116 protein-coding genes and 1 pseudogene (1 of these 117 only partly in view) are annotated in these 111465 nt (G+C 61.1%); 36 read left to right on the top strand and 81 right to left on the bottom strand.

Going from position 1 to position 111465, the window contains the following annotated elements; translation table 11 throughout:
- The 37 genes from nuoL to THALAR_RS02070 all read right to left on the bottom strand — a co-directional run.
- On the bottom strand, window positions 1-472 hold the 5' end (the start) of the coding sequence (nuoL, locus tag THALAR_RS02255; protein ID WP_021099847.1) for an NADH-quinone oxidoreductase subunit L. Its footprint begins 1628 nt before the window's first position; only the first 472 of its 2100 coding nucleotides appear in the window; the start codon lies at window positions 470-472; its stop codon lies off the left edge, out of view.
- A gap of 6 nt (window positions 473-478) precedes the next feature.
- The gene (nuoK, locus tag THALAR_RS02250) at window positions 479-784 is read right to left on the bottom strand and encodes an NADH-quinone oxidoreductase subunit NuoK (protein WP_021099846.1); all 306 of its coding nucleotides are present in this window, start codon (window positions 782-784) and stop codon (window positions 479-481) included.
- Window positions 781-1143 (bottom strand): hypothetical protein, encoded by a 363-nt coding sequence (locus THALAR_RS02245; RefSeq protein ID WP_040817050.1) that lies wholly within the window; start codon window positions 1141-1143, stop codon window positions 781-783. Before THALAR_RS02245 ends, nuoK begins: the two co-directional genes overlap by 4 nt.
- Window positions 1140-1754, bottom strand: coding sequence for an NADH-quinone oxidoreductase subunit J (locus tag THALAR_RS02240; protein ID WP_021099845.1), 615 nt, complete (start codon window positions 1752-1754; stop codon window positions 1140-1142). Before THALAR_RS02240 ends, THALAR_RS02245 begins: the two co-directional genes overlap by 4 nt.
- Window positions 1754-2155: a carboxymuconolactone decarboxylase family protein gene (locus THALAR_RS02235; RefSeq protein WP_021099844.1), complete on the bottom strand. Its 402-nt coding sequence runs from the start codon at window positions 2153-2155 to the stop codon at window positions 1754-1756. Before THALAR_RS02235 ends, THALAR_RS02240 begins: the two co-directional genes overlap by 1 nt.
- Complete coding sequence (locus THALAR_RS02230; protein ID WP_021099843.1) at window positions 2148-2678, bottom strand: hypothetical protein; 531 nt, start codon at window positions 2676-2678, stop codon at window positions 2148-2150. Before THALAR_RS02230 ends, THALAR_RS02235 begins: the two co-directional genes overlap by 8 nt.
- Complete coding sequence (gene nuoI, locus THALAR_RS02225) at window positions 2675-3166, bottom strand: NADH-quinone oxidoreductase subunit NuoI (RefSeq protein ID WP_021099842.1); 492 nt, start codon at window positions 3164-3166, stop codon at window positions 2675-2677. The genes THALAR_RS02230 and nuoI overlap by 4 nt, the downstream gene beginning before the upstream one ends.
- A gap of 25 nt (window positions 3167-3191) precedes the next feature.
- A complete protein-coding gene (locus THALAR_RS02220; RefSeq protein WP_021099841.1) occupies window positions 3192-3917 on the bottom strand; it encodes a class I SAM-dependent methyltransferase in 726 nt (241 codons plus the stop codon).
- A gap of 6 nt (window positions 3918-3923) precedes the next feature.
- Window positions 3924-4964 (bottom strand): NADH-quinone oxidoreductase subunit NuoH, encoded by a 1041-nt coding sequence (gene nuoH, locus THALAR_RS02215; RefSeq protein WP_021099840.1) that lies wholly within the window; start codon window positions 4962-4964, stop codon window positions 3924-3926.
- A 22-nt stretch (window positions 4965-4986) separates the two neighbouring features.
- Window positions 4987-5376: a hypothetical protein gene (locus THALAR_RS02210; RefSeq protein ID WP_021099839.1), complete on the bottom strand. Its 390-nt coding sequence runs from the start codon at window positions 5374-5376 to the stop codon at window positions 4987-4989.
- A 6-nt stretch (window positions 5377-5382) separates the two neighbouring features.
- Window positions 5383-7398, bottom strand: a complete 2016-nt coding sequence (gene nuoG, locus THALAR_RS02205) for an NADH-quinone oxidoreductase subunit NuoG (RefSeq protein ID WP_021099838.1) — start codon at window positions 7396-7398, stop codon at window positions 5383-5385.
- Window positions 7399-7401: 3 nt separating this feature from the next.
- Entirely contained in the window at window positions 7402-7887 is a 486-nt protein-coding gene (locus tag THALAR_RS02200) for a DUF3291 domain-containing protein (RefSeq protein WP_021099837.1), read from the bottom strand.
- A 105-nt stretch (window positions 7888-7992) separates the two neighbouring features.
- The gene (locus THALAR_RS02195) at window positions 7993-8334 is read right to left on the bottom strand and encodes a hypothetical protein (RefSeq protein WP_021099836.1); all 342 of its coding nucleotides are present in this window, start codon (window positions 8332-8334) and stop codon (window positions 7993-7995) included.
- Window positions 8331-8672, bottom strand: a complete 342-nt coding sequence (locus THALAR_RS02190; RefSeq protein ID WP_154666733.1) for a hypothetical protein — start codon at window positions 8670-8672, stop codon at window positions 8331-8333. Before THALAR_RS02190 ends, THALAR_RS02195 begins: the two co-directional genes overlap by 4 nt.
- The gene (nuoF, locus tag THALAR_RS02185) at window positions 8672-9970 is read right to left on the bottom strand and encodes an NADH-quinone oxidoreductase subunit NuoF (RefSeq protein ID WP_040817045.1); all 1299 of its coding nucleotides are present in this window, start codon (window positions 9968-9970) and stop codon (window positions 8672-8674) included. The genes THALAR_RS02190 and nuoF overlap by 1 nt, the downstream gene beginning before the upstream one ends.
- A 41-nt stretch (window positions 9971-10011) precedes the next feature.
- Window positions 10012-10233 (bottom strand): DUF5337 domain-containing protein, encoded by a 222-nt coding sequence (locus THALAR_RS02180; RefSeq protein ID WP_021099833.1) that lies wholly within the window; start codon window positions 10231-10233, stop codon window positions 10012-10014.
- A gap of 16 nt (window positions 10234-10249) precedes the next feature.
- Entirely contained in the window at window positions 10250-11053 is an 804-nt protein-coding gene (locus tag THALAR_RS18750; protein WP_021099832.1) for an NADH-ubiquinone oxidoreductase chain E, read from the bottom strand.
- A gap of 26 nt (window positions 11054-11079) precedes the next feature.
- Window positions 11080-12294 carry an NADH-quinone oxidoreductase subunit E gene (locus tag THALAR_RS02170; RefSeq protein WP_021099831.1) on the bottom strand — a complete coding sequence of 405 codons (1215 nt, stop codon included), beginning with the start codon at window positions 12292-12294 and terminating at the stop codon, window positions 11080-11082.
- Window positions 12295-12335: 41 nt separating this feature from the next.
- Window positions 12336-12620: a hypothetical protein gene (locus tag THALAR_RS02165; protein ID WP_021099830.1), complete on the bottom strand. Its 285-nt coding sequence runs from the start codon at window positions 12618-12620 to the stop codon at window positions 12336-12338.
- On the bottom strand, window positions 12617-13834 hold the full coding sequence (locus tag THALAR_RS02160) for an NADH-quinone oxidoreductase subunit D (RefSeq protein ID WP_040817537.1): 1218 nt from the start codon (window positions 13832-13834) through the stop codon (window positions 12617-12619). Before THALAR_RS02160 ends, THALAR_RS02165 begins: the two co-directional genes overlap by 4 nt.
- On the bottom strand, window positions 13834-14448 hold the full coding sequence (locus tag THALAR_RS02155) for an NADH-quinone oxidoreductase subunit C (RefSeq protein ID WP_021099828.1): 615 nt from the start codon (window positions 14446-14448) through the stop codon (window positions 13834-13836). Before THALAR_RS02155 ends, THALAR_RS02160 begins: the two co-directional genes overlap by 1 nt.
- Window positions 14445-14978: a NuoB/complex I 20 kDa subunit family protein gene (locus tag THALAR_RS02150; protein ID WP_021099827.1), complete on the bottom strand. Its 534-nt coding sequence runs from the start codon at window positions 14976-14978 to the stop codon at window positions 14445-14447. Before THALAR_RS02150 ends, THALAR_RS02155 begins: the two co-directional genes overlap by 4 nt.
- Complete coding sequence (locus THALAR_RS02145) at window positions 14969-15334, bottom strand: NADH-quinone oxidoreductase subunit A (protein ID WP_021099826.1); 366 nt, start codon at window positions 15332-15334, stop codon at window positions 14969-14971. The genes THALAR_RS02150 and THALAR_RS02145 overlap by 10 nt, the downstream gene beginning before the upstream one ends.
- 216 nt (window positions 15335-15550) lie before the next feature.
- Window positions 15551-16663 carry a lytic murein transglycosylase gene (locus THALAR_RS02140; RefSeq protein ID WP_021099825.1) on the bottom strand — a complete coding sequence of 371 codons (1113 nt, stop codon included), beginning with the start codon at window positions 16661-16663 and terminating at the stop codon, window positions 15551-15553.
- A gap of 69 nt (window positions 16664-16732) precedes the next feature.
- Window positions 16733-17512 (bottom strand): crotonase/enoyl-CoA hydratase family protein, encoded by a 780-nt coding sequence (locus THALAR_RS02135; protein WP_021099824.1) that lies wholly within the window; start codon window positions 17510-17512, stop codon window positions 16733-16735.
- Entirely contained in the window at window positions 17509-18363 is an 855-nt protein-coding gene (locus tag THALAR_RS02130; RefSeq protein WP_021099823.1) for a hydroxymethylglutaryl-CoA lyase, read from the bottom strand. The genes THALAR_RS02135 and THALAR_RS02130 overlap by 4 nt, the downstream gene beginning before the upstream one ends.
- Complete coding sequence (locus THALAR_RS02125) at window positions 18360-19016, bottom strand: glutathione S-transferase family protein (protein ID WP_021099822.1); 657 nt, start codon at window positions 19014-19016, stop codon at window positions 18360-18362. The genes THALAR_RS02130 and THALAR_RS02125 overlap by 4 nt, the downstream gene beginning before the upstream one ends.
- A complete protein-coding gene (locus THALAR_RS02120) occupies window positions 19009-20940 on the bottom strand; it encodes an acetyl-CoA carboxylase biotin carboxylase subunit (protein ID WP_040817043.1) in 1932 nt (643 codons plus the stop codon). Before THALAR_RS02120 ends, THALAR_RS02125 begins: the two co-directional genes overlap by 8 nt.
- Window positions 20941-21052: 112 nt before the next feature.
- Window positions 21053-21382: a thermonuclease family protein gene (locus tag THALAR_RS02115; RefSeq protein ID WP_169788509.1), complete on the bottom strand. Its 330-nt coding sequence runs from the start codon at window positions 21380-21382 to the stop codon at window positions 21053-21055.
- Window positions 21383-21576: 194 nt separating this feature from the next.
- On the bottom strand, window positions 21577-23172 hold the full coding sequence (locus THALAR_RS02110; protein WP_021099819.1) for a carboxyl transferase domain-containing protein: 1596 nt from the start codon (window positions 23170-23172) through the stop codon (window positions 21577-21579).
- 6 nt (window positions 23173-23178) lie between these two features.
- Window positions 23179-23646 carry a lysozyme inhibitor LprI family protein gene (locus tag THALAR_RS18535; protein ID WP_169788508.1) on the bottom strand — a complete coding sequence of 156 codons (468 nt, stop codon included), beginning with the start codon at window positions 23644-23646 and terminating at the stop codon, window positions 23179-23181.
- 5 nt (window positions 23647-23651) lie between these two features.
- Entirely contained in the window at window positions 23652-24128 is a 477-nt protein-coding gene (locus THALAR_RS18530; protein WP_021099817.1) for a hypothetical protein, read from the bottom strand.
- 10 nt (window positions 24129-24138) lie between these two features.
- On the bottom strand, window positions 24139-24486 hold the full coding sequence (locus THALAR_RS02095) for a hypothetical protein (protein WP_021099816.1): 348 nt from the start codon (window positions 24484-24486) through the stop codon (window positions 24139-24141).
- Window positions 24483-25043 (bottom strand): hypothetical protein, encoded by a 561-nt coding sequence (locus THALAR_RS02090; RefSeq protein ID WP_154666731.1) that lies wholly within the window; start codon window positions 25041-25043, stop codon window positions 24483-24485. The genes THALAR_RS02095 and THALAR_RS02090 overlap by 4 nt, the downstream gene beginning before the upstream one ends.
- Window positions 25040-26203, bottom strand: a complete 1164-nt coding sequence (locus THALAR_RS02085) for an acyl-CoA dehydrogenase family protein (protein WP_021099814.1) — start codon at window positions 26201-26203, stop codon at window positions 25040-25042. Before THALAR_RS02085 ends, THALAR_RS02090 begins: the two co-directional genes overlap by 4 nt.
- An 833-nt stretch (window positions 26204-27036) precedes the next feature.
- Window positions 27037-28248, bottom strand: coding sequence for a DegT/DnrJ/EryC1/StrS family aminotransferase (locus tag THALAR_RS02075; protein WP_021099813.1), 1212 nt, complete (start codon window positions 28246-28248; stop codon window positions 27037-27039).
- Between the two features lie 54 nt (window positions 28249-28302).
- Complete coding sequence (locus tag THALAR_RS02070; protein ID WP_021099812.1) at window positions 28303-28968, bottom strand: HAD-IA family hydrolase; 666 nt, start codon at window positions 28966-28968, stop codon at window positions 28303-28305.
- 104 nt (window positions 28969-29072) lie between these two features.
- Here THALAR_RS02070 and glmU point away from each other — a divergent pair, with 104 nt between their 5' ends.
- The 3 genes from glmU to THALAR_RS02055 are packed head-to-tail and all read left to right on the top strand — an operon-like array spanning window position 29073 to window position 32935.
- On the top strand, window positions 29073-30428 hold the full coding sequence (gene glmU / locus THALAR_RS02065; RefSeq protein ID WP_040817031.1) for a bifunctional UDP-N-acetylglucosamine diphosphorylase/glucosamine-1-phosphate N-acetyltransferase GlmU: 1356 nt from the start codon (window positions 29073-29075) through the stop codon (window positions 30426-30428).
- Complete coding sequence (gene glmS, locus THALAR_RS02060; RefSeq protein WP_021099810.1) at window positions 30429-32252, top strand: glutamine--fructose-6-phosphate transaminase (isomerizing); 1824 nt, start codon at window positions 30429-30431, stop codon at window positions 32250-32252. It begins immediately after the preceding gene.
- Window positions 32249-32935 carry a DNA alkylation repair protein gene (locus tag THALAR_RS02055; RefSeq protein ID WP_021099809.1) on the top strand — a complete coding sequence of 229 codons (687 nt, stop codon included), beginning with the start codon at window positions 32249-32251 and terminating at the stop codon, window positions 32933-32935. Before glmS ends, THALAR_RS02055 begins: the two co-directional genes overlap by 4 nt.
- Here the strand turns inward: THALAR_RS02055 and THALAR_RS02050 are convergent.
- Window positions 32932-33429, bottom strand: a complete 498-nt coding sequence (locus THALAR_RS02050) for a hypothetical protein (RefSeq protein WP_021099808.1) — start codon at window positions 33427-33429, stop codon at window positions 32932-32934. The two genes, THALAR_RS02055 and THALAR_RS02050, sit on opposite strands and share 4 nt — an antisense overlap.
- Window positions 33430-33514: 85 nt before the next feature.
- On the opposite strand from THALAR_RS02050, the gene moaA reads away from it, so the two are divergent.
- Window positions 33515-34519 (top strand): GTP 3',8-cyclase MoaA, encoded by a 1005-nt coding sequence (moaA, locus tag THALAR_RS02045; RefSeq protein ID WP_021099807.1) that lies wholly within the window; start codon window positions 33515-33517, stop codon window positions 34517-34519.
- Window positions 34520-34674: 155 nt separating this feature from the next.
- Here moaA and THALAR_RS02040 read toward each other — a convergent pair whose 3' ends face one another.
- From THALAR_RS02040 to THALAR_RS02030, 3 genes are all read right to left on the bottom strand, one after another.
- Entirely contained in the window at window positions 34675-35130 is a 456-nt protein-coding gene (locus tag THALAR_RS02040) for a hypothetical protein (protein WP_040817029.1), read from the bottom strand.
- A gap of 7 nt (window positions 35131-35137) precedes the next feature.
- Window positions 35138-35344 carry a hypothetical protein gene (locus tag THALAR_RS02035; protein ID WP_021099806.1) on the bottom strand — a complete coding sequence of 69 codons (207 nt, stop codon included), beginning with the start codon at window positions 35342-35344 and terminating at the stop codon, window positions 35138-35140.
- A gap of 95 nt (window positions 35345-35439) precedes the next feature.
- Window positions 35440-36432, bottom strand: coding sequence for an IS1595 family transposase (locus THALAR_RS02030; RefSeq protein ID WP_169788507.1), 993 nt, complete (start codon window positions 36430-36432; stop codon window positions 35440-35442).
- A gap of 465 nt (window positions 36433-36897) precedes the next feature.
- On the opposite strand from THALAR_RS02030, the gene THALAR_RS02025 reads away from it, so the two are divergent.
- Both THALAR_RS02025 and THALAR_RS18285 read left to right on the top strand, forming a co-directional pair.
- Complete coding sequence (locus tag THALAR_RS02025; protein WP_040817024.1) at window positions 36898-37659, top strand: sulfite exporter TauE/SafE family protein; 762 nt, start codon at window positions 36898-36900, stop codon at window positions 37657-37659.
- 149 nt (window positions 37660-37808) lie between these two features.
- Entirely contained in the window at window positions 37809-38099 is a 291-nt protein-coding gene (locus THALAR_RS18285) for a hypothetical protein (protein ID WP_154666730.1), read from the top strand.
- Here THALAR_RS18285 and THALAR_RS02020 read toward each other — a convergent pair.
- From THALAR_RS02020 to THALAR_RS02000, 5 genes are all read right to left on the bottom strand, one after another.
- Window positions 38029-39189 carry a M20 aminoacylase family protein gene (locus tag THALAR_RS02020; RefSeq protein ID WP_021099803.1) on the bottom strand — a complete coding sequence of 387 codons (1161 nt, stop codon included), beginning with the start codon at window positions 39187-39189 and terminating at the stop codon, window positions 38029-38031. The two genes, THALAR_RS18285 and THALAR_RS02020, sit on opposite strands and share 71 nt — an antisense overlap.
- Window positions 39190-39259: 70 nt before the next feature.
- Window positions 39260-39766 carry a DUF421 domain-containing protein gene (locus THALAR_RS02015; protein WP_021099802.1) on the bottom strand — a complete coding sequence of 169 codons (507 nt, stop codon included), beginning with the start codon at window positions 39764-39766 and terminating at the stop codon, window positions 39260-39262.
- Window positions 39763-40428 (bottom strand): DUF998 domain-containing protein, encoded by a 666-nt coding sequence (locus tag THALAR_RS02010; RefSeq protein ID WP_021099801.1) that lies wholly within the window; start codon window positions 40426-40428, stop codon window positions 39763-39765. The genes THALAR_RS02015 and THALAR_RS02010 overlap by 4 nt, the downstream gene beginning before the upstream one ends.
- A 69-nt stretch (window positions 40429-40497) precedes the next feature.
- Window positions 40498-41778, bottom strand: coding sequence for a DUF3422 family protein (locus THALAR_RS02005; protein WP_040817532.1), 1281 nt, complete (start codon window positions 41776-41778; stop codon window positions 40498-40500).
- Between the two features lie 167 nt (window positions 41779-41945).
- Window positions 41946-43118: a type III PLP-dependent enzyme gene (locus THALAR_RS02000; RefSeq protein WP_021099799.1), complete on the bottom strand. Its 1173-nt coding sequence runs from the start codon at window positions 43116-43118 to the stop codon at window positions 41946-41948.
- A 268-nt stretch (window positions 43119-43386) separates the two neighbouring features.
- Between THALAR_RS02000 and THALAR_RS01995 the strand changes: the two genes are divergently transcribed.
- Window positions 43387-44772, top strand: coding sequence for an MATE family efflux transporter (locus tag THALAR_RS01995; protein ID WP_021099798.1), 1386 nt, complete (start codon window positions 43387-43389; stop codon window positions 44770-44772).
- Here the strand turns inward: THALAR_RS01995 and yghU are convergent.
- A complete protein-coding gene (gene yghU, locus THALAR_RS01990) occupies window positions 44769-45626 on the bottom strand; it encodes a glutathione-dependent disulfide-bond oxidoreductase (protein ID WP_040817021.1) in 858 nt (285 codons plus the stop codon). The genes THALAR_RS01995 and yghU overlap by 4 nt on opposite strands.
- A gap of 308 nt (window positions 45627-45934) precedes the next feature.
- Between yghU and THALAR_RS01985 the strand changes: the two genes are divergently transcribed.
- Complete coding sequence (locus THALAR_RS01985; protein WP_021099796.1) at window positions 45935-46237, top strand: hypothetical protein; 303 nt, start codon at window positions 45935-45937, stop codon at window positions 46235-46237.
- Window positions 46238-46339: 102 nt separating this feature from the next.
- On the opposite strand, the gene THALAR_RS01980 is transcribed toward THALAR_RS01985, so the two are convergent.
- Both THALAR_RS01980 and THALAR_RS01975 read right to left on the bottom strand, forming a co-directional pair.
- Window positions 46340-47764, bottom strand: coding sequence for an NAD(P)(+) transhydrogenase (Re/Si-specific) subunit beta (locus THALAR_RS01980; RefSeq protein ID WP_021099795.1), 1425 nt, complete (start codon window positions 47762-47764; stop codon window positions 46340-46342).
- 15 nt (window positions 47765-47779) lie between these two features.
- The gene (locus tag THALAR_RS01975; protein WP_021099794.1) at window positions 47780-49354 is read right to left on the bottom strand and encodes a Re/Si-specific NAD(P)(+) transhydrogenase subunit alpha; all 1575 of its coding nucleotides are present in this window, start codon (window positions 49352-49354) and stop codon (window positions 47780-47782) included.
- 194 nt (window positions 49355-49548) lie between these two features.
- Here THALAR_RS01975 and THALAR_RS01970 point away from each other — a divergent pair, with 194 nt between their 5' ends.
- From THALAR_RS01970 to THALAR_RS01955, 4 genes and pseudogenes are all read left to right on the top strand, one after another.
- Window positions 49549-50301 carry an SDR family NAD(P)-dependent oxidoreductase gene (locus THALAR_RS01970; RefSeq protein ID WP_021099793.1) on the top strand — a complete coding sequence of 251 codons (753 nt, stop codon included), beginning with the start codon at window positions 49549-49551 and terminating at the stop codon, window positions 50299-50301.
- 10 nt (window positions 50302-50311) lie between these two features.
- Window positions 50312-50589, top strand: a pseudogene (locus tag THALAR_RS19005) (kynureninase); the annotation flags it as partial.
- 5 nt (window positions 50590-50594) lie between these two features.
- A complete protein-coding gene (locus THALAR_RS19000) occupies window positions 50595-50885 on the top strand; it encodes a kynureninase/PvdN C-terminal domain-containing protein (RefSeq protein ID WP_021099791.1) in 291 nt (96 codons plus the stop codon).
- 187 nt (window positions 50886-51072) lie between these two features.
- Window positions 51073-51894, top strand: coding sequence for a formate/nitrite transporter family protein (locus THALAR_RS01955; protein WP_021099790.1), 822 nt, complete (start codon window positions 51073-51075; stop codon window positions 51892-51894).
- Here the strand turns inward: THALAR_RS01955 and THALAR_RS18660 are convergent.
- Window positions 51857-52291, bottom strand: coding sequence for a hypothetical protein (locus THALAR_RS18660; RefSeq protein WP_021099789.1), 435 nt, complete (start codon window positions 52289-52291; stop codon window positions 51857-51859). The genes THALAR_RS01955 and THALAR_RS18660 overlap by 38 nt on opposite strands.
- Before the next feature lie 121 nt (window positions 52292-52412).
- Here THALAR_RS18660 and THALAR_RS01945 point away from each other — a divergent pair, with 121 nt between their 5' ends.
- Entirely contained in the window at window positions 52413-54284 is a 1872-nt protein-coding gene (locus THALAR_RS01945; protein WP_021099788.1) for a monovalent cation:proton antiporter-2 (CPA2) family protein, read from the top strand.
- Here the strand turns inward: THALAR_RS01945 and cobT are convergent, their stop codons facing one another.
- Window positions 54285-55292: a nicotinate-nucleotide--dimethylbenzimidazole phosphoribosyltransferase gene (cobT, locus tag THALAR_RS01940; RefSeq protein ID WP_021099787.1), complete on the bottom strand. Its 1008-nt coding sequence runs from the start codon at window positions 55290-55292 to the stop codon at window positions 54285-54287. It lies immediately after the preceding gene.
- Between the two features lie 79 nt (window positions 55293-55371).
- Here cobT and cobS point away from each other — a divergent pair, with 79 nt between their 5' ends.
- Window positions 55372-56142 carry an adenosylcobinamide-GDP ribazoletransferase gene (gene cobS, locus THALAR_RS01935; RefSeq protein ID WP_021099786.1) on the top strand — a complete coding sequence of 257 codons (771 nt, stop codon included), beginning with the start codon at window positions 55372-55374 and terminating at the stop codon, window positions 56140-56142.
- A gap of 134 nt (window positions 56143-56276) precedes the next feature.
- Here the strand turns inward: cobS and THALAR_RS01930 are convergent, their stop codons facing one another.
- From THALAR_RS01930 to THALAR_RS01910, 5 genes are all read right to left on the bottom strand, one after another.
- Window positions 56277-56786, bottom strand: coding sequence for a CarD family transcriptional regulator (locus tag THALAR_RS01930; protein WP_040817015.1), 510 nt, complete (start codon window positions 56784-56786; stop codon window positions 56277-56279).
- 225 nt (window positions 56787-57011) lie between these two features.
- Window positions 57012-57350 (bottom strand): ferredoxin FdxA, encoded by a 339-nt coding sequence (gene fdxA, locus THALAR_RS01925; protein ID WP_021099784.1) that lies wholly within the window; start codon window positions 57348-57350, stop codon window positions 57012-57014.
- A gap of 51 nt (window positions 57351-57401) precedes the next feature.
- On the bottom strand, window positions 57402-57779 hold the full coding sequence (locus THALAR_RS01920) for an RNA-binding S4 domain-containing protein (RefSeq protein WP_040817013.1): 378 nt from the start codon (window positions 57777-57779) through the stop codon (window positions 57402-57404).
- Window positions 57776-60667: a helicase-related protein gene (locus THALAR_RS01915; protein ID WP_021099782.1), complete on the bottom strand. Its 2892-nt coding sequence runs from the start codon at window positions 60665-60667 to the stop codon at window positions 57776-57778. The genes THALAR_RS01920 and THALAR_RS01915 overlap by 4 nt, the downstream gene beginning before the upstream one ends.
- Before the next feature lie 47 nt (window positions 60668-60714).
- Window positions 60715-61275: a tetratricopeptide repeat protein gene (locus THALAR_RS01910; RefSeq protein ID WP_021099781.1), complete on the bottom strand. Its 561-nt coding sequence runs from the start codon at window positions 61273-61275 to the stop codon at window positions 60715-60717.
- A gap of 82 nt (window positions 61276-61357) precedes the next feature.
- Here THALAR_RS01910 and THALAR_RS01905 point away from each other — a divergent pair, with 82 nt between their 5' ends.
- Both THALAR_RS01905 and THALAR_RS01900 read left to right on the top strand, forming a co-directional pair.
- Entirely contained in the window at window positions 61358-61645 is a 288-nt protein-coding gene (locus THALAR_RS01905; protein WP_021099780.1) for an SCP2 sterol-binding domain-containing protein, read from the top strand.
- Window positions 61642-62589, top strand: coding sequence for an alpha/beta hydrolase (locus THALAR_RS01900; RefSeq protein ID WP_021099779.1), 948 nt, complete (start codon window positions 61642-61644; stop codon window positions 62587-62589). Before THALAR_RS01905 ends, THALAR_RS01900 begins: the two co-directional genes overlap by 4 nt.
- On the opposite strand, the gene THALAR_RS01895 is transcribed toward THALAR_RS01900, so the two are convergent.
- Together THALAR_RS01895 and THALAR_RS01890 are read right to left on the bottom strand one after the other, a co-directional pair.
- Window positions 62586-63269, bottom strand: coding sequence for an ABC transporter ATP-binding protein (locus THALAR_RS01895; protein ID WP_021099778.1), 684 nt, complete (start codon window positions 63267-63269; stop codon window positions 62586-62588). The genes THALAR_RS01900 and THALAR_RS01895 overlap by 4 nt on opposite strands.
- Entirely contained in the window at window positions 63262-64524 is a 1263-nt protein-coding gene (locus tag THALAR_RS01890) for a lipoprotein-releasing ABC transporter permease subunit (RefSeq protein ID WP_021099777.1), read from the bottom strand. Before THALAR_RS01890 ends, THALAR_RS01895 begins: the two co-directional genes overlap by 8 nt.
- Window positions 64525-64915: 391 nt before the next feature.
- On the opposite strand from THALAR_RS01890, the gene THALAR_RS01885 reads away from it, so the two are divergent.
- Window positions 64916-65353 carry a universal stress protein gene (locus THALAR_RS01885; RefSeq protein WP_021099776.1) on the top strand — a complete coding sequence of 146 codons (438 nt, stop codon included), beginning with the start codon at window positions 64916-64918 and terminating at the stop codon, window positions 65351-65353.
- A 10-nt stretch (window positions 65354-65363) separates the two neighbouring features.
- Window positions 65364-66929 (top strand): alanine/glycine:cation symporter family protein, encoded by a 1566-nt coding sequence (locus THALAR_RS01880; protein WP_021099775.1) that lies wholly within the window; start codon window positions 65364-65366, stop codon window positions 66927-66929.
- A 54-nt stretch (window positions 66930-66983) separates the two neighbouring features.
- On the opposite strand, the gene THALAR_RS01875 is transcribed toward THALAR_RS01880, so the two are convergent.
- The 4 genes from THALAR_RS01875 to proS all read right to left on the bottom strand — a co-directional run bounded on the left by THALAR_RS01875 (window position 66984) and on the right by proS (window position 70952).
- Window positions 66984-67832 (bottom strand): glycosyltransferase family 25 protein, encoded by an 849-nt coding sequence (locus THALAR_RS01875; protein WP_040817004.1) that lies wholly within the window; start codon window positions 67830-67832, stop codon window positions 66984-66986.
- Window positions 67829-68734: a glycosyltransferase family 2 protein gene (locus THALAR_RS01870; RefSeq protein WP_040817002.1), complete on the bottom strand. Its 906-nt coding sequence runs from the start codon at window positions 68732-68734 to the stop codon at window positions 67829-67831. The genes THALAR_RS01875 and THALAR_RS01870 overlap by 4 nt, the downstream gene beginning before the upstream one ends.
- 30 nt (window positions 68735-68764) lie before the next feature.
- Entirely contained in the window at window positions 68765-69442 is a 678-nt protein-coding gene (locus THALAR_RS01865; protein WP_051153553.1) for an FkbM family methyltransferase, read from the bottom strand.
- A gap of 157 nt (window positions 69443-69599) precedes the next feature.
- Entirely contained in the window at window positions 69600-70952 is a 1353-nt protein-coding gene (gene proS / locus THALAR_RS01860; protein ID WP_021099771.1) for a proline--tRNA ligase, read from the bottom strand.
- A 275-nt stretch (window positions 70953-71227) separates the two neighbouring features.
- Here proS and THALAR_RS01855 point away from each other — a divergent pair, with 275 nt between their 5' ends.
- Window positions 71228-71623, top strand: a complete 396-nt coding sequence (locus THALAR_RS01855) for a cupin domain-containing protein (protein WP_021099770.1) — start codon at window positions 71228-71230, stop codon at window positions 71621-71623.
- Window positions 71624-71662: 39 nt separating this feature from the next.
- On the opposite strand, the gene THALAR_RS01850 is transcribed toward THALAR_RS01855, so the two are convergent.
- On the bottom strand, window positions 71663-73225 hold the full coding sequence (locus THALAR_RS01850; RefSeq protein WP_051153552.1) for a Ppx/GppA family phosphatase: 1563 nt from the start codon (window positions 73223-73225) through the stop codon (window positions 71663-71665).
- 244 nt (window positions 73226-73469) lie between these two features.
- On the opposite strand from THALAR_RS01850, the gene THALAR_RS01845 reads away from it, so the two are divergent.
- Window positions 73470-74513 (top strand): YeeE/YedE family protein, encoded by a 1044-nt coding sequence (locus THALAR_RS01845; protein WP_021099768.1) that lies wholly within the window; start codon window positions 73470-73472, stop codon window positions 74511-74513.
- On the opposite strand, the gene THALAR_RS01840 is transcribed toward THALAR_RS01845, so the two are convergent.
- The 6 genes from THALAR_RS01840 to THALAR_RS01815 all read right to left on the bottom strand — a co-directional run bounded on the left by THALAR_RS01840 (window position 74510) and on the right by THALAR_RS01815 (window position 82117).
- Window positions 74510-76675 (bottom strand): RNA degradosome polyphosphate kinase, encoded by a 2166-nt coding sequence (locus tag THALAR_RS01840; RefSeq protein WP_021099767.1) that lies wholly within the window; start codon window positions 76673-76675, stop codon window positions 74510-74512. The two genes, THALAR_RS01845 and THALAR_RS01840, sit on opposite strands and share 4 nt — an antisense overlap.
- Before the next feature lie 80 nt (window positions 76676-76755).
- On the bottom strand, window positions 76756-77427 hold the full coding sequence (locus tag THALAR_RS01835) for a P-loop NTPase family protein (protein WP_021099766.1): 672 nt from the start codon (window positions 77425-77427) through the stop codon (window positions 76756-76758).
- 4 nt (window positions 77428-77431) lie between these two features.
- On the bottom strand, window positions 77432-78511 hold the full coding sequence (locus tag THALAR_RS01830; RefSeq protein WP_021099765.1) for an AI-2E family transporter: 1080 nt from the start codon (window positions 78509-78511) through the stop codon (window positions 77432-77434).
- Between the two features lie 132 nt (window positions 78512-78643).
- Window positions 78644-79153 (bottom strand): MAPEG family protein, encoded by a 510-nt coding sequence (locus THALAR_RS01825; RefSeq protein WP_021099763.1) that lies wholly within the window; start codon window positions 79151-79153, stop codon window positions 78644-78646.
- Window positions 79150-81285 (bottom strand): methylmalonyl-CoA mutase, encoded by a 2136-nt coding sequence (gene scpA / locus THALAR_RS01820; protein ID WP_021099762.1) that lies wholly within the window; start codon window positions 81283-81285, stop codon window positions 79150-79152. Before scpA ends, THALAR_RS01825 begins: the two co-directional genes overlap by 4 nt.
- Complete coding sequence (locus tag THALAR_RS01815; protein ID WP_021099761.1) at window positions 81248-82117, bottom strand: hypothetical protein; 870 nt, start codon at window positions 82115-82117, stop codon at window positions 81248-81250. The genes scpA and THALAR_RS01815 overlap by 38 nt, the downstream gene beginning before the upstream one ends.
- Before the next feature lie 373 nt (window positions 82118-82490).
- On the opposite strand from THALAR_RS01815, the gene THALAR_RS01810 reads away from it, so the two are divergent.
- Window positions 82491-82841 carry a DUF4174 domain-containing protein gene (locus tag THALAR_RS01810; protein ID WP_322786908.1) on the top strand — a complete coding sequence of 117 codons (351 nt, stop codon included), beginning with the start codon at window positions 82491-82493 and terminating at the stop codon, window positions 82839-82841.
- Window positions 82842-82960: 119 nt separating this feature from the next.
- On the opposite strand, the gene THALAR_RS01805 is transcribed toward THALAR_RS01810, so the two are convergent.
- The 8 genes from THALAR_RS01805 to THALAR_RS01775 form a co-directional block, all read right to left on the bottom strand.
- Window positions 82961-83539 (bottom strand): hypothetical protein, encoded by a 579-nt coding sequence (locus tag THALAR_RS01805; protein ID WP_021099759.1) that lies wholly within the window; start codon window positions 83537-83539, stop codon window positions 82961-82963.
- 6 nt (window positions 83540-83545) lie between these two features.
- Window positions 83546-85546, bottom strand: a complete 2001-nt coding sequence (locus tag THALAR_RS01800) for an acetyl-CoA carboxylase biotin carboxylase subunit (protein ID WP_021099758.1) — start codon at window positions 85544-85546, stop codon at window positions 83546-83548.
- 110 nt (window positions 85547-85656) lie between these two features.
- Window positions 85657-85860 (bottom strand): hypothetical protein, encoded by a 204-nt coding sequence (locus THALAR_RS01795; protein ID WP_021099756.1) that lies wholly within the window; start codon window positions 85858-85860, stop codon window positions 85657-85659.
- A 346-nt stretch (window positions 85861-86206) separates the two neighbouring features.
- Window positions 86207-86566, bottom strand: coding sequence for a hypothetical protein (locus tag THALAR_RS01790; protein WP_021099755.1), 360 nt, complete (start codon window positions 86564-86566; stop codon window positions 86207-86209).
- Window positions 86567-86746: 180 nt separating this feature from the next.
- Window positions 86747-86878, bottom strand: a complete 132-nt coding sequence (locus tag THALAR_RS18920; RefSeq protein WP_281177777.1) for a hypothetical protein — start codon at window positions 86876-86878, stop codon at window positions 86747-86749.
- Window positions 86879-87092: 214 nt separating this feature from the next.
- Window positions 87093-87488 (bottom strand): DUF6497 family protein, encoded by a 396-nt coding sequence (locus tag THALAR_RS01785; protein ID WP_021099754.1) that lies wholly within the window; start codon window positions 87486-87488, stop codon window positions 87093-87095.
- Between the two features lie 14 nt (window positions 87489-87502).
- Window positions 87503-87760: a DUF7218 family protein gene (locus THALAR_RS01780; protein ID WP_021099753.1), complete on the bottom strand. Its 258-nt coding sequence runs from the start codon at window positions 87758-87760 to the stop codon at window positions 87503-87505.
- Between the two features lie 140 nt (window positions 87761-87900).
- A complete protein-coding gene (locus tag THALAR_RS01775; protein ID WP_021099752.1) occupies window positions 87901-89433 on the bottom strand; it encodes an acyl-CoA carboxylase subunit beta in 1533 nt (510 codons plus the stop codon).
- A gap of 172 nt (window positions 89434-89605) precedes the next feature.
- Here THALAR_RS01775 and THALAR_RS01770 point away from each other — a divergent pair, with 172 nt between their 5' ends.
- The 11 genes from THALAR_RS01770 (at window position 89606) to THALAR_RS01725 (ending at window position 104477) form a co-directional block, all read left to right on the top strand.
- Entirely contained in the window at window positions 89606-90805 is a 1200-nt protein-coding gene (locus tag THALAR_RS01770) for a multidrug effflux MFS transporter (protein WP_040816998.1), read from the top strand.
- 70 nt (window positions 90806-90875) lie between these two features.
- Window positions 90876-92255, top strand: coding sequence for a helix-turn-helix domain-containing protein (locus THALAR_RS01765; RefSeq protein ID WP_021099750.1), 1380 nt, complete (start codon window positions 90876-90878; stop codon window positions 92253-92255).
- Window positions 92255-93031 (top strand): alpha/beta hydrolase, encoded by a 777-nt coding sequence (locus THALAR_RS01760; protein WP_021099749.1) that lies wholly within the window; start codon window positions 92255-92257, stop codon window positions 93029-93031. The genes THALAR_RS01765 and THALAR_RS01760 overlap by 1 nt, the downstream gene beginning before the upstream one ends.
- 11 nt (window positions 93032-93042) lie before the next feature.
- Window positions 93043-94230: an alpha-hydroxy acid oxidase gene (locus THALAR_RS01755; RefSeq protein ID WP_021099748.1), complete on the top strand. Its 1188-nt coding sequence runs from the start codon at window positions 93043-93045 to the stop codon at window positions 94228-94230.
- 20 nt (window positions 94231-94250) lie between these two features.
- Window positions 94251-94400: an alpha-hydroxy-acid oxidizing protein gene (locus THALAR_RS18995; protein WP_021099747.1), complete on the top strand. Its 150-nt coding sequence runs from the start codon at window positions 94251-94253 to the stop codon at window positions 94398-94400.
- Between the two features lie 69 nt (window positions 94401-94469).
- The gene (locus tag THALAR_RS01750; protein ID WP_021099746.1) at window positions 94470-95588 is read left to right on the top strand and encodes an ankyrin repeat domain-containing protein; all 1119 of its coding nucleotides are present in this window, start codon (window positions 94470-94472) and stop codon (window positions 95586-95588) included.
- 99 nt (window positions 95589-95687) lie between these two features.
- Entirely contained in the window at window positions 95688-99131 is a 3444-nt protein-coding gene (locus THALAR_RS01745; protein ID WP_021099745.1) for a pyruvate carboxylase, read from the top strand.
- 235 nt (window positions 99132-99366) lie between these two features.
- Window positions 99367-101199, top strand: coding sequence for a M3 family oligoendopeptidase (locus THALAR_RS01740; RefSeq protein ID WP_040816995.1), 1833 nt, complete (start codon window positions 99367-99369; stop codon window positions 101197-101199).
- 253 nt (window positions 101200-101452) lie between these two features.
- Window positions 101453-103066 (top strand): FMN-binding glutamate synthase family protein, encoded by a 1614-nt coding sequence (locus THALAR_RS01735; RefSeq protein WP_021099743.1) that lies wholly within the window; start codon window positions 101453-101455, stop codon window positions 103064-103066.
- 234 nt (window positions 103067-103300) lie between these two features.
- The gene (locus tag THALAR_RS01730; RefSeq protein WP_021099742.1) at window positions 103301-104014 is read left to right on the top strand and encodes a porin; all 714 of its coding nucleotides are present in this window, start codon (window positions 103301-103303) and stop codon (window positions 104012-104014) included.
- Between the two features lie 109 nt (window positions 104015-104123).
- Window positions 104124-104477: an MmcQ/YjbR family DNA-binding protein gene (locus THALAR_RS01725; protein WP_021099741.1), complete on the top strand. Its 354-nt coding sequence runs from the start codon at window positions 104124-104126 to the stop codon at window positions 104475-104477.
- A 9-nt stretch (window positions 104478-104486) separates the two neighbouring features.
- On the opposite strand, the gene THALAR_RS01720 is transcribed toward THALAR_RS01725, so the two are convergent.
- From THALAR_RS01720 to THALAR_RS01705, 4 genes are all read right to left on the bottom strand, one after another.
- Entirely contained in the window at window positions 104487-104756 is a 270-nt protein-coding gene (locus tag THALAR_RS01720) for a DksA/TraR family C4-type zinc finger protein (RefSeq protein ID WP_021099740.1), read from the bottom strand.
- Between the two features lie 87 nt (window positions 104757-104843).
- Window positions 104844-105836 carry an ankyrin repeat domain-containing protein gene (locus THALAR_RS01715; RefSeq protein ID WP_021099739.1) on the bottom strand — a complete coding sequence of 331 codons (993 nt, stop codon included), beginning with the start codon at window positions 105834-105836 and terminating at the stop codon, window positions 104844-104846.
- Between the two features lie 102 nt (window positions 105837-105938).
- On the bottom strand, window positions 105939-106835 hold the full coding sequence (gene rpoH / locus THALAR_RS01710) for an RNA polymerase sigma factor RpoH (RefSeq protein WP_021099738.1): 897 nt from the start codon (window positions 106833-106835) through the stop codon (window positions 105939-105941).
- Between the two features lie 178 nt (window positions 106836-107013).
- Complete coding sequence (locus THALAR_RS01705; protein ID WP_021099737.1) at window positions 107014-108036, bottom strand: RluA family pseudouridine synthase; 1023 nt, start codon at window positions 108034-108036, stop codon at window positions 107014-107016.
- On the opposite strand from THALAR_RS01705, the gene THALAR_RS01700 reads away from it, so the two are divergent.
- The 4 genes from THALAR_RS01700 to THALAR_RS01685 all read left to right on the top strand — a co-directional run bounded on the left by THALAR_RS01700 (window position 108035) and on the right by THALAR_RS01685 (window position 111450).
- A complete protein-coding gene (locus THALAR_RS01700) occupies window positions 108035-108349 on the top strand; it encodes a DUF6476 family protein (RefSeq protein ID WP_021099736.1) in 315 nt (104 codons plus the stop codon). The two genes, THALAR_RS01705 and THALAR_RS01700, sit on opposite strands and share 2 nt — an antisense overlap.
- Window positions 108350-108471: 122 nt before the next feature.
- Window positions 108472-109941, top strand: coding sequence for a DUF4123 domain-containing protein (locus tag THALAR_RS01695; protein ID WP_021099735.1), 1470 nt, complete (start codon window positions 108472-108474; stop codon window positions 109939-109941).
- A complete protein-coding gene (locus THALAR_RS01690; RefSeq protein WP_021099734.1) occupies window positions 109941-110834 on the top strand; it encodes a hypothetical protein in 894 nt (297 codons plus the stop codon). Before THALAR_RS01695 ends, THALAR_RS01690 begins: the two co-directional genes overlap by 1 nt.
- Window positions 110835-110895: 61 nt before the next feature.
- Window positions 110896-111450 (top strand): hypothetical protein, encoded by a 555-nt coding sequence (locus THALAR_RS01685; protein WP_021099733.1) that lies wholly within the window; start codon window positions 110896-110898, stop codon window positions 111448-111450.
- Window positions 111451-111465 lie beyond the last annotated feature (15 nt).

Raw genomic sequence — 111465 nt, 5'->3', positions numbered from 1 at the left:
ACCCGATCAACAGATAGGAGGCGACGCCCACGCCCTCCCAGCCAAAGAACATCTGGACGAGGTTATCCGCCGTTACCAGCATCAGCATCGTGAATGTGAAGAACGACAGATAGGCAAAGAAGCGGGCCTTGTAGGCGACGCCTTCGCCGAAATGTTCGTCATGTGCCATGTAGCCGAAGGAATAGAGGTGCACGAGGCTGGAAACGGTGGTTACAACGATCAGCATGATCGTCGTCAGCCGGTCCACGCGGATGGCCCAGGAAGTGTCGAGCGTGCCGGACTGGATCCAGCGCATGATGTTGATGGTCTCGGTGGTGCCGTCAAAGGTCAGGAAGACGATCCAGCTCAGCAAGGCCGACAGGAACAAAAGCCCTGTCGCGATCACGCAGCCAGCTTGTTCGCCGATGAACTTCCAGCCGAAGCCGCAGATCAGGGCACCGATCAGCGGGCCAAAAAGGATGATGGTTTCCATAGTGACTTAGCCCTTCATCACGTTGACGTCTTCCACGGCGATGGAGCCGCGGGTTCTGAAGAAGCAGACCAGAATGGCCAGCCCGATCGCCGCCTCTGCCGCCGCGACCGTCAGCACGAACAGGGTAAACACCTGCCCTGTGAGGTCGCCAAGGTAGCTGGAGAAGGCCACGAAATTGATATTCACCGCCAGAAGCATCAGCTCAATCGACATCAGAATAATGATGACGTTCTTGCGGTTCACGAAGATGCCGAAAATGCCAATGACGAAGAGGGCCGCTGCAACTGTGAGGTAGTGTTCAAGTCCGATCATTTTAGCACTCCGAGGTCTTTTGCTTTTGCGATTGACTGCAACGCGATCTGATACATCGGCGTGTTTTGGTCGTTCTCATCCAATTCAACGTAGTTTCCAGCGCCTCTCTCTCCCAAATTGGAAGAAAGCTCACCAACATCCTCACCTTCAGCGAGATACCGAGATGCCAGTGGGGATTCTCGAACTTCTCGCAATGTATAGAATGGCCCTGACGGCCCGTCTCTGCGAACTACCAGTTCCAGATTTCCCGAGGTGTTCTTTCGCCCCAACACAATGGGTCGAGATACCTGAGTTTCCACATCGAAATGGATTTCATCTAAATCGACGAAGCCAGCCTCACCAAAAGCAATGTCAGTCATAGCCCCTGCCCCGGTTTCACGTCTTTCAGCTCCATCTGCTCCGCAGGGTCGCGGTAGATTTGGCTGAGCACGTTCTGGCGTTTGATGTCCGGGCGGTGGCGCAGGGTCAGCACGATGGCACCGATCATGGCGACAAGCAGGATCAGGCCCGCTGCCTGGAACAGGTAGATGTATTTGGTGTAGATCAGCTGGCCCAAGGCCGCTGTGTTCTGGGTCTCTTCCAACGCCGGCGTCACCGCGTCACGCAGGGCAGCCGCGTTTTCCGCGCCGGTCCATGTGCCGAAGACCAGTGCCAATTCCATCAACAAGATAACGCCGATCAGCCCTGCGAGCGGCACGAATTTGGCCAGCTCGCCGCGAAGCTCCGCGAAGTCGACGTCCAGCATCATAACGACGAACAGGAACAGCACCGCGACCGCGCCGACATAGACGATGATCATCAGCATGGCGACAAATTCCGCCCCCAAAAGGACGAACAATCCGGCCGAGGACAGAAACGCGAGGATCAGCCACAGCACCGAATGCACCGGATTGCGCGAGACCACCACGAGCAGGCCGGCGGTCACCACCACGATGGCGAACAGGTAGAATGCGAAATCAGCAAAACCCATCAGTCTTTTCCTTCTCCGTCCAGCACCTCTGTCGCAAGCTCCATCGCCTTCGACATTGCCGGAACGCCGCCGAACATCGCGGCCTGCGCGATGGTTTCGGCTATCTCTTGTTTCGTTGCCCCTGCCTCGACAAGGTGGCGGACGGTGATCCGGATCTGGCTTTCGGCCTGTGCGCCCTGAATCGTCAGCCCCGTGAGCGTGAGCAACAGGCGCGTCTTGGCATCAAGCCCCTCCGGGCTCAACCCCTTGCCCATGAATTGCTCCATCATGTCAGCAGACATAGTGGGCATCATGTTCTCGAAACCTTTTGGCGTGAACGCCTCCAGCGCGGGATTCATGGATTTCGCCATCTCCTGCCCCATCTTCATCATCGCCTCGAAAGGGTTGGTCGGGTCAGTCATCTGCTTCTCCATTATCGGGGTGCATGGTGATTTCGAACACACCATCACCGGTTATTTCAGCCCACTCGCCGGGATTGCGTTGCTTGGCAGCGGAGACCGAGTCTTGCACCTTGGATGTGATTTCCAGAAACTCGGCCCGCGTCGGGAGTTCGCCGGTCATGGTGCCATAGATCGAGCTGGTGCCGTCGGTGATCACGCGAAGCGCCTTCGCGGCCAGATCAGGCGTACCATCAGTGTCGCGCAGGTCTTCGGCGAACGGCTTAACGGCCTGCATCAAGGCGTCGTTGAGAACGGAAGGCGCCTCACCATGGCTTACAGCAACCGCATCCGCAGCGACCACGGCGGTAATCACCTGTCCCTCGTACATATCCCTTGTAACGCCTTCCGAGACGATCGCGCCGTTGCTTTCCGACAGGACAGCATCAAGCGTGCCGATTGCAAACTCGGCTCCCATGTCGCCGATCATGTCGACCAACTCGTCCAGAATGCTGGGGTCGAAAGGATATGTGGCGACATTGCTCATCTGTAAGGCGCATCCATTTCCAAGTTGTGAGCAATCGCGGCTTCCCAGCGGTCACCGTTCGCAAGCAGCTTCTCCTTGTCGTAGAAAAGCTCCTCGCGGGTCTCGGTGGCGAACTCGAAATTCGGCCCCTCGACGATGGCATCCACCGGGCAGGCTTCCTGACAGAAGCCGCAATAGATGCACTTGGTCATGTCGATGTCGTAGCGGGTGGTGCGGCGCGAGCCGTCGTCGCGGGGTTCCGCGTCGATGGTGATGGCCTGCGCGGGGCAGATGGCTTCGCATAGCTTGCACGCGATGCAACGCTCCTCGCCGTTGGTATAGCGGCGCAAGGCGTGTTCCCCGCGGAAACGCGGCGACAAAGGCCCCTTTTCGTGCGGGTAATTCACGGTGGCCTTGGGGGCAAAGAAGTACTTCATGCCCAACTGCATGCCTTTGAACATGTCCAGCAGCAGGAAGTATTTGGCACGACGGCCGAAGCTCACGCTCATTTCATATCTCCCGTAAGGCGCCGCATCATGCGTCAGCCCATTTAACTTGGTAGTCGCTCTGCAAGGCCGATCCGGCCCGTATCTCCTCAGAGGTCTTCTCGATTTCGTAATACAGATACACGCGCCCCTCGGGGATCATGCCCTTGAGGCGCAGCCTGCGCCCCGTCTCGGCGGCGTCGGGGAAGTTCAGCGGCTTGGCCGTCCCCGGTATCTTGTGGATGCCCGTGCAGATATGCACGAGGCACTGGCATTTGCGCTTCCAAAAGGTCCAGACCAGTTCCGGCGAGAACTGGTACATGCCATGGCCGACCCAGCCGTTCATGCCGTTGGCAGAGACAAAACGCCCGCCGGGCTTGAGCATCCTGAACACGTTCTCCAGCGCCTGGGGGACGTTGAACACATGCTCGATTGTGCCGCCGTCGAAGATGAAGTCGAACTTGCCATGCAGCTTTGCCGGCACCGGCTCGTTCAGATCCTGCTGGATCACCGGCCCCTCATAAGGCGCGTAGTCCATCGTCTCCATCTCGCCCAACCCGAGGTTGCGGAACAGGGTCTCGGCGTAGCCGTCTTCCTGTAGGAAATGGAACCGCTTTTCCTCAATGCCCGCGCGACGCAGCGCCTTCTCGTAGGACTTCGCAAAGGGCGGCTCGATCTTGAACGCCTGACGGCCCAGCATCAACGACCGGCCCGAGGGCCGGAAGCGGGTGGAGAGGTCCACCAATTGCTGAAACAGAGTGCAGTCGACGCCCATGGTTAATTAGCCCCCCACGGCCCAGCGGGCATAAGCCCCGCCGAAGGCCCCATATTGCGCGAAGAAGGCGACAATAACGACCCATGCCAGCGACAGCGGCAGGAACACCTTCCAGCCGATGCGCATCAGCTGGTCATAGCGGTAGCGCGGCACGATGGCCTTCACCATCGAGATCAGGAAGAAGATCACCAGCATCTTGCTGATCATCCACAGCGCCCCGTCGGGAAGGCCCGGAATGGGCGATAGCCAGCCGCCGAAGAACAGCACCGTGATCAGCGCGGTCATCAGCACGATAGTCACGTATTCGCCGATCATGAACAACAGGAACGGGGTCGAGGAGTACTCGACCTGATAGCCTGCCACCAGTTCCGACTCGGCCTCGGGAAGGTCGAAAGGCGGGCGGTTGGTCTCGGCCAGCGCCGAAATGAAGAACAGGAACACCATGGGCAGGTGTGGCAGCCAGTACCAGTTGAGCAGCCCCAGATCACCGTCCTGCGTGCGCACGATCTCGCTGAGGTTCAGCGAGCCCGCCGAAATGATCACGCCAATGATGATGAGGCCGATGGAGACCTCGTAGGAAATCATCTGTGCGGCAGAACGCAGCGAGCCGAGGAACGGGTATTTGGAGTTCGACGCCCAACCGCCCATGATCACACCGTAAACTTCAAGCGAAGAAACAGCGAAGATGAACAGCACGGCCACGTTCAGATCGGCGATGGCCCAGCCGTCGTTGAACGGAATGACGACCCAGGCAATCAGGGGCAACACGAAGGACAGCATCGGAGCCAGCAGGTAGACGGTTTTGTCCGCACCTGCGGGAATGACGATCTCCTTGACCGCGTATTTCAGAAAGTCCGCGAAACTTTGCAGTAGGCCGAACACGCCCACCACGTTGGGACCGCGGCGCAACTGGACGGCGGCCCAGATCTTGCGGTCCGCATAGAGCAGGAACGCAAGGCTGATCAGCAGCAGCACAGTCAGCAGCAGGCACTGGCCCAAGATCACAAGGGAAATGCCCAACCCGGTCTGAGTGAAAAACTCCATCATGTCGTCAGTCTGCCTTCTTGTTTCACACCGTTGGTATGCCGTTTTCGGCACACTCGGACACCACCACTTCGGCGTCGATTGTTTGCAATCCGTCGGGTAGCGCAGCCGAGATGGTGTAAACCGCATCTCCGGCCCAAAGGCCACCCTCTTCCTGTACGTTTGTGCGCACGTGTCGCGCAAATCCGAAGCCGCGGATCAGCGCATACTGCGCCGCCGCGCATTTGCCATACTCGGCCACATCCTCGTTGGTCCGCGCGCCCTTCATCCGCACCAGAAAGCTGACGAGGTCATCGTCAAGCCGTCTGGTCTCGATCCCGAGGTATTCCGGCGCAAAAACCTCCTGCGTCGGCTCCTCGGTCGGGGTGCAGGCCACTAGCATGGCCGCCCCCAGAAGGGATATGCGCGTACGCATGTCATACTACTCCGCAGCCATCGGTTGGTTGGCCCGTGCCTTGGCGTTGGCCGACAGCTCTGCCATCAGCTCGGACGCGCGGGCGATCGGGTTGGTCAGGTAGAAATCGCTAATCGCTAGGCGGAAGTCGGCCTTGCCAAGCTTGCCGCGTGCCTCGGGTGACCAGTCGTTCTCGGGTACCTCGTCGACACCCGCCAGATGTGGCACCTCCGCGACCAAAGCCTGACGCAGTTGCGCCAAGCTGTCATAAGGCAACGTTGCGCCAAGTTCGGCCGACAGCGCCCGCAGGATCGCCCAGTTGTCCTTGGCCTCGCCCGGCGCGAAATTCGCCCGCAGCGCCAATTGCGGCCGGCCTTCGGTGTTCACGAACAGCGCCTGTTCCTCGGTGTAGGCCGCCCCCGGCAGGATGATGTCGGCCCGATGCGCGCCGCGATCCCCGTGGGAGCCTTGGTAGATCACGAAAGGCCCCGCCTCGATGTCGATCTCGTCGGCGCCGAGGTTGTAGATCACCTCCGCATCCTTGATTCCGTCCATACCGGCGTCGTTCACCGCGCTCACATCCATTGCGCCAACGCGGCCCGCAGCGGTGTGCAACACCATGAATTTGGAGTTCGTCTTCTCGGCCAGTTCCATCGCAGCGGCCAGAACGGCGGCGCCATCGGCCTCGCCCAAGGCGCCCATGCCGATGATGACGACGGACGGCTCGTCGAGAACTTTGTCGAATTTGTGCTCCAACAGGCCTTCCAGCGCCGCGCGGTCGGTGCCGATATGCGCGTATTCATAGGTTAGATCAACAGCTTGACCGACCAGCCCCACATTCGCGCCATGGGTCCACGCCTTGCGGATACGCGCGTTCAACACGGGCGCTTCAACAGCGGGGTTGGTGCCAATCAGCTGGATATGCTTGGCAGTGTCGAGGTCTTCGATACGCGCGGTACCAACATAGCCGGAGCGGTTGCCCGCTGGCAGTTTCGCCCCGTCGGTGCGGCATTCCACAACGCCGCCTTGGCCTTCGATCAGCTGTTTCAAAGCAAACGCGGCTTCCACTGGGGCCAGATCGCCGACCAGACCAGCCAGCTTCTTGCCCTTCATCGCGGCGCTTGCGGCTTTCAGGGCTTCATCCCAGCCCGCTCTGCGCAGCTTGCCGTTTTCACGGATGTAGGGCGTGTCCAGACGTTGGCGGCGCAAGCCGTCCCACACGAAGCGGGTCTTGTCGGAAATCCATTCCTCGTTCACCCCGTCATGGTTACGCGGCAGGAAACGCATGACTTCACGACCTTTGGTGTCCACGCGAATGCTGGACCCAAGGGCGTCCATCACGTCGATGGACTCGGTTTTGGTCAACTCCCAAGGCCGCGCCGTAAAGGCATAAGGCTTCGAGACCAAAGCGCCAACGGGGCACAAGTCAATGATGTTGCCTTGCAGGTTGGAATTCAGCGTCTCGCCCAGATAGGACGTAATCTCGGCATCCTCGCCGCGACCGGTCTGGCCCATCGTGTGAATACCCGCGACTTCCGTGGTGAAGCGCACGCAGCGGGTGCAGGAAATGCAGCGCGTCATGTGGGTCTCGACCAGCGGGCCGAGGTCCAGATCGTCCGTCGCGCGCTTCGGCTCGCGGTAGCGGGAGAAGTCAACGCCGTAAGCCATCGCTTGGTCTTGCAGGTCGCATTCGCCGCCTTGGTCACAAATCGGGCAATCCAGCGGGTGGTTGATGAGCAGGAACTCCATCACCCCTTCGCGGGCCTTCTTCACCATGGGCGAGTTGGTTTTAACCACGGGCGGCTGGCCTTCGGGACCGGGGCGCAAGTCACGCACCTGCATCGCACAAGACGCGGCGGGCTTGGGCGGGCCGCCGACCACTTCGACCAGACACATGCGGCAGTTGCCAGCAATGGTCAGGCGCTCGTGATAGCAAAAACGCGGCACCTCGACGCCAGCTTGCTCGCAAGCCTGAATGAGGGTCATCGCCCCGTCACACTCGACCTCTTTGCCGTCGATGATTACTTTCTTTAGGTCGCTCATGCGTTACTCCGCAGCCACTTGGCAGCCATGTGTCTTCCACATGGTCGCGTCTTTCAAATAGTCCCAGCCGAAGGCGTCGGGGCTGTCGCCCTGCTCCCGCAGCATCTCAAGTCTCTCCAGCGCCTCGGCGAGTGTTGGTTCATGCCCAACCGGCACCCACCACATGACGAAGTGCATTTTGCCCAGCACCTCGAACCACTCTTGGCGCTTTTCGTAGAATTTCTTGTGTACCGTGCCCCAGACGAAGGTTTGCAACGCCTCGGCGCTTTCCCAAACGGTCAGGTTCGGCACGTAGAGCGCATCGCCGTCGATCGAATGTTCTGTCGCGCCTGGCGCACCGGAGCCTTCCAGCATCCACACGAACCCCGGCATGCGTTTGCCCATAGAGTTGATCCGCTCGATATTGTCGATGAACTCGGCCACGCGAGGATCACCCACGGGAGCAAGCAGGCGGCCTACGTTCAGCTCTGCAAGATGGTGGCCCTTCATGCCCTCACCGCCTTGCCACCGGAGGTCGCGCACGGGGCAGCCACCAAAGAGGCGGCTGCGGCAAGGGGTCTGTATTTCGCTACGCTCGACATTCCCGATCCTATCCTAACGCGCGACGCATCGCGCGTTGAACACCAATTTTTCACCGTCTTGCGTGAAGGCCCAGTCGTTGCTGACAGGGCTGATCTGCCATTCCGTGTCCGAGCCGCCATAGTTCAGCAGGCAGTACTTCGTGGCCTCGAAGCGCACGCTTTCGCGCACGGCCTCAAGGCCTGCCCCTTTGTTAACCACGGAGATCGCGATATTGCGTTTGTCCTCACCAGCCGACAGCTTGGCCTTGTAGGGCAAGGCCCGCTCGCTGACCGCGGCGCGCGACTTGTCGCGGCTCAGCAGCCCGCAAGAGGCAGTGCCAAGCACCAGTGATGTGACAAGCAGCAGGCGGATCATGTCTTCAGCCTCGTCCCGTCAATGACCTGATCGCTTTGCAGCACGCCGACGCAGAACACGCGGACCGTCAGCAACCCGTTTTCACGGGTGCGGGTGTCGGCGATGGGGTTCTCGCCGTCTTGGCAGGCAATTTCCATCGCGCGGAGCACCGCACGGTTTTCGTCAGATGCAGGGATCGCCGCACCATCCTTGTAGCGCAGCACCACGCGGGTGGTATCGGCCGCACGCGCCGCCTCGACGATCTCAAGCGGCGGGCCTTTGGGCTTCTCGGAGACCGGACCCGGAGGAACGCAAGCTGCCAGCACAGCCACCGCGGGGATGAGGACCAGAGCACGCATCATTCTGCCGCCACCGCCGACACGCGGCCGGTTCGCTTGTGTTTGATCCTGTCCTCGATTTCGTCACGGAAGTGGCGCACCAGACCTTGGATCGGCCACGCCGCCGCGTCGCCCAAGGCGCAGATTGTGTGACCTTCGACCTGTTTGGTCACGTCGAGCAGCATGTCAATTTCCTCCACTTCGGCGTCGCCCGTCACCAAGCGGTCCATGACGCGCATCATCCAGCCGGTGCCTTCGCGGCAAGGCGTGCATTGGCCGCAGGACTCGTGCTTGTAGAAAGCCGACAACCGCCAGATCGCTTTGATCACGTCGGTGTTCTGGTCCATCACGATCACCGCCGCCGTGCCAAGGCCCGACTTCTGCTCCCGCAGCCAGTCGAAATCCATGATGCACTCTTTTTCCATTATCTCGGCAGGCAGCAAGGGCACGGAGGAGCCGCCTGGAATGACCGCTTTGAGGTTGGACCAGCCGCCACGAATGCCGCCGCAATGGCGGTCGATCAGCTCCTTGAACGGGATCGACATGGCCTCTTCGACCACGCAGGGGTTGTTGACGTGGCCGGAGATCGCAAACAGCTTGGTGCCTGCGTTGTTGGCCCGACCGAAGCCTGCGAACCAGTCCGCGCCGCGGCGCAGTATGGTCGGGACCACGGCGATGGATTCGACGTTGTTCACGGTGGTCGGGCAGCCATAGAGGCCCGCGCCTGCCGGGAATGGCGGCTTCATCCGCGGCATGCCCTTCTTGCCCTCAAGGCTTTCCAGCAGAGCGGTTTCCTCGCCGCAGATATAGGCCCCTGCCCCATGGTGCAGGTAGACGTCGAAGTCCCAGCCCGACTTGGCCGCGTTCGGGCCGATAAGGCCGGCTTCGTAGCATTCGTCGATGGCATGCTGTAGCGCCTCGCGCTCGCGGATATATTCGCCGCGCAGATAGATGTAGCAGGCGTTGGCGTTCATCGCGAAACTGGCGATCAGGCAGCCCTCGATCAGGGTGTGCGGATCGTGACGCATGATCTCGCGGTCCTTGCAGGTGCCCGGCTCGGACTCGTCCGCGTTGACCACCAGATAGCTGGGGCGACCGTCGCTTTCCTTAGGCATGAAGGACCATTTGAGGCCCGTCGGGAAGCCCGCGCCGCCACGGCCACGCAGCCCGCTCGACTTCATCTCGTCGATGATGGCGTCGCGGCCGCGTTTGATGATATCGGCGGTGCCGTCCCAATGCCCACGGGACTGCGCGCCCTTCAACGAGCGGTCATGCATCCCGTAGAGGTTGGTAAAGATGCGGTCCTTGTCTGCCAGCATTGCGCGTCGTTCCTCATTTTGCAGGGCGTTGTCCTGCGGGCCTACTTGTTCTGGCGCGAACGCCACAGGCCGTATGCTTCAATCATGACCCAGACGAAGATGGCGGCGATGCCGATCTCCAACAGGCCCATCACACGATTGGACCACCCGAACGTGGCCCCTGCAAACTCCAGCCCCATGAAGGCCAGCGCGGTGACGATGATCACCACCGCAAGTCTGCGTCCTTTGGCAGCGCGGGCCTTATCGCCCGCGTCACCGCTCATTTAGCGTCCGGGCAGGTCAATAGACCCCACCCTTTCTAACCTTCTTCGAAAACTCCGTCTGGCCGCCTTCTGCCAGCACCTTGGCCTGCTTCACCCACTCGTCGCGGGAGACGCGGCCCTTGAAGCCTTCGAGATTGTTGTCGACCCACTCCACTTCCTTTTTGCGCCACGAGGCAATTTGATCAAAGTGGAACACGCCCATCTTGTGCAGCATGCCTTCCAGCTTGGGTCCGACGCCCTTGATCTGTTTGAGATCATCGGCACCGCCCGCGCGGGCTTCGGTCAAAAGCTCCGGCTTGCCATCCGCCGACACAGGCGCGGCTTTCGCCTTCGGAGCAGCTTTAGCAGGCGCCTTCTTGGCGGCAGGCTTTTTCGCAGGCGCCTTCGGTGTCGCCACCTTGCCGGTACCCGACTTCGCAGGCGTCTTCGCCTCCTCGGGCTCGGCCTTGGCCTTCGCCGTGGCTTCGCCGGTCGCGGACAGGGTCGCGGCAGCAGCCCCGGCGCCACGGGCAACCGGTGCGGGCTCGGTGATCGGCCCGGATGTGGCCAACGGCGCGGCAGCCGTTGCTTCCGGATGTGGTGATGCAGTGGCCGCAGGCGTCGCGGACGCGGCGTCGGACATGCCCGAAACCGAGCGACAAAAGGCCCATGTCAGCGCAAACCCGCCCGCGATCAAAACGACCAGCCCCCAGAACAGAGCCATCATAAAGCCGGTGTCCCGCATCCACATGAGCAACGCGGCGACCAGCACGCCTGCAACCAGCGCGGCAAGCCACCAGACGCTCTTGCAACTCATGCCGCCAGTATCGTTCTGTCCCATTCTTCGTACTCCCCGTCTGTTTCAGACTAGTAGACGCCGCCTTTTTTGACCCGACCCGAAAATTCCGTGGTGCCACCCTTGGCCAGCACCTTGGCTTGCTTCACCCACTCGTCACGGGATACGCGGCCTTTGAAACCTTCGAGGTTTTCGTCGACCCACGCGACTTCCTTTTTGCGCCATGATGCGATCTGGTCGAAATGGAACACGCCCAACTTGTGTAAAAGCTGTTCGAGTTTCGGACCCACGCCCTTGATCATCTTGAGATCATCCGGCCCGCCGTCGCGCGCCTGTGTCAGCATCTCGGGCTTGCCATCTGCCGCGACCGGCTTGGCTGCGGTCTTCGGCGTGGGGTTGAATTCCCCGTCCGTCGCCTTGCCGCCTGTCTCGGATTTCGGGGCAACCTTGCCCGTTTTTGGTCGAGCGACCTTCTTGGCGTCTACCTCATCCTTGGTCTCGTCCACCTCGCGGGCGTTCTGCTTCAGCTCGGCTTCCTTGGGTTTGGACGGCACGGATTTGCCGGACTTTTCCTTGCCGCCATGTTGCCATGGGGTCAGCAGCGGCACTTCGGTGCCGTCGATGCGTTTGATCGTATCGCCCAAGTCGGTGGCAAGTTGCACGGAGGCGTTGTATTGCGTCTTACCGCTGTCGTATTCGGTGAGCGAGGTCAGCCCCTTCAGCGGTTCGGCGGCGTAGCGGCCATTTTGGGGGCCGGGTGTCGGCACCTGGCCATTGGCCAGCCCGTCGATGATCTCGCCCATGCGTTTGGCGGTCAGATCTTCGTAGTAATCCTTGCCAATCTGCGCCATCGGCGCGTTCGCACAGGCCCCGAGGCACTCGACCTCCTCCCACGAAAACTTGCCGTCAGCGGACAGCTGATGCGGCTTTGGCGCGATCTTTTCCTTGCAAACGCCGATCAAATCCTCAGCCCCGCAAATCATGCAGGACGTGGTGCCACAAATCTGGATATGCGCAACGGAACCAACAGGTTGCAGCTGGAACATGAAGTAGAAAGTAGCCACCTCCAGTGCCCGGATATAAGCCATGCCCAGCATTTCAGCGACATGCTCGATGGCGGGACGGCTCAACCAGCCCTCCTGCTCTTGGGCGCGCCAGAGCAGCGGAATGATCGCCGAAGCCTGACGCCCCTCGGGGTATTTGGTGATCTGCGCCTCTGCCCACGCCTGATTGGCGGAGGTGAAGGCGAAGCTGTCAGGCTGATCTGCGTGAAGTCTGCGAAGCATGGAAGTCCGTGGCCTTTATCTGTGCGTCAGGAGCGCGGCGCTTACGCGCAAGCCCCAACGGTGGAGCGGATACCGCCGCCGGGTTGTTCGATGGCTTGAAGCTGCGCGATGGCTTCTTCTTCGACCTTGTCGAGCTTCGTGTCTTTCCAGCCGGTTAGATCGCGGATCTGGGCGTGGGTGATGCCGTCAAAGTCGATGCAGCCGACCTCGGCCATGGCCGAGGCGTAGCGGCCCAGGTCAATGTCGTCGACACTCAATTCCGGAGCGGGGAGGCAGGCGCTGAGGGTCAGAGCGCCAGCAGCGGCGAAAGCAGCAATTTTTTTCATCGGTCAATCTCTCCAAAAACAACGTCCATGGTCCCGATGATCGCGGCCACGTCTGCAAGCTGGTGTCCCTTGCAGATGTAATCCATAGCCTGCAAATGCAGGAAACCGGGGGCCTTCAATTTGGCGCGGTAGGGCTTGTTGGTCCCGTCCGCCACCAGATACACGCCGAACTCGCCCTTGGGGGCTTCGACCGCCGCATAAACCTCGCCTTCGGGCACATGGAAGCCCTCGGTGTAGAGTTTGAAATGGTGGATCAGCGCCTCCATGGAGGTCTTCATCTCGCCACGGGTCGGCGGCGTCATCTTGCCCCGTGCCATCACGTCGCCCTGCCCTTCCGGAGCGCGCAACTTCTCGATGGCCTGCCGGATGATCAGCACCGACTGGCGCATTTCTTCCATGCGGACCAGATAGCGGTCGAAACAGTCGCCGTTCTTGCCGACCGGGATCTGGAAATCGAATTCGTCGTAGCACTCGTAAGGCTGCGAGCGGCGCAGATCCCACGCCAGACCGGACCCGCGCACCATGACGCCGGTAAACCCGTAATCAAGGATATCCTGTTCGGTCACGATCCCGATATCGGCGTTGCGCTGCTTGAAGATGCGGTTGTCGGACAGCAACCCGTCAATATCGTCGAGCACCTGCGGGAACGTCGTCGTCCATTCCTCGATATCGTTGAGCAAGGCATCAGGCAGGTCCTGATGCACACCACCGGGGCGGAAATAAGCCGCGTGAAGACGTGCGCCACAGGCCCGCTCATAGAACACCATCAGCTTTTCACGCTCTTCGAAGCCCCAAAGCGGCGGTGTCAGCGCACCCACGTCCAAAGCCTGCGTGGTGACGTTCAGCAGGTGGTTCAGAATGCGGCCGATTTCCGAATACAGCACACGGATCAGCGAGGCGCGGCGTGGCACTTCGGTGCCTGTCAGTTTCTCGATGGCCAGGCACCAGGCGTGTTCCTGATTCATCGGCGACACATAGTCGAGCCGGTCGAAATAGGGCAAGTTTTGCAGGTAGGTCCGGCTCTCCATGAGCTTTTCCGTGCCACGATGCAGCAAGCCGATATGCGGATCGCACCGCTCCACGATCTCGCCGTCCAACTCCAGCACCAGACGCAAAACGCCGTGGGCGGCGGGGTGCTGAGGCCCGAAGTTGAGGTTGAAATTACGGATCTTCTGCTCGCCGGTCAAGGCGTCGTCGAATTTGCCACCGTCCATCATTTCTTCGCCCCCTCTTCAGCCTTCTCGTCACCTGGCATGATGTACTCCGCACCTTCCCAAGGGGACATGAAATCGAACTGGCGGTATTCCTGCACAAGCTTCACAGGCTCGTAGACCACGCGTTTCTCGACTTCGTCATAGCGCACTTCAACATAACCCGTGGTCGGGAAGTCTTTGCGCAACGGATGGCCGCGGAAGCCGTAGTCTGTGAGGATGCGGCGCAGGTCGGGGTGGCCCGAGAACAGGATGCCGAACATGTCGAAGATTTCACGCTCGAACCAGTTGGCCGCCGGATAGACCTCGTGCAGCGACGGCACGATGGCGTCTTCGCGGATCGCCATTTTAACGCGGATGCGATGGTTCTGATACATCGACAGGTAGTGGTAAACCACGTCGAACCGCGCGTCGCGGGTCGGGTGATCCACCGCCGTGATGTCGATCATCGTCGAGAAGCGGCAGGCGCGGTCGGTTTTCAGAAACTCCGAAAACGACACCAGCGAGCTTGGGGCGATATGCACCGTTAATTCGCCAAATGCGATGTCGGTGGACAGCACGCAATCCGGGCGTTTCAGCTCGATATGGGCGGCAAGTTCTTGCAGGGCTTCGCTCATCGTACAATCGTCCCCGTCCGGCGGATTTTGCGTTGCAGCTGAAGGATGCCGTAAAGCAACGCCTCTGCTGTGGGCGGGCAGCCCGGCACATATAGGTCGACCGGCACGATCCGGTCGCAGCCGCGCACAACGCTGTAGGAATAGTGGTAGTAGCCGCCGCCATTGGCACACGATCCCATGGAGATCACGTAGCGCGGCTCCGGCATCTGGTCATAGACCTTGCGCAGCGCGGGAGCCATCTTGTTCGTCAGCGTGCCGGCCACGATCATCAGGTCCGACTGACGCGGGGACGCGCGAGGGGCCGTGCCGAACCGTTCCATGTCATAGCGCGGCATGGCTGTGTGCATCATCTCGACCGCGCAGCACGCCAGCCCGAAGGTCATCCAGTGCAGCGAGCCGGTGCGTGCCCAGTTGATGATGTCCTCGGTCGAGGTGACAAGGAAGCCCTTGTCCTGAAGCTCGTTGTTCAACTGCACGGTGGCGACGTCCTTGTCCCAACCCGCAGTGTTTGCGCCGGTTGCTACTCCCATTCGAGCGCTCCCTTCTTCCATTCATAAGCAAAGCCGACGGTCAAAACCGCGAGAAAGACCATCATCGACCAGAAGCCCAGCAGACCCACATCCTTGAAGGCCACGGCCCACGGGAACAGAAACGCGATTTCGAGGTCGAAAATGATGAACAGGATCGACACCAGATAGAACCGCACGTCGAACTTCATGCGCGCATCGTCGAATGCGTTGAAGCCGCACTCGTAGGCCGACACCTTCTCGGGGTCCGGATTGCGCACCGCAAGCACGGCTGCGGCAAGAATCAGGACCAGCCCAAGGCCGATGGCCAGTGCCAGAAAAATAAGGATGGGCAGGTATTCGCGTAGAAGCTCGTCCACGTTTCTCTCCTTATGGCCAGCTTGGCGTGGCTCGCAGGTGTTGTCAGCTTCGTGATCTTTACGCCCGCACGCGCAGGGGGTCAACCGATGGACGGACGCGGTTGCGGCTGATTATCCCTACTTTCTAGCCCGTTAATAACCGACGGTTCAGCTTGTCCTGAACCTGAAATAGCGCGGCTCGCTGAATCGGCAAAACCTACCGGGGCGAGTCGCACGCTACCCCAAGCTCGCCAACAGCGCCGGGGACGGGTTGCCCGTCGCCTCCAGCCCCACGCTGCGCTGGTAAGCGGAAATGGCGGCTTGCGACTTCGGGCCAAGCACCCCGTCCGCCCCGCCGGTGTCGAAGCCACGGGCGGTCAGCCTTGTCTGCAAGCGCTTTCGCTGATCTATGGTTAGCCCGTATTTGTCCGGCCCGAACGGGGTTTTCAGCGGCCCGCCCCCTGCCAGCCGGTCGGCCAGATGCCCCACGCCAAGCGCATAGTTGTCGGAGTTGTTGTAGCGCTTGATCGCGCGGAAGTTCTGCCCCACGGCAAAGCGCGGCCCACCGGGGTCGGGCTGCAACCCGCCGCTGGTCACTTCGCGGCCCCAGGATTGTCCGCGCTGCCAACCGGATTTTGCCAGATAGGCGGCCGTAGAGGCCAGCGCGTCGGACGGGTCCTCGGACCATATGTCGCGCCGCCCGTCGCCGGTGAAATCCACCGCGAAGAGCTGGTAGGACGTCGGGATAAATTGCGTATGCCCCATCGCCCCGGCCCAAGAGCCGACCAGCTTGTCAGGTGTCGTGTCGCCGCTTTGCAGGATTCTCAGTGCCGCGATCAGCTGCTTCTCGAAGAACGCCCCGCGCCGCCCGTCAAAGGCCAGCGTCGCGGTCGACGACACCACTGGGATGTTGCCCCGGCGGGCGCCGAAATTGCTCTCCACTCCCCAGATCGCGCACACCACATTGGCGGGCACGCCATACCTTGCTTCGATGGCGTTCAGCCGTGACCGTTGCCGCGCGAAAGCCACGCGGCCCGCCGCGATCTTCTCTTCGGATGCCACAATCGCGAGATAGTCCTCAAAGCTACGTTTGAATTCGGTCTGGTTGCGATCCCGCTCGATCACTTCAGGCAGGAAGCCCACACCGCGCATCCCCGCCTGAAGCGTGCTGGCGCTGATCCCTTGTGATAACGCCCGCGCTTTGAAACCATCGACCCACGCATCAAAGGCGGGGTTTGGCACGGCGCGCATGGCAGGCTCGGCGCTTGACGCGGACACGCCGCCGCCGGCGCTGCACGCCTGCAAGGTGAAAGCGCCGGACAGGGCAAGGAAGTGACGACGGTTGAACATGGGGCTGCTCCCTCTCATGGGGTTGTTTTGCTCCACGTTAGCGCATTCCTACGCACCACGAAACAGCCCTTAGCGCACCCAAGCGGCCTTACGCTTGTCGAAGAAGGCGGCAATGCCCTCGGCGCTCTCTTCGCTTTCCCAGCGGGTCACCAATGCCTTGATGGAGTGGTCTACCGCAGCCTGCCCCGGCGCGCCGCCCAGATGCAAAGCCAGCGCCTTGGCCTCGGCCACGGCACCGGGGGCACAGGCCAGATACGGCGTGATCTCGGCTTCGATGGCACCGTCCAGATCATCAGACACGGACGCCACGACGCCCAAGCGTTGTGCCTCTTCCGCCCCGAATATACGGCCAGACATGAACACCCGCCGCGCGTTGCCCTCGCCCATGCGGGCGATCACGTAAGGCCCGATGGTGGCGGGGATCAGGCCCAGTTTGGTCTCGGTCAGGCCGAATTTTGCATCCGGCGCGGCAATCGCCACGTCGCAGACGCAGGCAAGCCCCACGCCGCCACCGAAGGCAGAGCCTTCGATCCGCCCGATCACAGGCTTCGGTAGCTCGTTCCACGCGCCCAGCATCGCGGCCAGCTTGCCCGCCTCGCGGGCGCGGGTCTCGCCGTCGGCGTCGATCTGCGCGCGCATCCAGTTCAGATCACCGCCCGCACAGAAAATCGCGCCCGCTCCGCGCAGTACCACCGCGCGCACCGCATCATCGGCACCGAGCGCGGCGGCGCAGTGCGTCAACTCGTCGATCATCTTTCCGGACAGAGCGTTGCGTTTGTCTGAACGGTTCAGGGTGACCGTCGCCACGCCGCGCGGGTCGGTGTCTGTCAGCAATGTCTTGTAGGTCATGTCGTCTCCTTCGGGCTGCGCATCGCGCGCGCCATTTCGCCTGCCTGCGCCACGATTTTCGCGTCGAGTCCGGTCCTGTGGCCCGCTGCATCCAGATGGGCCAAAACAGCTTCGGTCGCCACATTCCCTGCCGCACCCGGCGCGTAGGGGCACCCACCCAAGCCGCCCACAGCAGCGTCGAACACGCGCAGCCCGTGCGACAAGGCGACATCGATATTCAACAGCGCTCGCCCAGAAGTGTCGTGGAAATGCCCTGCCAACTGCGTGGGTGGGCAAACGTCTGTAACCGCTTTTAGCATCACGTCGATCTGCTCCGGCGTGGCGCGACCGATAGTGTCGCCCAGCGAAATTTCGTAGCACCCCATTGCCCGCAATTGGGCAACCACGCGGGCCACGTCGGCGGGGTCAGTCGGGCCGTCATAGGGGCATTCAGCGATGCAAGACACATAGCCGCGCACAGGCATCGGCGCAGCGTCTAGGATCGGTACGAACCGCGCAAGACTCTCCTCGATGGTGGCATTTACATTGGCCTTGGAGAACCCTTCCGACGCGCTGGCAAACACCGCCACCTCGTCGGCTTTCGCCGCTATCGCCGCTTCCAACCCGCGCATATTCGGGGTCAGCGCGGCGTAGGATACACCGTTCGCGCGGGTGATGCCCGCCAACACCTCCGCACTGTCGGCCATTTGTGGCACCCATTTGGGCGAGACGAAACTGGCCACTTCAATGCGCTTGAACCCTGCGGTGGAGAGCAGGTCCACCAGCGCGATCTTATCAGCGGTGGCGATCTGCGCCTTTTCGTTTTGAAGACCGTCGCGGGGGCCGACCTCGAAGATCTCAACCGCGCTCATGCAGGCACCTCATAGAATTCTTTGGAGTAGAGACGCTCCCCGTCCGGTGGCAGGGATTTCTGAAAGCCCTCACGGCTGGTGACGCGTGCGTACCAGCCGCATAGACGCGGGAAAGGTTCGATATGTGCAAAATTACGGCCAGAATATACCGAATAACCGCAAGAAATGTCGGCTGCCGAAAAGCCGCTGTCCAGCAAATAATTACGATTTTCAAGGCGTCGCTCCAGCGCCGCGTAGCATTTGGCAAGCCTTGCCGCCTCCAACTTCATCACGATCGGGCTTCGCATGTGGTCTTCATACAGCGCGATATGCTGCTGGGTAAGAGCCGCACAATGCTGCGTGATGGTCTCGGCGAAATGCACCCAGACCAGCCAGTCCGCCCGCTCGGGATTGCCCGCAGCGCGGCCAAGGTTCCCTGCGGGGAACCTTTCGCACAGATATTCGGTGATCGCGCCGCTCTCGAACAGGATCTGCCCGTCAATTTCCAAAGCAGGCACGCGGCCCGAGGGGTTGAGCGCCAGATACGCCTCCGACCGCAGGTTCTTGCCGAACGGATGCACCACCATATCAAACGGCACGCCCAACTCGTGCAACAACCACAGGTTGCGCATGGAGCGGGTCTGGTGCGCGTGATGCAACGTGATCTCAGTCATCGGCCTCCATCCGCACCAAGGCGGCCCCCGCCGTGACTTGATCGCCAGCGCTCGCCATGACCTCGGCGACGGTCCCGTCCGCCTCTGCCCGCAAGGCGTGTTCCATCTTCATGGCCTCCAGCACCAGCAAGCGGTCGCCCGCCTTCACCTGCGCCCCTGCTTTCACGTCGACGACGCGGACAAGGCCCGGCATCGGCGCACGGGTGACCCCGTCGCCTCCGCCCTGAACTGCGGCCCGATCCAGCGGGTCGACGACGATGAAGGGATAGGTCTCGCCCCAGAACACCGCGCCCTGAGTGCCGTTGCACCAGACTGAGGCGGCGGTTTTTGATCCGTCAACGCGCCATGTGCCGTCGGTGTGAGTGATGTCATGGATGGCGTCCGGCAGGGTAACCCTGAACTGTGCGGGCGACAACGTCTCGACCCGTGCGGTCTCATCCTCGTCAAAGGCGAAGCGAGCGGTCTGCTCAACCCCGCCCCACAGCGAGACACCTGCGAACGCAGGCACCGAACGGTGCAACCCAAGGGCTGCGACCGCTGCCAGTGCGCGGGTTTTGGTGCAGGGTTCGGTGGACTTGGTCAACGCCTCCAAGTCACGCTCGATCAGTCCGGTGTCCACGTCACCCGCCGCAAAGCCGGAGTGTTCCGACAGCGCGGCGAGAAATCCGATATTGGTCACCGTCCCGCCGATCCGGGTCGCTTTCAACGCCCGCGTCAGTTGTGCCAGCGCCGTGGCGCGGTCGGGGCCGTGCACGGTCAGCTTGGCAATCATCGGGTCGTAATGCGGGCTGATCTCGTCGCCTTCCCGCACGCCGGTATCAATCCGCGCGCCGTCCGCAAACTGCAACTGGTGCAGTGTGCCGATGGCGGGCAGGAAGCCTGCGGGGACGTCCTCGGCATAGATGCGGGCCTCGAAGGAATGGCCGGTGATCGACAGGTCGTCCTGCGTGGCCGGAAGCCCCTGCCCCGATGCAACACGCAACTGCCATTCAACAAGATCGACGCCGGTGATGGCTTCGGTCACGGGATGCTCGACCTGTAGCCGCGTGTTCATTTCCATGAAGTAGAAGCGGTCCGACCGTAGCCCGTCCGAAGCGTCCACGATGAATTCCACCGTGCCTGCACCGGCATAGCCCACAGCCTCCGCCGCACGGACCGCCGCTTGCCCCATCGCGTCGCGCATCTCGGGCGTCATGCCGGGGGCCGGAGCCTCCTCGGTCACCTTCTGGTGGCGGCGTTGCAAGGAGCAGTCCCGCTCGAACAGATGCACCGCCTTCGTGCCGTCTCCGAACACCTGCACCTCGATATGGCGGGGGGTGGAGACGTATTTCTCGATCAGCACGGCGGCGTTGCCAAAGGCTTTTTGCGCCTCGGTCTGGGCGGCTTCCAACTCCTGCGCGAAGTCCTTGGCGGCGTTGACGCGCCGCATGCCTTTGCCGCCACCGCCCGCGACCGCTTTGATCAACACGGGGTAGCCGATCCTGTCGGCCTCGGCGGCCAGATTGTCTTGGCCCGCCTCGTGATAGCCCGGCACCACGGGGACGCCCGCTTTGACCATCAACGCCTTGGCGGCGTCCTTTAGTCCCATCGCGCGGATGGCGTGGGCGGAAGGGCCGATGAAGGTCAGGCCAGCGGCGTCCACCGCCTCCACGAAGTCGGGGTTTTCCGACAGGAAGCCATAGCCCGGGTGGATTGCCTGCGCGCCAGTTGTCAGAGCTGCGTCAATTATGGCGTCGCCCCGCAGGTAGCTTTCCGCAGGCGTGGCACCACCGAGGGAGACGGCCTCGTCCGCCATGTCCACATGACGCGCGTTTGCATCCACGTCCGAATGGACCGCCACTGTGCCCACGCCCAAGCGGCGGCAAGTGTCGATGATGCGGCAAGCAATTTCGCCGCGATTGGCGATGAGGATTTTAGTGAACATCTTTAGCGCCTCGTATTGAGATTTTGGCAGGCCACGCGGCAAAGCCACAGGGCTGGGCGGCACAAAGGGGCTCGATGCCTCTTTGGGACGCCCCCGCTTTGGGCAGAGATTATCATGCGCACCACCCTGCCCGACGCCCGCCGGAATAAGCGCGGCCGTGGCCGCTCTCGATCATGCTTCGTGCCACACCTTTGCCGCCTGCACGCAAATAAACCAGCAATCGTCCGTAGCGATCCGACCCGTCTGGCGTGATCACAATCTCGCCTGATGTCCAGAGCAGAGACCGCAGCTTTTGCGTCGCTAGCCATCCGGCTAGAAACTCGGAAAAACATTTGTAAGAGAGCCGCTCCGGCGCGTCGTAGCTTTTGATCCGTGCCGATCTGACGCCCATGTCGGGACAAAACACCCGAAGCGTATCGCCGTCGATAATATCGAGCGCCACACAACTTGAGCCAGCCCGCGCCAAACCGTTGGTAACGTCAATTGCGGGAGGCCCGACGATAGCCGCAAGAACTGCACCCACCCCCAGCATGGTACGCGACGGCCTGCGGAGTGACACTTGGCGGCCCCGAAATCTGCGGCGCGTCGGCCTGTCAGACACCAAGGACCGAAGCCATTTTTCGTCGGAGCGCCGCATCACATCCGGAACACGCCGAAGCGTGTATCCTCAATCGGGGCGTTCAGCGCCGCGCGCAGGGACAGGGCCAACACGTAGCGCGCCTTGCGAGGATCAACAATGCCGTCGTCCCACAGCCTGGCGGAGGCATAAAGCGGGTGGGACTGCTCCTCGAACATATCAATCGTAGGTTGCTTGAAGGCGGCCTCCTCCTCGGCGGACCATGTGCCGCCCTTGCGCTCGATCCCGTCGCGTTTCACCGTCGCCAGAACCCCCGCCGCTTGCGGCCCACCCATGACCGAGATGCGCGAATTGGGCCAGGACCACATGAATCGCGGCTGGTAGGCGCGGCCCGCCATGCCGTAATTCCCCGCCCCGAAAGAGCCACCGATCACCATAGTGATTTTCGGCACCGAGGTCGTGGCCACGGCGGTCACCAGCTTGGCCCCGTGCCGCGCGATGCCTTCGTTTTCATATTGGCGACCGACCATGAAGCCGGTGATGTTTTGCAGGAACACCAGCGGGATACGGCGTTGCGAGCAGAGCTCCACGAAATGCGCGCCCTTCTGGGCGGCCTCCGAGAACAGCACGCCGTTATTGGCGATGAGGCCAACCTGCATGCCGCAGATATCAGCGAAGCCGGTGACAAGCGTCTCGCCGAAGCGCTTCTTGAACTCGTCAAAGCGGGAGCCGTCGACGATCCGCGCGATCACCTCGCGGATGTCGTAAGGTGTGGTCAAGGAGGCTGGCACTACGCCGAGCAGTTCGGACGGATCATAGGCGGGCGCTTCGCCTTGTGTCGCGCTGCCAACCCCGCCGCCAATGTTCCCAACCGCCTGCCGCGCCAGGGCCAAAGCATGCGCGTCGTCCTCGGCAAGATAATCCGCCACGCCGGACAGGCGCGTGTGGACATCGCCGCCGCCTAGGTCTTCAGCCGTGACCACCTCCCCCGTGGCGGCCTTCACCAAGGGCGGGCCTGCGAGGAAGATGGTGCCCTGCTCTTTCACGATGATCGTGACGTCGGACATGGCGGGCACGTAAGCGCCGCCTGCCGTGCAGGAGCCCATGACCACGGCGATCTGCGCGATGCCTTTGGCCGACATGCGGGCCTGATTGTAAAAGATGCGCCCGAAATGGTCACGGTCGGGGAAGACCTCGTCCTGATTGGGCAGGTTCGCCCCGCCTGAGTCCACGAGGTAGACGCAAGGCAGGTGGTTTTCCTCGGCAATCTCCTGCGCGCGGAGGTGCTTTTTCACCGTCATCGGATAGTAAGTGCCGCCCTTCACGGTCGCGTCGTTGCAGACCACCATGACTTGCCGACCCTGCACCAAGCCGATGCCCGCGATCACGCCCGCACAGGGCGCCGCGCCATCGTAGAGGCCGTGGGCCGCCGTGGCACCCACCTCAAGAAAGGGCGAACCCGGGTCGAGCAGGTTGGCCACGCGGTCGCGGGGCAGCATCTTGCCGCGGCTCTCGTGGCGTTCGCGCGGGCCTTCGCCGCCGCCCAATGCGGCGTGCTGGGCCGCCTCTTGGACCACGCGCAAGGCGTCCAGATTTGCAGCTTCGTTGGCGCGGAACGCCTCGGAGCCTGCGGCGATGTTGGAGGTCAGTTTCATCGGTTGTTACCTCGGTCTCATGTCGCGCAAGACGATGCTGCGTTCGGCGGTCATGACCAGCAGGCAATTGGCATAGGCGATGCCGCGCACGGAGCCGCCCTCCCACTGGTCATAGGTCAGGTCACATTCCGCGTCGCGAAAGGCGATCCACGCGCGCTGCGCTTTCTGCAAGCCGCCTGCCAGATCGGTGCCCTCACTGGCGTCGCGGGTTTTCAGGTCGGCGCGGGTGATCTGGTATTCACGGTTCAGGATGTCGTCCCAAATCGCGGTCTCGGCGGCGATACAGATGGCGATACCTTGGGTCGTCGCGCCCTCCGGCAGCAGTTGGCACTGGTCCGACGCGGCGCCCAGACAGTCGGGGCTGCGATAGCCTTCCGGCGTGGCGGCGTGGCAGGCATAGACGCGCGCTTCATCCACGCTCAGGTCTGCTGCATGAAGTGGCGCGGCTAAAACCAACGCAAGAAAAGCGACCACGCCTCTCATTCCCTGAACTCGCAATAGCCCGCCTGCGAGCGGCCTTCTAGGCAGGCGGCGAACTCGCCCGACAGCCCCGCCAATTCGCTGATCTCGCAGCCCAGCCGTGCGCTTTCCGCGCCGTCTGGTTTCGACACGGCCACGTCCTGGCATTTTTGCACGACGTAGCCGGTCCACTGGCCCATCAGGTCCAGCAACTCGGACGATCCTTCGGAGGTCACCGCCTCGATCACCTCGTCCTGCAAGGTTTTCACCGTGCCGGACCATTCCTCCCGCACGCTGCCGAGGCAGGTGGCATGGGCATCGGTGCCAACCTCGTGGCTAACGCAAGGCTGGAACATAAGCTCCACGCATTGGGGCCATGTGGTGCCCGCCTCCATGGTTTCCAAGCAGGCCAGCACAAGGACTTTGTCCTGCGCGATGGTGTCTTGAGCCAAGGCGGGTGTCGCGGTGAGCGCGGCGATCAAGGGCAGATACTTCATAGACGATCCTTCAAGCCGCATCACGCGGGGCGACGGGGGATTTCGTAGCCCAGTCGGCGGGGCCGTTTTGCGCGATCAAGCCGCCAAGGGGGCCGACGTGGTATTCGTAGTGCCGTGCCGCATCAAACGGCTCGGGGCCGCAAATGACAACCATGCGTGTGGTTTTGGTTTGCGTGGGCTGCGCGCGGCAGTCGGTGAGTTTGGCTTGAGGGTGTGTGTCGAGGTAGCGGGCGACGTAGGTTTCGATGATCTGGGTCTCGGTGAGGTTGAGGGCCGCGCGTTGGTACTGCGCGAGGGCGGCGAGCAGCAGCAAGGTGAGGAGCGTGAGGGAAATGTAGTGGATTGGGCGCAGGGTCATGGTTTGACCTGTGCGGCGCGGCGTACCCGTTCTTTTAGAACAGACACCTCTACTGCCCTGTTCACGGTCTCCGTCACCTCGAAAAACGTGTCTAAGGGAATCCAGTCACGGCGGTGTCTTTTGACCGTCTCGATATAGGATGCCGCCGCGTCCTCTTTGCCCGATTGAGACATGGCATCGTTCGATTCAATATGTTGCAGCATGGTCTGCCCGCTGCGAAATCTTGCGAGGCGTCTTTTATAGTCGTCCGTATTGATCCCCTCGCCCTCGATACTTTCGGGAAGCTCCGCCAGACGGGTGGCCGTTTCGGTTCTGATTACACTCAGCGCCGTCATGGCACAGGCCAGCGGTGCTTCGGTAAAGCGGCAGAAATCCAATGTGTCGTACGCGCATGAAAAATGGCTGGCGTGGTTTTGGGACAAATCTGTATCGGGATTGAATGGGACTTGAATTTGGCGATCCGCCTCGGCGAAGCAGCGTTTGAGCCAGCCCTCAAAAAACGGGTCCGCAAGAGCCTGCACTGGCATAAACGCGAGAAGGAGCGCGAGACGCCTCACCCCATCGCCCCCATCAGCTCCCGCCCGACAAGCATGCGGCGGATCTCGGACGTTCCTGCCCCGATCTCCATCAGCTTGGCGTCCCGAAACAGCCGTGCCACGGGGGCGTCGGCGAGGAAGCCTGCGCCGCCCATGGCTTGCACGGCTTGGTGGGCTTGGACCATGGCCTGCTCGGACGCATAGAGGCAGCACGCGGCAGCGTCGGCTCGCGTGATATCCCCACGGTCACACGCACGGCCCGCCTCGTAGACATAGGCGCGGGCGGAATTCATCGCCGTGTACATATCCGCGATCTTGCCCTGCATCAGCTGGAACGAGCCGATGGGTTGGCCGAACTGCTTACGCTCGACCATGTAGGGCATGACCTCGTCCAGACAGGCGGCCATGATGCCGGTGCCGATGCCCGCCAGAACCACGCGTTCATAATCGAGGCCGGACATGAGGACACGCACGCCGCGTCCCGCCTCGCCCAGCACGTTCTCGAACGGGACTTCTACGTCGTCGAAGATCAGCTCCGCAGTGTTGGAGCCGCGCATGCCGAGCTTGTCGAAATGCGGCGAGGTGGAGAAGCCTTTCATCGACTTCTCGATGATGAAGGCTGTGATGCCTTTGGGGCCAGCGTCAGGATCGGTCTTGGCGTAGACCACCAAGGTGGAGGCGTCGGGGCCGTTGGTGATCCAGTATTTGTTTCCGCTGAGCCGATAACGGTCGTTACGCTTCTCGGCTTTCAGCGACATGGAAACAACGTCGGAGCCTGCGCCCGCCTCCGACATGGCCAAGGCGCCTACGTGTTCGCCGGACATGAGGCCCGGAAGGTATTTCGCCTTCTGCTCTGGCGTGCCGTTCAGTTTGATCTGGTTTACGCAGAGGTTGGAATGAGCGCCATAAGATAGCGACACCGAGGCGGAGGCGCGGGCGATCTCCTCGACCGCGACCACATGGGCTAGATAGCTCATGCCGGAGCCGCCATCTTCCTCGGGGACGGTAATGCCCAGAAGGCCCAGTTCGCCCATCTCGGTCCACAGGTCGGCAGGAAACTCGTTCGTCTGGTCGATCTCTGCGGCGCGGGGCTTGACCCGATCCTGCGCCCAGCGATGCACCATCTCGCGCAAGGCGTTGACGTCTTCCCCCAAGTCGAAATTCATCGAGGCGTTAAACATGGTGATCCTCCCCGTTATTGAACGCGTGTTCAAATACTAGAGCGCAGTTTCGCACCGGTCAACAGCGCCGATCTGCTCTGAAGAGGTTAATGAAGTGTCAGGAAATAGGAATGTGAGATGAAGGATATCCGCAAAAAGGTAAGGTATTCCTTACCTTTCACCTTACGTAAGGCGCATAAGTCTTTGTCTAACCGGCATTTACCTTGCGTATTAAGGGGGTTCTGCCCCATTTTCGACACATATTAAACCCTAAAAACTGAGTTACAGACATGATCTATCTAGCCTTCTACAGGGGGCATGGTCGTCCGCTAAGCGACACGCTCGTCAAGTGGGTCACCCGTTCCGAGTTCTCGCATTGCGAGCTTCTTGTGAGTTCCCGACCGCCGAAAACGGGCGAAACCCATCGTTGCGTCACCGCGCAGGGCAAGAATGGCGGTGTCTGCGTACGCGACCTGTATTTCCGCGAGGGCGCATACGAATTCGTGCAGGTTCCTTGGGCCCCGCATGACACGTTCGAACGCGCCCTGCGGCACATCGGACGCGGCTATGATTACTGGGGGCTGCTGATGAGCCAGTTCATCAACCTGCGCCGCCATGTGGAGGACCGCTGGTTCTGCTCCAAGCTGTGCGCGCGGGCTTTGGGCCTGTCGGAGGCACACACCTATTCGCCGGGCGACCTGAAGCGCATCGTCGAAGAGCACAATCGCGTCTACCGGATGGCGCATATGGCCGCGCGCCAGATGGCCCCCGCGCATGCCGCAACGCCCGTTGTTCCGCAGCACCCGCCAGCGCCCGCCAACAAGCCGGGCTATCCTGCGACCGGCCTGACCGCCCTAGCCCGCCAAGGCCGTGCGGCCCTGCAAGGCGCGAGCCTCGCTTTGAATAATGCGGGCAATCAGCTCGCAGTCGCCGATGGAGAAGGTCAGCGGCAAGCGCATGTCAAGCAATCCGGACAGGATTTCATCCGTCCGCGCCAAGGCCTGCGGCCGCGCGTAGCGCCAACTGTCATAGCGCGAGGTGAAGGCTTTGGGCTCGGCCGCGCCGAACCACTTAAGCTCCACGCCTCGGGTGGCGCATCGGCTGGTAAACTCCTCGATTTCGGACGGCGTGGCATCGGGCAGCCGGAACTGGATGGATGAACCGACATATACCCCGCGCGGGTCCCGCTCGATAACGGAGAGGCCGGGGGCGTTGCGCAGGCCGGATTCCAGTGCGGAGTAACGCTCGTTCCATGCCTCCACTTGCTTGGGCAGGTTCGCCAATTGCGGGCGCAGGATCGCCGCGCGCAGATTGTCCATGCGGCCGGACACGTTAGGCGTGACGTATTTGACCCGCTCGAATACCTCTGCGGGTGGCGCCGCCAGATGCCGCTCGTAGAGCATGTAAGAACCCGAGAGGATAATCGCACGGGCCATAACCTCCGCATCGTCCGAGACCAGAAACCCGCCCTCGCCCGAATTGACGTGCTTGTAGGTCTGGCAGGAATAGCAGCCAACGACGCCATGCCGCCCCGATGGCGTGCCCTGCCAACTGGCCCCCATCGTATGTGCGCAATCCTCGATCACGATGACCCCCGCCGCATTGCAGATCGCCATGAGCCGGTCCATGTCACAGAGATGGCCACGCATGTGCGAGAGCAGCAGATATTTCGCGGCGGAGGCCTCGATCTGCGCCTCCAGATCGTCGAGGTCGATGGTCAGGTTGTCGGCGGTCTCGACGAAGAGCGGCTCCGCGCCGACCGACGCGATAGCACCCGGCACCGGCGCCAGCGTGAAGCCGTTGGACAACACGGTATCACCGGCTTTGACGCCAACCGCCCTTAGAGCGGCCCCCATGGCATAGCCGCCAGACGCGACGGCCAGCGCGTATTTGGCACCGGTGAAGGCGGCGAATTCCTGCTCCAGCAATGCTGTCTCGCCCAACTCATCCTTGGCCGTGTTGTAGCGATGCAGCCGTCCGCTTTGCAGCACCGCCATAGCGGCGTCGATCCCTGCCTGCGGGATCGGTTCCTGCTGGGTAAAGCTGCCGTCAAAAACTTCAAACATGTCGCGGACCTCTCGAAGCTGCGACCCCGACCTTGAGACTACCGCTTTATACAGTCAAGCGATGAGGCGCGCGACGATCTGGTCCAGATCGTCGAAATGATCCATCAGGGCCTCGGGCTTCAGGCTGGCGACATCAAACGCGCCCGGCCCGAAGGTCACCAATATGGACGGCGCACCTGCATTGGTGGACGTGTCGCGGTCGGTCTGCGTGTCGCCGACCAATACCGCTCGCGCGGGGTCGCCGCCGGCCCGCTTTACCGCCTGGATAAACGGCAACGGGTCCGGCTTGCGCACCGGAAACGTATCCGCGCCCACAAGGCTGTCGAACGCGTCGCGGAATTCCAGCGCAGTCATCAACTGTTCCGCCAGCCCTTCGGGCTTGTTGGTGCATATCCCCACCTTGTAGCCGGCATCGCGAAGGCGAGACACGGCCTCGCGAGCGCCGGGATAGATCGTGGTGCGACTGCTGATGTCACCGCCGTAAGCCTCCAGCAAAATCGGGAACTGCCGGTCGATATCACTTTGATCAAACGGCTGGCCCAACCGCTCGAAGCCTTGGGTCAGCATCGCGCGCGCCCCGCGCACTGCGGTGCCCCGGTCGGTCTCGGTCGTCAGCACGTCGCCATGACCCAAGCCGCGAAAGCAAACATTCGCGGCCTCCAGCAGATCGCCACTGGTATCAGCCAAAGTGCCGTCGAGGTCGAATATGACCGTGCGCATAACATTCTCCTGTAACGCGGCGAAATCTGTTGTGACGCAAGCGCACCTTGCGCCGCAGCACGATACGGATAGAACGGGGCCGACAAGAAGGAAAGGCCACACACGTGAGCACAACACCAGTTGCCCTGATACTGCTGGCCGCCGGACAAGGCAGCCGCATGAATTCGGACCTGCCGAAGGTTCTGCACCAGATCGGCGCAGCCCCGCTGGCGGTGCACGCGTTGCGTGCAGGTGCTGCGTTGTCGACCGAGAAGGTGGTCGTGGTCACCGGCCACGGTGCCGAGCAGGTGGAGGCAGTGCTGGCCAAGCATGACGACCAGCTTATCTTCGCCCGCCAGACCGAACAGAACGGCACCGCCCACGCGGTTGATCAGGCGCGCGCCGCGCTGGACGGCTTTGACGGTGATGTGGTGATCCTCTACGGCGACACCCCGTTCGTCTCGGGCGATACGCTGGAGCGTATGGCCAACGCACGCGCCACCGCGGACGTTGTCGTATTGGGCTTCGTCGCGGCGGACCCCGGGCGCTACGGCCGCTTGATCACCACGGGCGACGTGCTGGAGCGGATCGTCGAAGCCAAGGATGCGAAACCTGAAGAACTGGCCGTAACCCTTTGTAATTCCGGCGTTGTCATGTGCGATTCGGCGACGCTGTTCGAGTTGATCTCGAAGGTCGGCAACGACAATGCCAGCGGCGAATACTACTTGACCGACATCATCGGACTTGCCCGCGCCCAAGGCCTGAGCGCAACTGCGGTCACCTGTGACGAGGCCGAAACTTTGGGCATCAACACCCGCGCGGAACTCGCCGCCGCCGAAGCCGCCTTTCAGGCGCGGATGCGCACCGGGGCGCTGGAGGACGGCGTTTCGCTGGCCCAACCCGAAACCACGTATTTTGCCTATGACACAGTGCTGGGCCGCGACGCGCTGATTGGCCCGAACGTCGTGTTTGGCCCCGATGTGACCGTTGAGTCGGGCGCGGAGATAAAAGCCTTCTGTCATCTTGAGGGCTGCCATGTTGCGCAAGGCGCGGTAGTCGGCCCCTTCGCCCGCCTGCGCCCCGGCGCGGAACTTGAAGAAGGCGCAAAGGTTGGCAATTTCGTAGAGATAAAGAATGCCACGCTGGCCGAGGGGGCGAAGGTCAATCACCTGTCCTATGTGGGCGACGCCCATGTCGGCGCAGGCGCCAATGTTGGCGCAGGCACGATTACCTGCAACTATGACGGCGTGTTCAAGCACCGCACGACCATCGGTGCGGGGGCGTTCATCGGCTCCAACACGTTGCTGATTGCGCCGGTGGAAGTCGGAGCGGACGCGATGACTGGCTCGGGCACTGTGGTGACCGAGGACGTCCCTGACGGCGACCTTGCCCTGTCGCGTGTGCGGCAGACGAACAAGGCGGGATTTGCGCGCAAGCTGATGCAGATGCTACGCGCCAAGAAAATGAAGAAGGACGCTTAAATGTGCGGAATTGTTGGAGTTTTGGGAAAGAACGAGGTCAGCCCGATCATTGTCGAGGCGCTGAAGCGTCTTGAGTATCGCGGCTATGACAGCGCCGGGATCGCAACGGTCAATGACGGCAAACTCGACCGCCGCCGCGCGGTGGGCAAGCTGGTCAACCTGTCGGACTTGCTGGTGCATGAGCCGCTGGCTGGAAAGGCCGGCATCGGCCACACCCGCTGGGCCACCCATGGTGCGCCCTCGGTGGTCAACGCCCACCCTCACAAATCCGGGCCGGTAGCGGTCGTTCACAATGGAATTATCGAGAACTTCAAAGAGTTACGCGCCGATCTTGACAAAGACGGCTATGGGACCAAGACCGACACCGACACGGAAACCGTCGTCTTGCTGACCCATCGCTTTCTGGACAACGGCGCAAGCCCGCGTGACGCGGCGGAGCAGACCATCGCCCTGCTGGAAGGCGCTTTCGCGCTGTGTTTCCTGTTCGACGGCGAGGACGACTTGATGATCGCGGCCCGCAAGGGCTCCCCTCTGGCCGTGGGGCATGGCGATGGCGAGATGTATGTCGGCTCCGACGCGATTGCGCTGGCCCCCATGACCAACCGCATCACCTATCTTGAGGAAGGCGACCGCGCCGTTTTGACCCGCACCAGCCTCGAGATTTTCGACGCGCAGGGGATGCTGGCGAACCGCCCCGTGAAAACGCTGTCACTGGACGAGGCCCGCGTCGAGAAAGCGGGCCACAAGCATTTCATGGCCAAGGAAATTGCGGAGCAGCCCATCGTGCTGGCCGACGCCCTACAGGCATACAGCACGCCCGACGGCAAGGGGATCGAGCTGCCGAACGGCACGCTGGACTTCACCAAATGCGACCGGATCACCATGGTCGCCTGCGGCACCGCCAACCTTGCCTGTCAGGTCGCCAAGTACTGGTTCGAGCAGCTTGCTGGCCTGCCTGTGGACGTCGATATCGCCTCGGAGTTCCGCTACCGCAAACCGGTGATTTCCGACAAATCCTACGCGTTGTTCGTGTCCCAATCCGGCGAGACCGCCGACACGTTGGCGGCACTCCGCTACGCTAAAGATCGCGCCGCGATGATCCTGTCGGTCGTCAACGTGCCCGAAAGCTCCATCGCGCGCGAAAGCGATCTGGCGCTGCCGATCATGGCGGGGATCGAGGTCGGCGTGGCCTCTACCAAGGCATTTACCTGCCAGCTATTGGCGTTGGCCGCACTCGCGCTTCAGGCAGGTCACCAGCGGGGGCATCTGGACGACGCGGCGATGGCCGCGCATATGGCTGACCTCAACCTTCTGCCCGGCGTGCTGAACCAATCGCTTGCACAGGAGAAAGCCATCAAGCGCGTCGCCCACAAAATCTCAACCGCGCAGGACGTGCTGTTTCTGGGACGCGGCGCGATGTATCCTCTCGCCCTTGAAGGCGCTCTAAAGCTTAAAGAAATCAGCTATATACACGCCGAAGGTTATGCATCTGGCGAGCTGAAACACGGCCCCATCGCCCTGATCGACAAAAGTGTGCCGGTGGTGGTTTTGGCACCTACCGATGACCTGTTCGACAAGACCGTGTCCAACATGCAGGAAGTCATGGCGCGGGGCGGCAAGGTGGTGCTGATCTCGGACGCTAAAGGCGTGCGCGAGGCAGGCGACGGTGTCTGGGAAACGGTGGTGATGCCGCAGATCAGCCCGTTCCTCGCGCCCATTCTCTACGCCGTGCCTGCCCAGTTGCTGGCCTATCATACCGCCGTCGCCAAAGGCACGGACGTCGACCAGCCACGCAACCTCGCCAAGTCGGTCACGGTAGAATGAGCCCCGAGGACGCGCTGGCGCGATTGGAAAGCCTGGGCGATCCAACAAAGGCGGCCGACATGGCGGCCTATCACGGGATCGAGCGGCGCTATCTGGGCATCGCGAATGCGGCGCTGGACGATCTGGCCAAAGACTGGCGCGGCGACGATCTGGATACGCGTTTGGCGCTGGCCTCCGCGCTGTGGGACAGTGACATCCACGAAGCCCGCATCTGCGCCGCCAAGCTGCTAACGCAAGCGCGTTTGCGTCCCGACGACACGACGGCATGGGAACTCATCGTCTCGTGGCTGGCTGATCTGGACGGCACGGCAATTGCAGATCAGGTTGCCAATGCGGGGGCCAAGCGAGTGGTCTGGGACACGTCACGACTGGACGAGATGGAGGCGTGGACCACGTCGGACCATGTCTGGACCCGCCGCGCGGTGCTGGGGTTCACGCAGCCATGGACCAAACAAAGCCGGTCCAAATTGACCGATGAAGCTGTGCGCGACAGGGTTCTGGGATGGGCTGGCCTTTACGCCGAGGACCACGACCCCTTGATCCAGCGCGCGGTCGCTTGGTGGCTGCGTGATCTGTCACGGTTTGATGTGCCGCGCGTGCAAGCATTTTTGGAAGAACACGGCGAGCGCATGACGCGATCTGCAAGGCGCGAAGCAGCGCAAATGCTGAAACGTCAGGGCTAGCTTCTCGACACCGTCAGCGTGGCCAGTTCGGTCAGCCCGATGTTGAGCGCGCGCATCGCTGCGAGCGAAATGCGACTACCTGCGGACGGTGGGCCGTCGATGGGGATGAGCTTGACCTGAACCACTGCCCCGCCTTGCGTCTTCACCGATCCTTGCGCCTCGGCGCTGACCAGCGGCGTGCGCAGCCAGAACCCCTGCTCTGTCGGGTCGCCCAGACTGGCAACGGTGGTTCCCAACACAGCGCCGCCTGCGGGTGCAGCAGTAGCCGCCTTTTTCTCCGCCTCGGTCGTCTTGTCGAGCGATGCGGCACTTTGACCGGTGCCGCCCACCTCGACCACGGAAGGCTCCTTCGGACGGGCGGCATCGGCACCGTCCAGCGGCTTGCCCGCGCTTGGTTCGTTCTGAGCGCCTAACCCCTCGAACGGATTGGAGAATTGCCCCCCGCAAGCGGAAAGCGTCAGAGCAAGGGCGGTGGCAAAAATGATGCGTGTCATAATGGGAAGGTTAGCGTCTTCACAAGAGTTCAGCAACGCTCATCGGAGGGTTGTAGCGGTCGTCCGCGCAGACTACCTTAGCGCCATGACAGCACCTCTCATCGACCCATTCCAGCGCGCAATCACCTACCTGCGCCTCTCCGTCACGGACCGCTGCGATTTTCGCTGCGTTTACTGCATGTCCGAAAACATGCAGTTCCTGCCGAAGAAAGAGTTGCTGACGCTCGAAGAGCTGGACCGCATGTGTACCGCCTTCATCCGTCTTGGCGTGGAAAAGCTGCGGATCACCGGTGGGGAGCCATTGGTCCGGCGTGGCATCATGAGCTTTTTCGAGGGCATGGGGCGGCATCTGGAAAGCGGTGCGCTCAAGGAATTGACGCTGACCACCAACGGCTCTCAGCTGGAGAAATATGCCGCCGATCTCTACGCCGCTGGTGTGCGGCGGGTGAATATCTCGCTCGACACGCTGGACGAGAAGAAATTTGCCGAGGTCACGAGATGGGGTCGCCTGCCTCAAGTCTTGCGCGGCGTGGAAGCCGCGTTGAAGGCAGGCTTGCGGGTCAAGATTAACGCTGTGGCGTTGAAAGGCTTCAACGAGGACGAATTGTTCGATCTGGCCGCCTGGTGCGCCGATCTGGGCATGGACCTGACCTTTATCGAGGTCATGCCGATGGGCGATATCGGAAACGAGAACCGTATCGGGCAGTACTGGTCCCTCAACGATCTGCGCGCGACGCTGGCCGAGCAATTCACCCTCACCGACTTGTCTGACCGCACAGGCGGTCCCGCCCGCTATATGCGGCTGGAGGAAACCGGACAACGGATCGGTCTGATCACACCACTGAGCCACAATTTCTGTGAGAGTTGCAACCGCGTGCGGATCACCTGCACCGGCGAGATCTACACCTGCCTCGGTCAAGAGGGCAAATCCGACCTGCGCGCGCCGTTGCGCGCATCCGAGGGCGATGCCCCGCTGGAAGAGGCCATTCGCGCGGCCATCGGGTTGAAGCCAAAGGGCCACGATTTCGATTATTCCCGTCAAGAACTAGGCGGCCAGATGTCGAGGCATATGAGCCATACAGGTGGCTAGGATCTGGCTGGCGGGCTGGCTAAGCTTGTCTGCCGCTTGGCTGTTCCATGAGATCGTGACATTCGGCTTTATTCATGGGTTTTTGACCGGAGAGCGCAAGCTGCTCTTTTATCTAGGGGGTGTCCGCAAACCGCGTTGGTCAGAGCGCCGGACGATCACTCTGACGACTTGCCTTCCGGCTTTCCCACTCTGCGGATCACGTCAGCTATGCTGCTAACGATAGTCGCGATACCCTGAGACCCGCTGTAGAGAACCAGGATAAAGCTCAAGCCAATAAGGAGCCGAGTGGTGTCAATCTCGGTGAACCCGGCACGAACGATTTCGAATCCAACAACCAAGATTAGCAAGTTTCGGATGATCAGGCTCGAAATCAGTGTTGTGGCCCGGAACTTATAGTTCGCAAGATTTATGCGTTTGGAGTGCGTTATGATCTCGTCAGATGCAGCTTTGATAAAGCCTGGGTTCTTCTCTTCAATTGCTTGGAGGGTGAGGTCCGGTCTGTTCTGGAACTGCTGTATCAGCGCATTCGTGATGGCAACGTTTCCAGATCCGGAGAAGGCGTCCCTCCCCGGCTGTTCTGGATCGAGAATCTCACCCTCTTTCTCTGACATATTTGATTCAGCGAGCTGCCAGCTGTGCGCCGAATGAGGCACCAATGCGGGCCGGAAGCATGCTGACCTGTCGGGTCAGCTCTTCTTGGTTGCCGATGGCGTCGGCACGATCCAACACACCAGGGTCAAGAGACAGTTGCGCGAGTTCGCGCAATTCGTCCTGCGTTGCCCCAAGACCGAGTGCTTTCGCGCCGATTTTCAAAAAGTCGAACATGGTTTCCTCCTGTCTGTGATCGTGTTGCAGAAAAGAGGTAGGTTCATCGCGCGCGCCCGCAAAACCGGATTTCTACTTGCCTACGATTAGGCGATCTATGAATCCCGAATCACGTCGGCGGGTCGTATCCCCGCCAGTCGCACCTCCAGCCACCGGATGTAGCCGTTGAGGTTCTTCGTCGCCGGCCCGCAGAACGGCTCGATGAACTTGCCGTAGCGGGCGTGGAGCGAGTTCACGTTCTGGATGTGATAGCAGCCTGCCAGGACACGCGTGCCCGGCTTGCTGCCGACCACGAAGTGCTCCAGGCTGTGCGCCGCCGCGAGATCCTTGTAGCCATTGCCTCCATCCGAGCAGAGCACGGCATCGCCCGGCACGAGGGGCTTCATAGCGCGCTCCATGGTGGCGCTCTTGCGGTTCGGAAGTCGCCGAAAGAGATGAGACCCACCGCGATCAGCGACGGTGAGAATGGGGAGCTGCCACCTCGAGAGACCGCGCATCATCTTCAGCCCTTTCGTCGTGAAATCCTCCCACCGTGGGCGCGGTGGCTGTGGGACACTCCTTGGATCGGCGAAGTGGCGAACCCATTCACGCGATCCTTTCCGGGACTCTCGTTGGTAGGTCTCGTCCGCCTCAATGATCCCCGAGAAGCTCGCCGCTACGTTGCTGTTCTCGATGATCGAGAACACGAGCATCCGCCAGCGCCAGATCGTGTATTTGTTGAGACCGAGCTGTCTTGCAAGTTTCCGAACCGGTTGCGGTGTGGAGGTGCCCAGCATATCCCTCAGTGCGACCATGAAAAGGTCAGGACGATGGATGCGGCCGATGGCGCTCCTTGTCCGGCCCGAATAGGTCTTCTGGTAGCCGGTGCATCGGTAGCGCTGGACCTTTGTCCTTGTGCGGCCCCACTTTTGGCGCCGCTCGTCGCCGCAGAAAGGGCACTTGTGTTCTTGGTTTGTCCGTGCTTCGATCTCCGAGATAGCTTCCGTCTTCTGCCGGAGATCACGGATCTTCGTTTGGGCATGCTTGATCTGGGCCGGGTTCAGCTCGTCGAGGGCATCGAGAAAACGGCGAAAATTGTAATGTAGCAAGAGCATACTCCGCTGGAAGGGCGAGGTAATATAAGCCCTTTCAGATTAAAACGAAGTGAACCAACACGGTTTGCGGACACCCCCTTTATCTATACCCGTCAGGACTTGGAGAGATCGTCGCGGTAAACCTGATCATGTCTACAGTAAGCTCTCTTGTTCTAGGCGTGGCCGCTCTAGCCTTAAAGAGCCGTCGATATCGGCTTTGGGCGCTCGGCATCTGCTGGCTAGCGTTATGTATTTGGGGATATTTTGGGACGGCCTCAGAATACCGAGCGCACTTTGGAGCCACTTGGTTATGGTATGAGCCGTTTTTCGAATTGATGTGGTCCCCGTGGCTCACCCCGCTCGCCACGTTGCTGGGGCTGGTCCCGTTCCTTTGGGTCATACGAAAACCCTGACGCCGCTGGTCAGCGGCAGCGTCTTGTGGCAGAGCGTCAGCAACACTTCAAAAGCCACCGGACCGACATGACCCTTTTCGAGATTCTTCTGCTCCTGTCCGCCGCCTTCGGCGCGGGCGTTTTAAACACCATCGCAGGGGGCGGCACGTTCCTTACCTTCCCGGCTCTTGTCTTCGTCGGCATCCCACCGGTCGTGGCGAACGCGACTTCGACGGTCGCTGTGCTGCCGGGCTATCTGGGCGGTGCGCTCGGGTTCCGCAAGGAAGTGATGGAGTTCGACCGCAAGCAACTGATCCGCCTCATTGTGATCGGACTCTTGGGGGGCGCGGTAGGCTCGGTCCTGCTGTTGATCTCGTCGGACCGGGCATTTTCGGCATTGGTGCCGTTCCTGCTGCTGATAGCCACATTCGTGTTCCTGTTCGGCGCGCAAATCCGCGCCTGGGCCGCGAGGCGGTCACAATCTGTGACCCCCTTCGGCGCGTTCGGAATGTTCGCGGTCTCGACCTATGGGGGCTACTTCAATGGCGGTCTGGGCATCATCCTGCTGGCACTATTCTCGCTTTGGGGCATGACGAATATCTACCAGATGAATGGCTTGAAAACGGCAATGAGCTTTATCCTCTCGGCCATTTCGGTCGCCATCTTCGCGGGCGCGGGTATCATCGAATGGAAAGCGGGCCTGATGATGATGGTCGCCTCCACCGCAGGCGGCTATGCAGGTGCACCGATCTCGAAAGCGCTGCCCATGCCCGTGGTGCGCGGCATCGTGGCGACCGTGGGTTTCGCGATGAGCGGCGTGTTTTTCTGGCGCGTTTTCGTCGGCGGATAGGCTATCGTGCGCCGCACGTGAGTAAACCGTGTCGGTGCCGTGAATTGCGGGCTGAAGCCATATCCACACCGAATTTTCTACCCTAAGCAGGGAACAGACACATCCCGTATTTTCGTGTCAGCCCGTGTTTAGTGTAGGAGCCCCAAGCGATGGACAGCCTCGGTTTTCTGGCTTACGGCTTCGTGCTTTTGTCAGCCTCGACCAACGATATCCGTTGGCTTCGGGCGGCGCTGTTCGGGTCGAACCTGCTGTTTGTAGCATACGGTTTCGCGTTGGAATTGATGCCGATCCTGCTGTTCAACCTGCTGCTTGGCTGCATCAACGGATATCAGGTGATCAGGGCGTGGCGACGCTCCTCACCTAACGTGTTCAGCCAGCCAAGCGCCGCTCCGCAATTTCCGCCCACCAGCTGCACCCTGCCGGGATCGCTTCATCGTTGAAGTTGTATTCAGGGTGGTGAACGCTGGCTGTGTCGCCGTTGCCGACGAGGATGTAGGCACCAGGTCGCTCTTGCAGCATAAAGGCGAAATCCTCGCCGCCCATGATCAGCGGAGCTTCCTCGCAGCCACCCGACACATTGGCAGCCACAGACGCGGCAAACTCGGTCTGCTCCTCGTGGTTCACCATCACGGGGTAGCCTTTCATGTAGTTCACATCCGCCTTGCCGCCGAATGTGGCCGCAACTCCTGCGGCGATTTCGGGCAGACGTCTGGCGGCAAGATCACGCATCTCCGTCGACATGGTGCGTACGGTGCCCTTGAGGGTCACCGTTTCGGGGATCACGTTGAACGCCTTGCTCTCGGTCTCGAAGCTAGTCACGGATACGACGATCTGCTCCACCGGGTCGGCATTACGCGACGCGATGGTCTGCAAGGCCAGCACCAGATGGGAGGCCAGAACGGTCGTGTCGATGGTCTCGTGCGGCTTGGCCGCGTGACCGCCGCGCCCCTTGACGGTGATGGTAAAAAGATCGGTTGCAGCAAAGAATGCGCCGGGGCGGATCGCAAAGCTCCCCACGGGCAGACCAGGCCAGTTGTGCATCCCGTAAACCTCGTCGATGGACCATCGGTCCATCATGCCGTCCTCGCACATCTCGCGACCGCCGCCTCCGCCCTCCTCGGCGGGCTGAAAGATCACCACGACAGTGCCGTCGAAATTGCGCGTCTCGGCCAGATATTTCGCAGCACCCAGGAGCATCGCCGTGTGGCCGTCATGGCCACAGGCATGCATCGCGCCTGGCGTCTTGGAGGCGTATTCCAACCCGGTCGCCTCAAGTATCGGAAGCGCGTCCATGTCCGCACGTAGCCCGATTGTCTTACCCGATGTGTTGGACTTGCCCTTGATCACCCCGACGACACCGGTGCGCCCGATACCCTCGACGACCTCGTCGCAGCCAAACGCCTTCAGCTTTTCGGCCACGAGTGCAGAGGTGCGATGCGTCTCGAACAAAATCTCGGGATTTTCGTGAATATCGCGCCGCCATTCGGTGATTTCCGGCAGCAGTTCGGCAAAACGGTTCTTGACGGGCATGGGTGCGACTCCTGATGGGGTTTGGACGTCAGACTGCCCGCCTTACGCGGCCCCCGCAAGTCACGTTCGGCTAATCGCGAGCAGGCACGTCACCCCATGAGACGCCCTCGAATAACAGATCGTCCACACCGTCGCCGTGGAGCACGGATACGTCGCCCGTAGTCTCCAAAATCACGGCGCGCACCTGCGATAGGTCCAAGGCGTTGGCCTCTCGCAGCTTGCCGATCAACTCCGCGCGGGTGACGCGGGTGTGGCGCAGGTTGGGCTCCAGTATTTCGCCCTCATACATCAGAAACATCGGCGGATTGTCGAGCGTATCGCCCCATGCAAACCGCTCGCGCATGAGGGCAAGCGCATGGCGGAGCGCGAACAGGAAGACCAGCGCGACAGGACCTATCCACAGCGGCGTGGAGGTACTTGTCATGATAAAGGCGAGGATCGAGCCGATCGCCACGGTCAATGCGAAGTCGAAACCCGCCATTTTCGAGAACGACCGCAAACCGTTGATACGAACCAGTGCAACGATCACAACAATGGAAATCGCCGCGCGTATCAGGAGTTCCAGCGTCGTGCTCATGGCGACCCGCCCTGCGCACGCAAAGCTCGCTGGATGAATACCACGGATAGAAGCACTACGAAGGCGCAGGATATGCCACCCAGCATACGCTCGTAGAGGCCATCTATTCCCGTTGGCAGGAAGAAGAATACCGGCGCTGTCACAGCCCACAGACCTGCGATGATGTAGCATCCGGCCTTGGCCCAAGAGGCGTGCCGCCCTGCCCCTGACGACATACACAAAGGGGCAAGCAGGAAGAAGACGCCGAGACCGTAGACCAGATAGATATGGATCACCACGCCGCCAGTGTCGCCGTCGCCATACTCATCCCGCGCTCCGATAACGGTGACGAGCAGCGCAAGTATCGCCAGGCTGATGGTTCCGATGGACCACCCGATATTCCCGACATGTGCGTGAGATGCCGCCAGCGACGCCGCCAAAAGGCCTGCGGCAAACCCGAACAGGCCATAATCCATGATGATCTTGCTGTCACCCGCCGCCAGATCGGAGATGGTGTCGGCAATCCAGTTATAATCGGGAACGTAGAACGGGGCGACTATCGTGGCGCCGATCAGCGCGACACAGCCCAGCAAGCTCAGACCACCAAGAAAGATGAGAAGATGGGGGCGCTCCGTGTCAATCTTCTGCTCGTTCATCGCCGCGCCCCGCTTTTCCGATTGCAAGGTTAACTCCGCAAGCGGGCAATTGGTTGCAAGCGACGCAGTCTGGTCACGAAACAAATCGTCGATGCGCTATTCCATCTTCTCGCGGATACGATGGACCAGCCACCAGACGGCGAGGACAACAAGCGGCGTGACTACCGCTGCCAACAGCAGCTTTGACAACCCCACAGCATTAGCCGCCGGTTGCGCCATATAGAGCACGAGATTGACTGCATAGTAGCTGATCGCAACCACCGACAGCCCCTCCACCGTCTTTTGCAGGCGCAGCTGCAAGTCGGCGCGCTTGTCCATGCTCTCCAGCAGCTTCTGGTTCTGCGCAGAGCGTTCCACGTCCACCCGCGTTCGCAGCAAATCCCCTGCCCGCGTGGCACGTTCCGCCATATTTTGCAGGCGGCGCTCAGCCGCTTTCACCGTGCGCATCGCCGGATCGAAGCGACGCATCATGAATTCGGCGAAAGTCTGGCGCCCGTTGAAGCGTTCCTCCCGCAGCACCTCGATACGCTGGTTCACGATCGCCTCATACGCGCCAGTCGCCCCGAACCGGAACGAGGATTGCGCCAGCAGGCTTTCCAGTTCCGCCGAAGTCGCCAACAGGTCGCGCAACGTCTCCTCCGCGCCGATTTCACCCTTGGTCATCGTGGACATCAGGCTGGACAAAGTCGCGTCCAGCTCACCCAAACGGGGACCCATTTCCCGCACGCGGGCAAGGCCCAGCATCGACATGCTCTTGTAGGTCTCGATCTCGCACAGGCGCTGCACGATACGGCCGATCCGTCGCGATCCGGTCACATCGTTAACAAACACCGCAAGCCGCATATGCCCCGCCGCGTCTATGCGAAAATCACCCGCAATGGTCGCCGCCCCGTCAAGCACCGTGCTGACGGCAAGGCTTTCGGGCACGAACCAATCCTCGACCCGTTTTATGATTTCCTTATCGTCCGGTTTGCCTTCAACACGGATCAGCGCCGAGGTGATCCGCGCCCCCGGTGCCGCAGCTAGCCAGTCCGATGGAAAGGTATCAAACGCCTTGGGGTCGAAGGGGCGGTCCTCCAGCGTGGGCATGAACATGGTGTAGGTGACGAACTCGGTGTGCTGCTCCCACTTGAGCTTGAACTTGCCCACCTCCCCGAACCAATGCGTAGCATCAGGCTGTGGATGCGGTGCGCCGTAGCGGTCCAGTAGTTGAGTCAGATGCGCGCGATCCGCGTCGCGGTCACGGTCGGCGGCCTCTTCAGGCCGCTTGATGGCGAGATAGATCGCACCACACGGCGCTTCGAGCGAGGGGAAAGGCCGCGCGTGAAGCTCGTTGGCCATCGCGTAGCGCAGCGGGTGGTCTTCTATCGGGGGCATATGGTCAACCATAGTTTGCGTTGAGCATACGAATAGAGCCACACGCGCCTTAAGAAAACAGATTTTTCATCAAAATCATAGGTTTAGCTGTGTGCAATGGCATACAGTTCCATCTATGGGAAACGGTCGCGCCCCGAAGCCTCCCCACTCCGGAGCGCGCAATTGGCTCAGATGGTTACGACCGCGAGGGGCGGGAACCCATTGAAACCAATAGACGAATAGGCGGATGTATACGCGCCTGTGTTGCGGATAAGCACACGGTCGCCAGCTTTCAGAGACAGTGGCAACTGCATCGGGCGCTTTTCATAAAGCACGTCCGCGCTGTCGCAGCTTGGACCTGCCATAACGCAAGGGCCACACTCTTCGCCGTCGCGCGGGGTCTCGAACTGGTAACGGATGGCTTCGCCTTCCGTCTCGGCCAGACCGGAAAAGCGGCCAATGTCGAGGTAAACCCAACGGTGCATGTCACGGTTCGACTTGCGCGACACCAGCATGACTTCGGCCACGATGACGCCAGCCTCGGCAACCATGCCACGGCCCGGTTCTGCCATGATGCGGGCGACATTGCCGAAACGCGCGGTCACTTGCGCCATGACGGCAGCCGCGTATGCGGTCGGGGCCTCAATGGCCTCGCCATAGAACGCAGGGAAGCCGCCGCCGATGTTCAGCAGGCTCAGGTCGTGGCCAGCGTCGCGGGCGTCGTGCCAGATCAGCGCAAGCGCGTCCAAGGTCGGCGCCCACATCTCCGCCTTGCGGGTTTGCGAGCCGACATGGAACGAGAAGCCGACAGGGTCCAGCCCCAGTTCTTTGGCGACGTCCAGCAGGCGCAGCGCGGTGTCACGGTCGCAACCGAACTTGCGCGACAGTGGCCAGTCGGCTTGGCTGACTTCGACGATGAGGCGGATATAGATCTGCGCGCCGGGGGCGTGCTCTGCAATTTTCTCCAGCTCTTCTTCGGCGTCCGCAGCGAACAGCGTAATACCAGCGGCATGCGCGAATGCGATGTCGGAAGCGCGCTTGACGGTATTGCCGAAAGAAATGTCAGCGGGGTCAGCGCCAAGACTCAGGCACAACTCAATCTCGCCGCGGGACGCCGCGTCGAAATGCGAACCGAGGTTCACCAGCGTCTCGATAACCTTGCGCTCTGGGTTGGCTTTGACGGCGTAGTGGATGTCGGCGCGACCAAGGCCTGCTTTCAACGCACGGTATTGCTGCGCAACCAATGCGGTGTCGACGACCAGCGTTGGCCGGTCAAATTCGCATGATGCAACGAAGGCATCCAGTCGGTTACGGGCAACAAGTTGTGCGGACGCTTGTGCGTCCGAGAATTGTACAGTCATGGTCATCTCCAGTTAGACCCGGCCATAACGGGGCTTCCCCGTGCGAGACCGCTCACTTCCAAAAAGAGACGTTACCGTCGCTACGTAAACACGTGTTGCGTTGACTGCTACAGGCCAGAGGCGCGTGCGTTGGCGTCTATTTGCGCCGTATCGGGCCAAACGTGAGTCGGCGCAAGCGTTTTTTTCCACAATGTCATTTTTCTCGATTTCGGTTGATCGGAACCTACGTGGGACTCGAGGCGTTTTGGCATTGAACCGGAGGGACCCCTTGAGCAAAGCAAAGAAGCGCGACCTGACGAAAGGTCCGGTATGGATAGCCCTGACCGCCATGTCCGCCCCCATGTCGTTCGGTATCTTCGCGGTGATCGCCATCGGCTTGGCCGACGCGTATTTTCTAGGCAAGGTCAGCGCAACCGCCCTTGCAGCGGTCGGGTTCATCTATCCTGTCACCATCGCTGTCACCTCTCTGTCCATCGGTCTCAGCGCCGGGGCGAACGCGACCTTGTCGCAAGCCGTGGGCCGGGGTGACGCGGACGAGGCCGTTCGCAGGCTCGGCCTCCACGCGATCGGTTTGGGGCTCGCCCTGTCTGTCGCCGCCGCGCTGCTGCTCTGGCCCAGCTACCCCTACCTCTTTGCCGCCATGGGTGCCGGTGACGATGCACTGACGGAGATCGGTGAATACGTCCCCTTATGGGCGCTCTCCTTCCCGTTCCTTGTGGTCATGATGATCACCAACGCGGTGTTCCGCGCGCATGGTGACGGCGCGACCTCTGCGGCGATCATGGTGCTCGCCGCAGTCTTCGGCATCGCCCTCAACCCCGTTCTGATATTCGGCTGGGGGCCACTGCCCGAGCTTGGCACCTTGGGCGCAGCATTGTCGACTTTCGTCGGGCGCGTCATCGCTATGGTGACTGCCCTGTGGATTGCATGGCGGCGCGGTATGTTGGGTGTCTGCGGTAACGTGCTGGACGGTCTGTTGGCCTCGTTCCGAAGCGTGCTCAGCGTGGGTATTCCTGCGGCCTTTTCCAACGCCATCAACCCTGCGGGCATGGCATTGGTTACCGCTGCGGTGGCCACAGTCGGGGAAACTGCCGTTGCCGGGTTCGGCGCCGCCTCCCGCATCCAGTCCTTCGCGCTGGTCCCACTGATGGCCTTGTCCTCCGGCATCGGGCCGGTCGTCGGGCAAAACTGGGGCGCAGAGGATCGCGCAAGAGCGCAAACCGCCACGCAGCAGGCATTCCTGTTCTGTGTCGTCTACGGACTGGCCCTTGCCGCAGTGCTGATCATCTTCGCCGACACGCTGGCCGGTTGGGTCGGGTCGGGTGGAGAGGATGTGGCATACGCGGCATCTTATCTGCGCATCGTGGGGATCTCGATGTTCGGCTACGGCATCGTCGTCGTCGCCAACGCCGCGATGAACGCGCGCGAAAAAGCGCTTTGGTCTCTGTCGCTGTCGTTGGGCCGCATCTTGGTGATCTACCTGCCGCTCGCGTGGCTGGGCGTCACGATCATGGGCTACACCGGCATCCTATTCGCCGCCGTCGCCGCCAATCTGCTGGGCGCGTGGGGTGGCCTTGTGGCCACCCGATCAACCGATCTCGTACGCATCGACATTCCCGGTATCAAAACGCCCCTACGCAAGCTGGATGCCTAGGCTTCCAGCTTGTCCTGCGTCTTGGTCTCAAAATCCGACGCGTCGTGACGCTCGTGCAACTGCCCCTCCAGCGGGCCGGAGGTGCGGTTCACCATTTGCCCGCGCTGCACCGCGGGACGCGCTGATATCTGCTTTTCCCACCGGATGACGTTCTCGTACTCATGTACGCTCAAGAACTCACCCGCATCGTAGCTTTCACCCCGCACGGTTCGTCCGTACCAAGGCCATGTCGCCATGTCGGCAATCGTATAGTCGTCGCCAGCCAGATACTCGTTATCCTCAAGGTGGCGGTCCAGCACATCGAGCTGACGCTTCGCCTCCATCGCGAAACGGTTGATCGGATATTCCTGCTTGGTGGGCGCATAGGCGTAGAAATGACCGAAGCCACCGCCAAGATAAGGCGCGGAGCCTTGCAGCCAGAACAGCCAGTTCATGCATTCCGCACGTATGGCGGGGTCGGTCGGCAGAAATTCCCCGAATTTCTCGGCCAGATAAAACAGGATCGAGCCGCTCTCGAAAACCCGCGTCAAGGTCGTGGTGTCGAACATCGCGGGTATCTTCGAGTTCGGATTTACATCCACGAACCCGCTGGAGAACTGATCCCCCTCGCCGATCTGGATCAGCCAAGCATCGTACTCCGCGCCTTTGTGGCCGAGGGCCAACAGCTCTTCCAGCATGATGGTGACCTTCTGGCCGTTCGGCGTCGCGAGACTGTAAAGCTGCAAAGGATGCTTGCCCACCGGCAGGTCCTTGTCGTGGGTCGGCCCTGCAATGGGCCGGTTGATAGAGGCGAAGGTGCCTCCTGACTCCTGCTCCCAAGTCCAGACTTTCGGCGGTGTATACTCGTCGCTCATCAGGGTTTCCTCCCAGTTTTGGATTTGGCACACCAAAGCCCGACACTGCGAAAGGTGCAAACCGAAAAGGGTTCTGGGGCCGAATAAGTTCATTTCCGGCCTTATCGTCGCGCAGCAAAAATCCTCTAAGCTGCTGTTTATATGAAAATTTCGACCTAGCACACCTCGCCCTTAAGTTCACGGTTTCGTCAACTCGCAGTTTGGCCAAAGAAATTTCGGGAACCTTTTTGCCGCAGCGCTCGTTGTCCTTGCATACCGCATCCGGAACATACCGGAAGCGACGGAACTAGAAAGTTAGGAGACTACATATGACCAAGTTTATCACAACGACTGCCTTTGCAATGGCCCTTGCTGCACCGGCATTCGCCGCTGACCTCAATGTTGAGGAGTATCTGGCAATGTCCAACAACTCCGCAGCCGAGCGTATGGTTGAAGAGACATCCACCGGCGACGTAACCGCTGCCGAGATCAAGTTCGCCTTGGGCAACATGAGCGCAGCCGAACGTCAGGTCTTCTTCGAAATGGATGAAGCGTCCCGCATGGAGCAACTGATCGCCCTGCGCAAAACCGCTCCGATGAACAGCCCAGCTGAAGCTGCCGCTGCAAACTAAAAGCTACGCGGGCCGGCCATTGCCGGTCCCCGAACTAAAAACGGGCGCTCTAACTGGGGCGCCCGTTTTCATGCGTAGGGCGGGGTTTATCCCGCCGCCCGCTCAATCAATCTTGGGCAGCAAGCTGTCCAGCGATGCTTTCGCATCCCCGTAGAACATCCGCGTGTTGTCCTTGAAGAACAGCGGGTTCTCGATGCCCGAATACCCCGTGCCTTGTCCCCGTTTGGACACGAACACCTGCTTGGCCTTCCAGCATTCCAGCACCGGCATACCGGCGATGGGCGAGTTCGGATCGTCCTGCGCCGCGGGGTTCACGATGTCATTGGAGCCGATGACGATAGCGACGTCCGTATTGGGGAAGTCGTCATTGATCTCGTCCATCTCCATGACGATGTCGTAAGGCACCTTGGCCTCCGCCAGCAGCACGTTCATGTGACCCGGCAAACGCCCCGCGACGGGGTGAATGGCAAACCGCACGTTCTTGCCCTGCGCACGAAGTTTGCGCACCAGTTCGGCAACGGCGGTTTGCGCCTGTGCCACGGCCATGCCGTAGCCCGGAATGATGATGACGCTGTCAGCCTCATTCAAGGCCGTCGCCACACCGTCCGCATCAATTGCAACCTGTTCGCCTTCGACAGCCATTTGAGGACCCGCCGTGCCTCCGAAGCCGCCCAGAATGACCGACACGAAGGAGCGGTTCATCGCTTTACACATGATGTAGGACAGGATTGCACCGGACGAGCCGACCAACGCGCCGACCACGATCAGCAGATCATTGCCCAGCGAGAAGCCGATCGCTGCCGCCGCCCAGCCTGAATAGCTGTTCAGCATGGACACCACGACCGGCATGTCTGCCCCGCCGATGCCCATGATCAGGTGGTAGCCGATGAACAGCGCTGCCAAAGTCATCAGGAACAGAGGGAAGAAACCGCCGGTGTTGAAGTACCAAATCAGGCAGATCAGCGACAAAGCCGCCGCCGCCGCGTTCAGCACATGCCCCCCTGGCAGCTTTTTCGCCGCCGAGTCCACTTTGCCCGCCAGTTTGCCATAGGCAATGACCGAGCCGGTGAAGGTTATCGCACCAATGAAGATGCCCAGGAACAGTTCAACCCGAAGGATATTGATCTCAACGCTGGATTTTTTGGCAATCAGCTTGGCGAATGTGCCGAAGGTCTCGGGGTCGGCGGTTGCGACATTCCCGATCTGGATATGGGCAATGAAGCCCACCAGCACAGCCGCCAGACCGACAAGCGAGTGCATCGCGGCCACAAGCTCGGGCATCTGCGTCATCTGCACCTTGGTCGCCAACTGGTAGCCGATGGCCCCGCCGCCCACGATCAGGATCAGCGATAGCAGCCAATAGCCCGACCCCGGCCCGATCAGTGTTGCGGCGACGGCCAGAGCCATGCCTGCAATGCCGTACCAGACGGCCCGTTTGGCGCTTTCCTGACCCGAGAGGCCGCCCAGCGACAGGATGAAAAGAACTGCGGCGACTACGTAAGCCGCGGTGGTAAATCCGAATTCCATGATCTCTACCCCTACTTACGATTTCTGGAACATGGCGAGCATGCGCCGTGTCACGAGGAAGCCGCCGAAGATGTTGATGCCGGTCATGAAGACCGCCAGCGCGGCCAGCACGATCACAAGGAACGAGCCCGATCCGATCTGCATCAAAGCGCCCAGAATGATGATCGACGAGATGGCGTTGGTCACGGCCATCAGCGGCGTGTGCAGCGAGTGTGCCACGCCCCAAATGACTTGGAAGCCTACGAAGACCGCCAGCACGAACACGATAAAGTGCTGCATGAAGCTGGCCGGAGCAACAAGGCCAACCCCTAGCAACAGGACCGCGCCCACCAGAAGCAGCGTCACTTGCGTCTTGGTCTGCTGCTTGAATTCGGCGACCTCTTTGGCCGTTTTCTCTTCATGCGTCAGCTCACGTGCCTTTTCTTTCTTCGGCGCGGCTGCAATCGCGGCCACTTTGGGCGGCGGCGGCGGGAAAGTGATCTCCTTGGCGTGGGTCACGGTCGCGCCGCGGATCACATCGTCTTCCATGTTGTGATTGATTACACCGTCTTTTTCTGGCGTAAGATCGAACAACATGTGTCTGATATTGTTGGCATAAAGCGTAGACGCCTGTGCGCCCATCCGCGACGGGAAGTCGGTGTAGCCGATGATGGTCACACCATTGTCGGTAACGATCTTCTCGTCCATGACCGTCAGTTTGCAGTTGCCACCCTTCTCGGCGGCAAGGTCCACGATAACGGAGCCAGGCTTCATCGCCGCGACCATGTCCTCGGTCCAAAGCTCAGGCGCTTCGCGGTTCGGGATCAACGCGGTAGTGATGACGATGTCGACCTCCGGTGCCAGTTCGCGGAACTTGGCGAGTTGCGCCTCGCGGAACTCCGGCGAGGACACAGACGCATAGCCGCCCGAGGCGGAGCCGTCCTGTTGCTCTTCCTCGAAGTCGAGGAACACGAACTCGGCCCCCATCGATTCAACCTGCTCGGCCACTTCGGGCCGGACGTCGAACGCGTAGGTGATGGCCCCTAGCGAAGTCGCGGTGCCGATGGCGGCAAGGCCAGCAACACCAGCGCCGACAACCAGAACCTTGGCGGGCGGCACCTTACCGGCGGCAGTCACCTGCCCCGTGAAGAAACGGCCGAAATTGTTGCCCGCCTCGATTACCGCGCGGTAACCGGCGATGTTCGCCATAGACGACAGCGCGTCCATCTTCTGCGCACGCGAGATACGTGGCACCATTTCCATGGCAATCACTGTCGCGCCCGCTTTCTTGGCGGCTTCCATGCCGGCCTCGTTGGCGGCAGGGTTGAAGAACGAAATCAGGGTTTGGCCCTCACGAAGCCGCTTGGTCTCCGTGGCGTCGGGCTGGCGCACCTTCACGACGACATCGGCGGCCTTCCACAGCGCGGCGGCGGTCTTGACGACCTCGACGCCCGCATCCTTGTAGGCCTTGTCGGAAAAGCCGGCCTTCTCGCCTGCACCGGTCTCGATCACGCAGCTGTGGCCGAGTTTCTGGATTTGCAGCGCCGACTCGGGCGTCATGGCAACGCGTGCCTCGCCCTCGTAAGTCTCTTTCGGTGCCCCGATTTTCATAGAGCGTCCCCCATCGTCTAGGTGAATGTCACGAACAGTTGAGCGTCAATATCGTTGCAACCGGTAAATCACAAGTCAGTCTTGACACATGCGAAAGCATAGTGCGCGGACGCAACGTCGCATTGCAAGAATATGTCTCGCTGGACGCAGCCCGCCTGCACGTTAGGGTGAGCGTCAATAGAAGGGGAGAGAGTATGGAGCTTTCAGGCAAACACGCGCTCGTCACCGGCGGCGGCACTGGCATCGGGCTGGCCATCGCGCAAGCGCTGGCAGGGGCCGGGGCACAGGTCACGATATCCGGTCGCCGCATGGATGTGTTGGAGCAGGTCGCGACCGAGAATCTGCACCCGCTCGCCATGGATGTGTGCGACCCCGATCAGGTGCGCAGGGACGTGGAGGCCGCCGTCGCCGCACGTGGCCCGATCCAGATCTGCGTGCCGAATGCCGGTATCGCGGAAGGCCGCAGCCTGACCAAGATGGACCTCGCCTTCTGGCGGCGCATGATGGCAACCAATCTGGATGGCGCCATGCTGACCATTCAGGCCTGCCTGCCATCCATGTTGACGACCGATTGGGGCCGCGTCATCGCGGTCTCGTCTATCGCCGGTGTGCGCGGGTTGCGCGGGGCACCAGCCTACACGGCTTCCAAACACGGGTTGATCGGCCTGATCCGCGGCCTGAGCGAGGACTACATCGGCGGGCCCTATACCTTCAACGCACTTTGTCCCGGCTATGTCGATACCGAAATCGTCACCCGCAACACTGCCGAGATCGCCAAACGCGCGGGTCTCTCCGACGAGGACGCGCTTGGTATCATGGTGGGCGCGAACCGACACAAGCGTTTGATCAAAGCCGGTGAGGTCGGGGCAGCGGCCCTTTGGCTATGCGGCGCGGGGTCGGGTTCAATTAACGGCCAGACAATCGAAATCGCTGGCGGACAGGTTTAGGGACATGACAATGGACATCTTCAAGCAAACCCGCGCCATGTTTGATCTGTCAGAGGGTGCGATTTATCTGGACGGCAATTCGCTCGGCCCCCTGCCCTACGCCGCGCAGGACCGCGTCGATGCCATGATGCGTGATCAGCGGGGCGAGATGCTCATCACCGGCTGGCACAACCCTCCAGCGTGGGCGACCGTGTGGCCAAGCTGATCGGTGCGGACGCGGGGCATGTGGTGATGGGCGACACGCTGTCGATCAAGGTCCATCAGGCGCTGGCTTCCGCGCTGGATATCTGGGCATGGTCGACAGGAAAGACTTCCGCGCTCGCGCAATCGAACTGTCCGAGCTGTTCATCAAGAAGGTTGAAGCTTATTGCCCCGACCTTGCACTCGCCTCACCCCGCAACGCGGCGCCGCGCGGAAGCCAGGTGTCATCGACGATTTCCGCGCCCGCCATCCTGCGGTTCGGCATCACACCGCTTTATCTGGGTGAAGACGACATCCTGCGCGCCGCCAAGACATTTCAATACATCATGGAGGGCCACCTGTGGGACCACGAGGCCTACAAAATCCGCGCCCGCGTGACCTAATACTGTGCTCACCTGCCGCGAAGGCAACGCGCCGACCATCTGGCAGACTCTTATTTCTTGCGCCGCGGCTGGAACCTTATTGCGGCACAGACGGTTCATAAACGCGGGCAGGACTTGGAAAATTTCCGGATGGAAAAGATGCTGGGGTGCCTTATACCTTAACCGACCCTAAGAAAGACACGCCTATATGTCCCCCAAGACCCGACGCGAAAAAGCCAAGGAAAACCGGTCCATCGAGGAGGCCAAGAGCCTTGGCGCGAAACTCATTTTCGAGGTGGTACGACAGGAGGGCGAGGAAGAGCTTTCCCGCCCCATTCTGTCGCTAATGTGGTCAGGCGTCGCTGCGGGCATCATGATCAGCCTGTCGGTGCTGGGGGAGGCGATCTTCCGGACCCATCTTCCCGACACCGAAGCCCGCTTCCTGCTGGAAAACCTCGGATATTCTCTCGGGTTCATGGTCGTGATCCTCGGCGGCATGCAGCTCTTTACCGAGAACACCATCACGACGGTTCTGCCGTTGATGTCACGCCCCGGCACACGGATGCTCTGGCGCGTGGCCCGGCTATGGGGCGTCGTTTTGGCTGCCAATGTGGCCGGAGCCTTCGTGATTGCCACGTTCTATGCACACACGCCCGCGCTTCCAGCCAACCTCATGCCCGCCTTGATGGAGCTGTCCCATCACGCCACCGGCATGCCACCGGCGGAGAGCTTCTTTCGGGCCATCCCCGCCGGCGTAATCATCGCGGCGCTCGTGTGGATGATGCCGAACTCTGAAGGCTTTGGCTTCTGGGTTATCCTCGTCTTTACGTGGCTGATCGCGGCGGGCGACTTCACCCATGTTATCGCAGGGTCGGTAGAAATGGCCTTGCTGATGGTGACCGGAGAGCTCGGGTTCTGGTCAGCGCTAACCGGCTTCTTCCTACCCGTCCTCGCCGGAAACGTAATCGGCGGCACGGTCATCTTCACGTTGATCACCTACGGTCAGGTCCGCCACGAGTTGCACCGCTGACGCGCTTGCGCGAATGGTATGTCAGCGCCGCGCGAATGACATGATCAAGCATTTGCCCGTCCCCGCCAAGGATCAGGCCCCGCTTGCCCGACAAGTCGGAAACGTCACCGAAGATGGCGCGCGCGTCTTCTATGATCGTGGTGCTGCACGGCACGAAGATCGCCGCGCTGCCCCCGACCTGGCCAAGACGCAATGTCGTGCCTGACTTCGGTGATTGGGTCAGATAGGCGGGCTCGCCCCATTTCAATGTCTCGTGGATAGGTCCCACACCCTCCAGTTCCTGAGCGGTCCGCAGGATTTGCGTGCGCACGGAACGCAACGCCAAAGCTACCTCGGGCGATAACGCGGCGAAAGCCGCTTCAACGTCGTAGGGCGGGTCATTCAATGCAACTGTCATCGTTTTCTGTGTCATGGAAAGATACTAACCCACATACGCATCACAAATCTTGCTAAACTACCGCGTGGACGTCGCCCGCCAAACACTGTTTTTTGGGCACACCGATAAAACAGGCGAATCCATGGAAACATTTCTTTTCCAGTCGACTATCTACCTTCTTGCGGCCTGCGTGGCGGTGCCACTGGCGGTCCGGCTCGGGCTTGGGTCGGTGCTGGGCTATTTGATGGCGGGCATCGTGATCGGCCCCGTGGCCGGTCTGGTCGGCTCCGAGACGCAGAGCCTTCAGCACTTTGCAGAATTCGGCGTCGTCATGATGCTGTTTCTCATTGGTCTGGAGCTGGAGCCGCGCACCCTTTGGGACATGCGCCACCGGCTCCTGGGTTTGGGCGGATTGCAGATAACATTGACCACCGGCTTGATCTTTGCCGCTGCGATGGCCTTTGGCCAGCCATGGCACGCCGCGCTGGCTATCGGCTTGATATTTGCATTATCTTCGACGGCTATCGTATTGCAAACGCTAAATGAAAAGGGCTTGATGCGAACGAACGGAGGACGTTCTTCCTTCTCCGTTTTGTTGACGCAAGACGTCGCGGTGATCCCGATGCTCGCCCTGATTCCGTTGCTGGCTTGGCCGGGTCTGCGCAATCGCACGGTCGGCGGCGAGGGTCATGCAGACGCCGACCACGGCATGGCAAGTGATGTCATGCACACTCTGGAAACCTTGCCCGGCTGGGGAGTGACCCTGGTTACACTCGCAGCGATTGTGTTGATCGTGGTCGGCGGGCATTACCTGACCCGCCCCATCTTCCGCTACATCCACCGCGCCCACCTGCGCGAGATGTATACTGCCGTATCGCTGCTGTTCGTCGTAGGTGTCGCTGCGCTGATGGTGCTGGTCGGCCTCTCGCCCGCCCTTGGCGCATTCCTCGCCGGAGTGGTCCTTGCCAACAGCGAATTCCGCCACGAGCTGGAGGCGGATATCGAGCCGTTCAAGGGCCTGTTGCTGGGTCTGTTCTTCATCACCGTGGGCGCAGGCATCAACTTCGGCACCTTCATGGGGGCACCCTTCGTGATTATCGGGCTGACGGTCGGCGTCATGGCGATCAAGGCCGCCGTGCTTTATGCGCTGACGCTGATATTCCGCATCAAGGGGCGCGACCGGATGCTGTTCACCCTCGGACTGGCGCAAGCTGGCGAATTCGGCTTCGTGCTGATCAGCTTCACTGTGCAGCAAAACGTCCTGCCGGTCGCCATGTCGGAAACCCTGCTGCTGGTCATCGCCCTGTCGATGCTGCTGACACCCCTGCTGTTTATCGCCTATGACAAGCTCAAACACCGCATCCTCGATCATGGCGACACCACACCGCATGACGATATAGACGAGCAGCAACCCATCATCATCGCGGGCATCGGGCGCTATGGTCAGGTGGTCAACCGCCTGCTGCAAAGTTCGGGCTTCCAAACCACTGTGCTCGATCACGACCTGCCGTTGATCCAGCTTATGCGCCGCTTCGGCTTCAAAGGTTTCTTCGGGGATCCAACCCGCCCCGAAATGCTGCAAGCTGCTGGACTGGGCAAGGCAAAGGTGTTGGTGGTCGCGCTGGATGATCCCGCCGCCGCGGTCAAAATCGTGAAATTCGCCCGCAAGGAACGTCCGGACATCAAGATCATCGCCCGCGCCCGCGACAGGGTCCACGTATTCGAGCTGCACCGCGCAGGCGCTGACAAGATCGTGCGCGAGATGTTTGACAGCTCCCTGCGGACAGGTCGCTACGTCCTGGAGGAAATGGGTCTGACCGAACACGACGCCCACGAGCAGGAGGTCGCATTCTTCCGGATGGACCGGCAAGCCATGTCCGATCTGGCAGAACTTTGGGACCCCAACATTCCAATCTCCGAGAACGAGGCCTATCTGGAACGGTCCAAAGAGTTGAACCGCGACTTGGAAATCGAATTGCTAGCCAAACTGGCCAACAAGGAAGCGGCGGAGTAGTCAGCCGTCGCTGACACCCGCCTCCGCAAAGGTCGCCATGCCCGAATGGCAGGCCACAGCCGCCTTGAGCACCCCGATCGCCGCCGCGCCGCCGGAGCCTTCACCAAGACACAAGCCCAGCGACAAAAGCGGTACCTTGTCTAAACTGTCCAGCATACGGCCATGCGCCCCCTCCGCGGACAAATGCCCCGCGACGCAGTGGTCAAGCGCTCCGGCACGCGTTTTCTCCAACACGGCGGCTGCGGCGGTACAAATGAACCCGTCAAGAATCACCGGAATGCGGTGCGCCCGCGCCGCCGCAATCGCTCCGGCCATCGCTGCCAGTTCCCGCCCGCCAAGGCAACGTAACACCTCCAACGGCTCGCGCGAGGCATGCCGGGCCAGCCCTGCATCGACAACCCGCGCCTTGTTGGCCAGCCCCGCATCGTCGACACCCGTGCCGCGACCGACCCAGTCTGCCCCGATGCCGCCAAACAGAGCCGCTCCCACCGCGGCAGCGACCGTCGTGTTGCCGATGCCCATTTCGCCAGGGACAAGCAAATCGGCAGCAGGATTGACCGCCCCCCACCCTGTCCGCAACGCCGCAATGAACTCCGCCTCACTCATTGCGGGGCTTTGGGTGAAATCCGCCGTTGGGCGGTCCAATTCCAGTGCATGGACATGCATAGTCGCACCAAAGGTTTTGGCCAACTGATTAATGGCGGCGCCGCCATGCTCGAAATTTGCAACCATTTGTACCGTCACCTCAGGCGGAAAGGCCGACACCCCCTGCGCACAGACCCCGTGGTTCCCGGCGAACACCACGATTTGTGGCGCATCAATGGCCGGGCTGTCGGATCCCCGCCAGCCCGCATACCAGATTGCAAGCTCTTCAAGCCGCCCTAACGCACCCGGCGGTTTGGTCAGTTGCGCATTGCGCCTCCTCGCGCCTGCGGTGGCATCATCATCAGCCTCAGGCGCATTCGCCAAAAGGGTCTTGAATTCGGAGATCGTGGAAAACGGGGCCATGGCTACTCGCAATTGTCAAAACGGTTGCATCTGTTTACCCCTGAGACCGACAGACACAAGCGGATGACAGCGGCACCTCATGGACAATAACGACACGGCGCTCGTCCGGCTGGAAGATGTCTGGGTAGCTCTCGGGCTGTTGACCCGCCTGCCGCTGCCTCCGCGCGACTGGGACGAAACGCGCCCTGCCGCGCGGGCGGCGTGGGCTTATCCGCTTGCTGGCTTGATTGTGGCGACGCTCTCATGCCTGCTCGCCTCTGTGCTGCTCTGGCTCGGCCTGCCCGCGACAGTTACTGCGGCGGCCACACTGATGGCCCTGACACTGCTGACGGGCGCCATGCACGAGGACGGGCTCGCCGATACCGCAGACGGGCTTTGGGGCGGCCCCACACCAGCGCGACGTTTGGAGATCATGAAAGACAGTCATATCGGTGCCTACGGCGTCATCGCCCTGATCTCGGGCTTTGCCCTGCGCTGGAGCGCATTGTCCGCGTTGATCGCCGCAGGCTGGCTCTGGACGCCGGTTCTGGTGGCGGCGATCCTGTCCCGCACCGCGATGGCCTATGTAATGGATATACTTCCCAACGCCCGCAGCTCCGGATTGTCCAAACTGACAGGCCGTCCCGGCAAACAGGCCACTCGCATCGCTGCAGGGCTTTCCGTTGTAGCGGCGTTTGTCGCATTCGGCTTCGCTGGCTTTTGGCTCGTTCTCGTTGCCGCGCTGACCCTGCTCACCTGCGCGACCATCGCGAAGCGCAAAATCGGCGGCCAGACCGGTGACATTCTCGGGGCCACCCAATGCCTCACCGAGATCGCGCTACTGGTCGCAATCAGCGCACTCGTGCTCTAGTTTCCATTTGGTAGAAAATACTCTGGGGGTCTGGGGGCAAGGCCCCCAGCCGGTCGACGCGTGGAACACGCGGCGAAATCAAAAAACCGCGCGCCAGTTAAGGCGCACGGCTTTCAAATCAGTTTCGATTGAAATCAAGCCGCGCTGCGGCTCACCAGCACGTCGTCGATCTCTTTCATTGCCGACGGCTCGTCATTGCCCCGCACCACCGCAATTTCGCGGGTCAGGCGCTCCAGAGCGGCTTCGTACAACTGACGCTCCGAATAGCTCTGTTCGCGCTGGTCACCATGACGGTGCAGGTCGCGCACCACTTCGGCAATCGCAATCAGATCGCCAGAGTTGATCTTCTGCTCGTACTCCTGAGCTCGACGCGACCACATGGCGCGCTTGACCCTCGCCTTGCCTTTCAGCGTCTTGAACGCCTGGCCGACCAAATCAGGCGACGAGAGCGGGCGCATCCCGACTTCCACCGCCTTGTGAGTCGGAACCCGCAAGGTCATCTTGTCTTTCTCGAACGAGACCACAAATAGTTCCAGCTCGATTCCGGCCACTTCCTGTGTCTCGATATTGACGATCTTGCCCACCCCGTGAGCCGGGTATACAACGAATTCGTTAGGGCTAAAGTCTTGTTTTTTCTTGCTCATATATGTCGGCTCCCTACGGGGAACCCCTTTCTTACACAGCGAAAAAGACGGGCCGGAGAACTGCCTCCGGTCAATCCTTGATCATGTCTGAATAGCAGCACCCGCAATACGCGTTACCGGAGGGCCACTTAATCTTGAAGAGAATCATACCATAAAATCGACCGAATCGGAAGCGATGCGAAAATGGCAGCTTTTTAAGCCCTTGATTCGAGGACCGCTGTTGCCTCAGCCGCCTTCGCCGGGCTTCTCGGAGAAGTATTTCTCCAGCTTGCCCTCCTCGCCATCACGCTCTTCGGCGTCGGGCAGCGGGTCTTTCTTGGTGATGATCACCGGCCACATCTCGGAATACTTGCGGTTGAATTCAACCCATTTCTCCATATCCGGCTCTGTATCCGGACGGATCGCGTCGGCGGGGCATTCAGGCTCGCACACGCCGCAATCAATGCACTCGTCCGGGTGGATCACCAACATATTCTCGCCCTCGTAGAAACAATCCACGGGACAGACTTCCACACAGTCGGTGTATTTGCAGGCGATGCAGGCGTCGTTGACGATATAGGTCATGAGCGGTGTCCGGTTTATCTGGTCGCGCTTGTCCTAAGCCGCGTCGCGCGATCATTCAAGACCACGATCCCGTGAAAGGTCCAGACTGCGGCGATCTTTCTTGGTCGGGCGTCCCCCTACGCGGTCCGCGCCGGGCGAACGGGCCTTGGGCTCCTGCGGCGGTGTCTTGTCCAGATACAGCGCCTGCGCCTCCGGCGCCGGTCCGCGACGCGCACCACAGGCGGCGATTTCCACGACCCTGATCTGCGAGCCCTGCGGGAAGGTCAACGTATCGCCCACGCCCACCTTGGTGGCGGCCTTGTCGACCTTGTTCGCGTTCACCCGAACATGGCCGCCGCTCACCAGCTTGGACGCCAGCGTGCGCGTCTTGAAGAACCGCGCATGCCAAAGCCATTTGTCGAGGCGGATCTTGGCGGCGTCCCCGGTCAGTCTTTTTTCAGCCCCATAAGGGCTGCCGCAAACGGGTTGTCAGGGTCGATGGCCTTTTCCTTCTTGGGCGGGCGGGCCTGATAGTTCTGCCCCTTGTCGCCACCGCGAGGGCCGCCTTTACCCTTCGGCTTGCCGCGTGGCTTGCCTTTGCCGCGCGCATCGCCTTGTGGACGCCCACCTTCACGCGGCTTGCGTGCGCCAAAGCCGCCCCATGTGAATGTGTAGAACACCTCCATCTCGGTCGTCTCGACCGCCGCATCGGCTGCCTGACCTACGGGGGTTTCAGTCTCCGACATCTCGGGGATCGGCTCGTCCACTGGCGTTTCTGCGGGTGTCTCGTCCACAGGAGCCACGCCCTCGTCGGGTAAATCGGGCGTCACGACGTCTGCGGCCTCTACCGGCTCCGCCTCGCCGGTGATCGCACCGGCAGCCGCGTCTTCGGCCACATCCATAACCGGCGTGCCTTCGGCTACATCTTTCGCTGCGCCGGGCATGACTTCTTGCACGGACTTCACCTTGACCCGCTCACCCTTCTCGGCCTTGTAGCCAAGGCCGGTCATCAGGTCGGCGAACTGCTCCAGCGTCATGCCGGTAATCGAGAGCATATCCGCCTTGGCCTCGAACCCGCCACGGCTGTCCTCGGCGCGCAACTGGTCTGCAAGGCGCTCCAGCATGTCAATACGGATCGCCCGCGAACCTGCCAGACGGTAGCCGGCTTGGGTATAGTAGCCTTCGGGCGCATCGGCCACGGCGGGTACGGTCACCAGACCGGGAGGTGGCGCTTCGGGGAATTCCTGAAGGCCTTGTTGCAGCGACCAAAGCACCAGACGCAAGCGCGTCGGGGCAGGCTTCAGCAGCAGTGGCATGAAAATGGTGAACTGGCCAAAGCGGATACCGTGCTTGCGCAACGCGCCGCGCGCATCCTGATCCAAGGCCTTAACGTCGGATGCGACCGCTTCACGGGTCAGCACGCCCAAGGCTTCGCTCATCTGGAACGCAAAGCCCTTGGCAAGCCCGGTCAGGGTTTCGTCCTTGCTCATCGCGATCATCGGCTCGAACGCCGCGGCGATCTTGCGGTCGATGAAATGTTGCAGGCGGCGCTTGACCTTTTCGGCCACGTCGGCACCAGCTTCTTCGTCCACGAAAGCCTCGACCTCGGGCTTCAGCGCCTCCGAGCCTTTGACCAGCTTGCCCACGGCCATGTCGCCCCACATCAGGCCACCTTGCTCGGTGAAGTCCATCTCGGTGTCGGGCGCGTTGTAGAACTTGTCCGCCCGCAGGTTGAAATGGGGGGTAAGCGCCGAAAGGGCGGCCTGACGCAGCATCTTTGCCTCGTCGGGGCTGGAGGTCTGGTCCTGCCGGAAGCGGAACCCATCAAGACGGCCGATCATTTCGCCCTCAACCGTCACTTCACCCTTGTCGTTCACGTCAGCCACGAGGCTCTCCTTCTGCTTCAACCGCCGCAGCAAAACACTTGTGCGCCGGTCGACAAATCTTTGCGTCAGTGCCCCGTGAAGGGCATCCGACAGGCGGTCTTCTACAGCACGGGTTTCCCCGCGCCAATGGGTTTCGTCCTGCACCCACCCTTTGCGCTGCGCCACATAGGTCCATGTGCGGATATAGGCCAACCGCTTGGACAGCGTGTCGATGTCGCCATCTGTGCGGTCGATGCGGGCAATCTGGCGCTCCATGTAGGCGCGCGGCACCTGCCCCTTATCGTTCAGGTAGCTAAAAATAACTTCCAGAAGGCCGGAATGTTCCCCCTGACTGATCCCGCGAAAATCGGGGATGCGGCAGACGTCCCAAAGCAGCTTGACATCGTGCGGGGTCGAGACCCGCGCATCGACCTCGGTGACGTCGCGCAGCGCTTTCAGCGCCAGCACGTCGTCGGCATCGCGGGCGCGGCTGAGCCAGTCGTGATCCGTGCGCATCTCAAGGCTTTGCAGCAGCCGCCCGATGGAGCCGAATTCAAGCCGGTCATTGCGCCATTGCAGCTTCTTGATCGGAGTGAACCGCGCAGAGGTGATGGCGTCCACCACGTCGGCCTCCAGATCGGGTGCTTCACCGGTGACGCCAAACGTGCCGGGCTGCATGTAGCGCCCTGCCCGCCCCGCGATCTGGGCCAGCTCATTAGGCATCAGGCGGCGCATCCGCCGACCGTCGAACTTTGACAAGGCCGAGAACGCGACGTGGCTGACGTCCAGATTAAGCCCCATGCCGATGGCGTCCGTGGCGACCAGATAATCCACGTCGCCGTTTTGATACATCTCAACCTGCGCGTTTCGTGTGCGCGGCGAAAGCGCGCCCATAACCACTGCACAGCCGCCCTTTTGGCGGCGTATCAGCTCCGCGATGGCATATACATTTTCAACAGAAAACCCGACAATCGCGCTACGGGGTTTCAGTCTGCTTATCTTTTTCGAACCTGTGTAGGTCAATTCGCTGAACCGCTCCCGCCGCATGAACTGCGCCTTCGGCTCCAGTGCCGCGATGGCGCTTTTCATGGTGTCGGAGCCCATGAACAGGGTTTCGTGAAGCCCGCGCGACCGCAGCAGGCGGTCAGTAAAGACATGCCCACGCTCCGGGTCGGCGCAGAGCTGTATTTCATCCACCGCGAGGAAATCGGCCCCCATGCCTTCGGGCATGGCCTCCACGGTGCAGACCCAATAAGCGGCCCGGTCCGGGACGATGCGTTCCTCTCCAGTGATAAGCGCCACAACTGAGGGGCCACGCAGGGCGACGATCTTGTCATAGACCTCCCGCGCCAAAAGACGCAGCGGCAGGCCGATAATGCCGGTGCGGTGCGCCAGCATCCGCTCGATCGCGTAGTGGGTTTTGCCGGTATTTGTCGGGCCGAGAACCGCAGTTATGCGTGCCTGTTGGCTCATTTCGCGCCCTTGAATTGCTCGGGGGCCGGTACGGGCCGGCCTGCCGTCTAGATATCCTGACCGGAGACCGTTCTCTCCAACCGCTCAATGGCGTCTTTTAGGCCCTCGCGATGGGGATGTATAGCGGCGGCTGCCTTGTAGGCGGCGAGCGCGTTTTCTTGCTGATCCAGTTCCTCAAGAATGCGACCCAAGCCTTGCAACGCGCCGAAATGGCGGGGGTTTAGGGCCAGCGTGCGCTGAATGTCGGCGATGGACAGGCCATATTCCTCGGCGTTGAAAAAGGCGGTGGCCCGCGCGTTCCAGCCTTCGGCGAAGTCCGGTGCATGGTCGGTCAGCGCGGTGAAATGCGCGATAGCCTTGCTGAAATCACCCTTTTCCATCGCCGTGCGGCCCCGCCGCAGCAGCAAATCCATCGAGGCAGAGCCGGAGCGCGACCATTCGCGCCAGATCTGGCGTTCCACCTTTTCCCAGTCTTTCAAATCCGGCTGCGCCAGCTCGGCGTATAACTGATCGAGTTTTGCCTCATCTGCGACGCTTGGCAGGGCAAAAGCGGTAACCGACAGAAATGCCGTAACGAAAATATTGAGGAGTGTGCGTGAAACTTTCATAACGCCTTTAACTCTAGCGGGTGATTTGCGAAAATCAAAACGTGCAGGCACCCGCCTCATCACTTTTTCAGGAGACACGTAAATGAGCGACGTTATCAATAACGCAGTGACCGCCCTTGCAGGCAAAATGGACGGTGGCTTCGACGGCTCCGTGAAATTCGTGATCGAGGGCGAAGGCTCCATCATGGTTGATGGCGACGGCGTGCGCGCAGGCGATGGCGACGCAGATTGCACGATGACCGCTGACGCGGAGACCTTCGAGGCGATCCTCGATGGCGAGATGAACCCCACCGCGGCGTTCATGTCCGGCAAACTTGCCGTGGACGGCGATATGGGCACCGCGATGAAATTGGGCTCGGTCCTGTCGTGAGCCTGACCCCTGCCCCTTTCCATGCCGACATTGCGAACGGACCCGACGGCGGTTGCGCCTATTGGCTGACCACGTCGGACGGCGTGCGCATTCGCATCGGCGTGTGGGGCGGCGGTGACAAGGGCACGGTCCTGCTGTTCCCCGGCCGCACGGAATATATCGAGAAATACGGCGTCGCCGCCAAGGGCTTCATGGAGCGGGGCTTTTCCACCGTGGCCATCGACTGGCGCGGCCAAGGGTTGGCGGATCGGGCCTTGCCCAACAGGCTGATCGGGCATGTCGGTGTGTTCAACGAATACCAGACCGACATCGCCGCCGTCATGGAAGCGCTATCGGAACTGGACCTGCCGGAGCCGATGGGTCTGCTGGGTCACTCCATGGGCGGCTGCATCGGCTTGCGGGCGCTGATGAACGGCCTGCCAGTGGATGCCGCCGTATTCACCGGCCCGATGTGGGGCATCGCCCTCGACCCGGTGCGGCGCGGCGCGGGTTGGGCTTTGTCGACGCTCAGCCGTCAGACCAAGTTCGAGACGCTGTTGGCACCGGGCACCACTGCGGTGTCATACGTGCTGGCGCAGCCGTTCGACGACAACCTGCTGACCCGCGACGAGGAAATGTACGACATGATGCGCGACCAGCTTGATGCGCAGCCCGATTTGGCGCTTGGCGGGCCCTCATTCGCATGGCTCAACGAGGCTTTGAAGGAATGCCGCGCATTGTCCCTGAGCCCGACACCGAATGTGCCGACCATCACGTTCCTCGGCACCAACGAGCGTATCGTTGACACCAAGGCTGTCCATGACCGTATGGCCCGCTGGCACAATGGCGAATTGCGCATGGTCGAAGGCGCGGAGCATGAGGTCCTGATGGACCTGCCCGAGGTGCAAGCAGAGGTCTACGACGCGGCTGTGAAGTTGTTCTCCGACGTGATGGCGGACGCTTAGGCGTCCACCAGCTTCCCGTTTTCCAGACGCACGACGCGGTCCATGCGGGCCGCTAGTTCCAGATTATGGGTGGCGATCAGCGCCGCCAGTCCGGTGGCCCGCGCCAGCTTCATCAGCGCCTCGAACACCTGATCCGATGTTTTCGGGTCAAGGTTGCCAGTCGGCTCATCGGCCAGCAGCAGACCCGGCGCGTTCGCCAAAGCACGGCAGAACGCCACGCGCTGCTGCTCACCGCCTGACAATTCGCCCGGTCGGTGGGAGGAGCGGTCCGCGATGCCCACGGTGCCCAGCAAGTCCATCGCCCGCGCCTCGGCATCCGCCTTGGCGATACCCGCCGCGAGTTGCGGCAGAACGATGTTCTCAAGCGCTGTAAATTCCGGCAACAGATGGTGGAACTGGTAGACAAACCCGATTTTGGAACGCCGCGCGCTGGTGCGGGCGCGGTCGCTTTTGCCGCTCAGATCATCGCCCTCAATGACCACGCGGCCCGCGTCAGGCGTGTCGAGCAGCCCAGCAATGTGAAGAAGCGTCGATTTGCCTGCCCCCGACGGCGCGACCATGGCAACGACCTCGCCCGGCGCAACCTCAAGATGCACACCGCGCAGCACGGCAATTTCGTTCGGCTGGCCTTGGTTGTAAACCTTCTCGACCCCGTCGAGCAGCAAAGCGGCGTTACTCATAGCGCAGGGCCTCCACGGGGTTCATACGGGCCGCGCGGCGGGCCGGAAAGATCGTGACCACGAAGCTCAGGAACAGCGAAAGCGAGATGGCCGACAAGACGTCACCCCATTCCAGGCGCGCAGGCAGCTTGGAGATCAGCCGCACCGATGGATCCCAGACGCCGCCGCCCGCAACCCAGTTCACGAGGCCGAAAATCTGGTCGATATAGATGGCGAACAGGCAGCCAAGGATCATGCCCGCGATGGTCCCGACCACGCCAATGGCGGCACCGCAAATGAAGAACACCCGCAGCACCGAGCCTTCGCTGAGCCCCATGGTGCGCAGGATGCCGATGTCGCGGCCCTTGTTTTTCACCAGCATGATCAGGCCGGAGACAATGTTCATCGACGCGATCAGCACCAGAATGGACAGGATGAGGAACATCACGTTGTCCTCCATTTCCAGCGCCTGCAGGAACGCGCCGGAGCTGTCGCGCCAGGTCCAGAGCAGCGCCCCGTCGCCCGCCGCACTGAGCAGGTCGCGTTCGTATTTGCCGACGTTTTCCGGATCATCCAGGATCACCTCGATCTCGTCCGCGACGCCCTCGCGGTTGAAGTATTCCTGCGCTTTGTCGAACGGCATGTAGACACGCGTGCGATCAATGTCGTAGCGGCCGACCTGGAAGATGTAGACCACCTCGAATGCCGTCACGCGCGGGCTGGTGCCGAATGCGGTCTTGGTGCCGTTCGGCGAAATCAGCTTCACCTTGTCACCGACCGACACGCCGAGGCTGCGGGCCACGCCCCAGCCGATGGCGATGGTCATGCCATTGTTGGCCACGCCAAATTGCGCGAGGTCGCCCAGCTTTTGCTCCGGCTCTACCACGCGGCGCACGCCTGCGAGGTCGTCGGCGCGGATTCCAAATACCTCCACCCCCGCGTTGCCAGAGGACGCGGAGGCCATGACCTGCCCTTTCACCAAGGGCGCGGAGGACACGACACCCGGCGCGTCGGCCAGCTTAGCGGTCAGGCCGTCAAAATCCTCGATCACCTGCGCATAGGTGCCCGCATCCGTGGTGCGCCCCGACGAATACACCGTCACATGGGCGTTCGCGCCCAGAATGGTATCGACGAACTCGTAGCGGAAGCCCGAGCGGACGGCCAAGGTAATGATGAGCGCAGCAACGGCCAGCGTGATGCCGATCAAGCTGATCCATGTCATGACAGACACGCCGCCCTCGGCGCGTTTGGCGCGCAGGTAGCGCCACGCGATCATCCATTCAAACCCCGCGAACGGGGGAGTAGAGGTGGGGCTGTTGCTGCTCAACGGCGCTCTCCTGCTGGCATTTTGCGGCCACGTTTGCGCTGATCTTTGTGGGGGGTCAAGCCTTTGCCAGCGAAGTCGTGCCGATGCAGCGGTGTGCAGCGCAATCTGACCGCAAAGGGCTCAAACGGGCAATTTTCCCGCATTTGACCGTCAATTGAGCGCATTTCACGGCTTTCGCGATGGAATAGCCTTCGCAGACTTCGGGAATCGACTACACTTATTTGTGAGAGACCATACAAAAACCCGACCGCCTGCTTGCGCCGAAGCCTTCAACGCAGAAGCCACAGGTCTCTCGCCGACGCGCAGGAATAGTCAAGGGCGATCGAAACGGGAGACAGATATGTCAACTAAATTGGTAGTCGGCCTCGACGGGCACAGCTCTGGTGAGCGTGCGCTCGAGTTCGCCAAAACCCTCGCCGCGCAGATTGGCTCGTGTGAGCTGCTGGTGGTCTATGTTATTGAATGGTCGCCCTATTCCTTCCAGACGGCGGAGGAAAACGCGCAGCGGCACAAGCGCCGGGAAGAGGAAATCTCCACTGCGCAGGAACGCGTCGTGGCCCCGGCGGTCAAAGCGCTGACCGATAGCGGATTGTCTGCCACCGGTAAGGTTCGGCACGGCAACGTCGCCGACACGCTCAATGACATCGCAAAGGAAGCGGGTGCGTCGCAGATCATCGTTGCACGCTCTACTGAATCCGGCCTGTCCAAGCGCATCTTCGGCAGCTCGACCGCCAACCTCGTGATGGAGGCCAGCGTGCCCGTCACGGTCGTCAACTAAGGGGGCTGACATGACACGTATCACCCAATTCGCGGCATCCGCCGCATTGCTGGCGGCGTCTGCCGCTCCTGCCTTGGCACAGGAGGCGCAAAGCCTCGACCAGCGCGTGAACGCGGCGTTCGCGACTGCCACAGGCCCGTTCGTCAACTTCATCTTCGCGCCGCTGCCCTTCAACATAATGGGGCAGCCCTTTCCATGGATCGTCATGTGGCTTGTCGTCGGCGCGGCGGTCTTTACTGCCTATTTTGCGTTCGTACAGTTCCGTTTTTTCGGCCATGCGATCGCCTTGGTGAAGGGCGACTATTCCGACCCGAATGACGCAGGCGAGGTTAGCCACTTTCAGGCACTTGCAACCGCACTTTCGGGCACCGTGGGCCTCGGCAATATCGCCGGTGTCGCTGTGGCCGTAGGCATCGGGGGGCCGGGGGCCACGTTCTGGATGATCCTTGCGGGTCTTCTGGGCATGGCGTCCAAGTTCACCGAATGTACGTTGGGCGTGAAATACCGCAACGAATACCCAGACGGCACCGTCTCGGGCGGGCCGATGTACTACATCTCCAAGGGCTTTACCGAACTGGGTCTGCCAGGCGGTAAAATCCTTGCGGTATTGTTCTCGGTCTTCTGTATCCTTGGCGCTTTGGGCGGCGGAAATATGTTCCAAGCCAATCAGGCACACGCGCAGATCTCGGGTATCGTCGGTGAGTATCCCGGCTGGATCACAGGCATCATCTTTGCAGGCGTGGTCTTCGCCGTGATCGTGGGCGGCGTCAAATCCATTGCCGCTGTGACCGAGAAGGTGGTTCCCTTCATGGGCATCCTCTATGTCGGCGCGGCCTTGATCATCTTGCTGGTCAATTACGACAAAATCGGCTGGGCCTTCGGCCAGATTTTCGCAGGGGCCTTCACCGGTCTGGGCGTGGCAGGCGGCTTTGTCGGCGCGCTGATCCAAGGGTTCAAACGGGCCGCTTTCTCGAACGAGGCAGGTGTCGGCTCTGCGGCGATTGCACACTCTGCGGTGAAAACCAAAGAGCCGATCACGGAAGGCTTCGTCTCCCTGCTGGAGCCGCTTATCGACACCGTGGTCATCTGTACCATGACGGCGTTGGTCATCGTGATCTCCCAGCAGCTGATCGTCGACCCGGCAACGGGCAACTACGTTCTCAACGAAGCGGGCAATGCGATTGCGACCTTGGACGGCAACAGCGGCGTCGCCCTGACGTCGGCGGCGTTCGGATCGGCCATCGGCTGGTTCCCTTACGTGCTGGTGATTGCCGTTGTCCTGTTCGCGTTCTCGACCATGATCTCGTGGAGCTATTACGGCCTGAAAGCGTGGACCTATCTGTTCGGTGAAGGCAAAACCACTGAACTGGTGTTCAAGCTGATCTTCTGCGTGTTCATCGTGATCGGTGCGGCGGCCTCGCTTGGGCCGGTGATCGACTTCTCCGACGCGGCAATCTTCGCCATGGCGGTGGTCAACATCTTCTGCCTCTACTTCCTGATGAAGCTGGTCCGCAAGGAGCTCGCCTCCTACAGCGCTCGCCTGAAATCGGGCGAGATCAAGAAGTTCGTCCACTAGGCAGCGGTCATAAATCTGAACAGGGGCGCCTCAGGGCGCCCCTTTTTCGCTGGATCAGAAAGGCTTTTTATACTGCCCCAAATCCGCCGCCAATCGCGGTGTCCCGATCAAACCACCAGAAGCAAGTAACGCACGGTCACGATAGAGTTTCCGTGACAGCTTTCGAGCGTTGCGCTTCAAATCTTTCAACAAGCGATACAAAACGGGGCCTTTGGATTTCTGCGGGTTTATCTTCGGATCCTGCGTCCGCTCGCTCGTCTTGACGGTCTCGCCAATGGTTTCAATATTAGGCTGTTCCGACCAAATCGCCTGCACGGCGACGGCCGGGTCCAGTTGCAGGATCGTTCGACCGGACGCGGGATTAAAGATGAAGTCATCCAGATGATCGCAAAATTGCTCAGACTCAACTACAAGCCGTTCCGCCCCCCGACGCGACACAAGATAGCAAGCGGCGCTGGCGGACACCTGCAAGACCTCACGCAGATGGCGCCCGCCGCCAACTGGCATGATCTTACCGTAGAGACAAACCTGCGGCACACCGTCCAGTTTCACCACGTCAAAATCCTTCGGACTGTGCGAGATAATATCCTCAACCGCCGCGCCCAACTCTTCGGACACAAAAACGTCGTCTTCCAGCACCACGATATGATCCAGATCATCAGCCAGCATCTTTTCCCAACATCGGCGGTGACTGATGAAACACGCGACTTCGGATTTAGACAACTCCCAACGCGGCCCCCACCGATGGGGTTGATAGCGCGGCTCGGGCGGCATCGTGAGCGCATCCGTGGCCGACACGCGTTTCAGTTGACCGGAAAGACCCATCCTTTTGAATTGCTGTTCCATGAACTCAGCACGTTCAGGGACGCGATCGAGATTAATATAGAGATAGTTTAACGTCATCGCAGCCCGCGTCCCGTGAGTGTTCTACGCAGTGACTTCATCATACTGTGCCAAGCGGCTCTGCGTATGCCGGGCGCGAGTTGCCGGTTTCGCCAAATCGCGAAAGGTATTCGGAATGGCATGTGACCTGCCTTATGCCAAAGCTCCCTTGTCGCCTGATCGTCACCGGATAGGTCGACCCACGGGCCGTATACTTTGCCCCAGATCGCAGCATAATCCCGTCGCACGGCTTCGGCATTGGCAGACGCGCCACCTTTTAGGAATTGGCTCACGACAGCGTCGACCCGTTCGCCCTTGGACCCTGCCGCCACCATTCGAAGGACAAAATCGTAGTCGCTCGCGACAGGAAACGACAGGTCGTGGCCGCCAAGATCGTCGAACAGGCCGCGCCGGAACGCGGTAGCGTTATGACCGAAAGGCATCCGTTGAAGCACCGCCTCCAGGGAAGGTCTGCTAAGCAGTTTTCGCGCCCCGGTGTCGGGATCAATCATCGCGGTCAATCCAAAAGCAAAATCGCAATCTCCGGCCTTCAGGGGCTCCGCCAGCTTTTGAAGGGCATCCGGCTCGCCCAGCAAATCGTCAGAGTTCAAAAAGATAACGTAGCGCCCGTTCGCGCGCGCGACGGCGCGGTTCATGCCGTCGTAAATCCCCTTGTCCGGTTCGCTTTCAAGATAGGTCGGGACATGATCCGAGGCGTCTGCGACGATAGCTCCAAGCAGCGTCTGCGTTCCATCATTCGACCCGCCATCCTGAACTATGTGTTCAACGGAATGAAAGTTCTGCGCCCAAAGGCTTTCTGCCGCCCGCCGGATGGACGCTGATCTTCCGCCCTCTACAAGGTTGAACGTCACCGTGACGACAGAGAACAGCGGAGGTTCAAACTGGTTAGGTGGACCCGACACTATTATGACACTGAACGGGGTTGAAAGACTTTACTTCCAGAAGGACGGTGTGGGCACATCATCGTTCTCCTCCACGTTCCTTTGGTCCAATGGGTGCGGAACCTGTGCAGGTTTGGTCGCTGCCTTGATCCTGTCTCGTCGCAGATAGGTCGCCTCGACGAGCCTGGCGACCTCACGACCTTTGATGTGAAAGTTGGGGACCACATTGTTGCTGTGCAAGTGACACAAAACATGGGTCTTTGCCAAACGCGTGACGGTGGCCGACATTTTGTCGAATTGCTCCCGATCGAAAACCTTATCAAGGTCGTGATATTCGATCACAATGATCCGGAAACGGGACAGAATGTCGTCGGATGCGGCGTTGAGCACGTCATATTCGGCCCCCTCGATATCCATCTGTAGCAGCAGGTCCTGCCCCGCATCGGATCGTGCACCAACCCAGCTGTCCAAAGTGATAAAATCACCGCCGTCCTGAGCCCCCAGAAATTTCTTCTCGAAAGTCATGTTCGACGTCATGCCCTCGGGCGGGTCGATCGACGCATCCGCCAGATAGCAGGCTTCCACACGGTCGGCCATTTCCAGATCAAAGCCCAACGTGTCCGACACACCCGGAGAAAACACTGCCGCAAGCCCGTCAAGATCGTCAGGCACAAGATATCCCCCGTCGAAATCGGGACCGATGCGTACTAGCGAGTGCTCTGTCTGCATGGGAGCAAACTTAGCGAACAAGGCTTCGACCTCCGGCCATGGCACGGAATTTGGCATTGCTGCCGCGCGCTCTACTCGTCGCGTCGTGCGTACAGCACCACGCTTGCGCCTGCGACGTTTGTTCCATGCCTTGATAGCGTCACTTAATCCGCTCATTTTATACGACTTTCTCTGACGTGGTGCCGTAAATCGCCGCCACTTTCTTCACCGCTTCTTCCGGAGACAGTTCCTCGCTTTCGCCGGTGCGCCGCGAAGTCAGTTCGACCACGCCGTTTTTCAGCCCACGCGGGCCGACGGTGATGCGCCATGGCAGGCCGATCAGGTCCATGGTGGCGAACTTGCCCCCTGCCCGCTCGTCGCGGTCGTCATAGAGCGGCTCAAGGCCCAGAGCGGTCAGTGCCGTGTAGAGCGACTCGCATGCCGCATCCGCCTCATCATCGCCCTGCTTGAGGTTGACAATGCCCACATGGAACGGTGTGACGCCCTCCGGCCAGATGATGCCCTTGTCGTCATGGCTGGCCTCAATGATCGCGCCCAGAAGGCGGGACACGCCAATGCCGTGCGAGCCCATGTGAACGGGCACGGGCTTTCCGTCCGGCCCCTGCACCGTGGCTTTCATCGCCTCGGAATACTTGGTCCCGAAGTAGAAAATCTGCCCGACCTCGATGCCGCGCGCGACCTTGCGGCGCTCTTCCGGGACCTGGTTGAACAGCGCCTCGTCATGGGTTTCGTCCGTGCGGGCGTAGAGGTTGGTGAATTCCTCCATCACCCCGGCGCATTGCGCCTTGTCGTCATAGTCAATGTCACGGTCGCCGAAGGTCAGGTCGGTCACCGCGCTGTCATAGAAAACTTCTGACTCGCCCGTGTCAGCCAGCACGAGGAATTCATGAGTGTCGTCGCCGCCGATCGGACCGCTATCCGCACGCATCGGGATTGCCTGCAATCCCATGCGCTCATAAGTGCGCAGATAGCTGACGAGGTGACGGTTATAGGCGTGCAACGCGTCTTCCTTGGTCAGGTCAAAATTGTAGCCGTCCTTCATGTAGAACTCGCGGCCCCGCATGACGCCGAAGCGCGGGCGGACCTCGTCACGGAATTTCCACTGAATCTGGTACATGGTCAGCGGCAAGTCCTTATAGCTGCCGACATGGGCGCGAAAGATGTCGGTGATCAGCTCCTCGGCAGTAGGCGTGAACAGCATGTCGCGGTCATGGCGATCCTTGATGCGCAGCATCTCTTCGCCGTAGTCGTCATACCGCCCACTTTCGCGCCACAGGTCGGCAGACTGGATGGTCGGCATCAACATCGGCAGGTGGCCTGCGCGGGCCTGCTCTTCATGCACGATGTTTTCGATCTTTTTCAGGACCTTGTAGCCCAAAGGCAGCCACGAATAGATACCGGCGGAGGCCTGCTTGATCATTCCCGCCCGCAGCATGTAGCGATGCGACACGATCTGCGCCTCGGACGGTGTTTCTTTCAGGACGGGCAGAAAATAGCGGGACATGCGCATGGGTACTGGATCTCTCTCATGAGTGGTTACCCACGAGTTACGCCAATGCCCGCCCCTTGCCAAGTTGGGCTGCGCGGTTTTTCAGCGTTTACGATCGGGCAACACAGTTGACGGGCTTCGCGAATGTCCTCCCAAGCCCTCATGCGGGCGCTTTTGGCGCAACGAAGCGCGTCTTGATTAAGATTAATGAGACCCCACGTAATGGTCTGTAATGTAAGATCAAATCTGACGCCTCTTATCGAGGCGCCAGTCCACACAAACAGGAGGCTCCCGCCATGAAGGGCTTTGTAGACAACATCGAATTACTGACTGAAGAGAACAACAATTTTCGTCAGGTCCTATATACGGGGAAGAACCTTCAACTGGTGCTCATGGCGATTAAGCCAGGCGAGGATATAGGCGAGGAAGTGCATGATGGGCACGACCAGTTCTTCCGGTTCGAAACCGGAGTTGGCGAGGTCTGGATCGACGGGGTTGCAAATGCGGTCAAAGCCGATGACGGCGTAATCGTTCCCGCCGGAGCCAAGCACAACGTGGTCAATACAGGGACAGAACCTTTGCGGCTTTACACGATTTATGGCCCGCCCGAACATATGGATGGCACCCTCCACCCCACCAAGGCAGAGGCCGAAGCGTCTGACGAGCACTTTGACGGGAAAACAACGGAGTAAGCCCTCGGTCCCCGTCAAACCCCGGCCAAGTAGGCTCCGTCAGCTAACCAGCGTCTCCGCGTTCAGCGACGACGCAAGCGAGGCGAAGCGAGCCTGCGCGACCTCTCCGAACAGGGCTTTGGTGTCGGGGTGGAGCTTCAACTTCAACAGCCGTTTTTTGGGATGCCACTTAAGCTGGCCCATAAGTTCAGGCCGTTGCACCGAGAACATGGCACCGAACCGCATAGCCTTGCCCAAAACTTCCGCATCACGCAGATCTTTCTCGGGCAGCAACTCGAACAGCTCCTGAAAGCGGGTTCCGGCGCGGGAGTTTTTGTAGCGGTGCAGTAGTGCTACCCCAAGGAATATGCGTCCCTGGTGATCCAGCCCGCCGAAATTGGCGCGGGTGGCGTTGTCGAAGCACACCTCTGCGCGGTAGTCGGGATGCGCCCGCCAACTGACATCGTGCAGCAAACAGGCGGCCTTGACCAAGCGGATACGCTCCGGCGACGCCTTGCTGAACAGCGGTTCAATAAAGCGATACAAGAACTTGCCGAAGCCGGGAATACGCGCGTTCATCGCCTCGTCGTAACGGCAGGCTTCGATCAATGGGTCGCGTCGCTTCAACTCGAACGGCATTTGCTCGTACAAAAGCCCCTCGCGGATACCATAGCTGGACACCGCAACGGACTTGGGCTTGAACCGCAAGATCAGCGATTTCAGCACCTGAGACGCAATCGGAACAAGCCGCATTCGCGCCTCAGAGTTGCCGGTCATGGCACGTAGCTCATCCACGGAAAATTCGCTAATCCACTTGACGGTTTGCAGGATGGATTTCGCGGTCATCCGGTATTCATGCAGCACCTTCAAAGGGTAGCCGCGGCGCTCCATATCGAGCCGTGCGATTGCCCGCCAGGAGCCGCCGACCAGAAACAACGTATCGTAGTCCCCGTCGATCTGCTCACGCAGGTCGTCGATGGTCTCGTCGATCAAAGCCTTGCGCGCCTTGGCCCCGCCCTTCATGCTCATCAGCTTCAAAGGGCCGATCTGGGACGACACGCGCCTGCCGACGACGCCATCCCCAAGCTCCGCCAGTTCCATCGACGAGCCGCCGATGTCACACATCAACCCGCGCGCTGTCGGCCAGCCCAGAAACACGCCCTGCGCGGAAAGCCTTGCTTCCTCGCTGCCTTCAGCGACCCACAGGTTCAACCCTGTTTCCCGAGCGACGTCGGCGCGAAAGTCCTCACCATCGGCGGCGTCGCGGACAGCGGCGGTGGCCACGCAGGTCATCGGTGACACGCCCATCCCCTTCGCCAAAAGTGAAAAACGACATAGCGCCGCCAAGGCGCGGTCGCGGCCCTCGGGGTTGAGATGGCCCGTCTCCGACAAGCCCGCGCCCAATCCGGCCATTACTTTTTCGTTAAAGAAATATGCGGGGCTACGCGCCGCGCCGTCAAATACGACCATCCGCACCGAGTTGGAGCCCACGTCAATGGCGCCCACACGTTTGAGAGCCTTGGCTTTCGGGTCGTTGAACAAGGGGCGCCCGAAGGGGCCGTCTTCATCGTGATATCCGTCCAAAAGCTCGTCCCGCTGTCGGTTCGTCGGTTTACGGGACAATGGCGGCTTGCAGGGTGGCACGTCAATGCGAAAGGACCACCGGCTCCAGAAACTGCAATTGCGCTGAGATAAGGACCGGAAACTCTAGAGCGGCCCACCACCGCTACGTTGATGATGAGCATCAGACTTGCGTAGAACAACTTTCTAAAACGAGCTGGGTTATGAAAATTTCTTCCCTATCTGCACGTTTGACAGTGCACGATCTAGACCGATATCCCGCGTACGATTCATTCGGAGAACGACCATGCTGCTGGAAACTTATGATTGGGGCCTTGATGCCCGCACCCTGCAATTGCTGTTCGGGCTTGGCCTTGGCCTGGTTTTTGGCGTCGCCGCCCAAATCTCGCGCTTCTGCCTGCGCCGCGCAGTTGCAGGTGACAGCGATGATCGCGGGACCGCGGGTGCGGTTTGGGTCACCGCTTTCGCAACGGCCATTTTGGCGTTCCAACTTGCGCAGTTCTACGGCTTGGTCGCAATCGAAGACCATCGCCTGCTGGCCAGTGACCTTGCCATTGCGGCCATCGTCATCGGCGGCGCGGCCTTCGGCGCTGGCATGGTCCTGACGCGCGGCTGCGTGTCCCGCCTGACGGTCCTCAGCGCCACCGGCAACCTGCGTGCGGTCATGGTGCTGCTGGTCTTTGCAATCACCGCCCACGCCATGCTGAAAGGCGTGCTTGCACCCGTGCGCACTACCTTGGGCTCCGTCACGGTCGAACTTCCGTTCACCTCACTTGCTGACCTTCCCGGCGGCGCTGCACTAAGCGGCGCGCTGGCCGTTCTCGCAGCCGTATGGCTGATCTGGCGCTTCCGCCCTGCTTGGCAGCATGTGCTGTTGGGCGGCATCATCGGCCTTGTTCCTGTTTTAGGCTGGGCCACCACAAGCGTCTTGCTGTTTGACGAGTTCGACCCGCTGGCCGTTCAATCCGCGGCTTTCACGCTGCCATGGGCCGACACGTTGTTCTGGGTCATCGCCTCCACAGCGGTGCCGGCGGGCTTCGGCACCGGATTTATCGGCGGTATCTTTGCCGGCAGTTTCGTCAGTGCGGCAGTGCGTGGCGAGTTGCAGGCCGTGTCCTTCGCCAATCCCGCAGAGACGACGCGTTATGCCTCTGGCGCAGTGCTTATGGGCTTCGGCGGAGTCCTTGCAGGTGGCTGCACAGTCGGCGCGGGGCTCAGCGGCTCCGCCGCGTTGAGCGTCGCGGCGCTGATCGCGCTGGCAAGCATAATCGCGGGCGCGTGGGCCACGAGCCGCGTGCTTTCGTCCACGCCTGTCGCCGTTCCAGCCTAGTCCGGTGTATGGGTCAGTTCGGGCACGTCCCCTGCCCCTGCTGACCCGCGCCCTGATAGCGACGGGTTCTCCATGAAGAAGCGGTGGCAGTTGAACGGGTTGTCCTGCCCCTCCACATCCGCCCGCACGTAAGAGCCGTCCGGCGAAAGCACCCAGCTTTGTGCGGTATCGGCCAGATTGGCCGCCATGATCTGGCTCATCACCTGCGCCTGCACCGTCTTGTTAGTGATCTCCACCAGCGTCTCCACGCGACGGTTCAGGTTCCGGCCCATCCAGTCTGCCGATGACATATAGACCTTGGCCTTTTTGGACGGCAGCCCGTGCCCGTTGCCAAAGCACACGATGCGGGAATGTTCCAGAAACCGACCAACGATGGATTTCACGCGGATGTTCTCGCTCAAGCCTTTGATACCCGGTCGCACGGCACAGATGCCCCGCACCACGAGGCTGATCTTCACCCCCGCCTGAGAGGCCCGATACAGCGCGTCGATCACATCCGCCTCGACCACGGCGTTCATCTTGGCCCATATCTCCGCAGGCTTGCCTTCGGCGGCGTAGTCGGCCTCCTTGTCGATCATCTTGATCAGCTTCTGCTTCATTCCCGTTGGCGACAGATACAGATTCTCCAGATGCTCGGGCTGGGCATATCCGCCGATATAATTAAAAACTTTGGTGGCATCGCGCCCCAGAGCCGGATCACAGGTAAACAGGCTCAGGTCGGTATATATCCGCGCGGTGATCGGGTGGTAGTTGCCGGTGCCGTAATGCGTGTAGGTGACCAGCGTATTGCCTTCGCGGCGCACCACGGTGCTGATCTTGGCATGGGTCTTGTAGTTGATGAACCCGTAGACCACATGCGCGCCGGAGCGTTCCAGCTTGCGTGACTGACGGATATTGGCCGCCTCGTCAAAGCGGGCTTTCAACTCCACCAGCGCGGTTACCGACTTGCCGTTTTCCGCCGCCTCGCAGAGCGCGTCCACGATGGGGCTCTCGTTCGAAGTCCGGTAGAGCGTCTGTTTGATCGCCACGACGTCAGGATCCCGCGCGGCTTGCGCCAGAAACCGGATCACCATGTCGAAACTCTCGTAGGGGTGATGCAGCAGCATGTCCTTCTGGCGGATCGCGGCAAACATATCCCCGTCATTGTCCTGCACCCGTTCCGGCACGCGGGGGCTGAACGGCGGCCACAGCAAGTCCGGCGGCGCGGCGGAGACCAATTCTGCAAGGTCCGCCAGCCCGATCATCCCCGAGATTTCCACCACGTCGGTCTCGGTCACTTCCAGCGATTTCATCACCAGATTGCGCAGCTTCGGCGGCGCGCCGGAGCTGACCTTCAGCCGCACCACCTCGCCACGGCGGCGGCGCTTCAACGCCACCTCGAATTCTCGCACGAGGTCTTCGGCCTCCTCCTCCACCTCCAGATCGCTATCCCGCAGCAGGCGGAAGGCGCAATGGCCGGTGGCCTCGTAGCCCGGAAACATCTCCCTGATCTTGAGCATCAGCAGCTGTTCCATCGGCAAGTAGCGTTGCTGGCCCGCCTCACAAGGCATCGAGATGAAGCGCTCGATCTGTGCGGGTATCGGCAGCAGTGCTTGCAATGTTCGCCCGTCGCTGGGGCGTTCCAGTTGCAACGCCAGCGAGAAACCTGCGTTGGGGATGAAGGGGAACGGGTGCGCCGGGTCGATCGCCAGAGGCGACAGGACGGGAAACACGTTCGACATGAAGTAGCTGTCCAGAAACGTGCGGTCCTCGTCGGTCAGGTCCGCCGCGTCCAACAGCCAGATGCCGCTGGTTTCCATCTCGTCCTTGAGTGCTTCCCAGACCTCGTCCTGCTTGTTGATCAGGGCGCGGGCGTTCAGGTTAATCAAAACCAACTGTTCTTCAGGCGTGCGGCCGTCAGAGGACGGCGTCCGGTTGCCTGCATTCGCCAACTCACGCAAGCCTGCCACGCGAACGGTGTAGAACTCGTCCAAGTTGGTGGAGGATATCCCCAAGAACCGCACCCGCTCCATCAACGGCACGCGCGGGTTTTGCGCCTCGTCCAGCACGCGCCAGTTGAACGCAAGCCAGCTCAGCTCACGGTTGAAAAAACGGGCCGGACCCTCTGCCTCGATCTCCACAGGCTCGGGGTAATCGGCGGTCAGAAAATCGGCACCGGACATAGGCTGCTTCTTGGGTTGGGAATGTAACATCACAGAGACGAATGTGGGCGTAAGCGGTCGAACTGTCCAGTGCGGCCGCGCTACTCCGCCGAAATCTGCGCCAGAACATCCCGAGCCAGCCCTTTGCCAATCGGGCGTTTTTCGGCCAAAGCCCGCGCGTCCATCGCCTCCACGAAGCCGCGCACCGCATCGAAACTGCGCGGCAGCCTAGGCAGGATGTAGCTCAGCAGATCGGGTTTCAACGCAATCTGGCGATCCGCAAACATCTTCATCACCAGCGCCATCAAAAGCGCATCGTCCAACGCCTCCAGCGTCGCAAGCGAAGTGCCTTCCATCCGGCTTTTCAGGTCGGGAAGGGCAAAATCCATCCGCGCAGGCGCAATCGCCGAGGTCACCAGAAGCGGATGCCCGGCCTCTTGCATCAGGTTATGCAGATGGAATGCTTGAGTCTCCGCCGCGCGATCCCCTGTAATTTGGTCGAGGTCTTCGACCACCAAAGGCCCCTGCGCCAACCCGGTTGGATCGTTCAAATCCTGAGCGTCGACCACGGCCGCACCAGTCTCTCGCGCCCAGACCATCGCCAGATGGGTCTTGCCTGATCCAGTAGGCCCGACCAGCACAAGTTTGCGAAGCGGCCAGCTTTCCCATGCCTCGACAGCGGCGACCGCCATGGCGTTCGCGTCGGACACAAAATAATCCTCGCGCCCGAGCGCTTCTTTGGCGGGCAAACTGAAAGCCAGTTGTTCGGGCATGAGCCTATTCCGGCCCCTCAGCGACGTCATCGCGATCCAGCCCGCGGTAAAGCAGGCTCTTGCGGTACTGCTCGGTTCCAAACCTCGCCAACACGCCCAAAGCGGCGGCAACGGGAACCGCAACAAGCATACCCACAAAACCAAACAGCGAGCCGAAGACCGACAGTGCGAACATCAGCCAGACCGGATGCAGCCCGACACTTTCGCCAACCAGCTTGGGCGTCAGAATGTTGCCCTCAAGGAACTGTCCCGCCGCGAACACGGCGGCGACCGCGCCGATCATCCACGGCTCGCCCCAGAACTGGAACAGCGCCAGCCCCACGGCCAGAACCCCGCCAACCACCGCACCGATATACGGAATAAACGAGATCAAACCCGCAATGAACCCGATCACAAGACCGAATTGAAGCCCGACAAGCATCAGCCCGACTGCATAGAATACACCCAGAATGGTGCAGACCGTAAGCTGGCCGCGCACGAAACTTGCCAGCGTCGTGTCAATATCCTTTGCAATTTGCCGGATTCGAGGGGCGTGATCGCGTGGCAGCAGCGTGTCGATCTTGGCGATCAGATTGTCCCAGTCGAGCAGCATGTAGAAGGCCACAACCGGCACGACAACGATGAACACAACCGCGTTGATGACGCCAAGCGCCGAGGAAAATACGCCTTTGGCGAATTCTCCGCCACGTTCCTGAATCGTCTTGCCGATTGAGGCCAGTGACTGCCGCAACGTCGATTCCGCATCGCCAAGCTCGGGAAACCTCTCTGAAAGGAAGTCGCGCAATCTGGCAAACAATTCAGGCGCGCTCTCGAACAGCTCGACAGCTTCGTTAACGATCATGGGAACGATCAGAACGGCCATCAGGACAAAGATCAAAATCGCAAAAACGCTGATGATGGAGGTGGCGACCACCCGGCTGGCGCCCCATCGCTCCAACCTGTCTGCCAAAGGGTCAAGCCCGTAGGCGATAGCGCCGCCGACGATAAAGGGCAAAATGACGTCGCCCAGAAACCATAACGCAATCATGGCCACCGCTGCCGCAATGCCCCAATATCTGAACTGTTGGCCGATCGGTAGCGCCATGTAGCCCCCTGTTTGAGCGTAGATGTGACCTATGGAGACGGCGGTTTCAAGGCTGGGCTGGCCGATAGGCGAAAAACATGGCGACGATGCCGCGCCTGCGCCGTGGGATTATCCGGCCAAAGCCCCACGGGATCACGGCAACGCGAACCTGCCCTGATCGACGCCGATGACCAGTGCAGCAATCAACAGCGTGATCGTCGGATAAAACCCCGCCGCAAATCCGAAGGCGCGCAATGGCGGCGAAATGTGATAGCCCAGCCAGAACATCACTCGCGTCACCGCGAAGGATGCGCCAAGAAACAACACCGCACCTCCCCCCAGCACCGACCCGATGAGCGGCCAAAGCAAGACGGCGAGCATCCCCTGCTCCACGGTGTTGCGTAACACGCGCTGGTCGATGTCTGCGGGGGATTCGGCGCGAAACGCCTCCCCGTCGATTATGGCGTCATCGAAGAACCTCCGCTGTGCCAGGCGACCGATCATCGCCAGCAGCACCACACCGCAGGGCAAGAACGCTAGCGACAACGCGTCCAGCAAAGGCATTTTCACCGCATGCGTTACCGCGCGCGCCAGCGGCACTGTTACCAGCGCCCAAAGAGTACCGGCGCCCATCCCCGCAAGAATGAGCGCCCGCTTGGTCACGCCGCGCGTGCCTTGCGGATCAGCGCAAGAATGTCCTTCGCCGCCTCGGGAATGTTCGTTCCGGGCCCGAAGATGGCTTTCACGCCTGCCTTGTAGAGGAAGTCATAATCCTGCTGCGGGATCACCCCACCGCAAATCACCAGAATGTCACCGGCACCGGCGGCGTTCAAAGCCTCTACCAGCTTGGGTGCCAGGGTCTTGTGTCCCGCCGCCTGAGAGCTGATCCCGATGACATGCACATCGTTGTCCACCGCATCCTGCGCGGCCTCTTCCGGCGTCTGGAACAATGGCCCCACATCCACGTCGAAGCCGATATCGGCAAACGCCGTGGCGATCACCTTGGCGCCACGGTCATGCCCGTCCTGCCCCATCTTGACCACCAGCATGCGCGGGCGGCGGCCTTCTTCCTCGGCGAAGTCCTCCACGTCTTTCTGGATCGCGGCGAAGCCCTCGTCGCCCTCATAGGCCGCGCCGTAGACGCCTGCCAAAGTCTTCACCTCCGCACGGTGGCGGCCGAATGCTTTTTCCATAGCCATGCTGATTTCTCCAACAGTTGCCCGTGCCCGCGCGGCGTCCACCGCCAGCGCCAGAAGGTTTCCTTCACCGGATTTTGCGCCCTCTTCCAACGCCGCCAAGGCCGCATCGCAAGCTGCTTGGTCCCGCGTGGCCTTGATCTTGTCGAGCCGCGCAATCTGGCTCAAACGAACCGCGACGTTGTCCACATCCAGAATGTCGATCGGGTCTTCCTTGTCCAAGCGGAACTTGTTGACGCCGACGATCACTTCCTCGCCACGGTCCACCTGCGCCTGACGCAGCGCGGCAGCTTCCTCAATGCGCAGCTTAGGCATGCCGGAGGCCACGGCCTTGGTCATTCCGCCCATTTCCTCGATCTCTTCGATGATTTTCCACGCCTCATCCGCCAGATCGGCGGTGAGTTTTTCGACGTAATATGACCCCGCCAGCGGGTCGACGACCTTGGTGACCTTGGTCTCGTTCTGCAAGATCAACTGCGTATTCCGCGCGATCCGCGACGAGAACGCGGTGGGCAGCGCTATGGCCTCGTCAAACGAGTTCGTGTGCAGCGATTGCGTGCCGCCCAGCACCGCCGACATGGCCTCATAGGCCGTGCGCACGATGTTGTTGTAGGGGTCTTGTTCCTGCAACGACACGCCAGAGGTCTGGCAATGCGTCCGGAGCATCAAGGAGCCTTCTTTCTTGGGGTTAAACTCGCTCATGATCTTGTGCCACAGGAACCGCGCCGCGCGCAGCTTGGCGGCTTCCATGAAGAAATTCATACCGATGGCGAAGAAGAACGACAGCCGTCCCGCAAACGCATCCACGTCCATGCCGTTGGCAATCGCCGCGCGCACGTATTCGCGACCGTCGGCCAGCGTGAACGCCAGTTCCTGCACCAAATTCGCGCCGGCTTCCTGCATATGGTAGCCGGAGATCGAGATCGAGTTGAATTTCGGCATGTCCGACGCGGTGAACGCGATGATGTCCGACACGATCCGCATGGATGGCTCGGGCGGGTAGATATAGGTGTTGCGGACCATAAACTCTTTGAGGATGTCGTTCTGGATGGTGCCGGACAGCACCGCGCGGTCATGGCCCTGCTCTTCTCCCGCGACGATAAACGACGCCAGCACGGGGATCACCGCGCCGTTCATGGTCATCGACACGGACACTTTGTCCAGCGGGATGCCGTCGAACAGGATTTTCATGTCCTCGACGCTGTCGATCGCCACACCGGCCTTGCCGACATCACCCACAACACGCTCGTGGTCGCTGTCATAGCCACGGTGCGTCGCCAGATCGAACGCGACCGAGACACCCTGCTGCCCCGCCTCCAGCGCCTTGCGGTAAAAGGCGTTCGACTCCTCCGCCGTCGAGAACCCCGCATATTGCCGGATCGTCCATGGACGCCCCGTATACATGGTCGAGCGCGGGCCACGGGTGAACGGCCCCTCGCCCGGCATGGACCCCATATGCTCTAATCCGGTTGCGTCCTCCTCGGTATAGACCGGCTGGATTGCAATGCCCTCGGGGCTGTCCCAGGTCAGATCTTCCAGCGGGCGGCCCCGCAACTCTTTCTCAGCGCGCGCTTGCCACGCCTTTTTCTTGTCCGTCATGGTGGCTTCCTTCTGTCATGTCTGACCCGCCGAATGTGCCTTCGGTCGGGTTGAGGTAGGTCACACGCGGACCCGCATCGGCTTGCAGCCAAGCGATATCCGCGCGGTAATCTTCTTGCAGTTTCCATGCCTGCGCGGCGTCGAACGGCATGTAGCGCGTGCCCTTGCCCGCAGAGGCAAGCCGCACTGCGCTGTCCAGATCGCCACGCTCGGCGGCGATCTTCGCCAGCTCCACCGCCGTGGCAGAGGCGTTGGCTTTGTGTATTTTCGCCATCGGCGCAAGCGCCACGTCGCGCCCGGCAAGGACGCCCAGCAACGGCGCAGGGTTGGCGGCCCACCCCTCGAACGGCCAGACGACGATCTTCGCATCGGGAAACGCCGCCTCAATATCGCCGATCACGTCGCGCCAGCGGCGCGGTTGGGTCACCAGCCGGTCGAGATCATCTGCGGCAGGCAGCATCGCCCCCGCCTTGATCCGAAATGCCAGTTGCGAGGCCCAGTGCAGGTCGTAGGCGCGGATGGCCAGTGCAATACTAACGCGGCGCCCCTCGAAAGCAGGGGCCAGACGCGCCAGACGCGTCCCGACCTGACCATAGAGCCGCACCGCATCCAGATTCTGCGCCATCGTGCCAATCAGGTTCTCTTCGCTCAAGACCAGCCGTCGTGCGCCTTCCTGCTCCAGCCGCGCGAATTCCATCCGCAACCGACCGCAGGACCGCTCTCCCAGACGTCTGTCCGCAGGTGTCAGCGTCGCCGGGTTCTTGACCAACCCCGCCAGCAATCCGCCGCGCGTCCGCTCCAGCCCCCAATAGGCGACCGATGCACACCGCATAGCCGGTCGCTGTCCGGCAAGCAGCATCTGCAAACTGGTCGAGCCGGTCCGGTGCGCCCCCAAATGTAAACAAATTTCCACAAAAACAGCCCCCAGATCACCGGACGCCCCATGTGTCCGGCTAGAGCAACCTTTTTGCGCCCAAAGGCTAACAAACGGCTTAATGCGTCTGGCTGGCGTATTTGTGCACAAAAGCGCCATTCCATTCCCGTAATTGCCCCCTATATTAGGGGCAGAGGGAGCCTTCATGAAACACGCTATACCATTTGTTTTATCTGCATTTTTTGCCACGCAAGGCACCGCCACGAGCTTGCCGGAAAACGTGCTTCTAGACCCTCTGGCAATCGGTCCATATGAAGCAGTTGACGCGAATTTGAGCGATTTTCTTTGGCTCAAGCGCGCCGTAGTCGTCTTTGCGGACACGCCCGCTGACCCGCGCTTCATCCGCCAGATCGAGCTTCTGGTGGAGCGACCAGCCCCCCTGATCGACCGCGAAGTGGTGATCTTGGTCGATACCGACCCCAAAAACCCGTCCGACATTCGTCTCAAACTTCGCCCGCGCGGCTTCATGATGGTGCTGGTCGGCAAGGACGGCGAAGTGGAGTTGCGCAAACCTTCCCCGTGGGACGTGCGCGAAATCACCCGCGCCATCGACAAGATGCCGTTGCGTCGGCAGGAACTGAAAGACAGGCGCGCGGCACAAGACGCTGAATTGAACGATTGATCGTGTGCTTCATTGCGCATTAACACAAAGGCACCTATATTAAGGACAGGATCGGCATGGTGCCCATCCAGCAGACCAAGAGGTGAGTGATATGTCCAGAACGCCAAAATCTCCTCCCCCTATGACTGGTCAGACGGGTCCGCGACCCGGCTACTAGGGTTAGGCTCTCGGCCCGTGCTGACGCGTAACGCGCGCAGGGCCGTTTCTCCACGCGCAAGCGCTTCCTGCTTTAGGGCGATATAGTCCGTATACATGCCTATGCGCTGCACCTGATCCATTTCCCGAAACAGATCGGACCGCAAGTCGTCGATGATGGCATCGACAGCGAACACCTGATTGTAATAGCCCACGACAGGCTGAATTACAGGTTCCGGCAGAAGATGGATGTCCGCGACGAGCGCCGTAAAGACGGTGTCATTGCGCTCGCTCGGGACGACGGGAATGTAGCTGTCATCGTCCTCCATCCCGCCAACGACCCTGCGCCAATTGGCTGTCAGGTCAAACTGCTTAAGCGCCAAGACGTAATGGTCGATCTCAGCGATCAGCGCGGTCTGCACGTCCTGCATCTTCTCCAGACGCCGGCGCCGCTCCCGCTTGCGGTTGCGGTAGCCGTTATAGATCCACCCCGACGCCAAGAAGAGTCCGCCGACAATCGCCTGCTGCACCCTCGGGTCGATGATATCATCCAGAACGGCCATCGCGGGTTATTCGAACTCCATGATAATTTCGTCCACGGCCAGATTTTCACCTGCATCCACGTTGATTTTGGAGACCTTGCCCTTGCGTTCCGCCCGCAGGATATTCTCCATCTTCATCGCCTCGACGGTGCAAAGCGCCTGACCTTCCTGCACCTCGTCCCCGACCTTCACGTCGACTTTGACGATCAGCCCCGGCATCGGGCAGAGCAGCAACTTGGATGTGTCCGCCGCAAGCTTTTCGGGCATCAGCGCGGCCAATTCAGCCTGACGTGGGGTGCGCACATGGACCTTCAGATCAGCCCCGCGATGCCGCATCCGGAACCCGCCCGAAATCTTCTCGGTCTTCAGCACCAGCTTTTTGCCGTCCACCTTCAGCTTGGCCAAGCTCTGGCCCGGCGTCCATTTCGACGTCACCCGGTGCTTGGTGCCGTCCACATGCTTGACGGTGGCGCCCTTCTTGTCGGCCTTGATCTTCACCTCGAAGCTGACGCCTTGCAGGGTCACTACCCAATCTTTGCCCACTTTGCGCCGGTGGTTGTCCATCGTGCCTGAAATCCGCGCGCGTCGAATCTCCGCGACGCGGTGCATGGCAGCGGCCGAGGACGCGATGCGGGCCAAGGTCTCTTGGGACAGCTCCACACCCTCGAACCCGTCGGGGTATTCTTCCTCAATGAACGCCGTGGTGATATCGCCCGACACGAACTTCGGGTGGTCCATCACGGCGGCGCAGAACGGCAGGTTGTGACCGATGCCCTCCACCTCGAAGCTGTCCAGGGCCACGCGCATATGCTCTATCGCGTCCGCACGGGTCGGCCCCCACGTGCAGAGCTTGGCAATCATCGGGTCGTAATACATCGAAATCTCGCCGCCCTCGTAGACGCCCGTGTCGTTGCGCACGGCGCCCTTGTCCGTGTGCTTTTCCTCCGGTGGGCGGTAGCGGGTCAGGCGGCCGATCGACGGCAGAAAGCCGCGATACGGGTCTTCCGCATAAAGCCGCGACTCCATCGCCCAGCCGTTCAGCTTGATGTCTTTCTGCTTCAACTTCAGCTTCTCGCCATAGGCGACGCGGATCATCTGCTCGACCAGGTCAACACCCGTGATCAGCTCAGTCACGGGATGTTCCACCTGCAAGCGGGTGTTCATCTCAAGGAAGTAGAAGTTGCGGTCGCCATCGACGATGAACTCCACGGTACCCGCGCTGGTATAGCCCACCGCCTGCGCCAGAGCGCAGGACTGCTCTCCCATCGCCTTGCGGGTCTTCTCGTCCAGAAACGGCGATGGAGCCTCCTCAATCACCTTTTGCTGGCGGCGCTGAATCGAGCATTCCCGCTCGCCCAGATAGATGCAATTGCCATGCGCGTCCGCCAACACCTGAATTTCGATATGGCGCGGCTGGGTGACGAACTTCTCGATGAAAATCCGGTCGTCACCAAAGGAACTCGCGGCCTCGTTCTTGGAGGACTGAAACCCCTCCCGCGCGCCATCGTCGTCCCACGCAATCCGCATCCCCTTGCCGCCGCCACCCGCAGAGGCCTTGATCATCACAGGATACCCGATCTCCTTGGAAATCTTCACCGCCTCTTCCGCGTCCTCGATCAGCCCCATATGTCCCGGCACGGTCGACACCTTCGCCTCTTGGGCGATCTTCTTGGAGGTGATCTTGTCCCCCATCTTCTCGATTGCGCCCTTGGGCGGCCCGATGAAGGCCACGCCCGCAGCCTCCAAAGCCTCGGCAAACTTGGCGTTCTCCGACAGGAAGCCGTAGCCCGGATGCACGGCCTCCGCGCCGGTTTCCTTGATCGCGGCCATGACTTTGTCGATGACGATATAGGACTGGTTGGCAGGGGCCGGGCCGATATGCACCGCCTCGTCCGCCATCTGCACATGCAGCGCCTGCGCGTCGGCATCAGAGTAAATCGCAACCGTCTTGATACCCATCTTGCGGGCGGTCTTGATGACACGGCAGGCGATCTCGCCGCGGTTGGCGATCAGGATTTTCTTGAACATGTGGTCAGTCCCCTCTTGCCCGGCCTGCTGGCCGGGGGTCTTGAATCAAAAAGGGCCGGGGCGCGCTTGTGCGCATCCCGACCCCGTTGGTCTGGTTGTCAGATGTGGTGTTAGCGGCGGCAGACGCCTGCGTCGTCGCAGAATACGCCAGCTGCGCCACCGATGACGGCACCGGTGAGTGCATCACCGCCTGTGGCTTTAGAAATGGCGGCACCTGCGCCTGCGCCCACAAGGCCGCGCTCTGCGTCGGTGTCACATGCAGACAGCGCGAAGGCTGCCGCGAATAGGGTTGGTACAATGAATGTCTTACGCATCGTGATTCTCCTCGATTGCTCTTGGAGACAAAACACCCGAACGCGGCGGAATGTTCCAAAAATTTTGGCCGCTGCGACTTCGGGCGGAAATTTGCGCGAGCCGTAGGGGAACGATGCGCGCTTTGCCGCCAATCACCAAAAAAAAGAGGCCTGCCATAATAGGCAGACCTCTTTAGAGGGGAAGGGTAACGGTTTTGTACATGCAGGCACATCTCTGTGCTGGAGGGATAAACCTGCCCTGTGACGATGCCCCGCCCTGACGCTGGTGAAAACAGCGATACTGCCCCAGCGTCAATTTGAGCATTTTTCCGCTCAATCGGGCCATATGGAAGCGCGAACCCGCCCATTATTCGATGAATTCTTCGTCAAAAGCGTTTGGGAAAGTCGCCCGAACCCGATTCACGTCAATCCGAAGCAGGGCGTCATAGCTCTTTGGATCAAAAGGATCTTCTGCAGGCACCACTTCCCGGCCGAACACCCAGTTGAGTCGTCCGGCATCCAGATTGCCCCGTTCGAACGGTTCCTCGCCGAAATGCTGCACCAGTGCCCATACAAACCCCGCATCCGCGCGCTTGTCGGCGGGGCGGCGGTCAGCGTAACGCTCCCTGCGGGTCAATGGTGTCGGACCATTTTTGTTATCCCGCCGAATCGTGAACTGGAAATCGGTTCCCGGCAGTCGGGACGGAAAGCCCTTGTGTTTCAGCATGGCGCGGCCCTCGTGCAAAGGCGATCATGACCCACAATGCCCCGCGCATGCCAAGAGGCCGCGCAGACGCGTCGGTTCGGGCTACGGATGTCGGATGGGAAACCGGCTGCGCGCGAGAACCGCGCCATGGGCCAAAAGGGGTTTTGCGGGGCGGTGCGAAACGCCCGCCCCGCAAATATATTAGTACTTGTTGTAGACTGGCTCTTGCTGAACCGGCTCAACAATAACAACTTCTTCTTCTTGCTGGCCGCCGCATGCTGCGACAACTGCGACGAAGCCGAGGGCTGCGAGTGCTTTGATGCTCTTGGACATCTGGGTCTCCTGTTTTTGTCTGGCGAATCGTTAGTGGGGCTAATCCCCACTCCTTCCTCGCACACTTTAGGGGTCACAGAAATGTAACCTGCCTGCAAGGTAGCCGTTCCATTGACAAAAAAATATATCTTCAATGTGTCAATATCGCGATGTGTTGCGAATGAAGCATCACGGCCACAGGTTGAGCTATATGCGCCAAGATATTGTGTTTCAGTCATAATCCAACCCAAACGCAGGTATCGCCATCCACCGAGAACGCATCGAAATACTGAACCACATTCGGCACAGTTTCGCCGAATGGCACCCTGCCTGACGCAACAGAGACGATTATTTCACGCGCATTGGGTGCCGATTCAGCAACAATCCGAAGTCCTTCGCTGTCACACAGCGACTGAAAGTCGGCTTCGATCACCTCAAAACCAAATTTCTCTTTATCCGCAATCCCTGGCGCGACCAGACGGATACGGACGATTCTGCGCTCCGGCCTGTCAGCCTCCGCCGGCTCGAACAGGATTTCGTGCGGCTCATACTCGACCGCTGAGACGGCACGCAGGGGCGGCTGCTCCGCCAGAATCGGCGTAGTGACAAAGGCCGATCCGATCAGCGTCATTCTCAAAACGCATGTCAGTTGTCGCGCAAAGCCTCGATCAGTTCGTCCTTGTTCATGTCCGAGCGCCCCTCGATCTCCAACTCCTGCGCGCGCTCGTAAAGCGCATCCTTTGTCCACTCCTCGTAAGGCGGAGCCTTGCCGCCCTTCTTCGACGGCTGCTGATCGTCCGACGCCTGCGCATTTGCGATCCGCGCGGCCTTTTCCTTCGACGCTCCGTCCTCGCGGAGCGCTTCGTAAGTGTCTTCGTCCTTGATGCTGGGTCTGTCTGCCATGGTGGTCTCCTTCGCCGACCAACGCACACTCAACGGCCCTTGTTCCCGGTACCGTCCCCATCATTGCTTCAAAAATACCTCGGGGGTGCGGGGGCGGAGCCCCCGCGTGTCGGCGCGGCAAAGCCGCGGCGAAACCCCGATCACAAAGGAATGTTGTCATGCTTCTTCCACGGGTTCTTCAGCGACTTGCCCCGAAGCGACGCAAACGCCCGCGCCACCCGTTTGCGAGTGGAATGCGGCATGATCACCTCGTCGATAAACCCTTTCTCAGCGGCCACGAACGGGTTGGCGAAGCGATCCTCGTAATCCGCCGTCCGCGCCGCGATCTTGTCGGCATCCCCAAGTTCGGTGCGATACAATATCTCCACCGCCCCCTTGGCCCCCATCACCGCGATCTCGGCGGTGGGCCACGCGTAGTTGAAGTCGCCGCGCAGGTGCTTGGACGCCATCACGTCATAGGCCCCACCATAGGCTTTGCGGGTAATCACCGTCACTTTCGGCACTGTCGCCTCGCCATAGGCGAACAGCAATTTGGCACCATGCTTGATGACGCCGCCATATTCCTGAGACGTCCCCGGCAGAAAGCCCGGCACGTCGACCAGCGTCAGGATCGGAATCTCGAACGCATCGCAGAACCGCACGAACCGCGCAGCTTTGCGGCTGGAGTCGATATCCAGACACCCCGCCAGCACCATCGGCTGGTTGGCCACGACACCCACGGTCTGCCCTTCAAGGCGGATAAAGCCGGTCAGGATGTTCTTGGCGAAATTCTCCTGTATCTCGAAGAAATCCCCCTCATCCGCCAGCTTGGTGATCAGCTCTTTCATGTCATAGGGACTGTTCGCGTTGGTCGGCACCAGAGTATCCAGGCTCTCCTCGATCCGCGCAGGGTCATCGAAGAACGGGCGCACCGGCGCTTTCTGGCGGTTGTTAAGCGGCAGGAAATCCACCAGCCGCCGCGTCTCCGCCAGCGCTTCCACATCATTCTCGAACGCACCATCCGCCACCGAGGATTTGCGCGTATGCGTCGACGCCCCGCCCAATTCCTCCGCCGTGACGACCTCGTTGGTCACGGTTTTCACCACGTCGGGGCCGGTCACGAACATATAGGACGAATCTTTCACCATGAAGATGAAGTCCGTCATCGCGGGCGAATACACCGCGCCCCCCGCACATGGCCCCATGATCAGGCTGATCTGCGGCACCACGCCCGAAGCCATGATATTGCGCTGGAACACTTCCGCATATCCGGCGAGCGAGGCGACCCCCTCCTGTATCCGCGCTCCGCCGGAATCGTTGATCCCGATTACCGGCGCGCCGTTCTGGATCGCCATGTCCTGAATTTTGCAAATCTTCTGCGCGTGGGTCTCCGACAGCGATCCGCCAAACACCGTAAAGTCTTGGGAGAACACATAAACCAGACGCCCGTTAATGGTTCCCCACCCGGTCACCACGCCGTCGCCTGCGGGGCGTTCCTGCTCCATACCAAAGTCGGTGCAGCGGTGGGCGACGAACATGTCGAACTCTTCGAAACTGTCCTCGTCCAGCAGCAGCTCGATGCGCTCGCGGGCGGTCAGCTTGCCCTTGGCGTGCTGCGCGTCGATGCGCTTTTGCCCGCCACCAAGGCGCGCCACTTCGCGGCGGTCTTCCAATTCGCTGATGATATCTTTCATGGCGCGGGCCTCCCGTATAAGTTGCGCAGAACCTACACCCGCGCCGCGCTGCGGCAAAGGGACAATCGGCAAATTTGCAAATAACGCAAACCCGTTCAGCAGAATACTGCAAAACTGCAAATTGCTAAACTATCGGGTTCACTTTTTCATATCAGCTCCTAGTCTCATCCCAATGAGTTACTCGTCCGCGCGACTATTTGATCGCACCACCCCACCGCATATCGTAACACTCGTGCTTCTGGCCGGTGTATCTGCGTTGAACATGTCGGTCTTTCTGCCGTCCCTGCCTGCAATGACGCAGGCGTTTGAGACCGAATACGGCGTCATGCAGCTGTCAATCTCGCTCTATCTGGCCTGCACCGCCGCGCTGCAAATGGTTATCGGCCCGATGTCCGACCGCTACGGTCGCCGCCCCATTGTCCTGGCCACGCTGGTCATTTTCGCATTGGCGTCGCTCGGCTGCTATCTGTCCACCTCGATCGAGATGTTCCTCACCTTCCGCATGATCTCCGCCGCCGTCGCCGTCGGCATGGTCATGTCGCGCACCGTCGTGCGCGACGTCGTCCCCATGGCCGAGGCCGCGTCGATGATCGGCTACGTCACCATGGGCATGTCGCTGGTCCCGATGGCTGCCCCGACATTGGGCGGATTTATTGACGAGTTTTTCGGCTGGCGCGCCATCTTCCTGTTCACCTTCGCCCTCGGCGCAGCGATGACGCTGCTCTGCTGGGTGGATCAGGGCGAGACAAACCAAGAAAAATCCGTCAGCTTCACCGAACAATTCGCTGATTACCCAGAGCTTTTTACGTCCCTGCGTTTCTGGGGTTACGCCTTGGCCGCCGCCTTCGCATCCGGCGCGTTCTTCGCGTTCCTTGGCGGCTCGCCCTATGTGGCGTCGGTCGTCTACGAGCTGCCGCCAACCACAACCCGCTACCTCTTCGGCGTCCCTGCCATCGGCTATTTCGTCGGCAACATGATCTCCGGCCGCTACTCCGTCAGCATCGGCGTAAACCACATGGTCCTGATCGGCGCGGCTCTGCTGGTCTTCGGCATGGCCGCGTCTTTGGTAGTTACTGCAATAGGTTACGGCTCGGCTTTCACGTTCTTTTCCTTCTGCACCTTCGTGGGCCTTGGCAACGGCATGGTGCTGCCCAACGCCACCGCCGGTTTGCTGTCGGTGCGCCCGCATCTGGCAGGCACCGCATCAGGTGTCGGCGGCGCGATCATGATCGGCGGCGGCGCAGCGCTTGCCGCCCTCGCAGGCGCCCTGCTCGAGCAAGGCCATGGCAGCTATCCGCTGCAATGGGTCATGCTGCTCAGCACCATCGCCAGTCTCGTTTGCATCCTGCTGGTCATGCGCCGCGATCCATAACCGCAGCGCTTGAGCCGCGGCTTTGCAAAGGCTATGACGCCCATAGCAAAACTGCAAAGGCACGCCGCACATGGCCCCACGCAAACTCTATGCAGGCACCAAGCTGCGGGAACTCCGCACCCGTATGAGCCTGACCCAAAAGGCTTTTGCCGCCAAGCTCGGCGTGTCGCTGCCCTATCTCAACCAGATGGAAAACAACAACCGGCCCGTTTCCACATCCGTGGTTCTCGCCATGGCCAGCGAGTTCGGCTTTGACGTGACGGAGCTTTCCACTGGCGACGCCGAGCGCTTGGTCACCGACATGTCGGAGGCCCTGTCCGATCCGATCTTCGCCGAAATCGCCCCGCCCCTGGCCGATCTGCGCCTTGCCGCATCGAACGCGCCCGCCCTGTCCCGCGCCTTCATCGAGTTGCACCGCGCCTACCGCCAGACCCACGAGCGCCTCGCCTCGCTGGACGAAGTGTTGGGTCAGGAAGCGACGAATTTGCAACCCAGCCCGTGGGAAGAGGTCCGCGATTTCTTTCACTATTGCGACAATTACATCGACGCCGTCGATCGCGCCGCCGAGCGCTTCGCCAGCACCATCGAGGGCGACGTCCTGCGCACGGGAAACCTGAAATTTGAACTCGTTTTTACCGACAGCAAGCGCTTGCGCCGCTACGATCCCGTCAGCAACACCTTGCGTTTGGCGGCAAGCTCTGCCCCGTCCACCCAGCGCTTCCAACTGCTGCACCAGATTGCACTTCTAGAACAAAACGAGCTTCTGGAAGCCACCCTCGACCTCGCCCGCTTCCAGACCGACGCCGCCCGCCATATCGCCAAGATCGGCCTCGCCAACTACTTTGCCGGTGCAGCACTCATGCCCTACACCGCCTTTCTGGAGGCGGCGCAAACCACACGCCACGATCTCGAACAGCTCGCCGACCAGTTCGGCGCGTCGATCGAGCAGGTCGCCCACCGCCTCTCCACCCTGCAACGCCCCGGCGCCAAGGGCATCCCGTTCTTCTTCGTGCGCGTCGACCAAGCCGGCACCATCACCAAACGCCACTCCGCCACGCGCCTGCAATTCGCCCGTTTCGGCGGTCCGTGCCCGCTGTGGAACGTCCACCGCGCGTTTGAAACCCCCGGCCGCTTCCTGCGCCAACTGGCCGAGACGCCCGACGGTGTGCGCTACATCTCCATCGCCCGCGACGTGTCCAAACCCGGCGGCAGCTTCACCGCGCCGACCCGTCGCTACGCGATCGCCTTGGGCTGCGAGATGACCCATGCAAGCGCTCTCGTCTATGCCGACGACATGCTCCCCGCCAGCCCACAAGCGTTTGAGCCCATCGGTATCTCCTGCCGCATCTGCCCGCGCCGCGATTGCCACCAACGCTCCGTCCCGCCCTTGGAAAGCAAGCTCAGCGTCGATCACGACCAGCGCGGCACCTTGCCCTACACAGTCGAATAATGCGCCTGCTCCTTCGCCTCGCCGTACTGCTGGCACTGTTCTTCGGCGCGTATTTCACGCTGGAACGCCTGTTGGTCTACCCTCTCGACCCGCGTGCCATCACCCCTTCGGATTCGCGCATCGCCGTGACCAAGGTCGGCAGCATGATCGTCTGGACCGCCGCACCCCAGCGCGGCAAGCCGACGATCCTCTATATCCACGGCAATGCGGGCCACGTCGCCAAACGCACAGCCCGTTTCCAGCGGCTGATGGATCGCGGCTACGGCCTTGTGGCCCCCAGTTTGCGCGGCGGCAACGGCAGCAAGGGCTGGCCGACCGAGGCAGGCATTACCGCCGACATGACCGCGCTGTACACAGCGATAACCAACGGCCAGCTCACCGGAACACCCACCACGCCGATCCTCTATGGCGAAAGTATCGGTGCCGCCGTCGCCATCCAGCTTGCAACGACGAACAGCCCCAAAGCCGTCATCCTCGAGTCGCCCTTCACCTCCCTCAAGGACGTCGCCGCGCATCTGCATCCGCAATTGCCGCTGGCGACGGGCCTGATGCTCAGTCGCTGGCCCAGCATCGACCGCGCCCCTAAGGTCAAAGCCCCGCTGCTGATCCTGCACGGCACCCGCGACAATCTGATACCGCCCTCCATGGGCCGCGCCATCCTTGCCGCCGCGGGCTCCTCCCAGAAGGAGCTTTACCCGGTTCAGGGCGCGGGCCATATCAACATATGGACCGGTGATGCGCAGCGCCGTATGTACAAGTTTCTACGCCAGTTCTGAGGGCCGCCACGATGGATCACCACGCAAAATACCCCGGCCTCTCCGACCTCAAGGCCCGCGCCCGCAAGCGCATCCCGCATTTCGTCTGGGAATATCTCGACAGCGCAACCGGTCAGGAAGCCACGCTGCAACGCAACCGCACCAAACTGGACGAGGTGCTGCTGCGCCCCTCCATCCTGCATGGTGAGTTCACGCCCGACCTGTCCACAACCTTCCTTGGCCGCGACTACAAGCTGCCCTTCGGCATCGCGCCCGTCGGCATGTCCGGCCTGATCTGGCCCGGCGCCGAACGCCTGCTGGCCCAGGAGGCCGCCCGCCAAGGCATCCCCTATTCCATGTCCACCGTCGCCACCCAAACGCCCGAGGACGTCGCCCCGTATCTGGGCGAGGACGCATGGTTCCAGATGTACCCTCCCCGCGACCCCGACATTCGTAAAGACATGATGAAACGCGCCAAGGCGGCAGGCTTCAACACGCTGATTATGACCGTCGACGTCCCCGTGGCCTCCCGACGCGAACGCCAGACCCGTGGCGGCTTGACCCAGCCCCCGCGACTGACCGGCCGTCTTGCCCTGCAGGCGGCGCTGCGCCCCGCGTGGCTCAACGGAATCCGCAAAACCGGCATGCCCCGCATGAAGCTGATGGACAGTTACGCCGAGCAGACCACCAGCCTGTCCTCGACCGAGCATGTCGGCTACCTGCTTCGCACCTCGCCCGACTGGGACTACGTCAAATACCTGCGCGACGAATGGGACGGTCCGCTGATCGTCAAGGGCGTGTGCAACGCCGACGACGCCGCGCGGCTGCAAGACGAGGGCGTCGACGCGCTCTGGGTCTCCAACCACGCAGGCCGCCAGTTCGACGGCGGGCCGTCCACCATTGAAGCCCTCCCCCACGTCCGCGCCGCCACCACCCTGCCGCTGGTCTTCGACAGCGGCATTGAGGGCGGTCTGGATATCCTCCGCGCCATAGCGCTCGGTGCCGATTTCGTCATGATGGGCCGCCCGTGGCACTACGCGCTCGGAGCCTTGGGCGACAAGAGGGCGTCGACGCGCTCTGGGTCTCCAACCACGCAGGCCGCCAGTTCGACGGCGGGCCGTCCACCATTGAAGCCCTCCCCCACGTCCGCGCCGCCACCACCCTGCCGCTGGTCTTCGACAGCGGCATTGAGGGCGGTCTGGATATCCTCCGCGCCATAGCGCTCGGTGCCGATTTCGTCATGATGGGCCGCCCGTGGCACTACGCGCTCGGAGCCTTGGGCGACGCTGGCCCCGCCCATCTGGCCGATATGCTGGCCAAGGACATGGCATCGAATATGGGGCAGTTGGGTACCAGAAGCCTTGGTGACATCAAGAACCGCATAATTTAGCGATTTTCGACACAGCATCGCCACCTTCGCGAGGCATCACTCGCCAAAGCGTAAACGAAGGCAGGCGATATGAGTGGCAAGTCAAAACCCGAAATGAACCCGGAAGAAGGTCAAAAGGCGATATTCGATCTGATCAAAGGCGTCATGGGCGCAACCGAAAAGCAAGATTTGGCAGGGCTTGAAGCGATCATAGGAAAGCTGGGCGATATCGTCGATGCAACGGATATCGACATCCCCGGATTTGCGGCGCAGCAAGCCGCTTTGCAGGAGGGAACCCGGAACGCCCGGCATCATACGGAAAACACGCAAGCCGCGCTGTGGGTCGGGGATCTGGAACGCGCAGATGCGCTCCTGCTTGAGGGGCCGGAGATGGATATGAACGTCATGGGCATTACTGTCGCTGAGAACGATGAATACGACGAAGACATGAGCGAGGACGAGCTTCAGGCTTTCCTTGCCGAAGCAGGGCTGGAGGCCATCGACCTTGAAGACCCATTTATCGAAGGCCCAGACCTCTACGAACAAATCGCACTCGGGACACAGGGCGCAATCGACGAATTCCTGCGGTCGGGTGCCGATCCGAACCTACCATCCGGTCCTCCGCAGCACACTGCCCTTCTGGCGGCGCTCGACGCCCCCGGCAGAAAGGTCGAAAACATCGCCCCGCTGATCGCCGCCGGAGCAGACGCTGGAATCCTGCACCCCGACGGGGACAATGCACTGTCATGGGCGATGGGTTACCACCATCTCGAAACGGTCACGCAAGACAGTGAAGCCGCGCTGATGGCGTTGCTCGCAAACCACGGGGCAGATGTTAATCACTGTCCAGCCGGACACTGGTCCGTCTTGCACCGCGCGATTATCCAAGGCGGCGCGGCGCAAGTTGCGGCTCTACTGCCATTGGGCGCAGACATCACCAAATGCCTCCCAGAAGGTTTCGAGCCGCGGAAGCTGGCACACGCAACCCCGCTCATGCTCGCTGCGTCCAAGCCAGAGGTTTTGCGTCTTCTTCTGGATGCCGACGCCGACCCGCGGATCCCGGATGCAATAGGACGCCTGCCGGTTGACTTTATTCAACATCAAGCATCGGCCGCCCGCGCTCGCGCCACAGACGACTGGACCAACGCTCATGCAGCAGCTTTGGAAGAATCACTGCAGTTGGTTCGGGATCATTTGCGACAGCGTTAGCGCCAACAAAAACCTGCCGCTATCCAGTCATAGCCAGTTTACGCAACGCAACTTTCGCCCTATTCATGCTGCAACTGCAAAGATAGGGGTCCTCCTGCCATGGCCGAGTTTCAGAAAATTCTCATTGCCAACCGCGGTGAAATTGCCATCCGTGTGATGCGTGCCGCCAACGAGATGGGTAAGAAAACCGTCGCCGTCTATGCCGAGGAGGACAAGCTGGGCCTGCACCGCTTCAAGGCGGACGAGGCCTACAAGATCGGCGAGGGCCTTGGCCCCGTCGCCGCCTATCTGAGCATCGAGGAGATCATTCGCGTGGCCCAGATGTCGGGCGCAGACGCGATCCATCCGGGCTACGGCCTGCTGTCGGAGAACCCAGATTTCGTCGATGCCTGTGACGCGGCGGGCATCAAGTTCATCGGCCCACGGGCCGAAACCATGCGCGCACTTGGCGACAAGGCCTCCGCCCGCCGCGTGGCTGTTGAGGCAGGTGTGCCGGTCATCCCCGCCACAGAAGTGCTGGGCGACGATATGGACGCGATCCGCAAGGAAGCGGCAGAGGTCGGCTACCCCCTGATGCTCAAGGCGTCATGGGGCGGTGGCGGACGCGGGATGCGCCCGATCAAGTCCGAGGACGAGTTGGAAGAAAAGGTGCTCGAAGGTCGCCGCGAGGCCGAAGCCGCCTTCGGCAATGGCGAGGGCTATCTGGAAAAGATGATCGAGCGCGCCCGCCACGTAGAGGTGCAGATCCTAGGTGACAGCCACGGGCATATCTACCACCTTTACGAGCGCGACTGCTCGGTCCAGCGCCGCAACCAGAAGGTCGTCGAACGCGCCCCCGCGCCATATCTGTCCAGCACACAGCGCGAGAAAATCTGCCAGCTTGGCAAGAAAATCTGCGAACATGTGAAATACGAATGCGCAGGTACGGTCGAGTTCCTGATGGATATGGACTCGGGCGAGTTCTACTTCATCGAGGTCAACCCCCGCGTGCAGGTGGAACACACCGTCACCGAGGAAGTCACCGGCATCGACATCGTCCGCGCTCAAATTCTCATCGCCGAGGGCAAGTCCCTGATCGAGGCCACCGGCTGCGCCTCGCAATATGACGTCAAGCTCGACGGCCACGCCCTGCAATGCCGCATCACCACGGAAGACCCGCAAAACAACTTCATCCCGGACTATGGCCGCATCACCGCCTACCGGGTGGCCACCGGCATGGGCATCCGGCTCGACGGCGGCACCGCCTATTCCGGCGCGGTGATCACCCGCTTCTACGACAGCCTGCTGGAGAAGGTCACCGCCTGGGCCCCCACCCCCGAGACCGCCATCGCCCGCATGGACCGCGCCCTGCGCGAGTTCCGTATCCGTGGCGTGTCGACCAACATTTCCTTCGTGGAAAACCTGCTCAAGCACCCGACCTTCCTGAACTACGAATATCACACCAAGTTCATCGACCAGACGCCGGAGCTGTTCGACTTCAAGAAGCGCCGCGACCGCGCGACCAAAATCCTGACCTATATCGCCGATATCACGGTGAACGGGCATCCGGAAACCGAAGGCCGCCCCGTCCCCGCCGAGGCGCGGATACCGCAAGCGCCGCAACCCTTGGGCGAGATTGCCTACGGCACCCGCAACATCCTTGACGATCACGGGCCGCAGGCCGTGGCCGATTGGATGCGCGACCAGAAACAGTTGCTGATCACCGACACCACCATGCGCGACGGGCACCAGTCGCTGCTGGCCACCCGCATGCGCTCCATCGACATGATCCGCGTGGCCCCGACCTATGCCGCGAACATGCCGCAGCTGTTCTCCATGGAATGCTGGGGCGGGGCGACATTCGACGTGGCCTACCGCTTCTTGCAGGAATGCCCGTGGCAACGGCTGCGCGACCTGCGCAAGGCCATGCCGAACCTGCTGACCCAAATGCTGCTGCGTGCCTCCAACGGCGTGGGCTACACCAACTACCCCGACAACGTGGTACAGGAATTCGTCCGTCAGGCGGCGGAAACCGGCGTCGACGTGTTCCGCGTGTTCGACAGCCTGAACTGGGTCGAGAACATGCGCGTGGCTATGGACGCGGTGAACGAGTCCGGAAAGGTCTGCGAAGGGGCGATCTGCTACACCGGCGACATCCTCAACCCCGACCGCGCGAAATATAACCTGAAATACTATGTCGAGATGGGCAAACAGCTCAAAGACGCAGGCGCACATATTCTGGGCCTGAAAGACATGGCGGGGCTGCTGAAGCCCGCCTCCGCGACGATCCTGATAAAGGCGCTGAAGGAAGAGGTCGGCCTGCCGATCCATTTCCACACCCACGACACCGCAGGCGGGGCAATCGCGTCGATCCTCGCGGCCTCCGCCGCTGGTGCGGACGCCGTCGATTGCGCCATGGACGCGCTGTCGGGCAACACCAGCCAGGCGACCCTCGGCTCCGTGGTCGAGGCGCTGGCACACACCGAGCGCGATACCGGCATCGACATCAAGACCGTCCGCGCGATCTCCGACTATTGGGAAGCCGTGCGCGGTCAATACGCGGCGTTCGAGAGCGGGATGCAGGCCCCCGCGTCCGAGGTCTACCTGCACGAGATGCCGGGCGGGCAGTTTACCAACCTCAAGGCGCAGGCGCGTTCCGTGGGGCTGGAGGACCGCTGGCACGAGGTCGCCCAGACCTACGCGGATGTGAACCAGATGTTCGGGGATATCGTGAAGGTCACGCCGTCCTCCAAGGTCGTCGGTGACATGGCGCTGATGATGGTTAGTCAGGGCCTGACCCGCGAGCAGGTGGAAGACCCCAAGACCGAGGTGGCATTCCCCGACAGCGTCATCGACATGATGCGCGGCAATCTGGGGCAACCCCCGGGCGGCTGGCCGAAAGCGATCCAGAAAAAGGTGCTCAAGGGCGAGAAACCCATGACCCACCGCCCCGGCGAAAAGCTGGAGCCGGTCGATCTGGAAGCCACCCGCGCCGAGCTGTCCGCCAAACTGGACGGGCGCGAAATCGACGACGAGGATCTGAACGGCTACCTGATGTATCCCAAGGTCTTCACCGACTACGCAGCCCGCCACAAGATCTACGGTCCCGTGCGCACCCTGCCCACGCGGACGTTCTTCTACGGCATGGACTCCGGCGAGGAGATCAGCGCCGAAATCGACCCCGGCAAGACACTGGAAATCCGCATGCAAGCGGTGGGGGAGACCAACGAGGAAGGTGAGGCCCGCGTGTTCTTCGAGTTGAACGGCGCCCCGCGCGTGGTCCGCGTGCCCAACCGCAAGGTCGCCGCCGCAACCGCGAAGATGCCGAAAGCCGAACTGGGCAACCCCAACCATATCGGCGCGCCCATGCCCGGCGTTGTCGGCACCATCGCGGCCCGTGTCGGCGCGAAGGTCAAGGAAGGCGACCTGCTGCTGACCATCGAGGCGATGAAGATGGAAACCGGCATCCACGCCGAACGCGACGCGGTCATCAAGGCGGTGCATGTCACCCCGGGCGGCCAGATCGATGCCAAGGACCTGTTGGTGGAATTGGAAGACGCCTGACCTGAGTGTCGCCCGCTTGTGCGGGCGGCGTGATGTTTTTGGACGGCTTTTTGTGGCGGTGATGGGGACAGACAGCTAGGTTTCGGATGTGGCTGGTTTGGGAGCCTCCGGCGGGAATATTTATGCCAAGATGAAATCAGGTGCCTTGCAGAGCCTTGATTATTTCAAAACCCATGCCTTGTTGCCGCCGCGCGCCAGACTTAGGTTGCACCCAAACACCAACAAAGGATTTCCCATGCGCTCGCCATTCCTGCCCGCCCCCAAACAGCCTTTCCGTGACATTAACGAGGGCAACGGCGGATTGGGCAACCTGCCCGACTGGGATCTGAGCGACCTCTATACCGCCCCCGACGCCAAGGAATTCAAGCGTGACATGGACTGGCTGGAGAACGCCTGCGCCGAGTTTGCCGCCGATTACGAAGGCAAGCTGGCAGATCTGGACGCCAAGGGTCTTTTAGATTGTGTGCTGCGCTACGAGAAGATCGATCTGATTTCCGGCCGCATCATGTCCTACGCGGGCCTGCGTTACTACCAGAACACCACCGACGCGGAACGCGCCCAGTTCATGGCCAACGCGCAGGACAAGATCACCGCGTTCTCCACGCCTTTGGTGTTTTTCTCGCTTGAAATCAACCGCATCCCTGATGACAAACTTGATGCGCTATTCGCGCAAGACCCCGACCTCGCCCGCTACAAGCCCATCTTCGACCGCCTGCGCGCCATGCGCCCCTACCAGCTGTCCGACGAGTTGGAGAAGTTCCTCCATGACCAGTCAGCCGTCGGCGCCGCCGCATGGAACCGGCTGTTCGACGAGACCATCGCCGGGCTGAAATTCGAGGTCGACGGCGAAGAGCTTGGCATTGAAGGCACCCTCAACCTGCTCACCGACCCCGACCGCACCAAACGCGAGGCCGGTGCGCGCGAGCTGTCGAGGGTTTTCGGCGAGAACGTGAAGCTGTTCTCCCGCGTCCACAACACGCTGGCGAAAGAGAAGCAGATCGAGGACCGCTGGCGTGGCATGCCCACGCCGCAGACAGGCCGGCACCTCGCCAACCATGTGGAGCCCGAGGTGGTCGAGGCCCTGCGCAACGCCGTCGTCGCTGCCTACCCAAAACTGTCGCACCGCTATTACGAGTTGAAGCGCAAATGGCTGGGCCTTGACGTCATGCAGGTCTGGGACCGCAACGCGCCCCTGCCGCTGGAAGACCCGCGCTTGGTGAGCTGGGAAGAAGCGCAGCAAACCGTGATGGAGGCCTATCACGACTTCGCCCCGGAGATGGCTGGCATCGCCGAGCCGTTCTTCAACCGCGGCTGGATCGACGCGGGCGTCAAGCCCGGCAAGGCCCCCGGCGCCTTCGCCCACCCCACCGTCGCCGATGTCCACCCCTACGTGATGCTCAACTACCTTGGCAAACCCCGCGACGTCATGACCCTCGCGCACGAGCTGGGCCACGGCGTCCATCAGGTGCTTGCCGCGGGTCAGGGCGAGCTGTTGTCCTCCACCCCACTCACGCTGGCCGAAACCGCCTCCGTCTTTGGCGAGATGCTGACGTTCCGCAAGATGCTCTCCAAGGCCAAGACCCAAGCCGAGCGTAAAATCCTGCTCGCCGGCAAGGTGGAGGACATGATCAACACCGTCGTCCGCCAGATCGCCTTCTACGATTTCGAATGCAAACTCCACGAGGCCCGCTCCCATGGCGAGCTGACCCCCGACGATATCGGCGCATTGTGGATGTCGGTGCAGGCGGAATCCCTTGGCCCCGCGTTCGAATACATGGACGGCTACGAGACCTTCTGGTCCTACGTCCCGCATTTCGTCCACTCGCCCTTCTACGTCTACGCCTACGCCTTCGGCGACGGCTTGGTAAACGCGCTCTATGCGGTCTACGAGGAAGGCGGGGACGACTTCCAGGACAAGTATTTCGACATGCTGAAAGCCGGCGGCTCCAAGCACCACAAAGAGCTGCTGGCCCCGTTCAGGTTGGACGCGTCCGACCCGAAATTCTGGGACAAGGGCCTGTCGATGATCTCTGGAATGATCAACGAGTTGGAGGCGATGGAGGGGTAGGACAACACCTTCTACGCCGCCCCTTCGGGACGGAGCAGCATCGCTTTCGACAAAAAGCCACGCCGATCGACAGGGTCTTCACAGCCAATATCCCTTCGGATCTGTGAGTTCGTCAGATAGCTCGCAACAGCTAGCGCAATCGCGAAAACGCCGCGCTCTAACCCTGATTATTTCATGCCGCTTCTACTATGCCTATCGCAAAATCTGAGGCATCCTGCCCCGAATATCAGCCGATTATAAGAGGATGGCGCCTATGCTTGCCAAGATTGATTTAGGTCGTTTTACGGCATTCGCGTTGTGTGGAATTCTCGCGGTCGCCTCGCTGATCGGGCTGTTCTGGTCGATGTGGATGCTGATTCCACTGTTGATCTTCAGCGCCCTGACAGTGCTCGGTTGTATCGACGTGACGCAGCGCAGCCATTCCATTCTTCGCAACTACCCCGTGATCGGCCATATGCGGTTTCTGTTCGAAGGGATTCGCCCCGAAATCCGGCAATATCTGATCGAGAGCGATCAGGACGAAGAGCCGTTCAGCCGTGACGACCGGTCTTTGGTGTATCAGCGTGCGAAAGGCATGGAAGACAAACGCCCCTTTGGCACGCGAATGCGGGCTTATGATGCGGGCTATGCATGGGTCACGCATTCAGTCATGCCCGCGCACCTGATTGATACGGATTTCCGTGTGAAAATCGGCGGGAAGGATTGCAAACAACCTTACAACGCGTCGCTCTACAACATCTCGGCGATGAGCTTTGGCGCGCTTTCGGCCAACGCCATTTCGGCCCTGAATACCGGCGCAAAAATGGGCGGGTTTGCGCATGATACCGGCGAGGGTGGGATCAGCCGATACCACAGGGAAGGCGGCGGCGATTTGATCTACGAGGTCGGCTCGGGCTACTTCGGCTGCCGCAATGAAGACGGCACCTTTAGCGCCGAAAGGTTTGCCGAGCAGTCCGCAGACCCCCAAATCAAAATGATCGAAGTAAAACTCAGTCAGGGGGCGAAACCCGGCCATGGCGGCATGCTGCCCGCGGCTAAAATCAGCCCTGAAATTGCCGAAGCACGCGGCGTTCCGATGGGGCAGGATTGCGTCTCGCCCGCCAGTCACTCTGCCTTTTCGACACCCTTGGAAATGATGCGCTTTCTCGGAGTTTTGCGGGAGAGGTCAGGCGGCAAACCTGTAGGCTTCAAGCTGTGTATCGGCCACCGGCGGGAATTCATGTGCATGGTCAAGGCCATGCTTGAAACGGGCATTGTCCCGGATTTCATCGTCGTTGACGGAGCCGAAGGCGGCACCGGGGCCGCACCATTGGAATTCGCCAACCATGTCGGGATGCCGATGGTCGAGGGCCTGACATTCGTGCACAATACGCTGCGCGGCGCCGGTCTACGCGATCAGGTCAAAATCGGAGCCGCTGGCAAAATCGTCACCGCGTTTGATATAGCCCGTGCGCTGGCGATTGGCGCCGACTGGTGCAACTCTGCCCGCGGCTACATGTTCGCGATCGGCTGCATACAGGCACAGGCCTGTCACACCAACCACTGTCCGGTCGGGGTCGCGACGCAAGATCCATTGCGCCAGCGTGCGCTTGACCCCGTGGGTAAAGCCAAACGCGTCGCCCGCTTCCACAAGAATACGCTTGCTGCATTGGGCGAAATGGCAGGGGCTGCGGGTCTGTCCAACCCCGGTGACTTCCTGCCGCGCCACCTGATGATCCGGCAGGCGGACGCCCAGATGGTCACGGGCGATGAGGCGTTCTTTAGCTTGGAGATCGGCTCCCTGCTCAAAAAAGCCAAGGACGATCCCGGCGGCTATCATGCACGTTGGGCACGCGCCAAGGCAGACCAGTTCGCGCCCACAGACTGAAGCGAAAATGGGGCGCATGACGTGTCGTTGAGCCTTCCCTCTTCTGGGGAAACCCAGACCCTCGCCGAAAGGATGACACCGCCAAGGGGCGCTGGAAGCAGATGAAATGTGCCGATTAAGCAACTGTTGTAAATAGGAAAAATTCTTCAGATTGCATGCGGCAAGGGGTGTGCGCACAAGGTTGTTACTGAGACGTTAACGGTCTCGTACAACATCACCACGAAAGAAAACACTATGAAGAGCAGTATTCACGCATTGGCCGCATTGGCCCTGTGCGCATCCATTCAGCCATCCGTCGCGTTCGAGCTGACAGGCGGTTCCGTCGACCTCAGCTATTCGGCATTCACCGATGAAACAGATGTTTCCAAATTGGCCCTGCAAGGCTCCGTCGAGGCCGCATTCACCCGCAATTTCGGCGCACAGCTTGATCTGAGCTACCACGATTTCAATCTCGTTAATGATAGCGGCACCAACGTCACGCTGCACGCACTGTATCACGTGAATGAGGTCGCCTCGCTTGGCCTGTTCTATGGCCGCGATAGCGACGGCACCACCGATATTGATTTCTACGGCATCGAAGGCGGCTATGAGTTCGCCGATTTCGACGCGGAAATGTACCTCGCGACAGGCGACGAAGCTGGCATTTCTGGCAACATACTTGGAATCTCGGGGCGCTACGGCTTGAACGAGCAGACCGGTTTGGGTGGTTCCATTGACCGCGTAGACTTCGATGGTGGCGTGGACGTCACCCGTATCGGGCTTAAAGTCGATCACGATTTGACGGAAACGTTCAATCTCAATGCCGAAGTTGGAACGCTGAGAGCAAGCGCATCGGGCGTGTCTGATTCCGAAGCCTTCGTCGGCATCGGCGCACAATTCAAGTTCGGCGCCGAACGCGGTGCGACCTTCGGGAAACGCGGTCTGCTGGACCTTCTTCCCGGCCTCTAAGCAAATGACAAGGGCGGCGCGGATAGCGCCGCCCCAAACTTTGTACAAACCTCGCAAATCCTGTACACCGCAGACACGACGTACAAAATCACCCGAGCCACCCGCCCCAATGACCCGCGACGAGTTCAACGCCTTCTGCGCCTCCCTGCCCGCCACCAACCATGTGGTGCAATGGGGCAATGCGGATGTGTGGAAAGTCGGGCCCAAGGTCTTTGCGCTGTGCGGCTGGTCCGACGGGGCGGATGCGTTCACTTTCAAAGTGTCTGATATCGCTTGGGAAATCCTGCCCGACATGCCGGGGCTGCGGCCTGCGCCCTATCTGGCGTCGCGCGGCATGAAATGGATACAGCACTACAAACTACCCGGCTTGTCCGATGCCGAGCTGGAGGCGCATATCCGCGCCTCCTACGACATGGTCGCCGCCAAGCTCACCAAGAAAATGCGTTTGGAATTAGGCATTTAAAGCACTGACCTATTTCAGCTGACTGTCCTTGGAGCCGCGCCGGTTGACCCCGCCCCGCGCCTTGAACGCGCCATCCCGCTCGCGCACGCAGTCGATACACAGTTTTACTCCCGGCAAAGCCAACCGACGCGCCTCGGGGATCGGCTCTTCACAATCCGCACAATGGGTCAGGCTCTCGCCCTGCGGCACCCTGCGCGCGCGCATCCGTGCCAACTCGTCGCTGATAGACGCTTCGATCTGCTCGGAAACCGCACCGTCTCTAGTCCAACCACCCGCCATGTCGCATACCTCCAAAGCCGCCGAAAGCGTTCACCCTTTCAGATATGGGCTCCAAGCTGCCGTTCAACCCAGAGGCCGCCCGACGCCTCACTCCCCGCGGGCCAAGCGTCCATCCACCGCCGCGCGGATCATGTCGCGGGCGCGAGCGTAATCCGCCGCATAGGCGCGGTCGCTTTCCTCGGCCGCGCTGGCGCTGAGCCGCTCTTGCAGGTCCAATTCCGCCACCCGCGCACCTTCTGTGACCGCATCCAGCACCGACCGCCCCTTGGCATCGGTCGCCAGCGGGTCCGCCCCTGCCGCGAGCAAGGCCTGCACCACCCTGAAGTCACCGCCCGCAATCATCAGCGGCGGCTGGCCCGGAAAGGTCTCGTCCGTGCCCATGACGGGCGTGGGCGCGTTGGGATCGGCCCCTTGGGCCAGCAGGCTCGTCGCTTGCGGCGTCTGGGCGTTTATCAACGCCAGATGCAGGGCTGTCAGCCCGTTCCTGGCGGCCATAGGCAGGATATCCGGCGGCAAAAGCGCAAGCGTGTCCTGAACATCCTTGGTGCTTGACTGATAGTTGAAGGGCGACGCCATCGCGTGAAGCAGCGTGTAGCCATGCGCGGTCTGGAAGCGCGGATCGGCCCCCTGCTCCAGCAATGCGGCGACCATCTGCGGCATGAAATCGGGATGCCCCGTGGCCCAGATCAGCGGCACCGCGCCGTGACGCCCCTGCGGGCTGTTGAGGTCCAGACCGGGGTTGGCGTCCAGCAACGCCTTGACCGAGGCGACGCTGCCATCCGACAGCAGGTCACGCAGGTCTTCGTAAGGGGGCGGCAGGATATCCGGCTTGATCTTGACCGCACCACCGGTTTCCATGGACATATATTGTGACGATATCAGTCCCTCGAAACCGGCTGTATCGCCCACCTGTAAAACGCGGCGCATTTCTTCATAGTAGATATCAAGCGCCGCCAACTGCGCGTCGGTCATCGCACCGGGACGCGTCAGCGGCTTGCGACCCTCGGTCACGTAAGCCGCTGCCACACTTATACAAAACGCCGTAAACAGCGCCACGGGAGCAGCGCGGGAGAACATCATCGCGCAGTCCAGTCTGTCATTTGCCCCATATCACCCTCTTCCCGCACAGCATAAAGGGCCGCGCATAGCACGGCCCCTTGTCACATTCCAGTTTGGCGAAAATTAGGCGTCTTCTAACAGACCTTTTTCGGCGGCGAGTTCCCGCATCCGCTCTTGCAGCTTCTCGAAGGCGCGGACCTCGATCTGGCGGATACGCTCGCGGGACACGTCGTATTGTCCCGACAATTCCTCCAACGTCACGGCCTTTTCCTTTAGGCGGCGTTGCTCAAGGATGTCGCGTTCCCGGTCGTTCAGAACCTCCATCGCCTCGGCCAGCAATTCGCGGCGGGTTTCCAGCTCGTCCTGACTTTCGTAATCGCTGGCCTGGTCGGCATCCTCATCCTCCAGCCAGTCCTGCCATTGCGTCGCCCCTTCGCCATCGGCCGACACCACCGCATTCAGCGATGCATCCCCGCCCGACATGCGCCGGTTCATCGAGATCACTTCATCTTCGGTCACATTCAGGTCGCTGGCGATGCGGGCCACGTTTTCTGGGCGCAAATCACCCTCTTCCAGCGCGCCGATGCGGTTCTTCGCCTTGCGCAGGTTAAAGAACAGCTTTTTCTGCGCGGAGGTTGTGCCCAATTTTACCATCGACCACGAACGCAGCACATATTCCTGAATGGACGCCCGGATCCACCACATCGCATAGGTCGAGAGACGGAAGCCCTTTTCGGGGTCGAACTTCTTGACGGCCTGCATCAGGCCAACATTGGCCTCTGAAATCACTTCGGCCACCGGAAGCCCGTATCCGCGATAGCCCATGGCAATCTTGGCTGCGAGGCGCAGATGGGACGTGACCAGCTTATGCGCAGCATCCGTGTCTTCATCTTCGACCCAACGCTTCGCCAGCATATATTCTTCCTCAGGTTCCAGCATCGGGAACTTGCGGATTTCTTGCATGTAGCGGTTCAGGCCCTGTTCAGGACTCGGAGCCGGTAATCCGGTGTAATTCGCCATTGTGTCATGCCCCCCTTAAAAGGTGTGCTCTTCCGCGTTGAGTGTATACGAGCGGGTTGAACCCCGCTCAAGATGTTGGTGCGCACATAGGCTGTGCGGGTTACTTACACATTAATGTAGGGCAACGGATATAGTTCCGTAAGTGCATGTTACGCCTACTCACATAAACGTCAGAAATTCAGACCAATTCCTGCAAAAGCGCCTGAAAATCAGGCGGTAAAGGTGCCTCGAACCGCAACATTTCGCCGGAAACAGGATGTTTGAACCCCAGCGTGGCCGCGTGGAGCGCCTGCCGCGGAAATGCGCGGATCGCCTCCTGCGCGGCCTCCGGCAGGGCGTTCCTGGCCAGTTTCCGCCGCCCGCCATAGACCGGATCACCGACAAGTGAATGACCGACATGGGCCATATGCACGCGGATCTGGTGCGTGCGGCCGGTTTCCAGCCAGCATTCCAGCAGCGACAGTACCGCAGGCGTCCCGAACCGCTCCAGAACCCGCACGCGGGTGATGGCGTGGCGACCCGCGTTCTTGACGACCGCCTGACGCTGGCGGTCGGTCTTGTGGCGGGCAAGGTTGGCGATGATGCGCAGGATGTTGCCTTGCTCGAACGCCACCCCCGGCAGGCCGTTCAGGCGCGGATCGGACGCCTCCGGCACGCCGTAAACCAGCGCGTTGTAGCGCCGCTCGACCGTGTGTTTCTCGAACTGTTTGGCCAGTCCCTGATGGGCGATATCCGTTTTCGCCACCACCAGCAGGCCGGAGGTGTCCTTGTCGATGCGGTGCACGATGCCCGGCCGCTTCTCGCCGCCAATCCCCGACAGGCTGTCGGCGCAGTGATGCAACAAGGCGTTGACCAGCGTTCCATTGGGCGAGCCGGGGGCCGGATGCACCACCATTCCCGCAGGTTTATTCACCACGATCAGCGCGTCATCCTCGAAGATCACGTCCAGCGGAATGTCCTCGGCCACGGTGTCGTACTCCACCGCCTCGCCCATGGTAATCTGCCAAATCTGACCCTGCTCGGCCTTGGTTTTCGGCTCGGTCACCACAACGCCGTCCAGCGCCACGGCGCCCTGCTCGATCAGTTTAACAATTCGTGATCGACTCAGCTGCGCTTCGACTGGCGCAAACAGGGCCAGTGCCTTATCAAGACGCGCAGGTGGGGCATCCGTGATCTCGACCGCGATAGTTTGAGGCGACATGAATACCAATCCCGAATTCCCGGCGGAGGAGCCCGCCAACCTGAAGTTTCTGCGGCGGCTGGTAACGACCCTGACCGCAACGATGATTGTGGGCCTTGTAGTGATGATCACGCTGCTTGTCATCCGCTTGAACAGCGCCACGCCGGACCTCGCCCTGCCCGAGTATATCGAGCTTCCCGACGGCACCCGCACCACCGCCTTCACGCAGGCGCCGACATGGTATGCCGTGGTCACTGCCGATGACCGCATCCTCATCTTCAACCGCGACAGCGGGCAGCTGACACAGGAAATCTCGGTCAATTCACGCCCGTGAATAAAGCGTTCATCGCGCCAAACCCTTGAAAACAAGGCATATCGTTTTATTGCCAGACTCGACCCAGAGGCGCATGCTGTAGGGGTACTTGACGAGTTTTTGTTTAACAGACGGGTTCTGACATGGATGACATGTGGCAACTGGTAACCGCCGTCGACACCTCCGCAGACCAACCGACCAGCACGACGGTCGAGCTTATCGCGGACCTGGCCCCGCTCGACGCGCAATTGGACATCATCGAACGCAAATGCGTGCCGGACACGCTGCACGCCTCGCTATTTGGCCCTCTAGGCGACAAGACGCCCGCCTGCTTCGCCATTCTCGACGCGGCTAAGATCCACGACCTGCCGGAGCTTCTGATCGGCTCGGGGCTGGAGCATAAATGCCTGTTTACCGGCGACGCGCTGGACGAGTTGGGCCATGTCGCCCCGTGGATCGTGCGGCTGGAGGATGGCAACAACTTCACCCGCGCCCTGTTCACACAAACCGATCCCCCCACGCCTTGGACTCACTGGGCGAAGGACGCTGGCATCTACCTGCGCTCGACCGCGTCGCTGGAGGACCTCTGGGCCCATTTCCGCAAATTCACCAAGGTGCGGGTCGAAGGCCTGCCCGACGACCATCGCGGCGCATGGCAATACTTCCGCTTCTACGACCCCGAACAGGCGGCGATCTATTTCGACGCCATCCGCGCATGGCCCGATCGCATGGCGCAATTCTATCGCCTGACGGACGGCACGCTGGTCGACCGCATCATCGCCATCTGCTCGATTGAAGGCACCGCGCATGTCTTCGCGCCCGATATCGACGCCATGGTGCTTCAGCGCCCGCAGCCGTTCATCTTCCAGCCCCGCGACGCGCTGGTGTTCAAATCCGCCCGCCGCCCCCGTTTCCGCAAGGAACTGGCCGACTGGCTTTTGCGCATGGATCCGGCCCGTTTCAAGCCGTTCTCGGAGGACCAGCTTTACGCGCTGGTCGACCATGGCTTGCGCGAGGGCGATGACTACGGCTTCACCTTCAAGGAGGAATACGTCTACCTCCTCTACATGATGAGCTATTTCGGCGGCTGGTTCCACAAATCGGGCCGCATGCCCGAAATCACCCGTATCCTGACCGAGGACGGCACCGCCCGCGAGCCCAACCTCAGGGCGGAGTTTCCGCAGACGTTCACCGCGCTTTATGGCAACGCGCGCCAGACCTATGCGGGCTGGGCCGTGCTCTTTGGCCGGATGGACGCCCACCTGCAAAAGCATGGCGGCTGGCAGGATTTCACCCCTGATGCGGCCCGCAGGCTGATCGCCGCAGGCACAGGCCACCTGAACGACGAGGACCGCGCCCGCCTCGCCACCTTCCTTGCGCGTGTGGAGCTCGATTGCGACCAGCGCGGCATCCTTGGCGCACCCGGTCGCGGCATCTCGCTGTTGCTGTCCTACATGATGGGCCACAGCTTCTTTGCCGACCCGCTGTTCCCATGGGCCAGCGACATCGCGGTAACCCATTCCACGCTGGAACCCGCCCTGCCCGAAATCGCCGACTACGCCATGAAGCGCGGCCGCAAAATGCTTGCGGAGTTCCAACAAGGTGCCGCCTGATGTGCGGCTGCAACGCAGACGGTCCGGGCGACGGCGGCGTCCCCGGCAGCCCACCCGGCGGCACGACGGGCGGCACCGGACTGTGCTGCGCCTGCCCCGCCAGTGGCACGGTGGATCGCGACGGTCACCGCAACTACTACACAACCACCGGCTACGCAGGCTCGCGCCCGAAAACCAACAAATGCAGCATCGACATCGTGCGCACGGCACGGGCCGGCACCGTGACGGTCTCTACCGCGTTCCACATGACCTATATCAATACGGCGACGGCGGCGGCGGACGGCTCCACCGTCACCAGCGCCATCTCGACCGCGATGACCAACTGGACCGGAGGCGCGTCCGCCTACAAGCTCAAGATCGAGCAACCGGGTTGCGACCCGCAAGAGTTAACCATCGTCTTCACCTCCACCACCGCGGCGAGTGCGTCGGCGGCGGATGTGCAGGTCACCGTCGATGGAACAAGCACCGGTCCGTCCAGCGTGCGCAACGGCACGCGGATGACCTTCAAGCTGGCAGGCGAAGGCAGTAGCGCCTCATGGAACATGACCCATGAAACCGGCCACACCTTCGGCCTGCCAGACGAGTATAGCGAACTCACCGGCGTGCCCATCGTGCCCGCGCCTACTACACCGGGGGCGCCAACCATCACGGCACCGACGCCCGCGCCGACCACCACCTATATCGGGGCCCCGCCCCAGGCCAATGTGACGATCACCCAGCAGCCTTGGCAGCCCAGCCCCCGCACGCCGGGGATGTATATGTTCGACAACCCGACGGTCATGGGCAAGTATGGCAACACCACCTATCCCGCCTACCTGTTCTACTGGATCGCCATAGAAGTCAGCGCCATTCTGGCCGCAGAGGGGTCTCCGTCCGTTGTTACGATCATCTAGGAAAACACTGACGGCGACCGCTTTCGTCCTGTCCGCCTGCCTGCCCGTGAAGGAGACCAACATGAACGCATCTTGTGACGAAACCCTCACCCTGCAGGAGACGGCCAGCCATGGGCCCCTCACCATCGAGTTGTGGATCGCGCGGGAACTCTGCCTGCAACCCCTGCCCCAGACAACGATGCTCAGCGATGCGCCCTTGCAGGTCAGGGTCAAGAATACCGGCCCCACGCCCGTGCAACTGGTCGCAGCGGTGCCGGACGCCGTGTTCGTCACGCGCGTCTGGGACGCCGATCGCCCCGCCGCGCCGTTGGACATGAGCGAAGGCCCGCCCCCTGAAAGCGTGCCGACGACGACGGTGGATATCGCGTCGGGCGAGGCGTGGGAGACGGCACCGCTGTCCGGATACCTCAATTTCCTGTCACCCGACCTGCTTGAGGGCACCTACATGGGCGACGGCACGGCGCTTGATCCAGCCCTGAAGCTGCGCCGCGTCGTCGGGCTGGAAGTCCGCTTCGCGGCTTCCGTCAACTCCGGAACAGGGTTCGCGCCCGTCGTGCAAACACTCAAAGGCTCGATAGAGGCCGTGGTGCTCCCCATGAAGCAGGACGCGCAGTGATAGTGGGGGGGGGGG

It is taken from the genome of Litoreibacter arenae DSM 19593, assembly GCF_000442275.2.
In the GTDB taxonomy this organism is placed as follows: domain Bacteria; phylum Pseudomonadota; class Alphaproteobacteria; order Rhodobacterales; family Rhodobacteraceae; genus Litoreibacter; species Litoreibacter arenae.
Note: the sequence above shows the minus strand (reverse complement) of the source record. Positions and strands in the feature narration are given on the sequence as shown.

What these genes read in the sequence shown, in the direction of transcription:
- nuoK (WP_021099846.1), bottom strand. Translation starts at nt 784, where the DNA reads ATGATCGGACTTGAACACTACCTCACAGTTGCAGCGGCCCTCTTCGTC.
- THALAR_RS02245 (WP_040817050.1), bottom strand. Translation starts at nt 1,143, where the DNA reads ATGACTGACATTGCTTTTGGTGAGGCTGGCTTCGTCGATTTAGATGAA.
- THALAR_RS02240 (WP_021099845.1), bottom strand. Translation starts at nt 1,754, where the DNA reads ATGGGTTTTGCTGATTTCGCATTCTACCTGTTCGCCATCGTGGTGGTG.
- THALAR_RS02235 (WP_021099844.1), bottom strand. Translation starts at nt 2,155, where the DNA reads ATGACTGACCCGACCAACCCTTTCGAGGCGATGATGAAGATGGGGCAG.
- THALAR_RS02230 (WP_021099843.1), bottom strand. Translation starts at nt 2,678, where the DNA reads ATGAGCAATGTCGCCACATATCCTTTCGACCCCAGCATTCTGGACGAG.
- nuoI (WP_021099842.1), bottom strand. Translation starts at nt 3,166, where the DNA reads ATGAGCGTGAGCTTCGGCCGTCGTGCCAAATACTTCCTGCTGCTGGAC.
- THALAR_RS02220 (WP_021099841.1), bottom strand. Translation starts at nt 3,917, where the DNA reads ATGGGCGTCGACTGCACTCTGTTTCAGCAATTGGTGGACCTCTCCACC.
- nuoH (WP_021099840.1), bottom strand. Translation starts at nt 4,964, where the DNA reads ATGATGGAGTTTTTCACTCAGACCGGGTTGGGCATTTCCCTTGTGATC.
- THALAR_RS02210 (WP_021099839.1), bottom strand. Translation starts at nt 5,376, where the DNA reads ATGCGTACGCGCATATCCCTTCTGGGGGCGGCCATGCTAGTGGCCTGC.
- nuoG (WP_021099838.1), bottom strand. Translation starts at nt 7,398, where the DNA reads ATGAGCGACCTAAAGAAAGTAATCATCGACGGCAAAGAGGTCGAGTGT.
- THALAR_RS02200 (WP_021099837.1), bottom strand. Translation starts at nt 7,887, where the DNA reads ATGAAGGGCCACCATCTTGCAGAGCTGAACGTAGGCCGCCTGCTTGCT.
- THALAR_RS02195 (WP_021099836.1), bottom strand. Translation starts at nt 8,334, where the DNA reads ATGATCCGCCTGCTGCTTGTCACATCACTGGTGCTTGGCACTGCCTCT.
- THALAR_RS02190 (WP_154666733.1), bottom strand. Translation starts at nt 8,672, where the DNA reads ATGCGTGCTCTGGTCCTCATCCCCGCGGTGGCTGTGCTGGCAGCTTGC.
- nuoF (WP_040817045.1), bottom strand. Translation starts at nt 9,970, where the DNA reads ATGCTGGCAGACAAGGACCGCATCTTTACCAACCTCTACGGGATGCAT.
- THALAR_RS02180 (WP_021099833.1), bottom strand. Translation starts at nt 10,233, where the DNA reads ATGAGCGGTGACGCGGGCGATAAGGCCCGCGCTGCCAAAGGACGCAGA.
- THALAR_RS18750 (WP_021099832.1), bottom strand. Translation starts at nt 11,053, where the DNA reads ATGGGACAGAACGATACTGGCGGCATGAGTTGCAAGAGCGTCTGGTGG.
- THALAR_RS02170 (WP_021099831.1), bottom strand. Translation starts at nt 12,294, where the DNA reads ATGCTTCGCAGACTTCACGCAGATCAGCCTGACAGCTTCGCCTTCACC.
- THALAR_RS02165 (WP_021099830.1), bottom strand. Translation starts at nt 12,620, where the DNA reads ATGAAAAAAATTGCTGCTTTCGCCGCTGCTGGCGCTCTGACCCTCAGC.
- THALAR_RS02160 (WP_040817537.1), bottom strand. Translation starts at nt 13,834, where the DNA reads ATGGACGGTGGCAAATTCGACGACGCCTTGACCGGCGAGCAGAAGATC.
- THALAR_RS02155 (WP_021099828.1), bottom strand. Translation starts at nt 14,448, where the DNA reads ATGAGCGAAGCCCTGCAAGAACTTGCCGCCCATATCGAGCTGAAACGC.
- THALAR_RS02150 (WP_021099827.1), bottom strand. Translation starts at nt 14,978, where the DNA reads ATGGGAGTAGCAACCGGCGCAAACACTGCGGGTTGGGACAAGGACGTC.
- THALAR_RS02140 (WP_021099825.1), bottom strand. Translation starts at nt 16,663, where the DNA reads ATGTTCAACCGTCGTCACTTCCTTGCCCTGTCCGGCGCTTTCACCTTG.
- THALAR_RS02135 (WP_021099824.1), bottom strand. Translation starts at nt 17,512, where the DNA reads ATGACCTACAAGACATTGCTGACAGACACCGACCCGCGCGGCGTGGCG.
- THALAR_RS02130 (WP_021099823.1), bottom strand. Translation starts at nt 18,363, where the DNA reads ATGAGCGCGGTTGAGATCTTCGAGGTCGGCCCCCGCGACGGTCTTCAA.
- THALAR_RS02125 (WP_021099822.1), bottom strand. Translation starts at nt 19,016, where the DNA reads ATGACTGAGATCACGTTGCATCACGCGCACCAGACCCGCTCCATGCGC.
- THALAR_RS02120 (WP_040817043.1), bottom strand. Translation starts at nt 20,940, where the DNA reads ATGTTCACTAAAATCCTCATCGCCAATCGCGGCGAAATTGCTTGCCGC.
- THALAR_RS02110 (WP_021099819.1), bottom strand. Translation starts at nt 23,172, where the DNA reads ATGAAACTGACCTCCAACATCGCCGCAGGCTCCGAGGCGTTCCGCGCC.
- THALAR_RS18530 (WP_021099817.1), bottom strand. Translation starts at nt 24,128, where the DNA reads ATGAAGTATCTGCCCTTGATCGCCGCGCTCACCGCGACACCCGCCTTG.
- THALAR_RS02095 (WP_021099816.1), bottom strand. Translation starts at nt 24,486, where the DNA reads ATGACCCTGCGCCCAATCCACTACATTTCCCTCACGCTCCTCACCTTG.
- THALAR_RS02085 (WP_021099814.1), bottom strand. Translation starts at nt 26,203, where the DNA reads ATGTTTAACGCCTCGATGAATTTCGACTTGGGGGAAGACGTCAACGCC.
- THALAR_RS02075 (WP_021099813.1), bottom strand. Translation starts at nt 28,248, where the DNA reads ATGTTTGAAGTTTTTGACGGCAGCTTTACCCAGCAGGAACCGATCCCG.
- THALAR_RS02070 (WP_021099812.1), bottom strand. Translation starts at nt 28,968, where the DNA reads ATGCGCACGGTCATATTCGACCTCGACGGCACTTTGGCTGATACCAGT.
- glmS (WP_021099810.1), top strand. Translation starts at nt 30,429, where the DNA reads ATGTGCGGAATTGTTGGAGTTTTGGGAAAGAACGAGGTCAGCCCGATC.
- THALAR_RS02055 (WP_021099809.1), top strand. Translation starts at nt 32,249, where the DNA reads ATGAGCCCCGAGGACGCGCTGGCGCGATTGGAAAGCCTGGGCGATCCA.
- THALAR_RS02050 (WP_021099808.1), bottom strand. Translation starts at nt 33,429, where the DNA reads ATGACACGCATCATTTTTGCCACCGCCCTTGCTCTGACGCTTTCCGCT.
- moaA (WP_021099807.1), top strand. Translation starts at nt 33,515, where the DNA reads ATGACAGCACCTCTCATCGACCCATTCCAGCGCGCAATCACCTACCTG.
- THALAR_RS02040 (WP_040817029.1), bottom strand. Translation starts at nt 35,130, where the DNA reads ATGTCAGAGAAAGAGGGTGAGATTCTCGATCCAGAACAGCCGGGGAGG.
- THALAR_RS02035 (WP_021099806.1), bottom strand. Translation starts at nt 35,344, where the DNA reads ATGTTCGACTTTTTGAAAATCGGCGCGAAAGCACTCGGTCTTGGGGCA.
- THALAR_RS02025 (WP_040817024.1), top strand. Translation starts at nt 36,898, where the DNA reads ATGACCCTTTTCGAGATTCTTCTGCTCCTGTCCGCCGCCTTCGGCGCG.
- THALAR_RS18285 (WP_154666730.1), top strand. Translation starts at nt 37,809, where the DNA reads ATGGACAGCCTCGGTTTTCTGGCTTACGGCTTCGTGCTTTTGTCAGCC.
- THALAR_RS02020 (WP_021099803.1), bottom strand. Translation starts at nt 39,189, where the DNA reads ATGCCCGTCAAGAACCGTTTTGCCGAACTGCTGCCGGAAATCACCGAA.
- THALAR_RS02015 (WP_021099802.1), bottom strand. Translation starts at nt 39,766, where the DNA reads ATGAGCACGACGCTGGAACTCCTGATACGCGCGGCGATTTCCATTGTT.
- THALAR_RS02005 (WP_040817532.1), bottom strand. Translation starts at nt 41,778, where the DNA reads ATGCCCCCGATAGAAGACCACCCGCTGCGCTACGCGATGGCCAACGAG.
- THALAR_RS02000 (WP_021099799.1), bottom strand. Translation starts at nt 43,118, where the DNA reads ATGACTGTACAATTCTCGGACGCACAAGCGTCCGCACAACTTGTTGCC.
- yghU (WP_040817021.1), bottom strand. Translation starts at nt 45,626, where the DNA reads ATGAGCGACGAGTATACACCGCCGAAAGTCTGGACTTGGGAGCAGGAG.
- THALAR_RS01985 (WP_021099796.1), top strand. Translation starts at nt 45,935, where the DNA reads ATGACCAAGTTTATCACAACGACTGCCTTTGCAATGGCCCTTGCTGCA.
- THALAR_RS01980 (WP_021099795.1), bottom strand. Translation starts at nt 47,764, where the DNA reads ATGGAATTCGGATTTACCACCGCGGCTTACGTAGTCGCCGCAGTTCTT.
- THALAR_RS01975 (WP_021099794.1), bottom strand. Translation starts at nt 49,354, where the DNA reads ATGAAAATCGGGGCACCGAAAGAGACTTACGAGGGCGAGGCACGCGTT.
- THALAR_RS01970 (WP_021099793.1), top strand. Translation starts at nt 49,549, where the DNA reads ATGGAGCTTTCAGGCAAACACGCGCTCGTCACCGGCGGCGGCACTGGC.
- THALAR_RS19000 (WP_021099791.1), top strand. Translation starts at nt 50,595, where the DNA reads ATGGTCGACAGGAAAGACTTCCGCGCTCGCGCAATCGAACTGTCCGAG.
- THALAR_RS01955 (WP_021099790.1), top strand. Translation starts at nt 51,073, where the DNA reads ATGTCCCCCAAGACCCGACGCGAAAAAGCCAAGGAAAACCGGTCCATC.
- THALAR_RS18660 (WP_021099789.1), bottom strand. Translation starts at nt 52,291, where the DNA reads ATGACAGTTGCATTGAATGACCCGCCCTACGACGTTGAAGCGGCTTTC.
- THALAR_RS01945 (WP_021099788.1), top strand. Translation starts at nt 52,413, where the DNA reads ATGGAAACATTTCTTTTCCAGTCGACTATCTACCTTCTTGCGGCCTGC.
- cobT (WP_021099787.1), bottom strand. Translation starts at nt 55,292, where the DNA reads ATGGCCCCGTTTTCCACGATCTCCGAATTCAAGACCCTTTTGGCGAAT.
- cobS (WP_021099786.1), top strand. Translation starts at nt 55,372, where the DNA reads ATGGACAATAACGACACGGCGCTCGTCCGGCTGGAAGATGTCTGGGTA.
- THALAR_RS01930 (WP_040817015.1), bottom strand. Translation starts at nt 56,786, where the DNA reads ATGAGCAAGAAAAAACAAGACTTTAGCCCTAACGAATTCGTTGTATAC.
- fdxA (WP_021099784.1), bottom strand. Translation starts at nt 57,350, where the DNA reads ATGACCTATATCGTCAACGACGCCTGCATCGCCTGCAAATACACCGAC.
- THALAR_RS01915 (WP_021099782.1), bottom strand. Translation starts at nt 60,667, where the DNA reads ATGAGCCAACAGGCACGCATAACTGCGGTTCTCGGCCCGACAAATACC.
- THALAR_RS01910 (WP_021099781.1), bottom strand. Translation starts at nt 61,275, where the DNA reads ATGAAAGTTTCACGCACACTCCTCAATATTTTCGTTACGGCATTTCTG.
- THALAR_RS01905 (WP_021099780.1), top strand. Translation starts at nt 61,358, where the DNA reads ATGAGCGACGTTATCAATAACGCAGTGACCGCCCTTGCAGGCAAAATG.
- THALAR_RS01895 (WP_021099778.1), bottom strand. Translation starts at nt 63,269, where the DNA reads ATGAGTAACGCCGCTTTGCTGCTCGACGGGGTCGAGAAGGTTTACAAC.
- THALAR_RS01890 (WP_021099777.1), bottom strand. Translation starts at nt 64,524, where the DNA reads ATGATCGCGTGGCGCTACCTGCGCGCCAAACGCGCCGAGGGCGGCGTG.
- THALAR_RS01885 (WP_021099776.1), top strand. Translation starts at nt 64,916, where the DNA reads ATGTCAACTAAATTGGTAGTCGGCCTCGACGGGCACAGCTCTGGTGAG.
- THALAR_RS01880 (WP_021099775.1), top strand. Translation starts at nt 65,364, where the DNA reads ATGACACGTATCACCCAATTCGCGGCATCCGCCGCATTGCTGGCGGCG.
- THALAR_RS01875 (WP_040817004.1), bottom strand. Translation starts at nt 67,832, where the DNA reads ATGACGTTAAACTATCTCTATATTAATCTCGATCGCGTCCCTGAACGT.
- THALAR_RS01865 (WP_051153553.1), bottom strand. Translation starts at nt 69,442, where the DNA reads ATGCAGACAGAGCACTCGCTAGTACGCATCGGTCCCGATTTCGACGGG.
- proS (WP_021099771.1), bottom strand. Translation starts at nt 70,952, where the DNA reads ATGCGCATGTCCCGCTATTTTCTGCCCGTCCTGAAAGAAACACCGTCC.
- THALAR_RS01855 (WP_021099770.1), top strand. Translation starts at nt 71,228, where the DNA reads ATGAAGGGCTTTGTAGACAACATCGAATTACTGACTGAAGAGAACAAC.
- THALAR_RS01845 (WP_021099768.1), top strand. Translation starts at nt 73,470, where the DNA reads ATGCTGCTGGAAACTTATGATTGGGGCCTTGATGCCCGCACCCTGCAA.
- THALAR_RS01840 (WP_021099767.1), bottom strand. Translation starts at nt 76,675, where the DNA reads ATGTCCGGTGCCGATTTTCTGACCGCCGATTACCCCGAGCCTGTGGAG.
- THALAR_RS01835 (WP_021099766.1), bottom strand. Translation starts at nt 77,427, where the DNA reads ATGCCCGAACAACTGGCTTTCAGTTTGCCCGCCAAAGAAGCGCTCGGG.
- THALAR_RS01830 (WP_021099765.1), bottom strand. Translation starts at nt 78,511, where the DNA reads ATGGCGCTACCGATCGGCCAACAGTTCAGATATTGGGGCATTGCGGCA.
- scpA (WP_021099762.1), bottom strand. Translation starts at nt 81,285, where the DNA reads ATGACGGACAAGAAAAAGGCGTGGCAAGCGCGCGCTGAGAAAGAGTTG.
- THALAR_RS01815 (WP_021099761.1), bottom strand. Translation starts at nt 82,117, where the DNA reads ATGCGGTGTGCATCGGTCGCCTATTGGGGGCTGGAGCGGACGCGCGGC.
- THALAR_RS01805 (WP_021099759.1), bottom strand. Translation starts at nt 83,539, where the DNA reads ATGGCCGTTCTGGATGATATCATCGACCCGAGGGTGCAGCAGGCGATT.
- THALAR_RS01800 (WP_021099758.1), bottom strand. Translation starts at nt 85,546, where the DNA reads ATGTTCAAGAAAATCCTGATCGCCAACCGCGGCGAGATCGCCTGCCGT.
- THALAR_RS01795 (WP_021099756.1), bottom strand. Translation starts at nt 85,860, where the DNA reads ATGCGTAAGACATTCATTGTACCAACCCTATTCGCGGCAGCCTTCGCG.
- THALAR_RS01790 (WP_021099755.1), bottom strand. Translation starts at nt 86,566, where the DNA reads ATGCTGAAACACAAGGGCTTTCCGTCCCGACTGCCGGGAACCGATTTC.
- THALAR_RS18920 (WP_281177777.1), bottom strand. Translation starts at nt 86,878, where the DNA reads ATGTCCAAGAGCATCAAAGCACTCGCAGCCCTCGGCTTCGTCGCAGTT.
- THALAR_RS01785 (WP_021099754.1), bottom strand. Translation starts at nt 87,488, where the DNA reads ATGACGCTGATCGGATCGGCCTTTGTCACTACGCCGATTCTGGCGGAG.
- THALAR_RS01780 (WP_021099753.1), bottom strand. Translation starts at nt 87,760, where the DNA reads ATGGCAGACAGACCCAGCATCAAGGACGAAGACACTTACGAAGCGCTC.
- THALAR_RS01775 (WP_021099752.1), bottom strand. Translation starts at nt 89,433, where the DNA reads ATGAAAGATATCATCAGCGAATTGGAAGACCGCCGCGAAGTGGCGCGC.
- THALAR_RS01770 (WP_040816998.1), top strand. Translation starts at nt 89,606, where the DNA reads ATGAGTTACTCGTCCGCGCGACTATTTGATCGCACCACCCCACCGCAT.
- THALAR_RS01765 (WP_021099750.1), top strand. Translation starts at nt 90,876, where the DNA reads ATGGCCCCACGCAAACTCTATGCAGGCACCAAGCTGCGGGAACTCCGC.
- THALAR_RS01760 (WP_021099749.1), top strand. Translation starts at nt 92,255, where the DNA reads ATGCGCCTGCTCCTTCGCCTCGCCGTACTGCTGGCACTGTTCTTCGGC.
- THALAR_RS01755 (WP_021099748.1), top strand. Translation starts at nt 93,043, where the DNA reads ATGGATCACCACGCAAAATACCCCGGCCTCTCCGACCTCAAGGCCCGC.
- THALAR_RS18995 (WP_021099747.1), top strand. Translation starts at nt 94,251, where the DNA reads ATGATGGGCCGCCCGTGGCACTACGCGCTCGGAGCCTTGGGCGACGCT.
- THALAR_RS01750 (WP_021099746.1), top strand. Translation starts at nt 94,470, where the DNA reads ATGAGTGGCAAGTCAAAACCCGAAATGAACCCGGAAGAAGGTCAAAAG.
- THALAR_RS01745 (WP_021099745.1), top strand. Translation starts at nt 95,688, where the DNA reads ATGGCCGAGTTTCAGAAAATTCTCATTGCCAACCGCGGTGAAATTGCC.
- THALAR_RS01740 (WP_040816995.1), top strand. Translation starts at nt 99,367, where the DNA reads ATGCGCTCGCCATTCCTGCCCGCCCCCAAACAGCCTTTCCGTGACATT.
- THALAR_RS01735 (WP_021099743.1), top strand. Translation starts at nt 101,453, where the DNA reads ATGCTTGCCAAGATTGATTTAGGTCGTTTTACGGCATTCGCGTTGTGT.
- THALAR_RS01730 (WP_021099742.1), top strand. Translation starts at nt 103,301, where the DNA reads ATGAAGAGCAGTATTCACGCATTGGCCGCATTGGCCCTGTGCGCATCC.
- THALAR_RS01725 (WP_021099741.1), top strand. Translation starts at nt 104,124, where the DNA reads ATGACCCGCGACGAGTTCAACGCCTTCTGCGCCTCCCTGCCCGCCACC.
- THALAR_RS01720 (WP_021099740.1), bottom strand. Translation starts at nt 104,756, where the DNA reads ATGGCGGGTGGTTGGACTAGAGACGGTGCGGTTTCCGAGCAGATCGAA.
- THALAR_RS01715 (WP_021099739.1), bottom strand. Translation starts at nt 105,836, where the DNA reads ATGATGTTCTCCCGCGCTGCTCCCGTGGCGCTGTTTACGGCGTTTTGT.
- rpoH (WP_021099738.1), bottom strand. Translation starts at nt 106,835, where the DNA reads ATGGCGAATTACACCGGATTACCGGCTCCGAGTCCTGAACAGGGCCTG.
- THALAR_RS01700 (WP_021099736.1), top strand. Translation starts at nt 108,035, where the DNA reads ATGAATACCAATCCCGAATTCCCGGCGGAGGAGCCCGCCAACCTGAAG.
- THALAR_RS01705 (WP_021099737.1), bottom strand. Translation starts at nt 108,036, where the DNA reads ATGTCGCCTCAAACTATCGCGGTCGAGATCACGGATGCCCCACCTGCG.
- THALAR_RS01695 (WP_021099735.1), top strand. Translation starts at nt 108,472, where the DNA reads ATGGATGACATGTGGCAACTGGTAACCGCCGTCGACACCTCCGCAGAC.
- THALAR_RS01690 (WP_021099734.1), top strand. Translation starts at nt 109,941, where the DNA reads ATGTGCGGCTGCAACGCAGACGGTCCGGGCGACGGCGGCGTCCCCGGC.
- THALAR_RS01685 (WP_021099733.1), top strand. Translation starts at nt 110,896, where the DNA reads ATGAACGCATCTTGTGACGAAACCCTCACCCTGCAGGAGACGGCCAGC.